This is a genomic window from Chelativorans petroleitrophicus (assembly GCF_025398195.1).
Taxonomy (GTDB): Bacteria; Pseudomonadota; Alphaproteobacteria; order Rhizobiales; family Rhizobiaceae; genus Chelativorans; species Chelativorans petroleitrophicus.
On the sequence record NZ_JAODNV010000005.1, the window covers coordinates 112,603 to 227,945 of the forward strand.

A 115,343-nucleotide genomic window follows, 5' to 3' on the forward strand; every position below is an offset into this window, starting at 1 on the left:
TCTACTGCGATCTGATCGCCAAGGCTGCCATCGACGGCATCGAGCGCCAGCAGGGTGCTCTGGGCATCGATATCGGTGAATCCGCGGAAGCGCCGGCCGAGCCCGCGCTTGAGGAAGTACCTGCCGCCGAAGCGGCTTCCGAGCCTGCGCTTTCGGAAGAAGTAGAAACCGATAGCAATTGAGGAACGGTCCTGCGACCGGGGCCTTTTCTCCGGGGGCGGATCCCTGGAACGAATTCGTTTAAGAGGCGACGATGAGCATTTCAGCAGCATTGGTCAAGCAACTGCGCGAGATGACAGGCGCGGGCATGATGGACTGCAAGACCGCGCTTTCCGAAACCGGAGGCGACCTGGAGGCGGCTGTCGACTGGCTGCGCAAGAAGGGTATCTCCAAGGCTGACAAGAAGTCCGGCCGCACAGCGGCCGAGGGGTTGGTCGGCGTGGCCTCGGAGCCACAGAGCGCCGTTGTGGTCGAGGTGAATTCCGAGACGGACTTCGTGGCACGCAATGAATCTTTCCAGACCCTCGTGCGCGACATTGCCAATGTGGCGCTCGGTACCGACGGCAGCGTAGAGGCCGTGGCCAATGCCACCTATCCCGATGGCGGCAAGTCGGTCGCGGACACGATCCGCGAAGCGATCGCCACGATCGGTGAGAACATGACGCTTCGCCGGGCTGCGAAACTCACCGTTGGCAAGGGTGCGGTTGCCACCTATGTCCACAATGCCCTGGCGGAGGGACTCGGCAAGATCGGCGTTCTTGTGGCCATCGAGACCGAGGGAGACGCCGAAGCGGCGCGGAACTTCGGGCGGCAGGTCGCCATGCATGTGGCTGCCACCAGCCCGCTTGCGCTGACGGAAGCGGAGATCGATCCTGCGCTCGTAGAGCGGGAGAAGGCGATCTTCTCTGAGCAGGCGCGCCAGTCCGGCAAGCCGGAGAACATCATCGAGAAGATGGTGGAAGGCCGGCTGCGCAAGTATTTCGAAGAGGTCGTCCTGCTCAAGCAGGCCTTCGTCATCAACCCGGACCTCACCGTAGAAAAGGCATTGAAGGAGGCGGAGAAGGAGATCGGCGCGCCCGCGACGATAACCGGCTTCGTGCGCTTTGCGCTCGGTGAGGGCATCGAACGGAACGAGACGGATTTCGCTGCCGAAGTGGCTGCCGCCGTCAAGTCCTGATTTCTGACGTTCCCGAGGGGCGGGAGAAAGGGCATCGCGTGACAACGCGATGCCCTTCGTGTAGGCGATAGACGACTGTAGAGGCCGCTGCGGGCGTTCGGCATTGCTGCCCGCACAGGCGGAAAGGAGATGAGCGGCTTGACCTCCCCGAAATACCGACGTGTCATCCTCAAGGCTTCAGGTGAAGCGCTGATGGGAAGCCAGGGCTTCGGCATCGACGTATCCGTTGTCGATCGCATCGCAGCAGATATTGCTGAGGCGCGTGAACTGGGCGTAGAGGTCGGCGTCGTGATCGGCGGCGGCAACATCTTCCGCGGGGTGGCGGTCGCCTCCAAGGGCGGAGACAGGGTGACCGGCGACCACATGGGCATGCTCGGCACCGTCATCAATTCGTTGGCGCTCAGGACGTCGCTCGTCAAGATCGGGGTCGATGCGGTCGTGCTGTCGGCCATCGCCATGCCGGAGCTTTGCGAAAGCTTCTCGCAGCGTCAGGCCACCGCCTACATGAACGAGGGCAAGGTGGTCATCTTTGCTGGGGGGACCGGGAACCCCTTCTTTACCACAGACTCGGCAGCCGCTCTTCGGGCGGCCGAGATCGGTGCCGATGCCCTGTTCAAGGGCACGCAGGTCGATGGCGTCTATTCGGCCGACCCGCGCAAGGTGAAGGATGCGGTACGCTATGACCGCATCACCCATGACCAGGTGATGCGCGATAACCTCGGCGTCATGGACGCCGCCGCAATTGCCCTTGCGCGGGAGAACAACATTCCGATAATCGTCTTCTCAATACACGAAAAGGGTGGGTTCGGCGCTATTCTGCGCGGCGAGGGGCTTTGCACCGTCGTCGGTGATGCGCCAGCCCCGATCGGTGAGCGCAAGGAGGCATGATATGCCCGACGGTATAGATTTCAAGGATCTCGCCCGCCGTATGGATGGAGCGGTCAACGCTTTCCGGCACGACATCGCCTCGCTCAGGACCGGCCGGGCCTCGGCCAATCTGCTCGATCCGGTTCACGTCGAGGCTTACGGGGCCTCCATGCCTATAAACCAGCTTGCGACGATCTCCGTGCCGGAGCCGCGCATGATTTCCGTGTCGGTGTGGGATCAGAGCCTCGTTCAGGCGGTGGACAAGGCCATCCGAGAGGCCAATCTCGGCTTCAACCCGATCGTCGAGGGTTCTACCCTGCGCATTCCGCTTCCCGAGCTCAATGAGGAGCGGCGCAAGGAATTGGCAAAGATCGCGCATCAATATGCCGAAAACGCCCGCGTGGCCGTGCGTCATGTTCGCCGCGACGGAATGGAGCATCTCAAAAAGGCCGAAAAGGAAGGCGAAATCAGCCAGGATGAGATGCATGCCCAGTCCGAGCGCGTGCAGAAGATGACGGATGAGAGAATCATCGCGATCGACAAGCTTCTCGCTGAGAAGGAAGCGGAGATCATGCAGGTTTGACCTCACGCCGGGCGGGCCGCCGAGACAAGGGGGAAGAACAGGTGAAGCCCGCGCATGTCGCAATCATCATGGACGGCAATGGCCGCTGGGCGCGTGCGCGCGGCCTGCCGCGAGCCGCCGGGCACCGCGCTGGGGTCGAGGCGCTGCGGGGTGTGGTGCGCGCGGCCGGCGAGATGGGCATCGAATGGCTCACCGTCTATGCCTTTTCGTCGGAAAACTGGTCACGGCCCAAGTCCGAAATCTCCGATCTCATGGGGTTGCTGCGGCTTTTCATCCGGCGTGATCTTGCCGAACTGCACCAGAACGGCGTGCGCGTTCGGATCGTAGGTAGCCGCGAGGGGTTGGAGCCCGACATTGCAGCGCTTCTGATGGAGGCGGAGGCGCTTACCGCCAACAACACCAATATGAATCTGGTGGTCGCGTTCAATTACGGCGCGCGTGACGAGATCGTGCGGGCCGCACGGGCGCTGGCCATGGATGCCAGGGCAGGGCGGATCGACCCGGAGCAGATTACCGCGGAGGATTTCGAGGCCCGTCTCGATACGGCGGGCATTCCCGATCCCGATCTCATCATCCGGACGAGCGGAGAGCTGCGTCTGTCCAACTTCCTCCTGTGGCAGGCCGCCTACGCGGAATTCGTGTTCCTGCCGTGCAACTGGCCGGATTTCGGCCCAGCCGATCTCGCCGCCGCCGTTGACGTATTCGAGCGGCGCGACCGGCGCTTTGGCAGCTTGGCGCCGCAAGAAGCCGTTTCATGAGCAAGGGGAAGCCGCAGGCCGATTCGAGCGGCAAGAACCTGCGCTTGCGGATTGCGTCCGCCCTTGTGCTGGGCACTGTCGCGCTGGCTGTCACTTTTCTTGGCGGCTTCGCGTTCCGGCTTTTCGCGGCGGGCGCGGCCGCAATCGTCTTCCACGAATGGACGGCTATGCACCGCCCGCCCGTTCGCGCCCACGCGATCTTCTCCCGGCTTGCGCTGGCCGTGGTGCTTGCGCCGATGCTGGCGGGAATCGAGCCGCCGCTGTCTCTTGCTGTTGCGGGGGCGGCCATTCTGGCAGTCCTGCTTTCCGGGCTCTTGACCGCGGGCGGCCCCTGGAATGCAGCGGGGCTTGCCTATGCCAGCTTGCCGGCTCTGGCGCTCGCGCATCTGCGCGGCAGCGACCTTCCGGGCCTCCTCGCCATACTCTTCCTTTATGCGGTCGTTTGGGTGACGGACATTTTTGCCTATTTCGTGGGCCGTGCTCTCGGCGGTCCCAAGCTTGCGCCGTCGATTTCCCCCGGCAAGACATGGAGCGGAGCGGTGGGCGGGCTTCTCGGAGGGGCGGCCGCCGGCACCGCGCTGGCGCTTGCAGCTGGCGTGCGGCTTCCGCTGACTGCTGTTCTGGTCCTCGCCCTCCTTCTTTCGGCGGTTTCGCAGGCGGGCGACCTTTTCGAATCCGCGGTGAAGCGGCGTCAGGGCGTGAAGGATTCAGGTACGCTTATTCCCGGCCACGGCGGAGTTATGGATCGTATCGATGGTCTGGTGGCAGCGGCCCTCGGCTTCTATCTTTTCGGGATGATGTATTCGGGTTTCGTCATGCCGGCCGGTTTCTTCTCCCGGTAAAGGGTGCTAGAGGCTGACGGTTCTCCGTACTAACGGCATCTTTCACGGTGCCACGGATTTGCCGCCTTTGGTTCCAGATTGGCAGGAGGCGGTATCTAGGCACGGATCCAGGCAAGGGCAGAACTTGGGCGACGTAGCATTTCCCCTTTTTGGTTTCGGGTCGTTCCTGATGGGGACGATTGTGCCGTTCCTTTTCGTCCTCACCGTCGTCGTGTTCGTGCACGAGATGGGCCATTATCTCGTCGGGCGGTGGTGCGGCATCGGGGTGAGGGCCTTTTCGATCGGTTTCGGGCCGGAGCTTCTCGGCTTTACGGACCGCAGCGGCACGCGTTGGAAACTTTCAGCGATCCCCCTCGGCGGCTACGTCAAGTTCGTGGGCGATGTGGGCGCGACCAGCAAGCCCGACGCCGATGCCCTTGACGATTTGTCGGAAACCGAGCGGCGCGAGGCCTTTCATTTGCAACCCGTATGGAAGCGGGCGGCCACCGTCTTCGCTGGCCCGTTCTTCAACTTCCTTCTCACCGTCGCTGTTTTTGCGGTGATGTTCTCCGTTTTCGGGCGCTTCGTGGCCGAGCCGATGGTGGCGGAGGTGAGGCCTGACAGCCCCGCGGCTGAAGCAGGCATCCAGCCCGGCGATCGTTTTGTTTCGGTCGATGGCGTTCCCATCGAAACTTTCGGGGATGTGCAGCGCATCGTTTCGGGCCGAGCCGGCGAGGCGCTGTCCTTCGTGCTGGAGCGTGATGGAAGACAAATCACCGTCACGGCCACGCCCGAACCGACGGAGGTCGAGGACGCGCTTGGAAACAAGATCCGCATCGGTGTCATCGGCGTTGTGAACAACGAGGCGCTCGGCCAGCCGCGGCGGATCGAATACGGTCCGATCGAAGCTTTGGCCGCAGGTGTCGAGGAAACGTGGAGCATCATTCTTCGCACCGGCTCCTTCCTCAAGCGCCTGGTGCTCGGGCGAGAGGACCGCTGCCAGCTCGGCGGGCCGGTCAAGATTGCCGATATGGCGGGCAAGGCCGCGGACCTCGGTTTCGTCTGGCTCATACAACTCGTCGCGCTTCTGTCCGCGGGCATCGGGATCCTGAACCTCTTACCCATACCTCCGCTCGACGGCGGACATCTCCTGTTCTACGCCATGGAGGCAGTGTTGCGCCGTCCCGTGCCCGAACAGGTCATGGAGGTGGTCTATCGGGCGGGGATGCTGATGGTGTTGGTATTTATGGGTTTTGTTTTCTGGAACGATCTGTTTGGATGCTAAACGGGGGCGATTCGGGCATCCGTTGATGTCGCGTTTACCACAGCGAGCGATTGGCGTGGCCGGAATGCCACGGCCGACTTTTCGGTAAATGCAAATTAACCGGAAGCCTTGCGTGTATGGAAATTCGAGGTAATAGGGGTAAGCGATTGCCCGTGTGTCCGGATTTTCTCGCATTGGGGACAACGAGAACAGAAGGTTTTTAGGCCCGATGAAGGCAATTTCCAGATTGATGAACGCCGCCTCCGCTGCGGCGCTGTCTGCAGGTCTCGTTGTGGGAGGGGTATCGGCGGTTCAGCTCGCCGCTACGGTTTCGGCCGAGGCGGCGACGGTGAGCCGGATCGAGGTGCGCGGCAATAGGCGCGTGGACGCGGACACGATCCGCGATCAGGTGGGCATTCGCCCCGGGCAGTCCTTCACCGGCGCTGACGTGAACGAGGCGGTCAAGCGCCTGTTCGCGACCGGCCTGTTTGCGGACGTTTCCATCACGCAGTCCGGCGGCACACTCGTCGTGACGGTCGAGGAATATTCGATCGTCAATCAGGTGCTCTTCCAGGGCAACCGCAAGATCAAGGACCGCAGCCTTGCCCAGGCCATCCAGCTTCAGCCCCGCAGCGCCTTCTCGGGCCCGCTGCTGGAGAGCGATGCGGAGGCGATCCGCGAGGCTTACCGCCGGATCGGCCGTGACGAGGCGACGGTGACCACCGAGGTTCAGGACCTTGGCGAAGGGCGGGTCAACGTCATCTTCAATATTGACGAGGGCGACCGGACGAAGATTGCCGCGGTCAAATTCGAGGGCAACTCTGCCTTCAGCGATCGGCGTCTGAGAGATGTGGTCTCGACCAAGCCATCCAATCCGCTTTCCTTCCTCACGCGCAACGACATCTATGACGAGAACCGTCTGCGCGCCGACGAGGAGGCGCTGCGGCGCTTCTATTACAACCGCGGCTATGCGGATTTCCGCGTCATCTCTTCCTCGGCCGAACTGGTCGACAACAAATACACCGTCACTTTCGTGGTCGACGAGGGCGAGCGCTATACGTTCGGCAACGTCGCCATCGAATCGACCATTCCCGACGTCGATGTCGAAAGCCTCAAGCGCGAGCTGAAGACGCGCAGCGGCGCCGTCTACAGCGCCGAAGATGTGGAAAAGTCCCTTATCAGCCTCACCGAGCGTCTGGCAGGCTCTGGCTATGCCTTCGCCGAGGTCACGCCGCGCGGCAATCGCAACTTCGAGGCGCACACCATCGACGTCGTCTACTCGATCGATCAGGGGCCACGCGCCTACATCGAACGCATCGAAATTCGCGGCAACAACCGCACGCGCGACTATGTCATCCGCCGCGAATTCGACATCAGCGAGGGCGACGCGTTCAACCAGGTCCTCATCCAGCGCGCTAAGCGCCGGCTTGAGGGCCTTAACTACTTCCAGACGGTGAACATCGCCACCGTGCCCGGCTCGCAGCCCGATCAGGTGGTTCTGGTCGTGGATGTGGTGGAGAAGCCGACCGGCGAATTCTCCATCGGCGCGGGCTATACCACGGGAGGCACGTCCAGCTCCAGCGGCGGCTTCACCGTTGAAGGCTCGGTAACGGAGCGGAACTTCCTGGGACGCGGCCAGTATATCCGATTTGCCGCGGCAGGCGGCGAGGACTCCCGCGACTACAGCTTCTCCTTCACCGAGCCCTATTTCCTTGGTCGGCGCATTGCGGCGGGCTTCGACATCTTCCGCAACACCCGGGAATTCTCGAATGCGGATGGCAACCGGATTTACGACCGCGAGGTCACCGGCGGGACGGTCCGCTTCGGCCTGCCGATCACCGAGGCTCTTACCACGCAGCTTGCCTATAACTTCACGCAGGAAGAGTACGAGCGTATCGGCGCCGTCGCGATTTCACCTTACATCCAGGACGCAATCAACCAGGGCGAGTGGACCAAATCCTCCGTCAGTGCCTCGCTGATCTACAACACGCTCGACAATCCGCGGCTTCCGCGTGAGGGCATCTACGCCAACCTGACCGCAGAGGTTGCAGGGCTTGGTGGCGATGCGGAGTTCGTGAAGGTGACCGGCCGCGCCGCTTACTATCAGACAATTTCCGAGCAGCTCGACCTTGTGGGCATGCTCTCGGTGGGGGGCGGCCATATCGTCAGCTTCGGCGACGAGTCCCTGCGAATCTTCGACCACTTCCAGAGCAACGATCGCATTATCCGCGGTTTCAAATACAACGGCATAGGTCCGTATGATGGGGCTACCGGTGATCATCTCGGTGGTACCACCTATTTCCACGCGACCGCGGAAGCCCAGTTCCCGATGCCTATTCTTCCGGAAAGCCTGGGCATAAGGGGCGCTGTATTTGCCGATGCCGCCACGCTCTATGACAGCGAGCTTACCGGTCTTGGAACCGTTTTGGGTACCGAGATGGAGTGGCGCGCATCGGTCGGCGCCAGCCTGATCTGGGCCTCGCCCTTCGGTCCGCTGCGCGTCGACTATGCCGAGCCGGTCGTCAAGGAGGACAGCGACCGCGTCCAGCACTGGAACTTCGGCATTTCCACCCGGTTCTAGCGGCTCAACCGTTTATCCGGGCCCGGCTGCGGCCCGGATGAGAAGGCGTTCATGAAGGAACCGGATTTCTTTATCCCGGCGCGCCGCTTCAAGGTGGGAGAGATCGCCGTCTTGACTGGCGCCCGGTTGGTGAATGCCGATCATGCGGAGGTTTCCATCCTTCGCCTCGCCCCCATTTCCGAAGGAGGTGAGGACGCGCTGGTGTTCATCGACGGCCGGCGCAACATCGGCAAGCTTACCGCCCTGCACGCGGCCGCCGTGCTGTGCCCGGAAGAGATGGTCGAAAGCGTGCCGGCGGGCCTCGCGATCTTGGCCACCGCCAAGCCTCAGCACGCCTTTGCCATGATCGCCCGGCTTCTTTATCCGGCGGCCACGCGGCCGCAGCCCATGACGGGTGAACGGGGCATTTCCGAACGCGCGGTCATCGCGGCGGATGCGAAGATTGAGAATGGCGTGATCGTGGAGGCGGGGGCCGTGATCGGCCCTGGCGCGATGATCGGGCGAGGGACGATCATTGGTCCCAATGCGGTGATCGGTGCCAACTGCACCATCGGCCGGGACGCCTATGTGGGTGCGAACGCCACTTTGCAATACGCGGTGATCGGCGACCGGGTCATCATTCATCCTGGCGCGCAGATCGGGCAGGACGGTTTCGGATTCCTTCTGGGGCCCGAAGGTCTGGAAAAGAATCCGCAGGTCGGCCGGGTGATCATCCAGGACGATGTCGAAATCGGCGCGAACACCACGATCGATCGCGGCGCGCTCACGGACACGGTCATCGGCGAGGGCACGAAGATCGACAATCTGGTTCAGATCGGCCACAATGTGCAGATCGGGCGCGGATGCATTATTGCCGGCCATTGTGGTCTTTCAGGCTCGGTCAAGATTGGCGACCATGCCGTGCTGGGCGGCCGGGTCGGGATTGCCGATCATGTGACCATCGGTGAGGGGGCTCAGCTTGCCGCCTCCAGCGGCGTTATGGACGACGTGCCGCCGGGCGAGCGCTGGGCGGGCCTACCCGCCAAGCCGATGCGCCAGGCGTTTCGCGAAATCGCCGCGCTGCGCAATCTCGTCGACGGAAAGCGGAATAGGAGCAAGAGGAATGGCTGACGGTGCGTCAACCAGTTTGGAAAGTCTGGACATTCTGAAGCTGCTCGAGCTTCTGCCGCAGCGTTACCCTTTCCTCATGGTCGACCGGATCATCGAGATCGACGGCGACAACTCCGCAATCGGAATTAAGAACGTCACGTTCAATGAACCGCATTTCATGGGGCATTTCCCAAGCCGCCCTGTGATGCCCGGCGTGCTCATCATCGAGGCCATGGCGCAGACGGCCGGCGCGATCTGCATCCACAGCACGGGTGGCGTTCAGCCGTCGGTGGTCTATTTCATGACAATCGACAGTGCGAAATTCAGGAAACCGGTCGTTCCCGGCGACCGGATGGAGATTCATGTGAAGAAGTTGAAGCAGCGCGGCAGCATCTGGAAGTTCTCCTGCGAGGCGATCGTCGAAGGAGGAAAGGTCGCCGAGGCGGTAATATCCGCGCTGATGACGGCTAACGATAAGGAGACGGGTGGGCCCAGTGTATGACGGCCGAGATTTTCATCCATCCTACGGCTGTTGTTGAAGACGGCGCGAAGCTGGGCGCGCGCGTCAGGATCGGCCCGTTCTGTTACGTCAGCTCGGACGTTACGATAGGCGACGATGTCGAGCTGATCAGCCATGTCACGGTGCTCGGGGGAACGACGCTGGGTGACGGCTGCCAGGCCTACCCCGGCGCAGTGCTCGGCGGTGCTCCGCAAAATCTGAAGCACAAGGGCGGGCGTACCACCCTGACCGTGGGACGCCGATGCGTGATCCGGGAAGGCGTCACGCTCCATCGCGGCACTGATGTCAGCCGCGGCAAGACGACGATCGGCGACAACTGCCTCTTCATGGCCTACAGCCATGTGGCACACGATTGCAGCGTCGGCAACAATGTGAGCATGGCGAATTACGCATGCCTTGGCGGGCATGTCGAGGTTGGTGACAACGTGATCATGTCAGGCTATGCGGCCGTGCATCAGTTTGTGCGTGTGGGCCATCATGCCTTCCTCGCGGCCTTCGCCGCGGTGAATGGCGATGTCATTCCCTACGGCATGGCAGTCGGCGATCGCGCCGAACTGCGCGGGCTGAACGTGGTGGGCATGAAGCGCTCAGGCATGCCGCGTTCGGAACTGATGCGCATCCGCCAGGCCTACCGGCTCATCTTCTCGCCGGAACGTCCCCTGGCAGAGAATATGGAAGAGGCACGCAGGGAATTCGGTGACTCCAAGCCGGTCATCGATATATTGGACTTCATCGGCAGCCGCGAGAGGCGGTATCTGACGCTTCCCGCGCGCGACGATGACGCCGATGCGGATGATGGCGCTGCAGCCTGAACGCACAAGCTTCGGCACACGCGATACAGGCGGACGTGTTGCCGTGATCGCGGGCAGCGGACTCCTTCCGCAAAATGTGGCGGACGGGCTTGCCGATCAGGGGCAAAGGCCGTTGGTGGTAGCCATCGAAGGCGAAGCCGAAATTGGGGATGCGCCTCAGCGCTATGACCTTCTCCCGGTTGCTCCGGAAGATCTGGGAAAAATATTGCCCGTTCTGAAGCGCAAGGGCGTCACGCATCTGGTGATGGCCGGCGGCGTGACGCGTCGGCCGCCGCTGCGCAACCTGCGTCTTGGCCTGGGCCTTCTCCTGCAGCTTCCTCGCCTTGCCGCAGCCTATGCCCGCGGTGACGACGGGCTGTTGCGTGCACTCGTCCGCATTGTCGAATCGCATGGAATCAAGGTGGTGGGGGCGCATGAGGTGGTGCCTGAACTTCTTGCGCCGGAAGGCGTGCTTACGAGAGCTAGGCCCACGCGTGCGGATGAGAAGGATATCGCCGCCGGCCTTGTTGCCGCGCGCGCTCTAGGGCGGCTCGACATAGGGCAGGGGGCCGTGGCTATTGGCGCGCGTACTGTCGCCCTGGAGGATATCGACGGGACGGACGGCCTGCTTCAGCGGGCAAAGGCGTTGCGCGGCCACGGCCGGCTGGCCGGCAAGACGCGCGGGGTGCTGGTGAAATGTTCCAAGCCCGGCCAGGAACTGCGCACCGACCTGCCTGCCATCGGGCCGCGGACGGTGAGGGATGCCCATAGCGCCGGGCTTGCGGGCATTGCGGTGGAGGCGGAGCGCAGCTTCATTCTGGATTGCAGCGAGACCGTGAGGCTGGCCAACGAACTCGGCCTTTTCATCGTCGGATTTGAGCGGGGACGGGAAGGGTGAGCGACAGAGCTGCGTTTAGACTTGCCGTCGTCGCAGGCGAAGAATCCGGCGACCTGCTCGGGGCCGATCTTGTCGCTGCCTTGAAGCGCCTGAGCGGACGGCCGGTCGAGCTCGTGGGAATCGGCGGCCGCCACCTTGCCGCCCATGGCCTCAAGTCCCTGTTTTCCGCCGATGAGATTGCCATCATGGGGTTCTCGGCCGTGTTGCGGGATCTTCCGCGGCTCATACGCCGTATCGGCCAGACCGCACGGGCGATCGTCGTCTCGAAGCCCGATTGCGTGATCACCATCGACAGCCCCGATTTTTCGCTGCGGGTTGCGAGGAAAATAAGGGCGGCCGATCCATCCATTCCCATCGTGCATTATGTCTGCCCCAGCGTGTGGGCCTGGCGCCCGGGACGTGCGGCGGCCATGCGGCCCCATGTGGATCACGTGCTGTGCCTTCTGCCTTTCGAGCCGGAGGAACTGCGCCGCCTGGGTGGCCCCGAGGGCACGTTCGTCGGACACCGGCTCATGAGCGACCCCAACATCCGAGAGGCCGCACTTGCACAGCTTACCGGCCAGGAACGGGGGGAGCGGAAGAAACTTCTCCTCCTGCCTGGCTCCCGCCGAGGCGAGGTGCGGCGTCTGATCGGTCCCTTCGGGGCGACGGTCGCCGCGCTCAAGGCGGCGCAACATGACTTCGATCTACTGCTTCCCACCGTGCCTCATCTGGTGCCGTTGATCGAGGCTGCGGTCGGGGATTGGCCGGTGAAGCCGGAGATCATCCTCGATCCCGAACGCAAGTGGAGCGCCTTTGCCGAAGCGGATGCCGCGCTTGCTTGTTCGGGCACGGTCGCGCTGGAGCTCGCGCTTGCGCGCGTGCCCTTTGTTAGTTGCTACAAGACGGATGCGATCGGCGCCGTTCTCGGCCCGCTTCTGATCAAGGTTTGGTCCGGGTCACTGCCGAACCTGATCGCTGGCTGGCCGGTCGTGCCCGAATTTTTCAACGAGTTCGTCCGTCCTGCCTATTTGGCTCGGCTCTTGCCGCGGCTTTGGGACGACACGCCCACGCGGCTCGCCCAGCGGGAAGGTTTCGCAGAGGTGGCCGCGGCCCTGGCAGTGCCAAAGCCTTCGGGCGAGATGGCGGCGGAGGTGGTGCTTGGCATGTGCGAGCGACGCCGCGCGCGGTCTGCCTAACCTACGCGCTCCATCAGTGCCTGTGCAGCCTGGGGCGCACGCACCTTTCCCTCGTGGATGAAGTAGACAAAGACATCGCGCGGCTTTGCCTCAATCTTCACCGTCTCGTCCGCAAGCGGCAGATCGCCCGGCATGCCTCCGGCAGCCCAGACCTTCGCCCGTTCGGCCCAGGCATCGAGATCGGCAAGCGCGTAGGCCGTCGGAATGGAATCCTGGCCACGCTGAAGCCGCGCATATACGAAATCGGCCGTGACATCCGCGATTTCCGGATAAGTAAAATGGTGCGCGTAGCAGATGGCCACCCGATACTTTCGCGCAAGGGCCGGGAATTCCGGAGTAACGAAGGAAGGGTGGCGCACTTCCAGCACATGCCGCAGCGGCACACCATCCTGCTTTTCAGGCAATAGTTTCAGAAAGGCTTCGAAGTCCTCGGGATCGAACTTCTTTGTCGGTGCGAACTGCCAGAGAATGGGGCCAAGCCGATCACCCAGTTCGGTGATCCCCGATCCGAGAAAACGCGAAAGCGACTCGCCCGCCTCGGCAAGCACCTTGCGGTTCGTCACGAAGCGGTTTCCCTTGAGCGAGAAGGTGAATCCATCCGGCACCTCGACCGCCCATTTGGCAAAGGTGGCCGGCTTCTGCGTGCCATAATAGGTTCCGTTCACCTCGATCGTGGGAAGCTTTCGGCTCGCATATTCGAGCTGCCGCTTCTTGGGCAGATCATCAGGATAAAACGTGCCTTCCCATGGCTCGAATGTCCAGCCGCCTATACCGGCGCGAATGGTGCCCGCATTGCTCATTCCGGCACATCCTCTATTTGCGAGCCGCTACCCGCCAATTATATCGCGCGGCTAACTCTGCACTTCCAGCGGGCTTTTCCAGCCGCTCCGGGGTCAGAAACTCCGACTGGACCCATTCGGGCGAACTCGCCTTGCAGAATTCCGTTTTCTTTCGAACAGTCATCAGGTCCCGTTTCGACAAACATCGTTTCCCGTCGAAGCAGGCCGGGGATTTGTCTGTCCGCAACGGACTGCTTTTTCAATCTTTCGTCGCAACCGCGATGCTGGGCAACCGGACGCCTGCTTCCGCAAAACCGGTTCGCGGGGCGTGTTCCTGCCTCGTCCTGTTTCGAGTTTATACCGCCTGCGGCATCAAATTGCGAACTGCGCCGCCGGATACACTTCAAGCCCCTAGCGAGCCATCAGCGTGGGCACCGTCATGCTCCGTAGCATCGCCCGGGTGACGCCGCCGAAGACGAATTCGGACAGGCGCGAGCGGCCATAGGCTCCCATAACCAGAAGATCGGCACCGGAGTCCGCAAGGCGGTTGGCGATGATGTCCGCATGCGTGAGGTCGCCGGCGGAGCGCTCGGCGCGCATGGTAACCTCTATGCCGTGCCTTGCCAGCGTGGCCGCGATTGCCGCGCCTGCGAAATTGGCATCCTGCTCCGGTGTGTCGGGCGCATCCACCGTAAGCACCTCGACCTTGCCTGCCTCCTTCATCATCGGAAGGGCATCGAAGGCCGCGCGCGCCGCCTGCTGGCTGCCGTTCCAGGCAAGCAGAACCCGTTTGAATGGCTGGCTCCGGCCGGAAAACGTGTAGGGGACCAGTAGAACGGGCCGTCCGCTCTCAAACACCAGTGCCTCGACATTCGCCGTGCTGCGCGCGTCGGCATCCGGATCGTTCTGCTGAGCGATCACCAGATCCACCGTGCGGGCGCTTTCGATGCCGGAGATGGCCGAATCGCCCGAGACGCTTTCATAGCCGCGCCATTCGCCCGTGACCCCTTCCGCGCTGAGGCGCTTGTTGAAGATCTCGCGCATTCGGGAATGCCGCGCCTCGGTTTCAGCCTCCAGGCCAGCATTGAACGCGACCACCGGGCCGCCCAGCGGGGCGGAGACGATGATGGGCAGCGCCTCGGCATGAAGGCCGATGACATGGCCTCCATGGCGAGCGGCAAAGGGCACGGTGAAATCCAGCACGCGCGCCGCATCCGCCTCGCTCTGAAGAATGGCAAGGATCGTTTTGCACGTCATTTGATGCCTCCATGCTGCAAGGCAGGCGTTCTGCTCCAGCCCGCCCGCAGATCAACGCTCGAGCATCACCTCCGGTTCAGCAGATTCTCGAGCATTGCCTCGACGGCGGCCTTGGCTGCCTTCAAAGCTTCTTCCGAACGTGAGCGTATCACAATCTCGGTCCAGAACGAGCCATCCTGATACTTGGGATAGGAGCCGATGATCGTTTCCGGATGGGTTCTCTGGATTTCGGCGAGCGGGCCGCCGATCGTGCCTTCCGGGAACGGGGAGGGGACGGCGACGGACAGAAGCTTGGCCCCCTTCTTCAGAGTTGGGGCTACCTCGTCCAACATGGCCTGAAAGATCGCCGGCACGCCCGCCATGACATAGACGTTAGCGATCCGGAATCCTGGCGCCACGGAAATCGGATTGCGGATATGCTCGGCACCCTTCGGCATGCGTGCCATGCGCTTCCGCGCATCGGTGAACGGGATGCCGCGCGCCGCGTAGTGCTCGTCCAGCAGGCGATAGGCTTCCTCGTCATAGTCGCAGGGAACGCCGAAGGCGGCTGCGATTGCATCGGCGGTGATGTCGTCATGGGTCGGGCCGATGCCGCCCGTGGTAAAGACGTAGGTGTTCCGCGCCCTCAGCGCATTCACCGCCTCGACGATCGCCGCCTGATCGTCAGGTACGATGCGCACCTCCTTCAGGTCGATGCCTAGCGCAGTCATCATGTCGGCCAGGTGGCCGATATTGCGGTCCTTGGTGCGGCCGGACAGGATCTCGTCGCCGATAACCACCATGGCCGCTGTAACGATTTTGCTCATCGCGTATTTCTCCTGACGCTCCGTCAGATAGCCGCATCAGCTTCATCCGGCAACGGACGGCGAATGGTGAACACTGTGTTGGCCAGGCAGGCAGTTTCATTGTCCGTTCCGTTCACTACATCGATGACGGCGGCGCACCAGCCGCATCATCAACGGAGCAGATGAGACATGGCCAAAATCTTGGTTCTTTACTATTCGAGCTGGGGACACATGGAAGCGATGGCCAAAGCGGCCGCTGAGGGCGCGCGCGAGGCTGGGGCGGACGTGACCGTCAAGCGCGTGCCGGAACTGGTGCCCGACGACGTGGCGAAGAACGCGGGTTACAAGCTCGACCAGGAGGCGCCCATCGCTGACCCGATGGAATTGGCCGAGTATGACGGCTTCGTGTTCGGCATTTCGACGCGCTACGGCATGATGGCCGCACAGATGAAGAATTTCCTCGACCAGACCGGGCCACTTTGGGCCAAGGGAGCGCTGCTCGACAAGCCGGCCACCGTCATGTCTTCAACCGCCACGCAGCATGGCGGGGCGGAACTGGCGCTCGTCTCCGCGCAGCTTGCTCTTCAGCATCACGGCATGCTGATCGTCCCGCTCTCCTATGCCTATCAGGGCCAGTCTGGCAACGACACGGTTCGCGGCGGCTCGCCCTACGGTATGACCACGACCACCGAATCCGACGGCTCACGCTTCCCCTCCGATCAGGAACTGGAGGGCGCCCGCTTCCAGGGTAAGCGGCTGGCCGAGATCGCCATGAAGCTCAAGATCGGCGCGCGGGCGCTGCAGGAAAGCGATTCCCGCAAAACGGCTTGAGCGCCGCGCCGCTACCTCCGCTTTCCACGGGCCGGGTCTGCGAACAGAAATCTGCCTCCGGCCCGTTGACCTTTTCCCCGGGAGCTTGGAAAAGCGGATGGACGCGGACGTGGCGGAACCGGTAGACGCAAGGGACTTAAAATCCCTCGGAGAAATCCGTGCGGGTTCGACTCCCGCCGTCCGCACCACTATTTCGCGTGCCGCGGCCGGCCGCCCGACCCCTGGCACGTAAGCCGCATCGATCACATTTTCGCGAGCCACCAGACGCGCGCAGCGATTAACACTTTTGTGGATGAACTGTGCCATCCTCGATGCCGCACAATGGGCGGAGAAAGTAGCCGCCCGGGCAGGGGGGTAGTTCCATGCGTAGCCAAGAGCGCGTCCAGCAGACGGCGGGCTGGCGGTTGGGCAGCCAAGTCGAACAATTGGAATACATACGGGCCATTGTCCGCGAACTGCGTGACATGACGGCGGCGGAACGTTTCGAGATGCTGACTTTTCAGCTCGAGATGGCCTATCTGGAGGCCAGCGACCAGCTGCGGGAGCTGCATGCGCAATCCGCTTCGGGCTCCCTGGCTGAGGATCCTGATACCAAGAAAGCACCACCACGCCACGGCGGTAAATCGTAGGAGCACACCCGGCCTGCCGCGCAAGGCGCAACCTGATACAACCTCTACCTGGCAACTCCCGTTGAGCAAGTCCTAAAGCGTTTCTGTCAGAAACGTCTGCATGCTTACGGTCGCCAGAACGTCTCACGGGTTTCTGCGCAGCCGCAACGGCGCGGCTGCGGTCGAATTCGCGCTTGTCGCGCCGATCTTCATTCTCCTGTTCATGGGGATGATCGCCTACGGCATCTATTTCGGCGCGATGCACTCCCTCCAGCAGCTCGCCGCCGATGCGGCACGCATCTCCATAGCTGGGCTTGACGTAGGCGAGCGGGAGAGGCTGGTGACCCGGTTTCTGGATACCCACACCAACGGTTACGTTTTCCTCGATCGCGACAAGCTGCAGATTGAAATCGGCGACAGCGCGGACGGGACGCAGTTTACCGTCACGCTGAGCTATGACGCCGGGGACTTGCCAATCTGGGGCCTCCTCGACCGGCTCCCTCTACCCGGAGAAATCATAAGCCGGTCATCGACCATCCGGATCGGAGGGATTTGATGGCGGCACGATGCGTGATTTGCGCGCAAGCGCGGCGGTTCGCGAGTGATCGTTCCGGCGCTGTAGCCATCATGGCCGCCACGCTACTCTCCGTTGTCATGGTGGCAGCGGCATTCGCAGTTGATCAGGGTTCGCTCTATTTCGAACGCCGGGAGGCGCAGGCCCTGACCGACCTTGCCGCCATCACGGCCGCCGCCCACCTGCAGCGCGCGCCCGACGCCGCGCTCATCACCTTTACCGACAACCATAAACGCAATGTCCGGCTGATCCGCGATAAAGAACCCTCCAGGGCCCCGCTCGAAACCACCGACGCCCATTCGGAGCTTTATGTCGAAACCGGCCGGTACAAGGCCGATCCGGACGTGAGCCCGGAGATGCGTTTTACGGTTGGTGGAACGCCCCCGAACGCCGTCCGGGTGACCTACCGCAGGAAGGGCACCCTCTATTTCGGCAGTGCCATTATGGAACCGCCGACCATGACCACTGCAGCTGTGGCTGCGACGGTGGAGGAAGCGGCCATCTCGGTGGGTTCCCGGCTGGCGAGTGTGGAGGATGGCGTCCTGAATGCTCTTCTCGGCGCGCTGCTTGATGCCGATCTTTCGCTTCGCGCCGCGGATTACCGGGCATTGATCAATACCGATGTCGATGGGCTCGCCTTCCTCGATGCTCTTGCCGCTGAGCTCAATCTGACGGCGGGAACCTATGAAGAGGTGCTCGCCTCTAAGGCATCGATCGGCCAGATACTGCGTGCGCTCACCGCAAGCGTCGGACAGTCGGGAGGCGCCCGCGTCGCCCTTCAGGGGCTATTGGGCTCGAAGGGTGGCGGAACGTTGCGCGTCCCGCTCTCCGCGCTTTTAGATCTGGGCCGGCTCGGGCGGCTTTCAGTCGGGCAGGGACAGGCTGCCGGCCTCAAGACGGCCGTAAGCGTGATGGAGCTGATCGGCGCGAGCGTGACGGTTGCAAACCGGTCGCGGCAGGTGGAGGTGGGGACCGATCTGGGCATTGACGGCTTGCTGGGCGTTGACGTGCACCTAGCCGTCGGAGAGCCGCCGCTAAACCTGCCGTGGTTGGCTGCAGGCGAAGCGGGAACAATCGTTCGCACCTCGCAAATCCGGCTGCGCCTCACCGTCAAGGTGGAAGGGCCAGGTGGTGTGCTTGGCAACATCATCCAGCTGCCGATCTATGTGGAAGTGGGGCATGCGGAGGCAAAGCTTCGGCAGCTCGCATGCGTATCCGGACAGGTCTCGCGCGTTTTTGTTGAGGCGCTACCCGGTGTCTTCGACATATGGATCACGGAAGTCGATCCGGCTGAGTTCCGGCGCTTCGGGAGCAAGCCGACGCTTCACCCGGGAAAATTGGTGGATTTGCCGCTGCGCTTCCCGTTGCCGGGTCTCTCCATTACCGGGTTTGCTCATGTCGGATCTGGCAATCTCTGGCCGTCCAGCCTGACCTTTACACCGAAGGATATCGCAGATGGCGTCGTGAAATCCGTTTCCACGCAGCAGTTGGTGCAGCCGCTGGTGCATTCGCTGCTCTCCGATCTCGAATTGAACATTGCATTGAAGCTGGGAGGGCTCGGCCTTGGCCTCGACCTTCCATCGCTCCCTCTGCTGAAAGATCAGGTGCAGAAAATCCTCAATGGTGTGGCCGAGCCGCTCGACACCCTGATCTACGGGCTGCTGTCGGCGCTTGGCGTTCGGGTGGGCGAGGCCGATATCCGTGTCAACGCCGCCCATTGCGGGCGAGCGGTCCTCGTTTATTGAGTTCGTGAAGCCTCGTTTGCGAGCTCAATCACTCCAAGACTGAGCCTGCTCAGATATCCAGCTCTTCCACGAACTCGGCATTTTCCTGGATGAAGCGGAAGCGAGCCTCGGGCTTCGTGCCCATCAGCGCCTCGACCGTATCGCGCGTGGTCTCAGGATCGTCGAGCACCTCCACGCGCAGCAGCGTGCGGCGCTTCGGGTCCATCGTCGTTTCCTTAAGCTGGGCCGGCATCATTTCGCCAAGACCCTTGAAACGCCCAATCTCGACCTTGCCGCGCCCGTTGAACTCGGTCGCCAGCAGCTCGTCCTTGTGAGCGTCATCGCGTGCATACATGGTCTTGCCGCCCTGGCTGATCCGGTAGAGCGGCGGTACGGCCAGGAAAAGGTGGCCGTTTTTGATGAGCTGCGGCATCTCCTGATAGAAGAAGGTGATGAGCAGCGAGGCGATGTGCGCGCCGTCCACATCGGCGTCCGTCATGATGATGACGCGCTCGTAGCGCAGGTCGTCTTCGCGGTATTTGGAGCGCGTGCCGCAGCCCAGCGCCTGGATGAGATCGGCGATCTGCTGGTTGGAGGCCAGCTTGCCGGAACCGGCGCTCGCCACGTTGAGGATCTTGCCTCGCAATGGCAGGACAGCCTGGGTGGCACGATCGCGCGCCTGCTTGGCTGAGCCTCCGGCCGAGTCGCCTTCCACGATGAAGATTTCAGCACCCGCCGCGGCCGTCGCCGTGCAATCGGCAAGCTTGCCGGGCAGGCGCAACTTGCGGACCGCAGTCTTGCGACTCACCTCCCGTTCCTGCCGGCGCTTCAGGCGCTCGTCGGCACGGGCAATCACCCAGTCGAGCAGCTTGGACGCTTCTGCGGGATTGTCCGCCAGCCAGTGGTCGAACGGATCACGCACGGCGTTTTCCACGATCCGCATGGCGGCCGCGGTTGCAAGCTTGTCCTTCGTTTGGCCAACGAATTCCGGCTCGCGCACGAAGACAGACAGCATGCCGGCGGCCGAGATCATCACATCTTCGCTGGTGATGATCGACGCGCGCTTGTTGCCCGTCAGTTCCGCATAGCCGCGCAGGCCTTTCAGGAGTGCCGCGCGGAAACCGAGTTCGTGGGTGCCGCCTTCAGGCGTGGGAATGGTGTTGCAGTAGGAATTGAGGAAGGGGTCGCCGCCATACCAGGTGATCGCCCATTCCACGGCGCCGTGGCCACTGGCTTTCTCCGTACGGCCTGAAAAAATCTCCCGGGTGACCTGGAATTCATCTTTGATCGTGGCGGCAAGAAAATCCTTGAGCCCGCCCGGGAAGTGAAAGGTGGCCTTTTCCGGCGTCTCGTCCTTTTCTTTCAGCAGCGACGGCGCACAGCTCCAACGGATTTCCACGCCGCCGAAGAGATAGGCCTTCGACCGGGCCATGCGGTAGATGCGGGCGGGATCGAACCTCGCATTCGCGCCGAAGATTTCCGGATCGGGCTTGAAGCGCGTGCGTGTGCCACGCCGGTTGTGCACCTCGCCGAGATTTTCGAGTGGCCCGAGCGGCTTTCCGCGCGAGTAACGCTGGCGATAGAGCTTGCGGCCGCGCGCCACCTCGACTTCAAGCATCTCCGACAGGGCGTTGACGACTGACACGCCGACGCCATGCAGACCGCCGCTGGTCTCATAGACCTTCGAGTCGAACTTTCCGCCCGCATGCAGCGTCGTCATGATGACTTCGAGCGCGGACTTGTTCTTGAATTTCGGGTGCGGATCGACGGGAATGCCGCGGCCATTGTCCGTGACGGTCAGGAAACCATCGACGTCAAGCTCGACCTCGATGAAGGTGGCATGCCCCGCCACCGCTTCATCCATCGAGTTGTCGATGACCTCGGCGAAGAGGTGGTGGAGTGCCTTGTCGTCCGTGCCGCCGATATACATGCCGGGGCGCCGGCGCACCGGTTCGAGCCCTTCCAGCACCTCGATGTCGGCCGCGCTGTAACTTTCGCCCGTATCCCGCGATAGGGATGCGCGCTGCGCCTTGCGCGTGGTGACAATCGGGTCAGCCTGGCCGACGCGCTCAACGCCCGAGCCGAGCCCTGCAAAAAGGTCGTTGGTGTCTTCCATCAAATTCCGTTCTTCCCCGCACCCCGCGAATCACTCGCGAGTTTGCCACGGTTTCCATGGCAAAGCTAAGGCCGTTCCGGTTCCGTTCATGAGTGGGCAGCCCTCGGCGGAGGCGCTCACCCGTTGCTGCCCGGCATCCTGCTACACGTTCCTTCGCAGGAGGCAACCCCGTAAGGGGGTGGAACGGCGCTCATCCACCGAACGCTTCCGGGCTTTATCGATATGCACCCAATGCCACGAAGCCAGGAAAAACCGGAGACGCACGCTTCGTGCGCCTCCGGTCGCGGGAGGGTTCGATCGGGAATGGCCGCTACTGCGCCCATTCCTCCACGGGCGGGCAGGAGCAGACGAGATTGCGGTCACCCGCGACGTTGTCGACGCGGGAAACGGGCGGCCAGTACTTCTCCGCCCAGTTCATGCCGCCCGCGGGGAAGGCGGCCTCGGCGCGGGAGTAGGGATGCTCCCAGCCTTCGGCCAGCAGCTCCGCGGCCGTGTGCGGCGCGTTGACGAGCGGGTTGTCGTCCCGCGGCCACTCCCCCTTCTCGACGCGCTCCGCCTCGCGGGCGATGGAGATCATCGCGTCGCAGAACCGGTCGAGCTCGCTCTTCGGTTCAGACTCGGTGGGCTCCACCATGAGCGTGCCCGCGACCGGCCATGACATGGTGGGCGCATGGAAGCCGTAGTCGACAAGCCGCTTGGCGATGTCCTCGACCGTGATGCCCGCGCGCTCCTTGAGCACCCGCGTGTCAAGAATGCATTCGTGCGCCACGCGGTCGTTGCGTCCCTTAAAAAGCACCGGATAGTGCTCCCTGAGCCGCGCCGCGACATAGTTGGCCGCGAGGATGGCCATCTCCGTCGCCCGCTTCAGCCCATCCGGCCCCATCATGCGGATATACATCCACGTGATCGGCAGGATTGCCGCGCTGCCATAGGGCGCAGCCGACACGGCATGGGCCGAACCGAAGGCCACATGCCCGGGCACGAAGGGTTTCAGATGTTCCTTGACTCCGATGGGGCCGACACCGGGACCGCCGCCTCCATGCGGGATGCAGAAGGTCTTGTGCAGGTTCATGTGGCACACGTCGGCGCCGATATCGCCCGGCCGGGCGAGCCCCACGAGCGCGTTGAGGTTGGCGCCGTCCAGATAGACCTGGCCGCCATGCTCATGAATGACCGCGCACATGTCGCGAAGCCCTTCCTCAAACACGCCATGTGTCGAGGGATAGGTGACCATGAGCGCCGCAAGCCGGTCGGAATACTCGGCTGCCTTTGCCCTAAGGTCGTCCTGGTCAATGTCACCGCTTTCTGTGCAGCGCACCACCACCACCTGCATGCCCGCCATCGCCGCGGAGGCTGGATTGGTGCCGTGGGCGGAGGAGGGGATTAGGCATACGTTCCGGTTAGGCTGCCCGCGGGAAAGGTGATAGCGCCGGATCGCGAGAAGCCCTGCATATTCGCCTTGGCTGCCCGCGTTCGGCTGCACCGAAACGGCGTCGAAGCCGGTGATCTCGGCCAGCCACTGCTCCAGTTCCGAGATCATCCGCCGGATGCCCTTTGTATGGGATTCCGGCGCGAAGGGGTGCAGGCCGCCAATCTCGTTCCAGCTCACCGGCATCATCTCTGCCGCGGCGTTGAGCTTCATGGTGCAGGAGCCGAGCGGGATCATCGCCCTGTCAAGAGCTAGATCCTTGTCCGCCAGTCGCCGCAGGAAACGCATCATCTGGGTTTCCGAGCGGTTCTCGTGGAACACGGGCTGGGTCAGGAACCGCCTGCCGCGCGGCTCAGCCGGCGCGAGCGGACCGGCCTCCGCCGGCACGGAGACGCCGAACAGCGCTGCGATGGCCTTGAGGTCCTCCTCGGTGGAGGTCTCGTCGAAGGTGATGCCCAGCCGGTCCGCATCCAACACGCGCAGCAGCCGCCCCGTCTTCTCGGCTTCCGCCGCCAGGGCCTCGGCCTTGCCGGGAATGATCACCGTGACGGTGTCGAAGATCCGCTCGCCCGCGACGGCAAGTCCCCCAGCCCTGAACGCGGCGTGGAGCCGCGCGGCGAGCCCGTGGACACGAGTTGCGATGGCCTTCAGCCCCTCCGGTCCGTGCCAGATGGCATAGGCCGCCGCCATGTTGGCGAGCAGGGCCTGTGCGGTGCAGATGTTCGAGGTGGCCTTGTCGCGGCGGATGTGCTGCTCGCGGGTCTGCAGCGCGAGGCGGTAGCCCGGCCGGCCGTGTGCATCGACCGACTGGCCGACGAGCCGCCCGGGCATGAGCCGCGTCAGGCGGTCCGAGACTGCACAGTACGCCGCATGCGGACCGCCGAAGCCCATCGGCACGCCGTAGCGCTGCATCGAGCCGACGGCGATCTCCGCCCCCATCGCGGCGGGGGTTTCGCTGAGAATGAGCCCCAGCGGGTCGGCCACGAAGATGACGATGGCGTCTTTCGCCTTCGCCTCGGCGATGAGAGCCGAATGATCCCTGTAGACGCCGAACGTGTCCGGCCACGGGATGATGACCGCGCACGTGTTGTCGTCTGCTCCGTCGCCGGCGATCTCGATGCCGAGCGGCTCGGCGCGCGTACGAACGACGTCGAGCGTCTGCGGATGAAGTGCCCCGGCGATCACCAGCCTGTTGCGCTTCGACTTGTGATGCCGCCAGGCAATGCCCACCGCCTCCGCCACCGCCGTCGCCTCGTCCAGCAGCGAGGCCGAAGCGACCGGAAGGCCGGTCAGCTCCGTCACCAGCGTCTGGAAATGGAAGAGCATCTCCAGGCGCCCCTGGCTGATTTCCGACTGATAGGGCGTGTAGGCCGTGTACCAGGCCGGATTCTCGAACATGTTGCGTTGGATCACCGGCGGCACGTGGCAGCCGTGATATCCGGCCCCGATAAAGCTTTTCGCCACCCGGTTCTCGCGCAGCCGAAGCCCGAGTTCTTCTATGGCCTCAGCCTCGCTCGCAGCTTCAGGCAGCGTGAGCGGACCTGCGAAACGGATCGATTTCGGCACGGCCTCATCGATCAGCGCGTCCAGAGAAGACGCGCCGACGGCGGCCAGCATGGCCTGAGTCTCTTCCTCCCGCGGACCTATGTGGCGGGCAGCAAAGGGAGCAATCATACAGAATCTCCTAGGCGATGGACGCTTTGTAGGCGTCCTCGTCCATGAGGTTCCCGAGCTGGCTTTCATCGGAAAGCTTCATTTTCCAGAGCCAGCCGTCGCCCATGGGCGCGCTGTTGACGAGAGAGGGGTCGCTCACCAGCGCCTCGTTGACCTCCGTCACCTCGCCATCCACAGGCGCATAGACGTCGGATGCCGCCTTGACGGATTCGACCACCACGGCCGTATCGCCCTTCGACAGAGACTTGCCCACCTCCGGCAGTTCGACGAAGACGAGATCGCCAAGCTGATCCTGCGCGTAATCGGTGATGCCGACCGTGGCCGTTTCGCCCTCGACGCGAATCCACTCATGGTCTTCGGTGAAATAAGTTTTGCTCATGCCCGTTCTTATCCTTTGCGGTAGCGATGTGGCGTAAAGGGTAGGGGATGTACGCTAATGGGCACGTGGCTGCCGCGCACTTCCGCGACAAGCCGTGTGCCCGTTTCGGAGGCGTTCGTGGCGACATAGCCCATGGCCACGGGATAGCCGACGGATGGCCCGAAGCCGCCGGATGTGACGCGGCCAACGGCCTCTCCGGCATCATTCATAAGCAGCGCGCCGGCGCGCACGGGCTGGCGGCCATCGGGCTTAAGCCCGACCCGAACCTCCTTGATGCCGTCCTGCATGATGCGCTTCAGCGCCTCGGCCCCGACAAACCCGCCATCTTCCCGCCGCTTCTTGGGGATGGCCCAGAGGAGGCCCGCGCCTGCCGGATTCGTCGCCTCGTCAATATCCTGTCCGTGGAGGCACAGCCCGGCTTCGAGACGAAGGCTGTCGCGTGCGGCTAGGCCAATCCACATGGCGCGCTCATCGGTAAGGATCGCCCGCACAAGGCCTTCCGCCTCGGTGAGCGGAAGGGCGATCTCAAAACCGTCTTCGCCCGTATAGCCGGAGCGAGTGGTGAACCATTTCTCGCGCGGCTCGGCAGCCGTCATGAAAGTGAGGCCGGAAAGATCCAGCCCGGCGCCCAGTAGCACGCTTTCGGCCTCCGGCCCCTGAAGGGCAAGAAGGACGCGGTCGAGTACCTCCAGATCCACATTGAAATCGCGCGCTAGTTCATTGAGATGATTGCGGTCTTTCTCGGCATTTCCGGCGTTCGCCACGACAATGAAGCGCTCCGCGCCCGCGCGCGTGACAATGAGGTCGTCGATAATGCCCGCCTCATCGTTGAGGAGCATGGTGTATTTCGACCGGCCCTCTCCGAGAGCAGCGGCATCGAGCGGGCAGGCGCACGACAGGAAGGCGGCGGCATCCGGGCCGCGAACCTCGAAAAGCCGCATATGGGAGATATCGAACAGCCCCGCTTTTTCTCGTGTATGAAGGTGCTCCTTCATCACGCCGGCTCGGTAGCTGAGCGGCATACGCCAGCCGGCGAAAGCGCCAAAGCGCGCGCCGGCCTCCTCGTGCATCGCCGCAAGGGGAAGGTTTCTGAGGTCGCTCATCGGTCCTCCAAAGCTGCACGCACGCCGCTTATGCGGCATGTTCGTGCCCCTCTGTCGGAAGCCTGAGAGACTCGGCATCCCGGAACCCTGTCAGGATGCCTTACACCTTCGGCGCGGGGTAACCCCGACTTTCCAGAGTGTCTAACGCATCCGCGGTTCTTTTGCCTGAGAGATTTCGGGCGATTTCCCCTTCGGCGGCAGCTCCTGCTGCTCTCTCCCACGGACGCGCAGGGCTTTCGCCCTCGACGTGGCCAAGGTAGCGCAGGAAGGAGCCGTTGTCACGCGCCTGCTGTGTCATCGACAGGTTTTTGGCAGGCGCAGCACTCTTATTCGCGGGTAGCGCGCGCCAGTTCCCGCTCCAACTGTGCAATAAGCCGCCCGGACTCCTCATGCGCGCGGCGCAGACGCAGCAGATTGGTAGTCAGGGCGTCGATAAGCGCCGCGCCGCTCTCATCAGATGGCGATTGACCCACCCCGTAAAGGAGCCACGACGGGCTGACATTCAATATTCCAGCTAGCATCGCCAGCCGGTTGGCGCGCGGTTGGGAACGATCGCTTTCCCAAGCCTGCAAGGTCGAGTTCTTCACGCCCAGACGCCGGGCGAGTTCAGTGATGCTCAGTCCGGCCGCGTCGCGCGCTCGCGACAGGCGGCCTCCCATGGTGTCAAAATCGGGTTTCTGCGAATAGATGTTCACGGTGTCGTGCACCGGTCCTTGCCTCCTGTTTGGCGTTTCCCTTTGTGAAGCGAAGTCTCAAGAATGCAGGAGATGGCCCGATAGAACAACCGCCAGGGGCATATTCTTCCCCCGCAAGGCAGAATGAATAGGAAAAACGAGCCGGTTCACTGTGGCTGCAGCGCCCGTCTTACCGCTATTTCCAGCGCCTGGAGAAAGGCTGAGCGGTCCCTTGCCGTAAAGCCTGCATTGTAGCCCTTGATCTGCCCGCTTTCGCGCAAATCCTGTTTGAGGTTTCGCATGGCCACATCCATGCCGATCGTCTCCGGTGTGAAGGTGCGGCCGGTCGGTCCGAGCACGTGAAGGCCCTTGGTCACCAGACGTGCGACAAGGAGCACATCCGCTGTCACGGCTATGTCTCCGGCTTCGCCGTTCTCGACGATCCAGTCGTCCGCGGCATCCGCCTTGCCCGGCACGACGACGTGGCGGATCAAAGGATCGCGCGCGGGGCGCAGGCCTCCGTTGGAGACGAAGACGACGGGAAGCCCATGACGTTCGGCGACGCGCACCACCTCGCCCTTCACCGGGCAGGCGTCTGCATCGACATAGATGGTCGGCCTGCCTGCTGGCACCGGATCAGGCAAATTTCTGCCGCGCAAGCTCCGCGCCTGCGCCGAGAGCCCGCAGCTTGCCGGAGGCAACCACCCGGGGCAGGGGAGCCATGCCGCAATTGGTGCAGGGCTGGATGCGTTCCGCATCGGCGTGTTTGAGCGCCGCCTCCATGGTAGCAAGGACCTTCTCCGGCGTCTCGACTTCCCTGGTGGCAACGTCGATCACGCCGACCAGCAGTACCTTGTCGGGCAGGAGCTCGATCAGCGAGACGGGCACGCGCGAATTGGCGCATTCGAGCGAGACCTGCTGGATCGAGGAGGCGTTGATGGCGGGGAAGATCTCCTCATACTGCCGCCATTCCGAGCCCAGCGTCTTCTTCCATTCGATATTGGCCTCGATCCCGTAGCCGTAGCAGATATGCACGCCGGTGGTGCATTTCAGCCCGCGGGCGGCGCGTTCCAGCGCGGCGATCCCCCATTCCTTCACGTCGTCCATGAAGACGTTGAATGCTGGTTCGTCGAACTGAATAACGTCCACGCCGGCGGCCTCCAGTTCCAGCGCCTCTTCGTTCAGCACCTCCGCAAACGCCATCGCCATGTCGGCGCGGCGGCCGAAATGGCCGTCGGCCAGCGTGTCGCAGATCGTCATCGGGCCGGGCAGCGTCCATTTGAGCTTGCGGCTGGTATGCGCGCGGCAGAAGGCGGCTTCGTCGCGGTGGACGGGGCGGCTGCGCTTCGGCTTTCCCGTCACGGTGGGCACGTCCACGACGTAGCGGTTGTTTCGGATGCCCATCTTCGTCTTGAGGTTCCAGTCGATGCCCTCTACGACTCCAGGAAGCCGTGCACGAAATGGGTGCGGAACTGCTCTCCGTCGCTGACGGTTGCGATGCCGGCGTCCTCCTGCTCCTTGATCCAGATGAGGGCGGCGTCGCGCTTCGCCTGCTCGAGTTCCTCGCCCTCCAGCTTCCATTTCGGCCAGAGCTTTTCGGTCTCGGCCAGCCAGCCAGGTTTCGGCAGGCTGCCGGCTATCGTCGGTTGAAAGAGCATCAATCCTCCCGCGTCGCTTCTTATTGCCACGATGCCACTCTACGGAAGGTTGCGCAGAAAGGCCAGAAGTGCGGCTTCGTAGCGTGCCGGGTCCTCCTTCCAAGACTGGATGTGGTCGGTGCCCGTTCGCAAGTAGTCGGTCGGCCCCCAGCGCTCGTTTCGACCGGAACGATGCTGTGGGCGCGTCCGTGCGAGAGGAAGAGCGGGCCGGCAAAGGCGGCGAAGTCTTCGGTAACATCGGCGTTCGCGAAATCGAGACCGTCCGCCATGCCGTGACCAACAGGCCGCTGCGCGCCAGCGGCGCCGCCAGAGGAATGCCCATGCGCCGCATGTCGGCACCATGATGGCGGAAAAGCCCACCGCCGGAGCCACCCAAGCTTGGTAGGGACCTGAATCTCCTCGAAATCAGAGCCATAGGCGGTGTGCGGGTCGCCCGTAAAGCCCATGTCTTCCGGCTACTGCTGCGCCGGCCAGCCGCTGCCCTGCGCCGTCGGCGCGCCGACCGCGAGCGTGGCCATGAGCTTGTCCGCCGTCAGCCAGCTTCCGGCGGCAAGGACAACGATCGCGGTGCCGGGGACGGCGACAATTATGCCGTGAATCCGTATGCCGCGAACCCGGCGGCATGTGTTCGCCCCGCTCACCGCTGCGATCAGTAGACGACGACGCTGCGGATCGATTCGCCCGCATGCATCAGCTCGAAGCCCTTGTTGATCTCCTCGAGCTTCAGCGTGTGCGTGATCATCGGGTCGATCTCGATCTTGCCTTCCATGTACCAGTCCACGATTTTCGGCACGTCGGTGCGCCCCCGCGCCCCGCCGAAGGCCGTGCCCTTCCAGACGCGGCCGGTGACAAGCTGGAAGGGGCGGGTGGAGATTTCCTGGCCCGCGCCGGCCACGCCGATGATGATCGACTGGCCCCAGCCGCGATGGGCCGATTCCAGCGCCTGGCGCATCACCGTCACATTGCCCGTGCAGTCAAAGGTGTAATCGGCCCCGCCGATCGTGTCGGCGCCGCGCTTGGTCATGTCGATGAGATAGGGCACGAGGTCGCCTTCCACCTCCTTCGGATTGACGAAATGCGTCATGCCGAAGCGCTCGCCCCATTCCTTCTTGGCCGGGTTGATATCGACGCCGATGATCATATCGGCGCCGGCGAGCCTCAGACCCTGAATGACGTTGAGGCCGATGCCGCCAAGTCCAAAGACGATGGCCGTGGAGCCCACCTCCACCTTGGCCGTGTTGATGACGGCGCCGATTCCGGTCGTCACGCCGCAGCCGATGTAGCAGATCTTGTCGAAAGGCGCGTCCGGGTTGACCTTAGCCACCGCGATCTCGGGCAGCACGGTGAAGTTGGAGAAGGTCGAGCAGCCCATGTAGTGGTAGAGCGTCTCCCCGCCGACGGAGAAGCGGGACGTGCCGTCGGGCATGAGGCCTTGGCCCTGCGTCGCGCGGATGGCGGTGCACAGATTCGTCTTGCGCGACAGGCAGGAGGGGCACTGCCGGCATTCGGGCGTGTAAAGTGGGATGACGTGGTCGCCCTTCTTCACGCTGGTGACGCCGGGGCCGACATCGACCACCACGCCCGCGCCCTCATGGCCGAGGATCGACGGGAAAATGCCTTCCGGATCGGCGCCGGAAAGGGTGAAGTCGTCCGTATGGCAGATACCGGTAGCCTTTACCTCTACAAGCACTTCGCCCTCGCGCGGCCCCTCCAGATCGACCTCCATGATTTCAAGCGGCTTTCCAGCGGCGGTTGCGACGGCGGCACGGGTCTTCATCGGTTTTCCTCCTGATCCGTTTTATGGGAAAGTTTCAGGAAACGGGGCGCGCTGCAAGCCTGTCCGGGCGTCTGTGGCTATGTCCATCTCGTCGATTGTGCAAAATCACTTCTGTGGCCAACAGGACTGCCCACTCGACCTCAGGCGCGCGATCCGAGACAATCGCATGAGCTATATGAGTCCACGGTATGGAGCCGGCATGGCGGGCGAACGGCAAGCGCATGATCCTCTGGTAACGGAAGTGGAGCGCATGAAGGGGCGGCCAAAGCGCAATTTCATCCATCTCAGGGTTCATTCGGCCTATTCCTTGCTGGAAGGCGCGCTGCCCCTCGGCAAGATTATCAACCATGCGCTGAACGATGAGGCGCCGGCCATCGCCATCGCCGACACGAACAATCTCTTCGGCGCGCTGGAGTTTGCGCAAAAGGCGTCCAAGGAGGGCGTACAGCCCATCATCGGCTGCCAGCTCGCTGTCGCGTTCAACGATGTTTTTTCGGAGGCGCGACGCTCGGGCGGGCGCAAGCATACCGAAGAGTACGACCCTCTGGTACTGATCGCCGCAACGGAAACCGGATATAGGAACCTCGTGCGGCTCGTAAGCCGCGCCTATCTCGACAATGAGGCGGGTGCCGCCCCTCATGCGGCCACGGCCTGGCTTGCCGAGCATGCCGACGGAATCATCTGCCTCACCGGCGGTCCGCGCGGGCCGGTTGGAACCGCGCTCAAGGCCGACCGGGCGGAGATCGCCGAGGCTAGATTGCTTTTCCTCAAGGAGACGTTCGGCGACAGGCTTTATGTCGAGCTAGAACGGCTGGCGGATTACGACCGCGCCTTGGAGGCGGTCACCGTGGAGCTTGCCTATCAGCACGACCTGCCGCTGGTGGCCACCAATGAGGCCTTCTTCCCCGCGCGCGAGGATTTCGACGCGCATGACGCGCTGATCGCTATCGCCGAGGGCACGGTGATCGCCGCCGATGACCGGCGGCGCCTGACACCGGACAACTATCTCAAGACGCAGGCCGAGATGGCGGCGCTCTTTGCCGATCTGCCCGAGGCGCTCGACAATACGGTCGAGATCGCGCTGCGCTGCTCCTATTATCCCAAGACCCGCGCGCCGATCCTGCCGCGGTTCACTGGGGGCGGCGTGGCCGACGCGGATGCCGTTGTCAAGGCGGAGGCCGAGGAACTGCGCCGCCAGGCACGCGAAGGCCTGGAAAAGCGCCTTCAAGCGAAGGGCGTGGCGGAAGGCCACTCTCGCGAGGAATATGTCGAACGTCTGGAATACGAGCTCGGTATCATCGAGCGGATGAAGTTTCCGGGCTACTTCCTCATCGTTTCGGACTTCATCAAATGGGCGAAGGCGCACGACATTCCCGTTGGACCCGGCCGCGGGTCGGGCGCTGGATCGCTGGTGGCCTATGCGCTTACCATCACCGACATTGACCCGTTACGCTTCTCGCTACTGTTCGAGCGCTTCCTCAACCCCGACCGCGTGTCGATGCCCGACTTCGACATCGACTTCTGCCAGGACCGGCGCGACGAGGTGATCCGCTACGTCCAGGAGAAATACGGCCACGAGCAGGTGGCCCAGATCATCACCTTCGGTACGCTCCAGGCACGCGCCGTGCTGCGCGATGTGGGCCGCGTCCTGCAGATGCCTTACGGGCAGGTGGATCGGCTGTGCAAAATGGTGCCGTCCAACCCGGCCAACCCGACGCCTCTCAAGAAGGCCATCGAAGACGAACCGCGCTTCGCCGAGGAGGTAGAGAAGGAGCCGATCGTCGGCACGCTGCTGGAGATCGCGCAGAAGCTCGAAGGGCTCTATCGCCACGCCTCGACCCACGCGGCGGGCATAGTGATCGGCGACCGGCCGCTTTACGAACTCGTGCCGATGTACCGTGACCCGCGCTCCGACATGCCGGTGACGCAGTTCAACATGAAGTGGGTGGAGCCGGCCGGGCTCGTCAAGTTCGACTTCCTGGGCCTCAAGACGTTGACGGTGCTAGACAAGGCGGTGAAGCTCATCCGCCGGCGCGGCATCGAAATCGACCTCTCCAACATCCCTTACGACGACCCGGAAACCTACGCGATGCTTTCGCGTGGCGAGACGGTCGGCGTCTTCCAGGTTGAAAGTGCCGGCATGCGCAAGGCGCTGATCGGCATGAAGCCGGACCGCATAGAGGACATCATCGCGCTGGTCGCGCTTTACCGTCCCGGCCCGATGGAGAACATCCCGACCTACAACGCTCGTAAGCACGGTGAGGAGGAGATCGCCTCCATCCATCCCAAGATCGATCACCTGGTGAAGGAGACGCAAGGCGTCATCGTCTACCAGGAACAGGTGATGCAGATCGCGCAGGAGCTTTCCGGCTACACGCTCGGCGAAGCCGATCTCCTGCGCCGCGCCATGGGCAAGAAAATCCGCGCGGAGATGGACAAGCAGCGCGTCCGCTTCGTGGAAGGGGCGGTCGAGCGCGGGATCGACAGGGGGCAGGCCGATTTCATCTTCGACCTGCTCGCGAAGTTCGCCGACTACGGCTTCAACAAGTCGCACGCGGCGGCCTATGCCGTCGTCTCCTATCAGACGGCGTATCTAAAGGCGCATTATCCGGTGGAGTTCCTGGCCGCGTCCATGACCTACGACATGGCCAACACCGAAAAGCTCAACGATTTCCGCCGCGAGGCCCTCAGGCTCGGCATCGAGGTAGTCTCGCCATCGGTCGCAACGAGCCATCGCGACTTCGAAGTGGGTGAGAACCGCATCTATTATTCGCTCGCGGCCATCAAGGGCGTGGGCGAGGCGGCGGTGGAGCACATCGTCCAGAAGCGCAACGAGAAGCCCTTCGAAAGCCTGGAGGATTTCTGCGCGCGCATCGATCCCCGGATCGTCGGCAAGCGCGTGCTGGAAAGCCTGATCCAGGCTGGCGCACTCGATTGCTTCGGCCACGATCGGGCCGCGCTCTTTGCCGGTGTGGACCGGCTGCTCGGCATGGCCGCGCGCGCGGCAGAGGACGCGGCGATGGGGCAGGGCGACATCTTCGGCGCGGCGGCGCTCGAGCCGCAGAAGATTCATCTGCCTGCGACCAAACCATGGCTGGCCGCAGAGAAATTGCACCGCGAGTTCCAGGCGGTCGGATGCTATCTCTCCGCCCACCCGCTCGACGATTATCGGGCTACACTCGAAAAACTCAGGGTGCAAAGCTGGGTCGAGTTCCAGGCCGCGGTGAAGCGCGGAAGCACGGCCGGCCGCCTGGCGGGAACGGTAACGGGCAAGCAGGAGCGGCGCACGCGCACGGGCAACAAGATGGGCATCGTGCAGCTTTCCGATGCCTCCGGCCAATACGAGGCCGTGCTTTTTTCGGAAACGCTGCAGCAGTACCGCGATCTTCTGGAGCCGGGCAACTCAGTGGTCATCGTCGTTTCGGCGGAGGACAGGCCCGAGGGCATCAATTTGCGCATACAGTCGGTCCAGTCGCTCGAAGAGGAGGCCGGGCGCGTGCAGAAGGCGCTGCGCGTCTATCTGCGCGACGCCGCTCCTCTGCCGGCGATCTCATCCCAGCTTGTCAAACAGGGCGACGGAGAGGTGAGCCTGATCGTCATCAAGGAAGACGGGCAGGGCGAAATCGAGATCGGGCTGCCCGACCGCTACCGTATCTCCCCGCAGATCGCCGCGGCCATGCGCTCGGTGCCTGGCGTCGTCGAGGTGGAACTGGTCTGATCGCCGTCTCCGGAACGGGACAGGCGGAACATAGCGGAAAAGCGAAGTAAAGCCGGTGCGGCGACGTGGCCGGCCTGCGGCATTGCAGCGCCACACTTATGGGCGTATAAGAGAACAAAATAAGAACAAAGGTGCCGCCATGCCACTCAACCTGCTCCAGAAGCTGGAGATTTTGGCTGACGCCGCCAAGTACGACGCTTCCTGTGCGTCTTCCGGTGGCGAAAAGCGCAACGCCGGAAAGGGTATCGGCTCCGTGACGGGGCAGGGCATATGCCATGCCTTCACGCCCGACGGGCGCTGCGTCTCCCTCCTGAAGATCCTGCTTACCAATTTCTGCATTTACGATTGTACCTATTGTCCCAGCCGCCGTTCGAGCAATGTGGCGCGTGCGCGCTTCCAGGTGGAGGAGGTGGTGCGGCTTACGCTAGATCTCTACCGGCGCAACTGCATCGAGGGTCTGTTCCTCTCCTCCGGCATCGCGCGATCGGCGGACGACACGATGAGCGATATCGTGCGCGTTGCAAAGGCGCTGCGCCTGGAGCACGGATTCAGGGGCTATATCCACCTGAAGACCATCCCCGGCGCGAGCGCGGAGCTTCTGGACGAGGCGGGGCTTTATGCCGACCGCCTGTCGATGAATGTCGAGATGCCCACCGAGGCCGCACTGCAAAGGCTGGCTCCGGAAAAGTCAGCTCTCGATATCAAGCGCGGCTTGGCACGCACGCGCGCCAGTATTGAGGCTGCCGCTGAGCCATCGCGGATGGGAACATCACGGCCCGCGCGTTTCGCACCCGCCGGGCAGAGCACACAGATGGTGGTTGGCGCCGATTCCTCCACCGACCGCGATATCCTTGCCGCAACCACCCGGCTTTACGCCTCTTACAGGCTTGAGCGCGTGTATTTTTCCGCCTTCACCCCGACCGGCCATCCGGCGTCTGGGCTTCCCGACAGGCCAGCGCCACTCCTGCGCGAGCACCGACTTTACCAGGCCGATTGGCTGCTGCGCTTCTATGGCTTCTCGCTGGTGGAACTGGACGATGCGCTTCCCGACGGAATGCTGGACCTTTCGATCGATCCGAAGCTCGCTTGGGCGCTCGTTCACCGTGATGCCTTTCCGGTCGACATCAATCACGCCAGCCGTGAAATGCTTCTGCGCGTCCCGGGGATTGGAACGCGCGCCGCCGACCGCATCATTGCCGCGCGCCGGCACGGCACACTGCGCCTTGCGGAACTCAAGCGGCTAACTGGCTCTCTCAAGCGGGTACAGCCCTTCATTCTGACGCCCGATTGGAAGCCGGGCGCCCTCATCGAAGATGCCCGGCTCAAGGAGCGTCTTGTGCCTGCGCCGCGGCAGCTTTCTTTAGCGTTTTCCTGACATGCGGACCGTCAGGCTCCCGCAGGATTGCAGCGAGGACGACTTTCGCAAGGCGGCGCGGCGCTGCCTCGCGCGCGGCCTTCCGCCGGAGGAAGTCATCTTCGCATGCGGAGAATCCGAAGAGCTCTTCGATGAAATGGCCGCAGATGATGGGGAGCCAGCCGGTACCGCGCCTTTGCCGCGCTTGTCCCGAAGGTGGTTTGCCATCGCGCGTCTGATCGTTTCGCTCTGCTTTACCGCCTGCTGTGGCGTATCAGCCGCGGCGAGCGGCATCTGCTCGAAAATCCCGCCGATTCCGATGCCATGCGCGCGGTGCGGTATGCCAAGGCCGTCGATAGAGATGTCTATCGCATGCACGCCTATGTGCGTTTCGCCCGGTGCGAAATGGAGGGAGCCGAGCTCTTCGCCACCTGGCATGAACCGCAGCATCGAATACTCCGGCTGGCGACGCCGTTCTTCGTGAACAGGTTCAACAATATGGACTGGCTGATCGCCACGCCTGACGGTACCGCCGCATGGCGAGAGAAAAGGTTGACCTTTGGTCCGCCGGCGGCGCGTCCGCCGAAGGTGGATGACAATGTGCTCGATGGGCTGTGGACGGCCTATTACCGCACCACCTTCAACCCGGCGCGCCTGCGTGTCAGCGCGATGATGGCGCAGATGCCCAAGCGCCACTGGGCGACAATGCCCGAGACGGCCTCGATCCGCGGTCTCGTCAGGAATGCGGGCAAGCGCGTGACCGACATGAACGCCTGCTCGCCCGAGCCGCCGCCTGCTTATGCCGAAAGGCTGGCGAAGCGCATGGCGGCGGTTGAAGAGCCGGCAGGAAAGGTGGAACCGCTCGACGCTTTGCGCAGGGAAGTGGAGGCATGCCGTCTGTGTCCCTTACACGCGCCTGCAACCCAGGCGGTTTTTGGCGAGGGACCGCGCGAATCCGACCTCATGTTTGTAGGCGAGCAACCTGGTGACCATGAGGACCTGGAGGGGAGGCCATTTGTCGGGCCGGCCGGACAGGTCTTTGATCGCGCGCTAGCCGACGCAGGAATCGATCGGAGTAAAGTCTATGTCACCAACGCCGTGAAGCACTTCAAGTTTGAGATGCGCGGTAAGCGGCGCGTGCACAGCAAGCCGAGCGAAGGTGAGGTCGCCAAATGCCGCTTCTGGCTTCAGCGCGAAATTGCCCTGGTGAAACCGAAGCTAATCGTCGCCCTCGGCGCTACGGCCGCGCTCGGGCTTACGGGCCGCCGCCTCGCGGTGACGCGCGACCGTGGACTCGTTGTGCCTTTCAACAGCATATCGCTTCTCGTTACGGTGCACCCCTCCTATCTGCTGCGATTACCTGACCAGAACGCGGCGGAGGCAGAATACGGCCGGTTTGTCGAGGATCTTAAGGCGGCACAATCATGGTGCGGAGCTTGAATTTACGAGGGCAACATATTGATATCATAATGATAGGCCGTGTGTTTGTTTTTCGTAGTGCGGCATCAGGCGGTTCGCAAAATTGACTTTTACGTAGTTCAGACGAGAGTTGCGCTTGGAGACAGATGGGGCGGTATCAGAATGCGGGATTACTACACGATCTCGGAATTGACGCGCGAATTCGGGGTATCGACGCGAACCTTGCGCTTCTATGAGGATGAGGGCCTGATTCAGCCGGTGCGCCGCGGCCGCACGCGCCTTTACCGGCCGTCCGACCGGCATCTTGTGCGCCAGATCTTGCGCGGCAGGCGCCTCGGCTTCTCCATCAGCGAAATCCGGGAGATCATCCAGATCTACCACACGCCGCCCGGCGAGGTCGCACAGCTCAACCTGCTGATCGAAAAGATCGAGGAGAAGCGGCAGCACCTGCGCCAGAAGCGCCGCGATCTGGAGGACGCGCTGGCCGAACTCGACCGTGCCGAGGAATCCTGCGTCGAACGGCTTGCGGAACTCGGCGTGAAGACCTGAGGTATCGGTTCAGACCCAGCGGCGCACCTTCTTCTGGTAGTCGCGGTACTTCTTGCCGAAACGCAGCGCCAGATGCTGTTCCTCGGCTTCGATGGCAAGCTTCTGCGTCGCGAAGGCGGCGAGAAACGCAAGGATCAGGAACCAGATGATTCCCGTGATGAAGCCGACGCCGATCATGATGGCGGTGTTTCCGAGATAGATCGGATTGCGGCTGAAGGCGTAGGGCCCGCTGGTGACGAGATGCTCGGCGCGTCTGTCCAGGCGTATGGTCGTGCCGCTGCGGTGTAGAGTGCGGATCGCAGCGACCTCCAGAAATACAGCGGCAAGTACCAGGAGCCAGCCCGCGGCAAACAGCAGATCGGCAAGCGGCGAGCCGAACCAGGGCAGTGGAACCAAGAGGTGAAGCACGATGCTGGCGGCGATGGCCGCCAGATAGAGAATCGGTGGCCAGGCGATGCGGCTCGGCGCCTGTTCAGACGATCCGCTCATGTGACTCCTCCGAAATGACAGCCGGGCAGCCGCTCCGACAGCCCTATTCATAGTTCTCCATGCTGCAGCGAAAGACAACATCCTCCAGCCAGGCCTGCGTCTCGTCATCAGCCTGTCTGGAATAAAGCGCGCCAAGCCGCCCGGCCGCAGACGCTTCCTCGAGCACGCACGCGCAGTAGGCGCGGCAGAATGGTTCTTCGTTGCGCGTCGCACACTCGCCGGTGCATGCCTGCAGGAACTGTGCGGGATCGGGCGTTGGCGGCATCATCAGCGCAAACAGCCAGACGAGAGAGAAAAGCACCGGCTGGTGAAGCAGGTAAAAGACGAGGCTATGCCGTCCGGCCGCGGCCAGAAGCGGGACCTTGCGGGTGGGCCTCAAGTTTCCGAGCCGCTCGATCAGCCCGGCTCTTGCCGAGGCCTTGGCTGCCGCAAGTCCCAGCAGAACGGCGCCAAACCATGGAAACAGCGGTATGTAGTCGTTGCTCGGCCGCACATTCGACGACAGGCCCATCCACCAGAAAACAGGCTGATCAAGAAACGGCGCCTGGACGATGTGCGGGGCGGCGATCGCGAAAACCGCCAGCGCCAGAATGATGGGGATCGGCAGACGCAAGGCGAGCGCGCCCAGTACGCTTGCGAGCGTAATATGGTGCAAAATGCCGAAGAAGATGAAGCCTTCGGGCGTGACGAAATAAGTCACGACCGTAATGGTGGCCGCCGCCGCCGCGATCACCGCCAGCCGCTTCAGAAAGGGCCGGAGGCGGAACCGCTCCCTATGGGCCAGAAACAGGCTGACGCCAACCAGAAACAGGAATGAACTGGCGATCAGCCGGGCGAAAATTTTCCAGCCGCCGGTGACGGATGTGTTCGGCGCGATATAGCCGAAGAAGTCCAGGTCCCATGTAAAATGATAGATGGCCATGGCGACGAGCGCCACCCCGCGTGCCACGTCCACGAGTTCGATGCGGGTTCGTTTCGGTTGCACTCTGTGCCATCTCCCATTGTCAGCCGATATGCGCGTGTGCCCGACCGCGATTTGATAACGGGACGAAAACGCCTATTGTTCGCCGCCGTCAATTGGCGACCGGCAGAAGAACGGGGAAAGCTTGCCGCTGAAGATGAGGATGAGGCTATGAAGATACTGCATGCAAACGGCGCCGCAATGCCCGCAATCGGACTTGGAACATGGACCCTCCGTGGGGACGCCTGCACGGAACTGGTCAGCCATGCCCTCGAAATCGGCTATCGTCATGTCGACACGGCGGCCTCTTACGAGAACGAGGCCGACGTGGGAAAGGCGATCCGCGATGCGGCCATCCCGCGCGACCAGCTCTTTCTCACCACCAAGATATGGTGGACGGAACTGGCGCCTGCCGACCTGGAACGCTCCACTGAAAGAAGCCTCAAGCTGCTCGGCCTCGACTATGTGGACCTCCTGCTCATCCACTGGCCGAATCCCGACATTCCGCTGGCCCAGACCATTCCGGCCCTCAACCGTATGCGCGAGCGTGGGCTGACACGCCACATCGGCGTTTCCAATTTCCCGACGCGGCTGATCGAGGAGGCCGTTCGCCTGTCGGAGGCTCCGCTCGTTGCCAATCAGGTCGAATATCATCCATATCTGGATCAGGACAAGGTGCTCGCGGCCTGCCGCGCCAACGGCATGGCGATGGTCTCCTACTGTCCGCTCCATCGCGGCGGCGGGCTGCTTGAGGAGCCTGCCGTCACCGCGGCCGCCGCCCGCCACGGGAAGACTCCTGCCCAGATCGTATTGCGCTGGCATGTCCAGCAGGAAGGCGTAGCCGTCATCCCGCGCACCAGCCGTAAGGAACGGCTGGCGGAGAACGCTGCGATCTTCGACTTCTCGCTCGATGCGGCGGAGATGGAAGCGATCGGCGCGCTGCGCAAAGCCGGCAAACGTATCTGCGACTACGCGTTTTCACCGGTTTGGGACACCCCGTAGGCCCGTCAGGCCTTCGGATACCGGTTTTCACCTCATTTGTGCTAGAAGGAGACCGCGAGGGACAGCCTGATTCCAGCGGCGCGCCCGCGGAGGGGGCAACGACAGGAGAGGATGATTTGATGCTGAAGAAGACGATTGCAGCCGGTCTTATTGCGGCTATGACGGCCGGTTGCACCACCGATCCATATACGGGGCAGCAGAAGATTTCGAACACGGCGGCGGGAGCCGGCCTGGGCGCGCTGGCAGGCGCTGGCCTCGGGCTTCTGGCAGGCGGCGACGACCGTCGCAACGCGCTTCTCGGCGCGGGTATCGGCGCGCTCGCCGGCGGCGCGATCGGCGGCTATATGGATCAGCAGGAGGCGCAGCTTCGCGCGCAGCTTCAGGGCACAGGCGTCAGCGTGACCCGGGTGGGTGACCAGATCATCCTGAACATGCCCTCCAACATCACCTTCGCCTTCGATTCGGACTCGATCCAGCCGTCCTTCTACGAGACGCTGAACTCCGTGGCGCTGGTGCTCAGACGCTACAACCAGACCCTCGTGGACGTCATCGGCCACACGGATTCCACCGGCAGCACGGACTACAACATGCGGCTTTCGCAGCGCCGGGCCGCGGCCGTGGCCGATTACCTGATCGCGCAGGGCAACAACAGCCAGCGCTTCGCCGTCATCGGCATGGGGCCGACGCAGCCAATCGCCTCGAACGCGACGGAGGAGGGCAGGGCGCAGAACCGCCGCGTGGAAATCAAGTTAGTGCCGCTGACCGCCGGCTGAACCGCCGCAGCGGCAACAGGTTCAGGAAGCAAGAGCAACCGCAATGCGCGCCGCAAGGCGCGCATTGTTTTTGACCAGTTCGATATTGGTCTTGAGGCTGCGGCCGCCGGTGAGCTCGAGGATGCGCCCCAGCAAGAAGGGGGTCACGGCCTTGCCACCAATGCCGGCTGCCGCAGCATCCGCCTCGGCCCTGGCGATATAAGCCTCCATTTCGGCGCTCGGGATTTCCATCTGGCGCGGCACAGGATTGGCGATCAGCATGCCGCCCGGAATGCCGAGAGCTGCACGCGTCTTCTGGAATTCGGCGATCGCTTCGGGGCTGTCGAGGCGCAGCGGTGCCGGGCAGGGCGATTCGCGTGACCAGAAGGCCGGCATGGTGGCGGTTCCGTAGGCCACAACCGGCACGCCGCGCGTCTCCAGCACCTCCAGCGTTTTGGGAATATCCAGAATGGCCTTGGGCCCCGCCGAGACGACGATGACGGGCGTGCGGGCGAGCTCTTCAAGGTCGGAGGAGATGTCAAAACTCTTTTCGGCGCCGCGATGCACGCCGCCAATGCCGCCAGTCGCGAAGACGGGGATGCCGGCGAGATGGGCGCCTATCATGGTAGCGGCGACTGTGGTGCCGCCGGTGCGACCCTGGCTGATGGCGAAGGCGAGATCGGCGCGCGAGAGCTTCATCGCATCCTTCCGCTGCGCGAGCTCTTCGCGCTCCGATGCCGAAAGGCCTATCTTCAGCCGGCCGTCGATAACGGCGATGGTGGCGGGAACCGCGCCTTCCTGGGTGATGAGTGACTCCACCTCCATCGCCATTTCGTTATTCTGCGGCCAGGGCATGCCATGGGTGATGATGGTGCTTTCAAGCGCCACCACCGCGCGCCCGGCTGCGAGAGCCTCGGCCACGCGGGGATGAATGTCGATATGCTGCAGGGCGGCGGCCATGGAATCTCCTGTTCCTGATCAGGTCAGCATGCGGGGTTGGGGTACTTGCGCAAGGGCTGCCCGGAAAGCGGCCTCATCGGTCTCGGGAGATGCCTCTTCGCTTTCCACGGTCAGCATGGCGGCCGCCAAGCCTTCACGCACGGCCTCGGCGAGCGAAAGCCCGCGCATGAGGGCCGCCACGGTCGCGCCGGCGAGCGCGTCGCCCGCGCCCGTCACGTCTGCGATACGGCTCACGGGCGGTGGCGCGATCTCGAACAGCATGCCTTGATCAAAGCATACGGTCGGCTTGCCACCCCGGGTGATGATCCCCGCGCTAAGACCCAGAGAGGCAAGCGCCTCCGCTGCCGCACGCGGTTCGGCATCCGGAGAAAGGCCGGCAAGACGGCAGGCCTCCCGGCGGTTCATGTAGAGACACGAGATGCGGCCGAAGGAAGGCAGTAGGCGAGGAGCCTTCGCCGGGGAAACCGCAATGGCAAAGAGCGGCTTTTCGGGCGCGAGTCCCGCAAAAAGCGCGAGTGCTTCCTCCGGCATGTTGGTATCGGCAAGAAGCGCGTCCGCCTCCCGCGCCGCCTCACGGACCTTGCGGCGCCTCAACTGTTTCGGAAATCCGATCTCGTAAAGCTCCATGTCGGCAAGGCCCGTGACGAGCTCTCCCTCCCGCGTGAGGATGGCCGTGTAGCTTGGCGTTGCCCGGTCGAGATAGGTTGCCGAAAGATCCTCAATGCCAGCCTCTTCGATCGCAAGAGCGACCCGTTCGCCCGACGCATCGCCGCCCCGCAGCGAAACCAACGAGACCGCAATGTCGCGGCGAACCGCCCAGCGGGCGGCATTGAAGGCGCCGCCGCCCACATCCTCGCGCATCTGGCCTGGATTGGAGGCCTCCGCTACATATTCAACGGTAAGTCGGCCCCTGCGGTCGATATGCGCACCCCCGGCGGCAAGAAGGCGCGGCCTGCTCACGGCACCCTCCGGCGAATCTTCCCGCCTCCGAACAGGCGAAAGCCGGTCGGCACCGCGCCGAACCGCCCCGCGCATGCGGGTAGCCTCATATTTGAACAAATTCGGAACAAAATTGGGTTTCCCTTGGTTTTCAATGGCTTGTGGCTATTGCCAAATCGGAACAAAAGAGGTACAAAAAACATTGGGAGATTGGCAGCGCTGGCCTCCATTGACGAGCAAAGGGTGTTGTATCATGGCTCAGAATACGTTGCGGCTGGTAGAGGACAACTCGGTGGATAAAACCAAGGCATTGGACGCGGCGCTTTCGCAGATCGAACGCGCTTTTGGCAAGGGCTCGATCATGCGGCTCGGCGCCAACGACCAGGTCGTCGAGATCGAAACTGTTTCGACGGGCTCGCTCGGCCTCGACATCGCGCTGGGGGTCGGCGGCCTGCCGCGCGGCCGCATCATCGAGATTTACGGGCCGGAAAGCTCGGGTAAGACCACCCTTGCGCTCCACACCATTGCCGAGGCGCAGAAGAAGGGCGGCATCTGCGGCTTCATTGACGCCGAGCATGCGCTCGATCCGGTCTATGCACGAAAGCTCGGGGTTGACCTTGAGAATCTTCTGATTTCGCAGCCCGACACGGGCGAGCAGGCGCTTGAGATTTGCGACACGCTCGTGCGGTCGGGCGCCATCGATGTGATCGTCGTGGATTCGGTCGCGGCCCTCACGCCACGAGCCGAAATCGAGGGCGAGATGGGCGAATCCCTTCCCGGCATGCAGGCGCGGCTGATGAGCCAGGCCCTGCGCAAGCTCACCGCCTCCATCTCCCGCTCCAACACCATGGTGATCTTCATCAACCAGATCCGCATGAAGATCGGTGTCATGTTCGGCTCTCCGGAGACGACGACGGGCGGCAACGCGCTCAAGTTCTATGCCTCCGTGCGCCTCGACATCCGCCGCATCGGTTCGGTGAAGGATCGCGAGGAGACCGTCGGCAACCAGACGCGGGTTAAGGTGGTCAAGAACAAGCTGGCGCCGCCTTTCAAGCAGGTCGAGTTCGACATCATGTATGGCGAAGGCGTGTCGAAGACGGGCGAGCTCATCGACCTGGGTGTGAAGGCCGGTGTGGTGGAGAAGTCCGGCGCCTGGTTCTCCTATAACTCCCAGCGCCTCGGGCAGGGCCGAGAGAACGCCAAGCAGTTTCTGCGCGACAATCCGGAAATCGCGCGCGAGATCGAACTAGCGCTGAGGCAGAATGCGGGTCTCATCGCCGAGCGGTTCCTCGATGATACGCGCGGCGAGGAGATGGACGACGCGGCCGAAGGGTAAGAGGCGGCAGATCCCGCCTCTTGCCATTGCCCCAGACCGGGTAGCCTGCCTGATTTCTTCGAGAGAGAGCCTTTGCAGCGGGGGTAGGTCTTGACGGACCTCCCCCGCCGCCGTGGCCAGTATTTCTCGGGCAGCCATTCGCTCGAATTCCCGGCAGCGGATTTCTGGACAGCCGAGGGCACCGGCGCTAAAAGGCTGCGATCTCTTGTCCCCGTTGCAGGCGGGTTTCTCGCAAAAGGCAAAACATGAGCGGCGTCAACGACATCCGGTCGACATTTCTCGACTACTTCAGAAAGAACGGGCACGAGGTGGTGCCCTCAAGCCCGCTGGTGCCGCGCAACGACCCGACGCTCATGTTCACCAATGCGGGTATGGTGCAGTTCAAGAACGTCTTCACGGGATTGGAGACTCGGCCCTACAGCCGCGCGGTCACGGCCCAGAAATGCGTGCGCGCCGGCGGCAAGCACAACGACCTCGACAATGTGGGCTACACGGCCCGGCATCACACCTTCTTTGAGATGTTGGGCAACTTCTCCTTCGGCGACTATTTCAAGGACGTTGCCATCGAGTTGGCCTGGAACCTCGTCACGAAGGAGTTCGGTCTCGACCCCAAGCGGCTTCTCGTCACCGTCTACCACACGGATGACGAGGCGGCGGGATACTGGGCAAAGATCGCGGGCCTTCCCGAGAACCGTATCATCCGCATTCCCACCAGCGACAATTTCTGGGCCATGGGGGATACGGGTCCGTGCGGCCCCTGCTCGGAAATCTTCTACGATCATGGCGAGCATATCCCCGGCGGCCCTCCGGGCAGCCCGGACGAGGATGGAGACCGTTTCATCGAGATCTGGAACCTCGTGTTCATGCAGTACGAGCAGGTGAACGCGCAGGAGAGGATCGACCTTCCTCGGCCCTCCATCGATACCGGCATGGGGCTGGAACGGATTGCCGCCGTGCTGCAGGGCGTCCACGACAATTACGACATCGATCTCTTCCGGGCCCTGATCCATGCTTCGGAGGAGGCGCTCGGCGTGCGTGCCGAAGGTGAGCAGCGCGCCAGCCACAAGGTCATTGCCGACCATCTGCGCGCGGCGAGCTTCCTTATCGCCGACGGTGTTCTGCCTTCCAACGAGGGACGCGGCTATGTGCTGCGCCGCATCATGCGGCGCGCCATGCGGCATGCCCAGCTTCTCGGCGCCGAAGAGCCGCTCATGTGGCGCCTCGTGCCGGCGCTGGTTCGCGAGATGGGGCAAGCCTATCCGGAGCTTCAGCGCGGTGAGGCGCTGATCACCGAAACCCTCAGGCTCGAGGAGACGCGCTTCCGCAAGACTCTGGTCCGCGGCCTCGGCCTGCTTTCCGATGTCACGCGCGACATGGGCGAGGGCGACCGGCTCGACGGCGAAACCGCCTTCAAGCTCTACGATACCTATGGATTCCCGCTCGACCTGACCCAGGATGCCCTGCGCCAGCGCGGGATCGGCGTCGATATCGAAGGCTTCCAGGCCGCCATGGAACGTCAGAAGGCCGAGGCGCGCGCGAGCTGGGCAGGCTCCGGCGAGGCTGCCACCGAGGCGGTCTGGTTCACGGTCAAGGACAAGGTGGGCGCGACCGAGTTCCTCGGTTACGAGACGGAGCAGGCCGAAGGCGTGGTCGCGGCGATCGTTAAGGACGGCGCCATCGTCGAAAGCGCCGCTTCGGGCGAGGAGGTGGCGCTCGTCACCAACCAGACGCCTTTTTACGGCGAGTCCGGCGGACAGGTGGGCGATACGGGCGTCATCGAAGGCCAGGATTTCGCTTTTGCCGTTTCCGATACCCAAAAGAAGGGCGAAGGCCTGCTTGTGCATTTCGGCAGGGTGACAAAGGGCGAGGTGAGGACCGGCGAGCCGGTCTCGCTGCGGGTCGACCATGACCGTCGCTTCCGCATCCGCGCCAATCATTCGGCGACCCATCTCATCCATGAGGCGCTGCGTCAGGTTCTGGGCACCCATGTTGCGCAGAAGGGCTCGCTCGTGGCGCCGGACCGGCTGCGCTTCGACTTCTCGCATCCTAAGCCCATGACCGACGAAGAGCTTGCCCGCGTCGAAGACATGGCCAATGCCATCGTGCTGCAGAATGCACCGGTCACGACACGCCTGATGGCCGTGGACGATGCCATTGCCGCGGGTGCGATGGCGCTTTTTGGCGAGAAGTATGGTGACGAGGTGCGCGTCGTCTCCATGGGCACGGCCATTGAGGGCGAAAAGGTGGGCAAGCCTTATTCGCTCGAGCTCTGCGGCGGCACCCATGTATCGGCCACGGGCGACATCGGCTTGGTGCACATCGTGTCGGAAGGCGCGGTGGCCGCAGGTGTGCGCAGGCTCGAGGCGCTGACGGGTGCGGCTGCGCGGCGCTATTTGGACGAACAGGAGCGCCAGTTGAAGCGGGTGGCGGCGGTGCTGAAGGTGGCGCCCGGGGAGGTCGTTCCCCGTCTCGAAACGCTGCTCGAGGAGCGCCGCAAGCTGGAGCGCGAGCTGAGCGAGGCCCGCAAGAAGCTCGCGCTTGGCGGCGGCGCGCAGGATGCGAGCGCCGGCCGGCAGGAGGTCGGCGGTGTCGGCTTCATGGGCCGGATCGTGACAGGCATTTCGCCCAAGGACCTGAAGCCGCTTGCGGATGAGGGCAAGAGGGCACTCGGCTCCGGCGTCGTTGTCTTCGTCGGCACGTCCGAGGAGGGCAAGGCGAGCGTGGTGGTCGGTGTCACCGACGATCTGACGGATCGCTTCAACGCCGTGGATCTTGTCCGCAGGGCCTCTGCCGCGATCGGCGGGCAGGGCGGGGGAGGTCGCCCCGACATGGCCCAGGCCGGCGGACCGGATGCGAGCAAGGCTTCTGCCGCGATCGACGCGGTGAAGGAGGCGCTGGCGGGATAGAGCGTCCCGCCGCGGCCGGTTGCTGCTTCGGACTATCCAAGCTGCTTCGCGCAACCCCGGGAGAAGTGGATGCCGGTTTTCGCGGGGAACTGCGGCCGACAAACTTGGATCATTCCAGCGTCCCGTTAACGTTGGAATGGTCCGATCAACTTAACAGTTCGGTGTCCTTGAAGCTCTGTCGGCCGGAGACCCTTCTCCACCAGTCCATCAGTTGGGGATTCTGCTCAAGAAGCGCCAGCCCCTGAGGAGCCTTTACGAAATAGGCCAAAATCGGGGCTGCATGCAGGTCGGCAAGCGTGAGCTGTTCGCCGCACAGCCATGGGCCCTCCGTCTTGAGGCGTGTCAATGCGGCAAGGCAGGTGGCGGCCCGGGGAAGCGCGGCGGCGACCTTCGCTTCGTCTACAGCCGCGCCCCGTTTCGGCTTCGAGACCGTCTCGACATAGATGTCCCAGACCAGCGTGCGGTAGGCATAGGCGTCGAGAACAGCAACGATCTGGTTCATCCGCGCCCTGAGCTTCACCTCCTTCGGCTGCAGCGTCGGGCCGGCAAAGGCCTCGTCCACATAGCGCGTGATCGCGGTCGTCTCGAACAGGCGGAAATCGCCGTGCGCGAAGGCCGGTATGCGGCCGAAGGGCTGGAGATCGAGATACCAGCCGGGCAGCCCCTCCGGCGCAAAGACATCAACCGGAACGAGCTCGTGGTCGACGCCCTTCTCGATGAGGGCAAGCCGCACGATGCGCACATAGACGCTGTAGTCTGCCCCGAAGAGGCGCGGCTTGCCCGTCATGCCTCAGGCCATCGCCTTCTGCAGGTTCTCGTCCACCTTGTCGAGGAAGCCGGTGGTGGAAAGCCAGGGCTGGTCGGGGCCGATGAGCAGCGCCAGGTCCTTCGTCATGTGGCCCGCCTCCACCGTCTCCACGCACACGCGCTCCAGTGTGGCGGCGAATTTCGCCAGCGCATCGTTGCCATCGAGCTTGGCGCGATGGGCAAGGCCCCGCGTCCAGGCGAAGATGGAGGCAATCGAGTTGGTGGAAGTCTCCTCGCCGCGCTGGTGCTGGCGGTAGTGGCGGGTCACCGTGCCGTGCGCGGCCTCGGCCTCCACTGTCCTGCCGTCAGGCGTCATCAGCACCGACGTCATGAGGCCGAGCGAGCCGAAGCCTTGCGCCACCGTATCGGACTGCACGTCGCCATCATAGTTCTTGCAGGCCCAGACATAGCCGCCCGACCATTTCAGACTTGCGGCCACCATGTCGTCGATCAGCCGGTGTTCGTAGGTGAGCTTCTTTTCCTTGAACTGGTCGGCAAATTCGGCATCGAACACCTCCTGAAAGATGTCCTTGAAGCGGCCGTCATAGGCCTTGAGGATGGTGTTCTTCGTCGAAAGGTAGACCGGATAGCCACGCTGCAGGCCGTAGTTGAAGGAAGCGCGGGCGAAATCGCGGATGGACTCGTCGAGATTGTACATGGCCATGGCCACGCCGGAGCCGGGTGCATCGAAAACCTCGTGCTCTATGACCTCGCCATCCTCGCCGACGAACTTGATGGTGAGCTTGCCTTTCCCGGGAAACTTGAAGTCGGTCGCGCGGTACTGATCGCCATAGGCGTGGCGGCCGACGATGATCGGCTTGGTCCAGCCGGGCACGAGCCGCGGCACGTTCTTGCAGATGATCGGCTCGCGGAAGATCACCCCGCCCAGGATGTTGCGGATCGTGCCGTTAGGCGACTTCCACATCTTCTTGAGGCCGAACTCCTTCACGCGCGCCTCATCGGGCGTGATCGTGGCGCATTTCACGCCCACACCGTATTGCTTGATGGCGTTTGCCGCGTCGATGGTGATTTGGTCGTCCGTCTCGTCGCGCTTCTGAATGCTGAGGTCGAAATATTTGAGCTCGATATCGAGATAGGGGTGGATCAGCTTTTCCTTGATGAGCTGCCAGATGATGCGCGTCATCTCGTCGCCGTCGAGTTCAACGACGGGATTGTCCACCTTGATTTTCGCCATGCTTACGCCTTTCTCCGGAGGGGCGGTCCAGCCGCCGACAGACCTTCGTCTTCAGGAAACCGCGCCCCTATAGCATTGCGCGGCCGCTTGGCAAAGGCGCTGAACGGCCCGCTTTACCTGCTTTCAGGAAGAGGCTAACAGCACGCCCATGGCAGGTACGGACAGTCAGCGCGAACTCATCGCCAATGGCCCGGCGATCGTCCTTGTCGAGCCGCAGCTCGGCGAGAATATAGGCATGGTCGCGCGCGCCATGGCCAATTTCGGTCTGGCGGAACTCAGGCTCGTCAATCCGCGCGATGGCTGGCCCAATGAAAAGGCGCGGGCGGCAGCGAGCCGCGCCGACCACGTCATCGACGGCGCGCGTGTCTTCAGCGATGTGGCCTCGGCCATTGCCGATCTGCATTTCCTTTTCGCCACCACGGCCCGTCCCCGCGACAATTTCAAGCCGGTGCGCGGGCCCGTGGAAGCGGCCAGAGAACTGCGCGCGCGCCATGGCGGTGGGCAGAAGACGGGCATTCTCTTTGGCCGCGAGCGCTGGGGCCTCACCAATGAGGAGGTGGCGGCCGCCGACGGAATCGTCACATTCCCCGTCAATCCGGCCTTTGCCTCCCTCAATGTCGCGCAGGCCGTGCTTCTGATGTCCTATGAATGGATGAAAGCAGGCGGGGAGGGCGTAAAGCCCGTCTCGCCCGAGCAGACCCCCGCGACGCGGGCGCATCTCGACAGCCTCTTCGCCTATCTGGACCGGGTCCTCTCCGAGCGCGGCTATTTCCGCACAGAGGACAAGAAGCCGAAGATGATGGACAATCTGAAGGCGCTCTTCACGCGACCGGGCTTCACCGTTGAGGAGCTTGCGGTTCTGCGCGGCGTGCTGACGTCACTCGAGAAGTTTTCGCCGAAACAGCCGAAGGGCAAGGCCGGCGAGGGGGAAGGATAGGCTTTGCCATGTCTGCGCCTGCCGCGAGTTCCGGCCCCATCCTGTTCTTCGACTCGGGCATCGGCGGCCTTTCCGTCGTCAAGGAGGCGCGCATCCTTCTGCCCGAGCATGCCTATGTCTATGTGGCCGACGATGCCGCGTTCCCATACGGGGCCTGGGAAGAGGAGGCGCTTAGGGCGCGGTTGATCGAACTGTTCGGCCGTCTGATATCCCGCTTTTCGCCCGCGCTCATTGTCATTGCCTGCAACACCGCCTCCACTCTCGCAATTTCCGATCTGCGCGCGGCCTATCCCGGCCAGCATTTCGTAGGCACGGTGCCGGCCATCAAGCCGGCGGCCGAGCGCACCCGCTCCGGCCTCGTCTCGGTGCTTGCGACACCCGGTACGGTGAGACGGCAATACACGCGCGATCTGATCGCCCAATACGCCGCAAAGTGCCACGTAAGGCTTGTGGGCAGTGAGAATCTTGCCCGGCTTGCCGAGCAATATATGCGTGAGGGCTTCGTGGACGAGGAAGCCGTGCGCGCGGAAATCGCTCCCTGCTTCCTGGAACATGGCGAGCGACGCACGGATATCGTGGTGCTCGCCTGCACCCACTATCCGTTCCTGGTCAACCGGATGCGCAAGACAGCGCCCTGGCCGGTCGACTGGATCGATACCTCCGAAGCGATAGCAAGACGCGCATTGACGCTCGCGCAGGAACTGTCCAGGCCCCGCCCAGCGGAGGGCCCGGATATTGCCCTTTTCACCTCCCGCCGCCCGGCCGCAAATCTCCTGAGGCTGTTTGCGGGCTTCGGTTTCCGCGTCGCGGAGGAGAATATAGGCCAATCGTACACGTAGGCAGGTGATGGGCGCCTTATGTTACGGCGCGATCTCGTAGTCGATGACCGTTTCGGGATTGATCTCGCCGTCACGGCTGGCATCCACGTCATATCGCACCAGCGTGAAGTCGTGTTCCCTGTAAAGCCATTTGCCGGTCGAAGAGATGTCTCCGACGCCCCGCCATTTGGCGTGGGATGTGATGCTCAGCTCCTGCGGATCGAAGAATGAATCGGCCAGCATGAAGGACGCCCTGTAGCCGATCACCCGAATCTCCTCGACGGCGGCCTCCGGGTCGTCGTTCTCGTAGCGGATTTCGAGCTCGGGTAGGGCAAAGTGCAAGGGCGTAAGCGTGCCGCTCCCATCATAGAGCAGATAGACGTGACCTTCCGTATAGGCGCCCTGAACGCAACGGAAGCGGATGAGAGTCGCCTCGTTCCCGTCGTCAGCGCTACCGCGTATCGCATGTTTTTCCGGCTGTCTTTCGAGGCCCTCGTCGCAAATATCTCCATAGGCGGCTTCGAAGATCCGTTCGGCCTTCTGAAGCAGGGGATCGACGGAGACAGGCTCGCCGTCTCCGCAGCTTGGAGGCAGAAGGTCTTCCAGGTTGCCTTCCGCCGGCTCTCCCTCCTGCATCTCCCCGCGGACGATGGAAAGCGGCCTGTAGGGTGTCGTCTGTGCTGCGGGCTGGATGAAGCGGAATGTATAGCAGCCGGAATACATCCGGTGTTCGCCATCGGTGCCGCGCGCCTCGAGAGCGACGGGCAGCGAATAGAAGATGCTGCCGGCGGCTCCTTCGGAGGTCGCCGTGCCGGTCACCACCTCGACATGCTCTGTATCGGCATAGCCCGCAGCGTATTCCGTCAGCGTTGGGGCAGGCGGTTCCTCGAAATAGGCGTAGGCGCGGGCATATTCCTTCCGGTTGATCGCGTTGTAGAGCGAACGGATCAGCATCACCGGGTTGGACCGGTCATCGAGATAGGCCGGCTGCGCACCGGCCGAGGAAAGAGCGAGCGCGACAATGGCGCCTGTAAGGAAAAGGCGTGACAGCATGAGCGGCTCCGTTCCGCCGTGCGGCGGGTTGCGGTCTTCGTATTCTCCATAACATGCTTCGCGCCGGTACAGGAGACGCAGAGGCTGGCGTTTACGCCGCGAAAGGCAGCAGCCGCTCACGCCCGAGCCAGCGCGAGACCAGGAGCACGGCGACGATGGAGAGCCCCGCGCAAAGGCCGATCCAGATGCCGATCCCTTTAAAACCCAGCGGAAAGGCCAGGACGACGCCCAAGGGCAGGCCAACGCCCCAATAGCCGATGGCACCATAGATCATGGGCACCGTGGTGTCATGCAGGCCGCGCAGCATGCCGCTTCCCACGGCCTGTGCCCCGTCGAAGATCTGGAACAAGGCGGCAAAGGCCAGGAACGTCGCCGCCATGGCGATAACGGGCTGATTCTCCGGTGCCGAAAGGTCGAGAAAGCCCGCGATCAGCAGCCGTGGCGCGAAAAGCATCAGGAGCGCCATGCAGCCCATGAAGCTGACGCCCATTGCGAAGGCGGTCCAGCCCGCGCGCGTGATGGCGAGTGCATCCTGCGCACCATAGGCGCGGCCCACCCGGACGGTGACCGCCTGGCCAAGGCCCATTGGCACCATGAAGCTCACCGACGCGATCTGGATGGCTATGGCGTGTGCGGCCAGCGAGACTGTGTCGATCAGTCCCATCAACAGGGCGGCCGCGTTGAAGATCGACACCTCGAAGGTGAGGATGGCCGCGATCGGCAAGCCGAGACGCAACATCGACCGGAAGCGCGGCCAATCTGGCCGCCACAGCCGGCCGAATATGCTGAAGCGCCGGAATTGCCGGTCGAGTGAGACCACTGCGGTCAAACCGAGAAACAGGAAGACGCTGGAAAGCGTGGTGGCCATTCCGGCCCCAACCACGCCGTAGGCGGGGAAGCCGAGATTCCCGAAGATGAGCACCCAGTTGGCCAGCACATTGAAGCCGACGCACAGGAAGGCGACGACCAGCGCCCAGCGGGGCCGCTCCAGCGCTGAAATGAAGGAGCGAAGCACGACATAGCTGAAGAAGGGCAGGGCGGCCCATTGCAGCGCACGCATATAGCCGGCTGCTTCGGCGCTCAGCTCCTGGTCCTGCCCCATCGCAAGGAGAATGTCCTCGGTGTGCCAGAGGACCGCCCAAATGGGCAGGGAAACGATCACCGCGAGCCACAGGCCCTGACGCACCGTGCGCCGCACCTCGCGCACCGAATGCAGCTTACGGCCGAGCGCGCTCGCCATCATGGGAGAGGCGGCTGTCAGGAGGCCGAGGCCAAAGATGATTGGCATGAAGTAGAGATTGTGACCCAGCGTTCCGGCGGCGAGCGCTTCCGGTGAAAGCCGCCCCAGCATCATCACGTCCGTCACGGTCATGGCGGTCTGTGCCAGATTGGTCAGAATCATCGGCCAGGCGAGCGCCAGCGTGGCGCGCGCTTCGGAAAGCCAGAGATTGACCGGGGGCGCGCCCGCGCCCATAGCCAGGGCCGACATAACCAGCATTTCCCGTGGATCGTAGCGGCTCACAGGCCGCAGCCAGTATTCGGCGATGCGTGGATGCAATTCGCCTGCCGGTTGCTTAATCGTCCACCGCGCGCCAGACAAGTCAATTTGTCTTTTCGGTCAGTTTAGCGGCGTTGATGGATCGGCAGCTCCCAAAGCGGTTCCCGCTGGCAAGAACTCCCGCTCGCAAAGTGCGGGCGGGGCTCGCTCTTCAATCTTTCAATTGTCGGCCTAGGCGTCCGGCCAGATCCTGGATGAACTGCCATGCCACGCGGCCGGAACGGCTGCCGCGGGTGGTCGCCCACTCCAGGGCCTCGGCGCGCAGCACCTGCGGGTCCACGGGCAGGTCGTGATAGGTGACATAGCCCTCGACCATGGCCAGATACTCGTCCTGCGAGCACTTGTGGAAGCCGAGCCAGAGGCCGAAGCGGTCCGACAGCGACACCTTCTCCTCCACCGCTTCCGACGGATTAATGGCCGTCGAGCGCTCGTTCTCGATCATGTCGCGCGGCAGGAGATGGCGGCGATTCGACGTGGCGTAGAAGATCACGTTTTCCGGCCGGCCCTCTACGCCGCCTTCCAGCGCCGCCTTCAGAGACTTGTAGGAGGTGTCCTCCTGGTCGAAGGAAAGATCGTCGCAGAATAGGATGAAGCGGTGCACTGACTGCTTGAGAAGCGTCATCAGCCGGGGCAGGCTCTCGATGTCCTCGCGGTGGATTTCGACAAGCTTCAGCGGGCCCGAGGCTTCCTTGTTGCGGTTGATATGCGCATGCACAGCCTTCACCAGTGAGGACTTGCCCATGCCGCGCGCGCCCCACAGAAGCGCATTGTTTGCCGGCAGCCCCAGAGCGAAGCGGCGGGTGTTGTCGAGAAGTATGTCGCGCACCCGGTCGACGCCCTTGATGAGCTCAAGCTCAACGCGGTTGACGCGGGGAACGGGCACAAGCACGCCGTCTTCAGCCTGCCAGACAAAGCAGTCGGCACTCTCGAAATCGGGCGGCAGCACGGGCGCAGGAGCCATGCGGGAGACCACTTCGATCAAACGATCGAGCTTTTCGGTCAGCGCCTGGAGGGCTTTTTCCGCCATTGCGTCGTTCCATTTCCGCAAAAAACAGTACCGTACGGTACGGTTCTGTCACACCGACAGGTGATTTTCAAGCGGTTCAATTTTCGTTGCGCAGATGGCTCTCACAACACGCCAAACTGTTGCAAAGAGGGGCTGAACCTCTATATTCCGCCCGACTTTGGCGGGCTGGCGGCGCTCCAGTCCTTTCCGCATTTGGGGAGTTCTTCATGTTTGTGACACCGGCATATGCCCAGGCGGGTGCGGGAGCACCGGATGTTTTCGTCAGCATCCTGCCTTTCGTGCTTATTTTCGTCATTATGTATTTCCTTATCATCAGGCCGCAGCGCCAACAGATGAAGAAGCGGCAAGAGATGCTCGCGGCCGTCCGCCGGGGCGATACGGTCGTGACGGGCGGCGGGCTGGTCGGCAAGGTGACCAAGGTTATCAACGATGCTGAGTTGGAGGTGGATCTCGGCGGCGGCATGAAGGTCACGGCCCTGCGCGCGATGCTCGCCGAAGTCCGGACCAAGGGGGAGCCGGTCTCGGACAAGAACGGCAAGTAGGCGGCACCGGGACATAGCGCCGGAAACGGCCGAAAAACACGAGGCAACATGCTCTATTTCTCGCGCTGGCAGACGTTCTCCATCTGGCTCGTTGTCATATTGGGCATCCTGTACGCCGCGCCCAATGTTATCCCGCAATCCTATCTGGCCTCGCTGCCGAGCTGGGCGCCGTCGCGGCCGATGACGCTGGGCCTCGATCTGCAGGGCGGTTCGCATATCCTGCTGCAGGTCGAGCGCAATTCGCTGGTTTCGGAACGTCTGGCAAGCGTGAGAGACGATGTGCGCAGTGTGCTGCGCGAGAAGCGCATCGGCTACACCGGGCTTTCCACCGCCGGCCAATCGGTTCAGGTGCGCATCCGGGGTACCGGAGAGGTGGAGGCTGCCCGCAAGGCGCTCGAGGAGCTGACGCAACCCATCACCTCCAGCCTTTTCGGCGGCGGCGTGATAAGGGAGCTTGAGCTCAGCGAGCCCGAGCCAGGCCTCTTCCGTCTCACTCTCACGGATGAGGGGATGAATTACCGCATCTCCTCGGCCGTGGAGCAATCCATCGAGGTTGTAAGCCGCCGCGTTAACGAGCTCGGCACGACTGAGCCGGTCATTCAGCGGCAGGGCAACGATCGCATTCTCGTCCAGGTGCCAGGCCTTCAGGACCCCGACCGCCTGAAGGACATCCTCGGCCAGACCGCGCGGCTTACCTTCCAGATGGTGGACCAGTCCATGCCGGTGGAGGAGGCGATCCAGGGCCGGCCGCCTGTTGGCACCTCGGTCATGTATTCGACCGACAATCCGCCCATACCCTATATTATCGAGGATCGGGTGATCGTCTCCGGCGAGAACCTCGTCGATGCTCAGGCCGGCTTCGATCAGCTGACCAATCAGCCGATCGTCACCTTCCGGTTCGACACAAGGGGAGCCACTCGTTTCGGACAGGCGACCCAGCAGAATGTCGGCCGACTTTTCGCCATCGTACTTGACGGCAAGGTTATCTCCGCTCCGCAGATCCGCGAGCCAATCCTAGGCGGCACGGGACAGATCTCCGGCAATTTCACCGTTCAGAGCGCCAATGATCTGGCGGTGCTGCTACGGGCGGGCGCTCTGCCGGCCACACTGACGGTGGTGGAAGAGCGCACCGTGGGCCCCGGCCTCGGCCAGGACTCGATCGACGCGGGTATTGCAGCCTCCATTATCGGTTCGGTGCTCGTGATCATCTTCATGATCATGGCCTACGGCTTCCTGGGCATCATCGCCGACCTGGCGCTGGTTCTGAACGTGGTGATGATCATCGCCATCCTGTCGGTGCTAGGGGCTACGCTGACACTGCCCGGCATCGCGGGCATCGTGCTTACCATTGGCATGGCCGTGGACTCGAACGTGCTGATCTACGAACGCATCCGCGAGGAGCGGCGGCTCGGACGGTCGGTGCTCAAGTCGTTCGACGCTGGCTTTGAGCGCGCGCTGGCGACGATCGTCGACTCCAACCTGACGACCCTCATCGCGGCGCTCGTGCTGTTCGTGGTCGGCACCGGCCCGGTGAAGGGCTTCGCCGTAACGCTCGCCATCGGTATCTGCACGACGCTGTTCACCGCCTTCACCTTCACACGCTGGGTGGTGGCATTCTGGCTGCGCCGCAGCAGGCCGACCGAGGTTCCGAAGGGCTACATCCACCTCGTGCCTGAGGTGACGCGCATTCCGTTCATGAAGATGCGCCTGCAGGTCTTTGCCCTGTCGATCCTGCTCAGCATCGCCTCCATTGTGCTGGTGTTCACGGTCAAGCCGAACTTCGGCATTGACTTCACCGGCGGCACGCTGATCGAGGTGCGGGCGAAGAACGGCCAGACCGACATCGGCGAGATCCGCCAGAAGCTCTCCGAGGCTGGCATCCACGAGGTGCAGGTTCAGGGCTTCGGCGAAGCGTCTGACGCCCTGATCCGCCTCGGCGCCGCCGAGGATGAGGCCACTGGCAATGCAACCGTGCAGAAGGCGCAGCAGATCCTGTCGGCTGACTACGACATCCGCCGCACGGAGGTCGTGGGGCCGACGGTGTCCAATGAACTCATGTGGTCGGCCATTGTCGGCATCCTCGTCGCCATGGCGGGCATCATGATCTACGTGTGGGTGCGGTTTGAATGGCAGTTCGCCATCGGCGCGATCATGTCCACCATCAACGATATCTGCCTTACTCTCGGCTTCCTCGTGGTGACGCAGATCCAGGTGGACCTCACGACCGTGGCTGCGATGCTGACGATCGTGGGCTACTCGCTCAACGACACAGTGGTGATCTACGACCGCATCCGCGAGAACCTGCGCCGCTTCAAGAAGATGCCTCTCGGCCAGCTGCTCGACCTCTCGGACAACGAGATGCTCGCCCGTACGGTGATGACGTCGGTCACGACGTTGCTGGCCCTCGTTGCGCTGTACTTCTTCGGCGGCGAGGTGATCCGCTCGTTCGTGGCGTCGATGATCTTCGGCGTGGTAATCGGCACCCTGTCGTCGATCTTCATCTCTGCCCCGGCGCTCATCTTCTTCAACCTGCGGCCGGCCAAAGGGCCGCTCATTTCCGAAGAGGAGATTCGGGCTGGCGAAGCTAGAGATCTAAAGGCTGAGGGCAAGCAGGTTTCGGCAACCTGATGGCAGAAGGCATGCAGATACGCAGGGCGCATTTTCCCAGCCGCGCGCCGATCGACGCCTATGGCAATGGCGGTTTCCGCTTCGCCGACATGTCGCATCGCGGCTCGCTTCTCTTCCTGCCATCCGGAATCCATGGATGGCAGCCGCAGAGTCCTCCAACGCTGACCGAGGCCGATTTCGCCCCCGTAGTTGCGGAGTCCGAAAAGATAGAGATCCTGCTTGTAGGGACAGGCGAACGGCTCGAGCCGCTTGCACCGGACCTGCGCCAGGTCCTAAAGGCTGCCGGAATGGCGGTGGAGATCATGTCTACGGGCGCGGCGGTGCGCACATTCAACGTGCTTCTGGCGGAAGAGCGGGCGGTCGCTGCGGCGCTAATCGCGGTCGACTGAGGCGCCGGCGTGACCCCCGCCGAAAGCGAAGCTCTGGCGGTGGTTCGGCGGGCGGATCCCGACCGCTTCATCTCGGCCCTCTATGCGCCTGCCGAAAAGCGCGGCGCGCTCTTCGCGCTCTATGCCTTCAATGCCGAGCTTGCGGCTGTGCGCGACCGTATCCGGGAGCCGATGTCGGGCGAGATTCGCCTGCAGTGGTGGCGCGACGTGCTTGCCGATCCCGACGATCCGGCGCCCGCGGGCGGCTATCCCGTAGCCGTCGCGCTTCTTGAGGCGGTCCGGCAGCACCGCCTGCCCATCGAGACGTTTCGCAACATGATCGAGGCGCGCCTCTTCGATCTCTACGACGATCCGATGCCGACGCGCACCGATCTCGAAGGCTATTGCGGCGAGACGGCCTCAGCCCTCATCCAGCTTTCGGCCCTGGTGCTCGACGCCGACGCGGCTGGGCGCACCGCAGGCCTTGCCGGCCACGCCGGCTGCGCGCAGGCCATGACGGGGCTTCTGCTCCTGCTGTCTATCCACCGCCGGCGCGGGCAATGCTACATCCCGCGCGACGTTCTTGCAGCCGCAGGCACCACACGCGACGATCTTGTTTCGGGGAACGACCGCCAGGGCGCGGAGCGGGCCATTGCGGCCATGGCCGCGCTTGCGCGCGAGCATCTGGCCGCCTTCCGGCAGGGAGCAGGGGCGCTTCCTGCCAGCCTGCGCCCGGCCTATCTGCCCGTTGCATTGTCGGAAGCCTATCTTAGGCGGATCGAGTCCGGTGCCTTCGACCCGATGGAGGAAAGCGCTGCCATTTCCCCGCTGCGCCGCCACTGGGCGGTGCTGCGCCGCGCGCTTTCGGGCTGGTGAGCCAGTAGCAGTTGGGCCGATCTGTTCCCGTCGTTACGGAAGCCCAAATTCGGCCCTGCTTTTTTGCTCAACAGCCCCCATTTTATTAGAGCATTGTAGGAGGGAGTTTCAAATGACGGCTTCGGCCGAGGGCAGGCGGCCCGATACGGGTTGGCGGACCGTGTTCATGGAAATGCTGACAGGTGCGCGCGAAGCTGCCCAGCGCCTTCCGGTGACGACGCTCTTCCTGCTTGCCGCCGCTCTGCAGGCGAACCTCGTCGCCGCGGACATCCACCTTTTCGGCGAGGATTCGCAAGGCCTGCCCTCCGACACGAATTTCGACGTGGGGCTTGGTCTCGTCGCGGGAGCCACGGCAAGTCTGGCCGTGACGCTGAGGGGAGAAGCGCGCAAGGTGTCGTCTGCGAAAACACTGCCGCTAGCGCTTCTGGCCGGTATCGTGGCCTGCCTCGTTCTGGCGCTGCCTGACCATTTTCTCACGCTTGAATGGGCCGTGATGCTTGGCCTCGTTGCGCTGGTGCCCATTGCCCCGTTCATCGGGCGCGGCGACAGCTCCGCCTTCTGGATATTCGCGGCGCGCTCGGCCTTTGCGGTGCTGCTCGGCGTCCTTGCGCTGCTTCTGTTTGCCGGAGGCATCTCGGCGATCCTAGCGAGTCTGACCTATCTGTTCGGCATTCCCGTGCCCGACGATCTCTACGGCCATGTCTGGCTTTCCACCGGTCTCTTCGCCGCGCCGCTGTTCGGGCTGGGACAGTTGCCGGACCGCTTCGACGAGACGCCGGGCGAGGCGCTGCAGGGCTTCATGGATCGCGGCATGCGCGCGCTCGGAGACTTCGTGGCGGCGCCGCTCCTGATCCTCTATGCGATCATCCTGCATCTTTATGCCATGAAGATCGCGGTGACCGGCGAGGTGCCGCAAGGCCAGATCGGCTGGCTGGTGCTCACTTACGGCTTCTGCATCTTCGCGGCGCTCATCATCATCAATCCGTTCTTCGACCGGGCGCGGGCGCCCACGCGCGCCTTCCTCCGGCTCTGGCCTTTCTTTCTGCCGATTCCCTTGGTTCTCCTGGCCTACGCGCTCATGCTGCGCGTGGGCGAATTCGGTATCACGCCCGAGCGCTACCTGCTCGGCCTCTTCGGCCTGGTGACGGCGCTTTTGCTGGCACTGCAACTCCTCGCGCGTGTGCGCGGCGATATTCGGGCGATAGCCGCGCTTCCGGCCGCAGCACTCATTTTGGGCGGCTTCGGTCCGCAGGGTGCGCTCGGCGTCTCGATCGCGAGTCAGGCTTCCCGGTTCCTGGAGATCGTGAACAATTCGCCGGTGGAAGGGGAGCGCCATAAGGAGGCGCTCGGCGCACTGAGCTTTCTTGCCGCACGGGATGCGCTTGCTCGCGTTCTGCCCGAAGGACTTCCGGCATCGGCGTTGGAGAGCGACAGCCATCCGTATCGCACCGTTGCCAAAGCATGGGGGCTCGACCCCGATCGGCTGGGGCCGAACCGACGCGCCTTGCCGCTCAACGATCGCAGCCGGCCAACGGCCTTTACCGCGGCAGGCTTCGATACCGTCATTCAGCCTGTCCGTCTTGCGGTCGACATGAAGGAGCCTGTCACTGTCCGTTTGCCGGAAGGAAAGGAGATCGTCTTCGCGCTCGAAGCGGATGCGCTGGTCGTAATCGCGGATGGGCAGAGCACTCTTTTTCCGGTCGCTGCCAGCCGGATCGAGGCACTTGCGCAACTCGACGTCGATGCGCCGGCACAGTTGCGCCTGGAGGCAGACGGGCGTGCGCTGCAACTGATCCCGACCTACCTCTACATCGATCCCGGCCCGCCCTTGCGGCTCGAAAATCTTGAGGCCACCGTTCTGCTCAGGACTGAGGATTGGCGATAGCCGCTGTGCCTACTCGGCGGCGGCCCGCGTCTCCAGTCCCAGCCAGCGCCGGCAATCGGCCAGCGCGCGAGCCGTGATCGCGCGCTTCTTGGCAAGCGATTTCTCCTTGCCGCGCAGGCGCTTGCCCTCCGCCTTCGGCGTCTCGACAGGCGGGAAGAGGCCGAAATTGATGTTCATCGGCTGGAAGGAGCGCTTGCCGGGCTCGTCGTCGGCAAGGATGTGCCCGCCGGTGATGTGATTGAGCAGGGCGCCGAAGGCGGTGGTCGGCGGCGGCGGCGAAACGGGGCGGCCCAGGCGCTCGGCAGCGGCGAACCGCCCGGCGATCAGCCCCATGGCCGCACTCTCCACATAGCCCTCGCAGCCGGTGATCTGGCCTGCAAAGCGCAGGCCCGGGCGGGATTTCAGCTGCAGCGTTCCGTCAAGCAGCGCCGGCGAGTTGATGTAGGTGTTGCGGTGCAGGCCGCCGAGACGGGCAAATTCCGCATTTTCAAGCCCGGGGATCATCCGGAAGATGCGCACCTGCTCGCCATATTTCAGCTTCGTCTGGAAGCCCACCATGTTGTAGAGCGTGCCCAGTGCATTATCCTGGCGCAACTGCACGACGGCGTAGGGCTTCTCATCGGGCTTGTGGGCGTTGGTGAGCCCCATCGGCTTCATCGGCCCGTGCCGCAGCGTCTCCGGTCCGCGTTCGGCCATCACCTCGATCGGCAGGCAGCCATCGAAATAGGGTGTGCCCTCCCATTCCTTGAAGGCAGTCTTTTCGCCCTCAAGCAGCGCCTGCACAAAGCTCTCGTACTGCTCCTTGTTCATGGGGCAGTTGATGTAGTCCTTGCCCGTCCCGCCCGGACCCGTCTTGTCGTAGCGGGACTGGAACCAGGCCACATCCATATTGATCGTATCGAAATGCACGATCGGCGCTATCGCATCGAAGAAGGCAAGCGCTTCAGACCCGGTCTCCGCGCGGATGGCCTCCGCAAGAGCAGGCGAGGTGAGCGGTCCCGTGGCGATGATCACCTGATCCCACTCCGCCGGCGGCAGCCCGGTGATTTCTTCGCGAACGACCGTAATCAGCGGGTGCGATTCGATGGCTTGCGTCACGGCGCGGGAAAAGCCCTCACGATCCACAGCCAGCGCGCCGCCCGCAGGTACCTGATGGGCATCGCCGGCACGCATGACAAGCGAGCCTGCCAGTCGCATCTCGGCGTGAAGCAGGCCCACCGCATTGGTCTCCGCATCGTCGGAGCGGAAGGAGTTCGAGCAGACAAGCTCGGCAAGGCTGTCGGTTTTGTGCGCGTCAGTGCCGCGCAAGGGGCGCATCTCATGCAGGATTACGGGCACACCGGCCTCGGCTGCCGCCCAGGCCGCCTCCGAGCCCGCCAATCCTCCGCCTATCACGTGGATGGGTGTCTTCGTCATGTGCCGGACATAGGGTGAACGGGGCAAGGATGCAAAGCAAAAAAAAAACAACACCCGCCGGGGGAGGAGGACCGGCGGGTGTCGTTTTGGTCGACCGGCGATCGGGAGGAGGAGGAGAAAGCCGGTCGCATTCACCAAGGTGGGAGGAGGAGACCTTGGCGAAATCCTGTCGTTTTGTTAGATCGCCTTACGGGCGACGTACGGAATGTCGCTGCGGGAAATCCCGAGGTCGTTGAGCTCGCGGTTGGTGAGGCGGCTCAGCTCGTTAACCGTCTGCCGGTAGCGGCGCCAGTTGCGGTAATTGCGGATCAGGTTCATCGTCGTACTCACTGTCGGCTGGTTCGTTTGATCTTGTGCCCGTTAGATAATCCCGGGCCGGTGCGAGCGGAAGTGCCAATGTTGCATGGCAGCATTGCATATTGTGCAATGCACCATGATCTTGCCGCAAGAGTGAACGAGTGGCTTCATCGGATGGCCAAATTTGCGTGTAGGAACCTGCCGAATCGGGTTCCTTCGCAAGTGCAGCACGGCAAAGAACCAGTATGCGGGCCGAAAACGGCTCCTCGTGCCAATTTTCCTTTGATAGACAAGGGGCAGGTGATATAGAACCCGCGCTTTCGGAGGCGGCGTCCTTCGAGCGGGTGTGGTGGAACTGGTAGACACGCAGGATTTAGGTTCCTGTGGCGCAAGCCGTGGGGGTTCAAGTCCCTCCACCCGCACCACCCGCTTCACGGGAAGGGTGGCAGGTCGTGCGGTCGAGGTATTGACCTGTAACCCGGGCCGCACACCGGCAGGAACCTCCGCAGGGCCGAATGATGGCTGCGATGCGCGGCGCGAGTGAACACAAAGGTTTGATGAATGCAGGTTAGCGAGACTCTCAATTCCGGTCTGAAGCGCGAGATCAAGGTCATTGTTCCGGCCAAGGACATGGAAGCCCGCCTGATGGAGCGGCTTCAGGATGCCAGCAAGAAGGTGCGGCTGAAAGGCTTCCGGCCGGGCAAGGTACCCGTGCAGCACCTGCGGCGTATTTACGGCAAGTCCTTCATGGCCGAGGTGGTGAACGAAATCCTCACCGATTCCTCGAGGACCATCCTCGAAGAGCGCGGCGAAAAGCCCGCCATGCAGCCCGAGATCACGATGACTGAGGACGAGCAGGAGGCCGAGAAGGTCCTTCAGGGCGGGGCCGATTTCGAGTTCTCGCTGTCCTACGAAGTCATCCCGACGATCGAGATCAAGGATTTCTCCGGCATCAAGATCACTCGGCCCGTCTATGACGTGCCGGAGGAGGAGGTGGAGGAGCAGGTCAAGCGTGTGGCCGACTCCGCCCGCACCTATGAGCCGAAGGACGGCAAGGCCGAAGAGGGCGACAAGGTCACCATCGACTATGTCGGCAAGATCGATGGTGAACCGTTTGATGGCGGCTCCGCCCAGGATTCGGAAGTGGTGATCGGCCACGGTCAGTTCATCCCCGGGTTCGAGGAACAGCTGAGGGGCCTCAAGGCTGGGGACACTAAGACCTTCAAGATCACATTCCCTGAGGAGTACCCGGCGCAGCATCTGGCCGGCAAGGAAGCCGAATTCGACGTCACCGTGAAGCAGGTGGCCGCGGCCGAGGAACTGACGATCGACGACGAGCTGGCGCAGAAGCTGGGGCTCGAATCGGCGGAAAAGCTGCGCGAGATCGTGCGCAGCCAGATCGAGAGCCAGTTCGGCCAGATGACGCGTCAGAAGGCTAAGCGCCAGCTTCTCGACGCGCTGGACGAAGACTACAAGTTTGAGGCTCCGTCCAAGCTCGTCGAAGCCGAATTTAACAACATCTGGTCGCAGGTCGTGCGGGATCTGCAGAGTGCGGGCCGCACCTTCGAGGATGAGGACACGACCGAGGAGGAGGCGCGCGAGGAATACAAGCGGCTGGCCGAGCGCCGGGTGCGCCTTGGCCTCGTCCTGGCCCAGATTGGCGAGCAGGCCGGCATCCAGGTTTCCGACGATGAAATGCAGCGCGCCCTGATCGACACGGTGCGCCGCTATCCGCCGCACCAGCAGCGGGAAATCTACGAGTTCTACCGCCAGAACCCGCAGGCGCTGGCCACCATCCGCGCGCCGCTGTTCGAGGAGAAGGTGGTGGACCATCTGCTCGCCCAGGTCGATGTGACGGACAAGAAGGTCAGCCGCGAAGAGCTCCTGGCTGACGACGAAGACGAGGCGGAGAAGTCCAAGCCGGCCGAGAAAAAGAAGGCCGCGCCCAGGAAGAGGGCCGCCAAGAAGGTCGAAGCCGAGTAGGCTGATCCATAGATCGAATAAGAAACCCTCGGTCAAATGAACTGATCCCGGACGCAGCCTTCGGGAGTCAGATCACAAATTGGCCGAGGTTTTTGTTGATTGGGGAGCCGCGTTTTAAGCGAGTCGGTTTTCACGCGGGATCAGTAACCGCCGCGGGTATTGCTTGCAGAGGCGCCGCATGTGTCCATCGCCTAAAAAACGAAGCCGCCGCGGTGATTTACCTGCGGCGGCTCAGCTATCGCTTATAGGGTTGGCCCTCAGAAAAAGCTCCGGCGCTGCCACCAGCCGGTCTTTCGCGGGGGCGCCTCCTCGCCTTCGGGCGAGGTGACTACAGGCTCCGGAGAAAGGGGCGCCTGCTCCTCTGAAGGTTTGCGCCGGCTGCGCGGCTTCTTTTTCGCTTGCTCGGCTTCCTCTGCTACTGCCGTCTCGGCAACGTCCGGAGAAGGCTCAGGTGCCGCTGTCGCCGTATCGGCTTCGGCCGCTTCCTGCGCTTGGGCGCTCTTGGTGCGCCGGCGTGGCTTCCTCGCCGGCTTCTCCTGGATTGCCGGCTCAGGCTCCGGCTCGGGGGAGGCCACCTCGACCTCAACTTCAACCACCGCCGCAGATTCGGCCTCTTCAGGTGAGGGCTCCGCTGTTTCCTCCTCAGCAGGTGCGCCAACCGGAACTTCTCCGCCTGAAGCGGTTTCCTGTTCGTCCCGCTTTAAGCGGTTGCGGCGGCCACCGCGCTTGCCCCGGTGCCGCTTCTTCTTCTCGCCTTCGCCAGCCTCGGCCGCCTCCACGCTTTCTTCGTCCGCATCGCTTGCGGCGACAGCGCTCTCTTCCTCGCTGGGTTCAGCGGGGCTGGCGACTGTATCTTCGCTCACCTGCTCCTGTACGGCAGCTCCGGCGGCCTGCTCGCCGCCCCGGTCACGGCCGCCCCGCCGGCGGCGCTTGCGGCGGCGCTTGCGGCCATGGCTGCCATCCTCCTCTTCGGCGGAGGGTGCGGCCTGGTGTGTTTCCTCTTCGGAAGCGGCGGTCTCGCCCTCATCCGCCTCCGCGGAGATCACCGGCGCCGCCTGAGGCGCGGCGGGCAGTTTCGTGGAAGGCTGGCCCTTCACGATCGCGTAATGCTGGCCGCCCAGCTCGTCGTCGACTTCGATCGTGATCGAGACGCCAAAGCGCGACTCGAGCTCCATCAGGTTCGAGCGCTTTTGGTTGAGCAGATAGAGCGCGGTAGAGGAGGGCGTGCGCACGACGATGTCGTTGCGCGGGTCCTTGAGAAGATACTCCTCGATCGCGCGGACCACGAGCAGCGCCAGCGAGGAGTCGGAGCGCACATATCCCGTGCCGCCGCAATGGGGGCAGGGCTTCATGGTGCTTTCCAGCACGCTCGTGCGGATGCGCTGACGCGACATTTCCAGCAGGCCGAAATGGGAGATCCGGCCAACCTGGATGCGCGCGCGGTCGTTCTTCAGGCATTCCTTGAGGCGCTTTTCCACCGCACGGTTGTTGCGGCTCTCCTCCATGTCGATGAAGTCGATGACGATCAGGCCCGCAAGGTCGCGCAGGCGCAGCTGGCGGGCGATCTCCTCCGCCGCTTCCAGATTGGTCTGGAGCGCCGTATCCTCGATGGAGTGCTCCTTTGTGGAGCGGCCCGAGTTGACGTCGATGGCAACCAGCGCCTCGGTCTGGTTGATGATGATGTATCCGCCCGATTTCAGCGTCACCTGCGGCTGCAGCATCTTGTCGAGCTGCGCCTCGATGCCATTGCGGGCGAAGATGGGGACGGAGTCCCGATAGGGTTGCACCACCTTCGCATGGCTCGGCATCAGCATGCGCATGAAATCCTTGGCCTCGCGATACCCTTCCTCGCCGGCCACTAGGATCTGGTCGATGTCCTTATTGTAGAGGTCGCGCACGGCCCGTTTGATCAGGCTGCCTTCCTCGTAGACGAGGGCGGGAGCGATGGATTGAAGCGTGAGGTTGCGCACGCGCTCCCAAAGCCGAAGCAGGTACTCGTAGTCGCGCTTGATCTCCGCTTTTGTCCGGTTGGCGCCGGCGGTGCGCAGAATGACGCCCATTCCCTCCGGCACGTCCAGGCTCTTGACGATCTCCTTGAGCCGCTTGCGGTCCTGCGGGTTGGTGATTTTGCGCGAGATGCCGCCGCCGCGCGCCGTGTTCGGCATCAGCACGGAATAGCGGCCGGCGAGCGACAGATAGGTGGTCAACGCCGCGCCCTTGTTGCCACGTTCCTCTTTCACCACCTGTACGAGCAGGATCTGCCGCCGCTTGATCACCTCCTGGATTTTGTAGTTGCGGCGTATCGGCCGGCGGCGGTTCTGCGCCTCATCGAGCGCATCTTCAGCGCCGACAGTGTCAACCTCGCCTTCTTCCTCGGCTCCGTTGCCGTTCTCGGCTTCGGTGTCCGAAACGCCCTCCGCGATCACGTCCCCGTGGGCCTGTTCGGCCTGGGCGGGCGTGTTTTCCTCCGCCCCCGAGCCTCGGCGGGAACGGGAACGCCGCCGCTTCTTGCCGTTGCCCGCATGGGCGTCCTGCTCTTCGGCGTCCTCGTCCGCGGCTTTCGCCTCCTCGGCCTCCGCCCGAAGGAGCGCCTGCCGGTCGGCTACTGGGATTTGGTAATAGTCAGGATGGATTTCGCTGAAGGCGAGAAAACCATGACGGTTGCCGCCATATTCGACAAAAGCCGCCTGCAGTGAAGGTTCAACGCGCGTGACCCGGGCTAGGTATATGTTTCCGCGGAGTTGCTTCTTGTCCTGGGATTCAAAATCGAACTCTTCGACACGGTTACCGCGTAGAACGACTACGCGTGTCTCCTCCGGGTGGGAGGCGTCTATCAGCATCTTGTTGGGCATAAAGTCGTGTCTCCCCGGCACGCATCGCACGGGCGGTGAAGGTTGTGCGCCTTCCCGTCGCGTGACTTGTGGTGCCGGACAATCTGGGGTCTGCCGGCGACGAGGCCAAATCCGCAGAACGCACCGCCGCGAATGGATCGCGGGGGTTTCGATGTAACGTCCTGAGTGCGCTCACAGCCATCGCACCGCCCGACCGTACTGTTTCAACCAAGGTCCAATGGATCGGACCCGCTACTTCGCTCTACTAGAGCCGGCACGGAGTTCCCGGCCGCTTTCCTCAAGTTCAGGGTTTCGGCAAGGCCGCAAACACCTTGAAGAGAATCCTTTGAGCCATCGTCCTCGCCCGCGCAGCGTCGGCTCGGAAACGTCTCGCCCCCTTCGCCGCATCTCGGAAGCGGATGGCCCCAGAGAAGGGCATTACGATGGTTCACCACCGCTTTTATGATTTGACACAATCAATGGCAACCCTGATTTCACTGCCGCCGAAATGTGCCATCGCCGCCTTGAAGCAGCCAGAGACTTCCGCTAACCGCCTTGGCGAGGGGCCTTAATCGGGGACTGCTGCTGGTGTCGCAACGTTGGAATTTGCAGCCTGCCGTGCGATGGATTCACGGGGCTGCGCCCTTGCTGACCCTTACTTGGCTCATCCATGGTTTTCTTGTCTGTTTCGCGGCGGCAGCATTTGCCGCCTCCAGCGACGAAACGAGGCTGCTTGCCTACGACTACCGCATGGCGGGCGACCAAACCCATACCCGAATCATCATTCATTTCGACCGTGAGCCGGAGATCGGCTGGTTCCTCCTGCGTGCGCCACATCGCCTGGTGCTCGACCTTCCCGAAAGCGAATTCTCCTTCGAGGAGGAGGCCATTGCCCCGCGCGGGCTGGTGGCGCGGGTGCGCTACGGCCGCATGAGCCCTGGCCATTCGCGCATGATCTTCACCGTGTCAGGGCCGTTTACGGTCGATGATCTGAACGTGCTCAAGAACGAGAATGCGCCGGGCTACAGGATCATCATCGACATTGCCGCGGCCTCGCAGGAAGCTTTTGAAGCAGCCATGCGCAAACGCATTCCCGCCCTGCCGGAGGATGCGGGCATCGCTAAGGCGCCGACGCAAAGGGGCTCCAAGGATGGACGCTTCACCGTGGTCATCGACCCGGGCCATGGCGGCATCGACGGCGGGGCGCGCGGGGTCAGCGGCATCGAGGAGAAGATGATCACGCTGGCCTTCGCGCTGGAGCTGCGGAAAAAGCTGGAGGCGATGGGCAAGTACAATGTCGCCCTTACGCGTGAAACCGACGTTTTCCTGCGCCTTGACGAGCGCGTGCGCATCGCCCGGGAGAATGAGGCGGACCTGTTCATTTCCATTCATGCCGATTCGATCCGACTGCCTAATTTCCGCGGCGCGACCGTTTACACCCTGTCGGAACGCGCGTCCGATGCGGAGGCGGCCGCCACGGCGGCACGTGAAAATCTGTCTGACGAGATTGCGGGATTCGTGGCGGCGGAATCGGATGACGAAGTCACTGACATCCTGATCGATCTTATTCGCCGCGAGACCCACGCCTTCTCCATCCGCTTTGCCCGAACGCTCCTCGGTGAACTCAGCGGCAGCGTAGAACTCGTCGGCAACCCCTTGCGCTCGGCGGGTTTCATCGTTCTTCGCGCGCCGGATGTGCCGTCCGTGCTTCTGGAACTGGGCTACCTGTCCAATGCCGAAGACGAGAAGCTCATGCGTGATGCCGCCTGGCGCTCCGAGGCCGTGGATCGGATCATTGAGGCGATCAACATCTTCGCGGAGGCGGGCGCGCGCGGATGAGAACCGTTGCAGCCGCACAACACCACCGGTCTTTTCGCGTATCAATTTGCGATTCGGCCCCGGGTGCAGCCCCATTTTGTCCACATGGACAAGGCAGTAGGGCCGATCAGGGCGGTTTTCCCTCTTCGCGGTGATGATGTTATCATGGCCGGGCGGAGGCGGGATGATGGGACGCCGCCGGACCTTGGCGCTTTGGAGCACGCATGTTACGTCTGCTAGGTTATTTCTTCGGCATCGGAGTGGTCTTCGCCCTGGTCGCGGCGGCGGGGGTCGCCATCTATATCGGTGGCCTCACGAAGGACCTGCCCGACTATGAGGTGCTGGCCAGATACGAGCCGCCGGTAACCACGCGCGTTCATGCCTCCGACGGCTCGCTGATGGCGGAATTCGCGCGCGAGCGGCGGCTCTATTTGCCGATTCAGGCCATTCCCGATCGCGTCAAGGCCGCGTTCCTCTCCGCCGAGGACAAGAATTTCTACAGCCATCCCGGCATCGACGCTCTGGGGCTGGTGCGTGCGGTGGTCACCAACCTGCAGAATCTTGGTTCGGGCCGCCGCCTTGTGGGTGCGTCGACCATCACCCAGCAGGTTGCAAAGAACTTCCTGCTTACCTCGGACCAGACCATCCAGCGCAAGATCAAGGAGATGATCCTGGCCTTCCGCATTGAGCAGGCCTATTCGAAAGACCGGATCCTTGAGCTCTACCTCAACGAGATTTTCTTCGGGCTTGGCTCTTACGGCGTGGCGAGCGCCGCGCTCTCCTATTTCAACAAGCCTGTCCAGGATTTGACGATCGCGGAGGCGGCCTATCTCGCAGCACTGCCCAAGGGGCCGTCCAACTACCATCCCTTCCGCCATACCGACCGTGCGATCGAGCGGCGCAACTGGGTCATCGACCAGATGCACGCCAATGGCTACATTACCGCCGAGGAGGCGGAAAAGGCCAAGGCCACGGATCTGAACGTCAATCCGCGGCCGCGCGGCAGTTATCTCTTCGCCGCCGACTATTTCACCGAGGAGGTGCGGCGCGAGATCATCGCGCGCTATGGCGAGGATGCCCTCTATGAGGGCGGCCTCTATGTGCGCACCACGCTCGACCCGAAACTGCAGCTTTACGCGCGCAGTGCGCTCCAGGACGGGCTTATTCGCTACGACACGCTGCGCGGCTTCCGCGGCCCGGTCGACAGGATCGACGTTTCGGGCGACTGGGGCGCTCCGCTCGGCGATATCGAGGCTTTGAGCGACGTCCCCGAATGGCGTCTGGCGGTCGTGCTCGAAGCCGACAGCAAGTCCGTCCGCATCGGCCTGCAGCCTAAGCGGGAGGTGTCCGGCGCGCTCTCGGAAGAGCGTGAGACCGGCACGATCGCGCTTGAGGATATGAAATGGGCCCTGCGCCACGTGGTGGACGGCCATACGGTCAAGGCTAATTCCCCCGCCGAAGTGCTCAAACCCGGCGACGTTGTCTATGTACAGCGCAAGGAAGAGGGCGGAGGTGAGTGGATTCTGCGCCAGGTGCCTGAAATCGGAGGCGCGCTTGTGGCCATGGACCCCCATACCGGCCGCGTCCTTGCGATGGTCGGCGGCTTCTCCTATGCCGCATCGCAGTTTAACCGCGCCACCCAAGCCTATCGCCAGCCGGGCTCCTCCTTCAAGCCGATCGTCTACGCGGCGGCGCTGGACAATGGCTACACGCCCGCTTCCGTGGTGCTGGACGCTCCTATCACTATCCAGATCGGCAATCAGGTCTGGGAGCCCAAGAACTATGGTGGTGGTTTCGCCGGCCCGTCCACGCTTAGGATGGGCATCGAGCGTTCGCGCAATCTGATGACGGTACGGCTCGCCAAGGATATGGGCATGGATCTGGTGGCCGAATATGCCGAGCGATTCGGCGTCTATGACGACATGCCCGAGCATCTGGCCATGTCGCTCGGCTCCGGCGAGACTACCGTGATGCGCATGGTTACCGCCTATGCGATCATGGCCAATGGCGGCAAGGCGTTCACTCCGACGCTGATCGACCGCATACAGGACCGCTACGGCAAGACCGTCTACAAGCACGACACGCGCGAGTGCATCGGCTGCACGGCGGAGGTATGGAACGGCCAGAGCGAGCCCGAGATCGTGGATGACCGCGAGCAGGTGCTCGACCCCATGACGGCTTACCAGATCACCTCCATGATGCAGGGTGTCGTCACCCGCGGCACGGCGACGATGATTTCCGAGCTCGGCCGGCCGATCGCCGGCAAGACCGGTACCACCAATGACGAGAAGGATGCCTGGTTCATCGGCTATACGCCTGATCTCGTGGTCGGTGTCTTCATGGGTTACGATCAGCCGCGCCCGATGGGTAAGGGTTCGACGGGCGGCGGGCTCGCGGCGCCGATCTTCAAGGACTTCATGGAGGACGCGCTGAAGGACATGCGCCCGGTAGAGTTCCAGATGCCGGAAGGCATGCGTCTTGTCGCTATCGATCGGCAGACGGGCATGCACGCCGAGCCCGGCCAGCCCGGCGTCATCATGGAGGCATTCAAGCCTGGCACCGGGCCTGCGGACAGCTATTGGGTGATCGGCATGGAGGAACTGGACAGCGAGCGGGCGAACACCATCTCGCCCCAGGCCAATCGCGCGATCACCTCAGGCGCAGGCGGCCTGTTCTAGGCAAATTGCCGTTACAGAGTCCTTCGCAGCCTATTGCTTTTGCAAAGCGGTCGCCTGTCCTTTACAGGCGGCCGTTCCGTTCATAAGTTCCGCCCGACTTTGATCCCTATCCGAAAGAAGGATGCCATGCGCACTGAAACGGCAACGCTGGTCGACGAAATCAGGCAGGCCATAAGCCTGCTGAGGAGGTATCTTTGACTGGGACGAGGCAGTAAAACGGCTCGAGTACCTCAACGCGCGCGCCGAGGACGGCAAACTGTGGGACAACCCGCAGGAAGCGCAGAAGCTGATGCGGGAGCGCCAGACGCTCGAGGAAAATATCAATACGGTCAACGGGTTCTCTCAGGCTCTTGATGATAACATTGAGCTGATCGCGCTCGGCGAGGAGGAAGGGGACGAACAGATCGTAGAGGAGGCGGAGGCGGCAATCCGTTCCTTGCGCGGTGAGATCGCCTCGCGCCAAGTGGAACTGCTGCTGTCGGGAGAGGCGGACGCCAACGATACCTATCTCGAAATCCACGCCGGCGCGGGCGGCACCGAGAGCCAGGATTGGGCGCAGATGCTACTGCGCATGTACACGCGCTGGGCGGAACGGCGGAAGATGAAGGTCGAGGTGCTGGAGATACACGACGGTGATGAGGCCGGCATCAAATCGGCCACCATCCTGATCAAGGGCCACAATGCCTATGGATGGCTCAAGACCGAATCGGGCGTGCATCGCCTCGTGCGCATCTCGCCCTTCGACAGCAATGCGCGCCGCCACACCTCTTTCGCCAGCGTGTGGGTCTATCCGGTGATCGACGATTCGATCGAAATCGAGATTCCCGAATCGGACGTTCGCATCGACACCTACCGCTCTTCCGGGGCGGGCGGGCAGCACGTCAACACCACCGATTCGGCCGTGCGCATCACCCATCTGCCGACCGGGATCGCGGTTTCCTGCCAGCAGGAGCGGTCGCAGCACAAGAACCGGGCCAAGGCCTGGGAGATGCTGCGCGCGCGCCTTTACGAACTGGAGTTGAAGCGGCGCGAAGAAGAGGCGAACGCAACCGAAGCCGCCAAGAGCGACATCGGCTGGGGCCACCAGATCCGCTCCTACGTGCTACAGCCCTATCAGATGGTGAAGGATCTGCGCACGGGCGTTGAAAGCCCCAGCCCTCAGGACGTACTCGATGGCGATCTGGACGAGTTTATGAAGGCTTCGCTGTCGCAGAGGATCAGCGGCGGTGCCGCCGCGCCGGTCGAGGATATCGAATGAGCGCGGCGTCGTGACATGGCCCGAAACCATAATTGTATTTTGGCCGCTGCCGGTATGGCGCTAGGGCACTATTATAGGTTCGCTGCCCTGCGCCTCTGAAGGCGGCGGGCATCTGGTTGTGGGATCACTGCAAGACGGGAGTGGGGACGGATGTGCGGTATTGTCGGCATTGTCGGGCACTCGCCGGTGGCGCCGCTCATCGTGGATGCGCTCAAGCGGCTCGAATATCGCGGTTATGACTCGGCGGGCGTGGCCACGATCGAGCACGGCAAGCTCGCCCGCCGGCGGGCGGAAGGCAAGCTTGTCAACCTGGAACGGCGGCTTGCCGAAGAGCCGCTCGGCGGCTTCATCGGCATTGGCCACACGCGCTGGGCAACGCACGGCGTTCCCAATGAGGTGAATGCGCATCCGCATTTTTCCGAGGATGTCGCGATCGTCCACAACGGCATCATTGAGAATTTCTCCGAGCTGCGCTCGGAACTTGTGGCGGAAGGATTCGTCTTCGCATCGCAAACGGACACGGAGGTGGTCGCTCACCTCGTCTCGCGCGCCTTGCGCGGCGGAGCCTCTCCTCAGGAAGCGGCCTTTTCGGCGCTGAAGCGTCTCAAGGGTGCATTCGCGCTCGCTATCCTGTTCCGCGGCGACGAAGACCTCATCATTGGCGCACGCAGCGGCCCGCCGCTTGCCGTCGGCCATGGCGAAGGCGAAATGTTCCTCGGCTCCGATGCGATAGCGCTCGCCCCTTTTACCGATGCGATCACCTATCTGGAGGACGGCGACTGGGTGGTCGTGCGGCGCAGCGGCATGCAGATCTTCGACATGGAAGGCCGGCCAGTGGAGCGCCCCCGCCAGCAGTCCGTCGGAACGAGCTTCCTTGTCGACAAGGGCAATCATCGGCACTTCATGGAAAAGGAGATCCATGAGCAGCCGGAGGTGATTTCGCACACGCTCGCCAATTATCTCGACTTTGCTGAAGGTGGCGTGAGAGCCTTCGAAATGCCGTTCGATTTCGGAAAGATCGACCGGCTTGCTGTCTCGGCGTGTGGAACCGCCTATCTTGCGGGTCTCATCGGAAAATACTGGCTGGAGCGTTATGCGCGGCTGCCGGTGGACATAGACATCGCTTCGGAGTTCCGCTACCGCGAGATGCCGCTTTCGAAATCGAGCGCGGCACTCTTTGTCTCTCAGTCCGGCGAGACGGCGGACACGCTCGCTTCGCTACGTTATTGCCGAGCCCAGGGAGTGCCGATCGCTTCCATCGTGAATGTGCGGGATTCGACCATCGCGCGCGAGAGCGACGGCATCTTCCCCACGCTTGCGGGACCGGAGATCGGTGTGGCCTCCACCAAGGCCTTCACCTGCCAGCTTGCGATCTTCGCCGCCCTTGCGGCGCGCGCCGGCCTCCAGCGCGGCACGCTTTCCGACGAGGAGGCGCGCAGGATGGTCCGTGCGCTTTCGGAAGCGCCGCGCTATGCCGCCCAGGCCTTGCGGCTGGAAGGGCACATCGAGAAGATCGCGCGCGAGCTGTCCCAGGTCCGCCACGTGCTCTATCTCGGGCGCGACACTAGCTATCCGCTCGCCATGGAAGGGGCGCTGAAGCTCAAGGAGATCTCCTACATCCACGCCGAAGGCTATGCGGCCGGCGAACTCAAGCACGGGCCGATCGCGCTGATCGATGAGAGCATGCCGGTCATCGTGATCGCACCGACCGACCGCATTTTTGAAAAGACCGTCTCCAACATGCAGGAAGTGGCGGCGAGGGGAGGGCGCATCATCCTGATTACAGACGAAGCGGGTGCCGCGCGTGCGTCGCTCGACAAGTTTGAGACGATCGTCATGCCCACCATGCCGGAATTCATCGCCCCGATCGTCTATGCGCTTCCGGTACAGATGCTGGCCTATCACACGGCCGTCGCGATGGGCACGGATGTCGACCAGCCGCGCAATCTCGCGAAGTCCGTGACCGTCGAATAGACCCACTGGAGCATGGTGGCCTCGGCGGGCTTGCACCTGCCGCGGGCATCAACGCATGGCTGGACGGCCGGAACTGTCTTGGCTAAAGTCCCGGGCGTGCCGCAGCCGTGTTTTCCCGCATTGTCCGAGGTGCCTTCCGTTGATGACCCGTCTGCGCAATTATTTTTTGACGGGCTTCATCGTGACCGCGCCGCTGGCGATCACGATCTACATCGTCTGGTCCTTCATCGGCTGGGTCGATTCTTGGGTGAAGCCCTACATTCCGGCCCGCTACAACCCGGACAATTATCTGCCTTTCGCGGTGCCGGGATTCGGCCTCATCGTCGCCTGCGTTCTCATCACGCTGGTAGGGTTCCTGACAGCAAGCTTCGTCGGCCGGACGATCATCCACTACGGCGAGTATCTGCTCGACCGCATGCCGCTCATCAGAACCGTCTACAAGACGCTGAAACAGATCCTGGAGATGATCTTTTCGGAGCGGTCGGAGACCTTCAAGAAGGTGGGTCTGGTCGAGTTTCCGCACCGGGGTGTGTGGGCCATCGTCTTCATCGCGGCTGAGGCGCGCGGCGAAATTCAGCAGTCGATTGGCAGCGAGGAAGACCCGATGATCGCGGTCTTCATGCCGACTACGCCCAATCCGACCACCGGCTTTCTCATGTATGTGCGCAAGAGCGAGGTGATCGAGCTTTCGATGTCGATTGAGGACGGGGCCAAACTCCTCATCTCCGCCGGCCTCATATCGCCTGAATACCAGCAGACCACCCAGGCGCTTGCCGAGGAATTTCTTGGAAAGAGGCACAAGCCGAACGGGCCGCACGAGGCGGGCGATAAGCCGCAAGCTTAGTCGCGTCTCAGTGACAGCTATGGGTTGCGGTCGTCAGCCCGCGCGCAGGAGGCGAACCGCCTCGTCCTTGCCGAAGAGATAAAGCAGTATCCTGAGCGCCTGTCCGCGCTCCGAGGTAAGCTCGGGATCGCGCGCGAGTACCAGGCGCGCATCGTCGCGCGCGGCGGCCAGCAGATCGCCGTGGAACTCCAGCCGCGCCACCTGGAAGCCCGGCGTGCCGGACTGTCGTGTACCAAGCAGATCGCCCTCTCCGCGCAGCTTCAGATCCTCCTCGGCAATCAGGAAGCCATCCTCCGTCTCGCGCAGGATGGAGAGCCGTCGCTTGGCCGTTTCTCCGAGCGGCGCTTTGTAGAGCAGGACACAGGATGACGGCTTCTCGCCGCGCCCCACGCGGCCGCGAAGCTGGTGAAGCTGGGCAAGTCCGAACCGTTCCGCGTGCTCGATGACGATGATCGTCGCGTCCGGCACGTCCACGCCCACCTCCACCACGGTCGTGCCGACCAGGATGCGCGTTTTCCCCTCCTTGAAAGCGCTCATGGCCGCGTCCTTCTCGCGCGCGTTCATCCGCCCATGCACGAGCCCGACCGCCTCGCCGAAGATTTTCTCCAGGGCAGCGAAGCGGTCTTCCGCGGAGGTAAGTTCGAGCTCTTCCGACTCCTCCACGAGCGGGCAAATCCAGTAGACCTTCTGCCCGCCGGCGATCGCCTGTTGCAGCCGTTCGATCAGTTCGCCTAGCCTGTCCGCCGGCATGGTTACGGTGCGGATGGGCTTGCGCCCGGCCGGCTTCTCCGTCAGTCGCGAGACGTCCATGTCTCCGAAGGCCGAAAGCACCAGCGTGCGCGGAATGGGCGTCGCTGTCATCACCAGCATATCCGGCGCTTCGCCCTTGGCGCTGATCGCAAGCCGCTGATGGACGCCGAAACGGTGCTGTTCGTCGATGACGGTAAGCACGAGGTCGCGGAAGCGCACCTGTGCCTGGAAGAGCGCGTGCGTGCCGATGACGAGGGAGATTTCGCCGGAGGCCAGCCCCTTGAGTACGGCGTCGCGCTCGCGGCCCTTTTCTCGACCCGTCAGCAACGCCGCCTTGAGACCCGCCGCCTGCGCCAGAGGGGCTATGGTTGCGAGGTGTTGGCGGGCGAGCAGTTCCGTGGGGGCCATCAGCGCAGCCTGGCCGCCTGCCTCGGCGGCACGCGCCATCGCCATGAGCGCCACCACCGTCTTGCCCGCGCCCACGTCGCCCTGAAGCAGGCGCAGCATACGGGTTTCCTTGGCAAGGTCGGAAAGGATGTCGGCCACCGCCTGCTCTTGCGAGTGTGTAAGCGAATAGGGCAGGGCCTTCCTGATGTGGGCAATGAGCCTGCCGTCCCCCGTCAGCGGCCGCCCCGAAAGCTTTCGCGCGCGGGCTCTCACGAGCGCGAGCGAAAGCTGGCTTGCCAGGAATTCGTCATACGCCAGACGGCGCCAGGCTGGTCCCTCGGGCGAAATATCCTCCGCACCCTTCGGATCGTGCAGCTGCGCAAGGGCCGCCTTGAAGCCCGGCAGGCCGAGGCGGCCCCTGAAATTCCTATTTTGCCATTCCGGCAGGTCCGGGAGACGGGTGAGCGCCTGCTGAATGGCCCGTCGCAGAACCTTGGGTGAAAGGCCGGCCGTCAGCGGGTAGACTGGTTCCAGTGCGGGAAGCTCCTGGGCCTCCGCGACGGGCACTACATAGTCCGGATGGACCATGGAGGGCCTGCCGTTGAACCAGTCCATGCGACCGGAGACCAGCACTTCCGCGCCAACCGGCAGCAGCCGCTCCAGATAGGCTTGGTGCGCGTGAAAGAAGGTCAGCGCGATCTCGCCCGTCTCGTCGAAGGCGAAGACGCGGTAGGGCACGTTCTTCTTGCCGCGTGGGGGCGGCTGGTGGCGCGCAACCGTCACCTGAAGCGTCACCGTCGCGCCGTGGGGCGCATGCACCACCTCGGGCCGCCGAGTACGGTCGATGAGCGAATGCGGCAGGATGAAGAGAAGATCGCCCACTCGAAGCGATCTGTTCGTCAGGTCTGCGGGCACCACATTGGCGATAAGCCCTGCGATGCGATTGCCGATGCCGTCCAATGACGTGGCGGGAGCGAAGAGCGGATCGAGAAGAGGCGGGCGCATGGATTGAAATTATGCGACCCTGAAGCGGATGAAAACCGCAACGGAGGCTGACATCGGCCGGCCGAAACGCTATATGCCCCTTCTCACCGCGAAAGACAGGCAATGACCGGAAGCACTCGCTCAAGCGCCGATCTCGACCCGCGCCGACGCCGCGCGCTTGTTCGCGCCTGGCGGCGGGGCATGCGCGAGATGGATCTCGTATTGGGTGCGTTCGCCGATGCGCATATAGGCTCGCTCTCCGACGAGGAGCTTTCGCAGTTCGAGGCTCTGCTGGAAGTGCCCGATACGGACCTTCTGTCGTGGGTGACCGGTCAGGCAAAGGTGCCTGAATCCTTCGACACGCAACTTTTCCGGCGCATCCGAGCTGCGTGCGGAACACCGACGGCCTGATACGATCCAAGATGACCGACCTTGTCACACCTATCGGCCTTGCGCCCGGCCGGAACGGTTCCGTGATCATCGACGGCGTGGCGGACGGCTACGAAGCCTTTGCCCTGGCGCAGCTTGCAAGCGAGATCGCGCCCGACCGGCCGCTGATCTTCGTCCTTCGGGACGGACAGCGGCTGCCTGCCATTGCCGAGGTTTTGCGTTTCGCCGCTCCTGGCCTGCCGGTCCTCCAGCTTCCGGCCTGGGACTGCCTGCCTTACGACCGTGTTTCGCCGGGCAGCGACGCGGCCGCCCGTAGGCTCGACGCGCTCTCGGCCTTGGCCGCGCTGAAGCGCCAGCCTCACCGGGCGGTGATCCTCGTCAGCGCCAACGCGCTGCTGCAGCGGATGCCGCCTGCCGCGCATGTGGAGGGGCAGACATTCCGGGCCAGACCCGGCAATCAGGTCGACATGGAAGCGCTGATCAGCCGGCTTGAACTCGGCGGCTTTGAGCGCGTGCCGACCGTGCGGGATGTCGGCCAGTATGCGGTGCGCGGCGGCATACTCGACCTGTTCGCGCCCGGCTGGGACGAGGCCCTGCGTCTCGACTTCTTCGGTGACACGCTCGAATCGATCCGCGCTTTCGACGTGGCGACGCAGCGGACGACCGGCCAGCAGAAGGAGGTTTCGCTCCAGGCCGTAAGCGAGGTGACGCTGACGCCCGAGACGATCAGCCGCTTCCGGCGCAACTATATCGAGGCCTTCGGCGCGCCCTCGCGCGACGACGCGCTTTATGCCGCGGTTTCGGAAGGGCGCCGTTTCGCCGGCATGGAGCACTGGCTGCCGCTTTTCTACGAGCGGCTGGAGACACTGTTCGACTATCTGCCCGACGCGCCGCTCGTCTTCGATCACCTGGCGCAGGAAGCGATCGGCGAGCGTCACGCGCTGGTGACGGACCACTACGAGGCTCGTATGCGCCAGCTCAGCGAGGGTGCGAATCTCGGCGAGGCCGTGCCCTACAAGCCTCTGGAGCCGGGACGCCTCTATCTGAGCCCCGACGAGATCGCGGCCGCGGCCGAGACCCGCACGTTCGTCCGCTTCACGCCCTTCGCGGCGCCGGAGGGAGCCGGAAAGGTGCTGCACGCCGGTTCACACCCCGGGCGCAGCTTCGCGGAGGAGCGTGCCGATCCCAATGCCAATGTCTTCGACCACGTGGTGAAGCACATCGGCGCGCTGCGGGCCGGGGGCAAGCGCGTGCTGATTGCCGGCTGGAGCGAAGGCTCGGCAGACCGAACCAACCAGATCCTCACCGAGCATGGTTTGGGCGGCGTGACGCGGGTGGAAAGCCTCGAAGCGCTCACCAAACTTCCAAAAGGTCAGGCCGGCCTTGCCGTCCTGCCGCTGGAAACGGGATTCGAAACCGATGCGCTGGCGGTCATAGCCGAGCAGGACATCCTGGGCGACCGCCTGATTCGCCGTGCCAAGAGAAGCCGCAAGGCCACTGATTTCATTTCTGAAGTCACGGCACTCTCCGCCGGCGACATCGTCGTGCATGCCGATCACGGCATCGGGCGTTTCGTCGGCCTCAGGACCATCGAGGCCGCGGGTGCTCCCCATGAATGCCTCGAAATCCGCTATGCGGGCGATGACCGGCTGTTCCTGCCGGTGGAAAATATCGACCTTCTGTCGCGCTACGGGTCGGATGCAGCCGAAGCCGTGCTCGACAAGCTCGGCGGGGTCGCGTGGCAATCGCGCAAGGCAAAGCTCAAGAAGCGACTGCTGGAAATGGCTGGTCAGCTTATCCGGCTTGCCGCCGAGCGGGCGATGCGCCCGGCCGCGAAACTCGTGCCGCCCGACGGGCTTTATGGCGAGTTTGCCGCCCGCTTCCCCTATGACGAGACGGAAGACCAGCAGACGGCCATCGAGGCCGTGCTGGAGGATCTGAGTTCAGGCCGCCCCATGGACCGGCTCGTCTGCGGCGACGTGGGTTTCGGAAAGACTGAAGTTGCACTGCGCGCGGCCTTCGTCGCGGCCATGGAAGGGTTCCAGGTGGCTGTCGTCGTGCCAACGACTCTGCTTGCCCGCCAGCATTACAAGACTTTCCGTGAGCGTTTCGCCGGCCTGCCGGTGAAGGTGCGGCAGGCGTCGCGCCTCGTCAGCAGCAAGGAGCTTGCGGAGACCAAGAAGGCGATCGCGGATGGAACGGCGGACATCGTCGTCGGCACCCATGCGCTGCTTGGCAAGTCGGTGCAGTTCAAGAACCTCGGATTGCTGATCATCGACGAGGAGCAGCATTTCGGCGTCAAGCACAAAGAGCGGCTCAAGGAGCTGAAGTCGGACGTGCATGTGCTCACGCTGTCAGCGACGCCTATTCCGCGCACCCTGCAGCTTGCGCTGACAGGTGTGCGGGAACTGTCGCTGATCGCCACGCCGCCGGTGGACAGGCTCGCCGTGCGCACATTCATCTCGCCTTTCGATCCGCTCGTCATCCGCGAGACGCTCCTGCGCGAGCGCTATCGGGGCGGCCAGAGCTTCTATGTCGTCCCGCGCATCTCGGACCTCGCGGAGGTGCGCGAGTTCCTGGCCGAGCAGGTGCCGGAACTGAAGGTGGCGACAGCGCACGGCCAGCTTCCGCCGGGCGAACTGGACGACATCATGAATGCCTTCTACGAGGGCAAATACGATGTCCTCCTGTCCACCACCATTGTCGAATCGGGGCTCGACATCCCGACGGCCAACACGCTGATCGTACACCGCTCCGATATGTTCGGCCTGGCGCAGCTCTATCAGCTTCGCGGCCGCGTCGGCCGTTCGAAGGTGCGGGCCTATGCGCTTTTCACCCTGCCGGCCAACAAGAAGCTAACACCCACGGCCGAGCGGCGCCTGAAGGTCCTGCAATCGCTCGACACTCTGGGCGCGGGTTTCCAGCTTGCTAGTCACGATCTCGACATTCGCGGCGCGGGCAACCTGCTTGGCGAGGAACAGTCCGGCCACATCAAGGAGGTAGGCTACGAACTCTACCAGCAGATGCTGGAGGAGGCGGTGGCAGAATTGCGTGGCGAGGGAGAGGCGGCCGATACGGGCTGGTCGCCGCAGATCACCGTCGGCACGGCCGTGATGATCCCGGAAAGCTATGTGCCCGACCTTCAGCTTCGGCTTGGGCTTTACAGGCGGCTGGGCGAACTGACCACGACGGAGGAGATCGACGCCTTCGGCGCGGAACTCATCGACCGGTTCGGTCCAATGCCGGAAGAAGTGCAGCATCTCCTCAAGATCGTCTTTATCAAGGCGCTCTGCCGCCGCGCGAATGTGGAGAAGCTCGATGCCGGGCCGAAAGGTGCGGTGCTGCACTTCCGCAACCGGGAATTCGCAGAGCCTGCGGCACTGGTTCGCTTCATTGGAGAGCAGGGGCCGCTTGCAAAAATCCGGCCCGATCAGAGCGTAGTCTTCATCCGCGACTGGCCGACGGCGGAAAAGCGCCTTGCAGGCGCGGCCGTCATTATGACCCAGCTTGTCCGGCTCGTCGAAAAGAAAGCCGCCTGAGGGTTGCCATCAGGCCTAACTGAAAATGGCCAGCGGCAATCCGAGGAGGCCAAGCATGGCTCCGGCGCTTCCCATCAGGAGTGACCAGAACGCCAGCCACGCGGGAATCCGGATGGCGGGGCTTTTGGCGTCAAGATACCATCGCAACTGGCCTACCACTCCGGCACGCGTCAGCGAGAACTCGTATGTCTGGTCGTGCATCACGCCTAGATCGAGACGAGTGTCGAGATCCATCTCGATGACGTCTTCCTCTTCCGTGCCGAGAACGGACACGTGGCAGGAATTCCCGTTGGCGGACAGCTTGACCACATCGTGGCGCCCGATCGTGCCGCGATGCTTCTTGTGAAGCCGGATGACATCGCGCGCCGTGTCGGGCACGCGCGCCTTAACCACTCGCCAGGTAAGGGTTTTTGCCTCCTTAGCCGTCATGCGGGTCCGGAGCGTCCGCGGCGAGTTCCCCGCTCGCCTTGGCCTGTGCCACCTTCCTGATGGCATCGGCCAAGGATTCGGGAGGCTGAGCGCCCATCAATGCGTAGCGTCCCTCCAGTAGAAAGCATGGCACGCCGGTGACCCCCATTCTCTGCGCGGTCGCAATCTCGGCCTGAACCTCCTGCCGGTCGGCTGGCGAGGGAAGCAGCGACTCCACCACCGCGCGATCCATGCCTGCCTCTTCTGCGGCGGAGACGAGAACGGCTGGGTCGCCGATATTCTGCCCCTCCTCGAAATAGAGGCTGAAAAGATTGCCGATCAGGCGGCTCTGTATGTCTTCGCTCGCGCCACCAGCCCAACGGATCACCCGATGCGCATCGAGCGTGTTCGGCGCGACCTTTATGGCTTCGAAGTCGAATTTGATGCCCGCGGCGGCACCGAGCTCACGAAGCCGGTCGTGAGCGGCGTCGATGCGCTCGCGGCTGCCGAATTTCGACAGCATGTAGCTTTGTCGCTCCAGCCCCTCAGGCGGGATTGTCGGGTCGAGTTGGAAGGGGCGCCAGCGCACCGGCACGTCGATATCTGAAAGCAGAGCCTTCGCGCGCTCCAGATTGCGCTGGCCGAGGAAACACCAAGGACAGACCACGTCGGAGATGACATCGACGCTGATGGTGATCTTCGGTTCCATCAGTCGCCAGCCCCCTGCGGTTTGCGCCACCAGGCGGAAAGGTCAAAGCCATCCAACGGCGCTGTTTCCGGGTGCTCCAGATAGTTCCAGTAAGCGACCCATTTCTGCGTGTTGTGCTGCGTGGGCACCATATAGGCGCCGGAGATCAGGAGCCGATCGAGAGCCCGCACGGCGGCAACGTAGGATTTCTTGTCGCGCGCGCTCAGCATCGCCTCGATCATGGCGTCGACGGCCGGATCGGCAACCCCGGAGAGGTTGAAGGAGCCTTCGGCATTGGCCGATTCGGAGCCCCAGCGGCCGATCTGCTCGATGCCGGGCGAGAGCGAGCCCGAGAAGCCGACCGACGAAATCAGCATGTCGAACTCGAAGGTCTGCTTGCGCTGCTGGATCTGCGAATCGTCGAGCATGCGCAGCGTGACTTCTATTCCAAGACGCGAGAGGGCGCGCTGGAAAACGCTGGCAAGCCGCTCCTGCTCCGCGGAAACGATGAGAATCTCGAAGGAGAGGGGATTTCCCTCTCGATCCCTGAGCTTGCCGCCGTCGAGCGTGTAGCCCGCATCCTGAAGCAGACCGAGGGCTTCGCGCATCGTCTCGCGGCTCAGCCCCTCCCCCTTGTCGGCATCCTTGCCATAGGTGCCGTCGGCCACCGTGGGGAGGATTTTGTCCATATAGGGAGCAAGCAGCTCCTTCTCCCTTTCGTCCATGGGCCGCCCGAGCGCGGAAAGCTCCGAATTCTGCCAGTAGCTCAGCGTCCGGTGGTACTGGCCGTCATAGACGTTCTTGTTCACCCAGCCGAAGTCGTAGAGCATCGACAGGGCGCGCCGCACCCTCGGATCGGCGAATATCTCGCGCCTGGTGTTGAAGACGAACCCGGTGACCACCGGAGGTATCTTCGATTCGAACGCCTTCACCACCACGTCGCCATTGCGGGCGGCCGGAAAGTCGAAGTCTCGTGCGACCTGGGTGGCATCCATTCCGGTGTAGATCGCGCCCGCATAGACGGAGCACAGGCCCTTTTTGAAAGCCTCGAACTGGGCGTTCCCGTTCAGGAAGTAGTCAATGGTGATGCGGTCGTAGTTATGAAAGCCTCGCATGGAGGGCTTGTCGGCCCCCCAATAGTCGGGGTTGCGCTTGAAGACGATGCGCTGGCCCGGGATAACTTCATCGATCACATAGGGTCCGCTGCCAGTCACCGGCTTGAGCGTCGACTGGTCGAACGTATCGCGGTCGAACGCATGCGCCGGGATCACCGGTGTCATGGCCACGATCAGCGGAAATTCACGGTCGGAGTTCTCGTTGAAGGCGAAGCGGACGCTATGCTCCCCTGTTTTTTCAATCTTTTTGATCCGCTCCATGCGCGTGCTGTAGGGCGGACGGCCTTTCTCGGCGAAGGTTTCGTAGGTAAAGATGACGTCCTTAGGCGTGACGGGCTTGCCGTCCGACCATCTGGCGTCGGGGTCGAGATGAAATTCGGCGTAGGTGCGCTCTGCGTTCATCTCCACCGATTCGGCGAGAAGCCCGTAGAGGGAGAACGGTTCCGCGCCGTTGCGCCGCATCAGCGGCTCGAAGACCAGATTGCCGAAGATCGTATCGATGACGCCGCGTGCCGTGGTGCGCATGCTCTTCAGGATGAACGGGTTCAGGTTGTCGAACGAACCGGTCACGCAGTAGGTGATCTCGCCGCCTTTGGGAGCATCCGGATTGGCGTAGGGAAAATGAGTGAACCCTGCGGGCAGCTCCGGCTCGCTGTTCATGGCGACGCCATGCATCGGCGTCTCCTGGGCGGAAGCAGCGGCGGCCCAGAGGATCAGGGCGGAAAGCGCCGGAGCGAGATGAAGGCGCGACATGGCAAGGCCTCGTGTTGAATGGACTCGGGGGTGCCGCTGCCATCCTTGCGCGCCTTGCCCGCCTTGTCCACCGGTGCACCGGGAAGATTCCGGTGGCAAACACGCGGTAATGCCGATGGGCTCTGGATTCGGGAAAGCAGGCGTTGTAACACGCGCCCAAAGCCTTGCTGTCGCCGCATTCGGCCAACAGGAAACGAGAAACGCTATGTTCGCTGGGGATTCCAAAGGAACGGGAAGTATGAAGAGCCAGAATGCGAAAGCACACCGTTTGATCGCGGCATTGGCCGGAGGGGTGTGCATGGCCGTCATCGGCGCCTCGAATGCGGCGCACGCGCAGCAGGAGCCGCCGCAGGGCTGGTTCAAGGCCTGCACCAAGCAAGAGGATGTGGACGTCTGCAACGTGCAGTTCCTGCGTCGCGCCGAGACGGGCCAGCTTCTGACCGCGGTCAACCTGATCGAGGTAAAGGGGAAGATCAATCGACGTGTGCTGCAGATCGCCGTTCCCACCGGCCGGCTCATCCCGCCCGGAATCGGAATGCAGATCGACGGCGGCGCGACCCGCAAGATCGAATATGCAATCTGCGTTCCCGACCGTTGTGTGGCCGAAGCTCCGCTTACGGATGAGCTCGTGAATTCGTTCAAGCGCGGGTCAGAACTGACCCTCACCTCCGTCAATTTCCAGAACCAGCCCAATCCGATCAAGGTTACGCTTCAGGGCTTCACCAGCGCGTTCGACGGCGAGCCGCTGCAGCAGAGCGAGCTGGACGAGCGTCAGAAGAAGCTCGAAGAGTTCGTCAGCAAGAACAACGAGGAATTCGCCGAAAGACTGAAGCGGGCCCAGGAAGAGGCTAAGCAGTCCCGATAAGCGGGCCAGCTTGCTCGCGCGCCGGCCGGACTAGCGGCCGGTCAGCGTTCAATCGCATTTTTAAATGATGTGGTTCAAAGACCGATGTTCTGCGCTTAACCAAAAAGGGCGTCACACGGCCTTTTTTGCGTTTCAGTGACGAAAACGCTGGCGCGGAGCGTATTTGCCGTCCGCGGTCTGAACGAACAGCTCGAAGAGCTGCGGGTGGCGCACGGGCTCACCGGATTCGTCCTCGAGGAGATTCTGCTCCGAAACATAGGCCACGTATTCCGTCTCGTCGTTCTCCGCGAGGAGGTGGTAGAAAGGCTGATCCTTCGACGGACGCACCTCGGGCGGAATGGCTTCATACCATTCCTCGGTGTTGCTGAATTCGGGATCGACGTCGAAGATGACGCCCCGGAAGGGAAACAGCCTGTGGCGGACAACCTGGCCGATCGAGAATTTTGCCGTTTTGACTTTCTGCATTGCCCCGCAACCTTTGGCCTGAATTTGGATCAGCCTGCTCGGCAATTCAATGCTAAACGACACCGGTACAATTAAGGCAACGGTGCAAATTAGCCACGACGCGCGACGGTAGGCAATAGGGCCGCAAAGCCGCTGCCCGGCTGCATCCCTTCCCGCATGAAAAATCCGCGCAGAAAAGGCAGGCTGCTCAGGAGGGCAAGGCCAGTGCTTCTGGCAAGTTGGGCCGGCAGCAGGCCGGAAAGCAGCGAGGCGTTGACGAGGTTCACCGCGCTGGAACGCGCCAGAATGTCGGGCCTGCGACGCATGTCATAACGAAGCAGCGCCGCCGGCGAGCCCGGGTCCTGCACATGGGCGCGGATGACCTTCGCCAAGTCCATCACGTCGCGCAGGCCGAGATTGAGCCCTTGCGCCGTAATCGGCGGGAAGACATGCGCCGCCTCGCCCACGAGCGCGATGCGCCGGGCGGCGAAGCGCGCCGGTAGGGCGGAGGAAAGCGGGTAGACTTGCCGCCCCGGCTCGACCGTTACCTTGCCAAGGAAGGACTGTATGCGCGCTTCGAGGCGCTTGGACAGGACATCATCGTCAAGTACGGACAATTCCTCCGCCTGCCGGGGGCGCAGGACCCAGACGAGGCTGGAGCGGAAACCGCCCGGCAACGGAACCTGCGTGCAGGGGCCGCTTTCGGTGTGAAATTCGGTCGAGGTAAAGTCGTGATGGCGCTGATGGGCGAAGTTAAGCACCAGTGCGCGTTGCGGCAGGCGGTGTGTGGTCACGGAAATACCGGCCGCTTTTCGCGCGGGCGAGTTGCGCCCATCGGCGGCAACCGCCAGAGCAGCACGCACCACCGTTCCGTCGGCCAGCCTGGCCTCGACGCCGTTGGCTTCGGGACGCCACTCCTCGACCATGGTCTCATGCCAGACAATATCGCCCCGGGCGCGAACGGCGTCAGCCAGTGCTGCGTTCAGCACCGCGTTGGGAATATTGACGCCGAAATAGTCTTCGCCGATTTCGGCTGCCCTGAAGGTGACCGCCGGGCTGCGGATAAGCCGCGCTGTTGCATCGACGATGCGCATGGTGGCAAGCGGCGCGGCCGCGTCCGGGCCCAGCGCCCGCCCGAGGCCGAGCCGTTCCAGAAACGCGACCGCGGGCCGCATCAATGCGGTGGTGCGCTTGTCGCTGGTGGAAGGCGGGGGACCGGCAAGGACGGTGCGGACACCAGCCCCGGCAAGCGCTAGCGCTGCGGAGAGGCCGGCTGGGCCGGTTCCGGCAACAAGGATCGTCGCCCTGCCGTTTTCTTCGCTCGCCATCGTCTCAACCTGTTCGCAATCCGGCACATATCGCAGTCGGTCCCATGGTTCAATGTCGGCGGGCGCGGCAAAGGGTTGCGGAGCACCGCACTCGGGGGATCTTGTTTTCCACACCCTTCGCCTGTTTATGCTGTCTGAGCCGCGCGGTCGTGATAATGACGCGCGAAAAGAACCAGAAGAGGAAGGTAATGAGGGGGAAGGTGGAGTTTGGCGAGGCGATGGAAGGGCGCTCCGGTTCGGGCCGCCACAGGGTGCTCCTTTCGTGAACCCGCCCAGCGGAAGCGCTTTTATGAAAAGAAAAAAGGTTACGGCCCCTCAGGCAAAGGCCTTCTCGGTCCATCTGCTGACCGCATCCGGCTCTTTCCTGGCTTTCCTTTCGCTGGTCGCCGCAAGCGAGGAACGCTGGACGGCCATGTTCTGGTGGCTGGGGCTTGCCCTGCTGGTGGACGGCATTGACGGGCCCATCGCCAGGAAGCTCGAGGTGAAGCATGTGCTGCCGACCTGGTCGGGCGACACGCTGGACAACATCATCGACTATGTGACCTACGTGCTGATCCCCGCTTTCGCCCTCTATCAGAGCGGCTTCATGGGCGAGGGGCTGTCGTTCCTGTCGGCGGCCATCATCGTGGTGTCGAGCGCCATCTATTACGCCGACACGGGTATGAAGACGGCGGAGAACTTCTTCAAAGGCTTCCCGGTCGTCTGGAACATGATCGTCTTCACCCTGTTTGTCATCAGTCCCGGCGAATATGTCTCCTTTGCAGTGGTCGTGATCTCGGCCGTGCTGACATTCACACCGCTCCACTTTCTGCATCCCGTGCGCGTGAAACGGCTGCGGCCGCTTAATCTCGGTATTTTCCTGGCCTGGTGCGCCTTCGGGCTCGTGGCCCTTCTGCAGGGCCTTGAAGCGCATGCCGCCGTAAAGGCGGGCGTTGGCGTGACGGGACTCTATCTCTACTGCATCGGCGCAATCATGCAGGCGATGCCGCAACTGGGGAGAAGGGCTGGATGACGAAGGCAATTCGCGTACACGAAGCTGGCGGTCCCGAGGCTTTGCGTCTGGAGGACGCCGATCCGGGCAGACCGGGCAGGGGCGAGGCACTGATCGAGCACAAGGCGATCGGCCTCAACTTCATCGATGTCTACCAGCGCAAAGGTCTCTACTCGCTGCAGACGCCTTTCATCCCGGGCGCGGAAGCGGCAGGCGTCGTGCTCGACGTGGGGGAGGGCGTCGAGGGGCTGAAGCCGGGCGACCGCGTTGCCTATTGTGTGGCTGGCGGCGGCGCTTATGCGGAGCGTCGGGTGATCGCGGCCGACCGTCTGGTGCGCGTGCCGGACGCCATTTCGGACGAACAGGCCGCCGGCATGATGCTGAAGGGCATGACGGTGTGGTATCTCCTGCGCCGGACCTACCCCGTCAAGCCGGGCGATACGATTCTTTGCCACGCGGCCGCGGGTGGCGTCGGGCTCATCCTCGGCCAGTGGGCCAAACATCTGGGCGCGACGGTGATCGGCACGGCAAGCTCTCAGGAAAAGATCGAGCTTGCTCGTGCTCACGGCTTCGATCACGTGATCGACTACACGAAGCAGGATTTCGTCGCGGCCGTACGCGAGCTGACGGAAGGCCGACTATGCAACGTCGTCTATGACTCCGTCGGCAAGGACACGTTCCCGGGCTCTCTCGATTGTCTGAGGCCGCTCGGCATGTTCGTGAGCTTCGGCCAGTCTTCCGGCCTGGTGCCGCCTTTCAACATCAGTCTACTGTCCCAGAAAGGGTCGCTTTTCGCAACGCGGCCCATTCTTTTCACCTACATCGCGGCACGCAGCGACCTTGAAGAAGCAGCACGCGAACTTTTCGCCATGGTCCAATCGGGAGTGGTGAAGATCGTGATCAACCAGCGCTATCCACTGTCGGAAGCGGCACGAGCGCACCAGGATCTGGAAGGGCGGAAGACCACCGGCACGACGGTGCTTATCCCGTAGGGTATTCCACACAAAATCTGTTGCATCGCAAAACCGCGCGCCTACGATGGCGAGGAAGAACACAGAAGAACGGCGCTGAAATGGGAGGTGTCGTGGACTCAACGGGCGACGCGGCGGCCGAGCCGCTGCTGGAGGTACGGGGGCTGTCGAAGATTTTCGGTACCCTCAAAGCCTGCGATTCCATCGATCTTGAAATCCGGCGCGGTGAAATCCACGCCCTCTTGGGCGAGAACGGCGCGGGCAAGTCCACACTGGTCAAGATGCTGTTCGGCGCGCTGGAGCCGACCGCCGGAACGATCCGCTGGAAAGGTCAGGAGGTGGCCATCCGCAGCCCCGGGGAAGCTCGCCGCCTCGGCATCGGCATGGTGTTCCAGCACTTCTCCCTCTTCGATGCGCTGACGGCGGCGGAAAATATCATCCTCTCGCTGGACGATCCTGCTCCCGTCAGCGCCGTGGCTGCCCGCGCGCGGGAGCTCTCGCGCGCCTACGGGCTGCCGCTTGATCCGCAGGCCCATGTGGGCGATCTTTCGGTGGGCGAGCGCCAGCGCATCGAGATCATCCGCTGCCTTCTGCAGGACCCCGAGCTCATCATTCTGGACGAGCCGACCTCGGTGCTGACACCGCAGGAAGCCGACAAGCTCTTCGATACCCTGGAGACGCTGCGGTCCGAGGGCCGCTCCATCCTCTACATCTCCCACCGGCTGGAGGAGGTGAAGCGCCTTTGCGACCGCGCCACCGTGCTTCGCGGGGGCCGTGTGGTTGGGCATTCCGATCCGCGCCGCGAAACGGCCGCTTCGCTCGCACGCATGATGGTGGGCGGTGATGTGCCGGTCGTGGTGCGCGACAAGCCCGCAGCCACGCGGGAGGCGCTGCTGGAAGTACGCGGCCTCAATCGCAAGGCCGGGCATCCCTTCGCCGTGTCCCTGTCGGAAATCGAGCTGACGGTGCACGCGGGCGAGATCCTCGGCGTTGCGGGTGTTGCCGGCAACGGACAGGGCGAGCTTTTCGAGGCGATTTCCGGAGAGGCGCTGCAGGAAAGTGCTGATACCGTGCGGATCTGCGGTCACGCTGCCGGGCGGCATGACATCACCGGCCGACGGCTTATGGGCGCGGCCTTCGTGCCTGAGGAACGGCTCGGCCATGCGGCGGCCCCGTTCATGACCTTGACGCAGAACCTGCTTCTTTCGCGCTACCGGACCGATGCGCGCGCCTTCCTTGGCCGCCTCGGCATCATCCGCAACGCGGTGGTGGCCAGCGCCGCCAAGCGGGTCTCCACCGCGATGGACGTGCGCAAGGGCAGCGAGGACCCGGAGGCGACAGCGCTTTCGGGCGGAAATCTGCAGAAATTCGTCATTGGTCGCGAGCTCGACCGTCAGCCGCGCGTTCTGGTGGTCAATCAGCCCACCTGGGGCGTCGATGCGGGGGCGGCGGCGCGGATTCGCCAGGCGCTTGTCGATCTCGCCAAGGGCGGCTCGGCCGTGCTCGTCATCAGTCAGGATCTCGATGAATTGTTTGAAATCTGCGATGCCATAGCCGTCATGCACGGCGGAAGACTTTCTACGCCCGTCCCCATTGCCGAGGCGACATATGAGAAGATAGGCCTGCTCATGGGTGGCGCGCGCCCTGAGGCCACCTCCGGGCTTCCGCTGGAGGAGACGGTGTGATGCGCATCGAGCTCGTCAAACGGCCGCAACGCTCGGCGCTTTTCAGTATGCTTTCGCCCTTCATTGCGCTGGGGCTTACCCTCGTCGCGGGTGCCGCCCTGTTTCTCGCGCTAGGCAAGAACCCGGGCGAGGCGCTCTACTACTATTTCGTCGATCCCCTGCACGAGACCTGGTCGCTGCATGAGCTGGCGGTAAAGGCGGCACCCCTCATACTGATCGCCGTCGGGCTTTCGGTCTGCTTCCGCTCCAACAACTGGAACATCGGCGCGGAAGGGCAGTTCATCATCGGCGCCATGGCGGGTTCCATTCTGCCTGTGATGTTCCCGGATTTCCAATCCTGGGTGGTCCTCCCCCTGATGCTGCTGTTGGGTGTCGCCGGCGGAGCGGCCTATGCGTCAATCCCCGCGGTGCTTAAGGCGCGCTTCAACACCAGCGAAATTCTCACCAGCCTGATGCTCGTCTATGTGGCGCAGCTCTTCCTCGACTGGATGGTTCGCGGCCCGTGGCGCAACCCGGCCGGCTTCAACTTTCCCGAGACGCGCACCTTCCACGCCTTCGCCACCCTGCCTGAGATCTGGCCGGCGTCGGGCAGGGCGCATTGGGGCTTCATCTTCGCGCTTCTCGCGGCCCTCGTCCTGTGGTTCGTGATGACGCGCACGCTGAAGGGCTTTGAAATCCGCCTTCTGGGACAAAGCCCGCGGGCAGGGCGTTTCGCGGGCTTCTCCCGGGAGAAGATGGTTCTGTTCAGTTTCCTGGTTTCAGGCGGGCTCGCCGGGCTTGCTGGCATATGCGAGGTTTCCGGCGCCATCGGTCAGTTGCGGCCGATCATCTCGCCCGGCTACGGCTTCACCGCCATCATCATCGCCTTTCTCGGCCGGCTCAACCCGCTCGGCATTGTGGCGGCGGGCCTCGTGCTGGCGCTCACCTATCTGGGCGGCGAGGCGGCACAGATATCCGTCGGCCTGTCCGACAAAGTGGCACGGGTCTTCCAGGGAATGATCCTGTTTTTCGTGCTCGCCTGCGACACGCTCATACATTACCGCATCCGGCTGGTGGCCGAGCCGGCCGTGCGCGGGGAGGGGGCGCGGGCCGATGTTTGAGGACATTCTCATCACCATCGCCACGGCGGCCACGCCGCTTCTGCTCGCCGCCATTGGCGAACTCGTGACCGAGCGCTCGGGCGTGCTGAATCTCGGTGTCGAGGGCATGATGATCATGGGCGCGGTGACGGGCTTTGCCGTTGCGGTCACCACCGGCTCTCCCTGGCTTGGCGTCTTGGCGGCCATTCTGGTCGGCGCGGCATTCTCCCTGCTTTTCGGCTTCCTGACGCTCACCTTGGTCACCAATCAGGTGGCGACGGGCCTTTCCCTGACGCTGCTCGGCCTCGGCCTCTCGGGCATGATCGGCGAGAGCTTCGTCGGGCGCGCGGGCGTGAAGCTTGCCGCTATCCGCATTCCCTATCTCAGCGACATTCCCTATATCGGACGTCTCATTTTCGGGCAGGATCCGCTGTTCTATGTATCCATCCTGCTTACCGCGGGGGTGGTATGGTTCCTGTTCCGTACGCGCGCGGGCCTCACACTGCGCTCGGTGGGCGACAATCACGCATCCGCCCACGCGCTTGGCATCAGGGTCATCACGATACGCTATTTGGCCGTCATGTTCGGCGGTGCGTGCGCGGGGCTTGCCGGGGCGTATCTGTCACTCGTCTATGTGCCGCAATGGGTGGAGAACATGACTGCGGGCCGCGGCTGGATCGCGCTGGCTCTCGTGGTCTTCGCGTCCTGGCGCCCGTGGCGGCTTCTGGTGGGCGCTTATCTGTTCGGCGCGGTGTCGATCGGCCAGCTTCATACCCAGGCGCTTGGCGTCGGCATCCCTTCTCAGTTCCTCTCCTCGCTTCCCTATCTGGCGACCATCGTCGTCCTCGTCCTGATCTCGCGTAACAGGCGGCTGACGATGATGAACACACCGGCTTCCTTGGGACAGCCATTCGTTCCGGACCGCTGAGTGCAGCAGGGGATGTGGGGAGGAAGCTTGATGCAAAAGAAGCAAACCGAAAGAGGATGATGACATGAAACGACAAATGCTGGCCTTAGCGGCATCCGCATTCCTGGCGCTACCGGGTGCTGCGCTTGCGCAGGACAAGACCAAGGCCTGCTTCATCTATGTGGGGCCCATTGGTGACTTCGGCTGGAGCTATCAGCATCATCAGGGTGTTCTGCAGCTTGAGGAAGAGCTCGGCGACACGGTCGAGACGGCATATCTGGAAAGCGTGCCGGAGGGCGCGGACGCCGAACGCGCCATCGAGCGTTTTGCCCGTTCCGGCTGCGACATCATCTTCACTACCTCCTTCGGTTACATGGACCCCACTAACAAGGTGGCTGGGAGGTTCCCGGACGTGAAGTTCGAGCACGCCACGGGATACAAGCGCGAGCATCCGAACGTTTCAACCTACAATTCGCGCTTCTATGAAGGTCGCTACGTTCAGGGCGTGATCGCGGCGAGCCTTTCCAAGGCCGGCGTTGCAGGCTACATCGCCTCCTTCCCCATTCCCGAGGTGGTGATGGGCATCAACGCCTTCATGCTGGGCGCACAGTCCGTCAACCCGGACTTCAAGGTGAAGATCGTCTGGGCCAACACCTGGTTCGATCCGGGCAAGGAGGCCGACGCGGCCAAGGCGCTGATCGACCAGGGGGTGGACATCATCACCCAGCACACCGACTCGACGGCGCCCATGCAGGTGGCGGCCGAGCGCGGCATCAAGGCGTTCGGACAGGCCTCCGACATGATCGAGTTTGGGCCGGAAACCCAGCTCACCTCGATCGTGGACGACTGGGGCCCGTACTACATCAGGCGTGTGAAAGCCGTGCAGGACGGCACTTGGGAGCAGTCTGACGTTTGGGGCGGCTTTGCCGAGGGCCATGTGGTGATGGCGCCCTACGCGAACATGCCGGACGAGGTGAAGGCGCTGGCAGAGGAGACCGAGGAAAAGATCCGTTCGGGCGAATTCCATCCCTTCACCGGCCCCATCAACAGGCAGGACGGCACGCCCTGGCTTGCCGCCGGCGAGGTGGCCGACGATGCCACCCTTCTCGGCATGAACTTCTATGTCGAGGGCATCGACGACCAGTTGCCGAATTGACGCCTTTCAGGCGGCGGGGAGGGCGGTCCAAAACCGCCCTCCTGTCATCGCTACTGACAGGCTGTTGTCAGTAGGCCCCTGCTAGCATGTCCATATCCGAAAAGAGGAGAGGACGATGCTTAAATTCTATCACGCGCCTTGGTCCCGTTCGTCCACGATCTTCTGGCTTCTGGAGGAGCTGGGCCTGGAATACGAAATGGAACTCGTCGACATACGCGGCGAGGGCGGCGCTCCCGAGGAATACCGGAAGATCCAGCCCAACAAGAAGGTACCGGCCATCGTGCATGACGGGAAGGTTGTCACCGAAAGGGCGGCAATCACCATCTATCTGGGCGACGTATTCCCCGAGAAGGGTTTAGCGCCCGCCATCGGAGACCCGGATCGGGCGGCCTACATCAGCACGCTCGTCTATCACGACGCGGTGTTCGATCCCGTCGTCTGCGCGAAGGTGAAGGGCCTCAGCTACGTCAGCAACGATTATCCCTTCGGCCTTTACGAGGATATGGTCGCCTATCTGGAGCGCAAGCTTTCGGAGAATCCCTGGGCAGCGGGCGAGCGCTTCACGCTTGCCGACGTGATCCTGGGGGGCGGCATCAACTACGTGATGAATGTGCTGAAAGCCCTGCCCGAACGGCCCGTTTTCCGCGACTATGTCGCACGGACGACCGACCGCCCGGCGTTCAGACTGACCGCCGAGCGGGACGCGGCAATGGCTGCGGAGATTCCGACCCTCCAGAAGATCATGGCGGGACGGGCGTAGAGGTAGCTAGACGCCTTTACGAGCCTTTTCCGCCAGATCCGCGATGTAGCGCGGCAGCACGAAAGCCGCCTGATGGAGAGCGGGCGTGTAGTAGCGGGTTTCCATCCCCGCCGCCCGCTCCTCGAGCGTTTTCTGGTCCACCTGAAGCGCCTGCTCGCTGTCGCTTGCCCAGCCGAGCGTCATGAACCCGCCGAAATAGGTCGGCACGGCCACCACATAGGGCCGGGCGACCGGAAACACGGAGGCCAGTGCGCCGAAACCTGCCACGAATTCGTTCTTTTGCAGGAACGGAACGCTGTTCTGGGTGACGGCAATGCCGCCCGGCTTCAGGATGCGCTTCAGATTGCCATAGAATTCGCGCGTGAAAAGCACCGCACCCGGCCCTGCCGGGTCCGTGGAATCCACAAGCACCACGTCGAAGCGACGGTCCGTCTCCCTGGCAAAGGCGGAGCCGTCGCCGATCTCCACAGAAAAGCGCGGATCGTCAAAGACGGGTGCGTTGAATTCACCGAAGTGTTGGCGCGCGAAATCTACGACCGAGGCGTCGATTTCCACCTGCGTCAGCGATTTCACCCGGCGATGCTTCAGCACCTCCTCGGCAAGCCCGCAATCCCCGCCGCCGATGATGAGAACATCGGCGGGATCGCCATGAGCCATCAGGGGCACATGCGCCATCATCTCGTGATACATGAACTCGTCGGCGCTGGTGACCTGCACCGCGCCGTCGAGCAGCAGCACCTTGCCGAAACGGCGATTGCGGATGAGCTGCAGGCGCTGATGACCGGTTGCCTCCTCGTGGAGTACCTCTTCCACCGCGAACGAAAGCTGTACGCCGTCGTGCAGTGTCTCCGTAACGGTCTTCTTCACGCCCCTTGCCCTCGCAGAAGCTCCTTCACCTCTATGCGCCCCGGCCGGAAGGCCGCTTTCAGCACGTCCACGCAGCGCCTGGGCTGCGCCTTGCCGCACATGAAGACGTCGAGCGCCGCATAGGCGCGCTCGGGCCAGGAGTGAATGGAAATGTGGCTTTCGGCCAGCACCGCGACCCCGCTCACCCCCCCATTGGGCTCAAAGGGATGAAGGTGGATGTGCAGAAGCGTGGCACCCGCCGCCCGAACGCATTCGATCAGCGTTCGCTCGATAAAGGGCAGATCGTCGAGCCGCTCCGCATCGAACAGATCGATGATCAGATGCTCGCCGGCGCACACGACGCCGTCCCTTTCTATAAAGTGATCGTTGCACTCCGGCACATAAGGCCGCGTTGTAACCTCTTCTTCCGTTTGGGCGGTGTTCAGACGCGCTGAATCCATCCCCAATTGGAAAAGGGCGTCGTCAACCATGGCGTCCTCTCCAACCAGCAGATGTGGCGTTTCTTTTCAGAAGAGCGACCTATATAGTTATGTTTGCCGCGTTGACAACAGGCTGAAGGCCGCCAGGCCGAGATTCTTTTGGCCGCTCTCCGCCTAATCGTCCTCCGCCCTCACGATAATGGGGCGATAGACAACTCTGGGCTCCAGCCAATGGTCCATGGCGATCATTCTGGCCCGGCGTTCCGCTCTCCGATCAAGCTCGATTCGCTGCAGGCATTCGGCAAAGCCGGTGGTTCCCGGACGGAAGCCATAGGAGCGGCATTCCTCCTCGTCCATGGCGCGCTGCTGCTCGGGCGTGATCGTCGCACATCCGGCGACCAACGTCAGAAGGCCAATGGCAGCGGCAAGACGAAGCGGCGACATGCGAGCTACTCCAGGCTTTGTCCTGCCCATTAGAGTCTGAGCGCTCCATTGCGTCAATGTGGCAGGGAAGCTAAGCGGCGGCAAGCCGGCTTCTTATAGGCAAGCTATTTTATCATTTTAAATCAAGCACTTATGGTGAGCGCGCTGGGATTCGAACCCAGGACCTACTGATTAAAAGTCAGTTGCTCTACCGGCTGAGCTACGCGCTCGCCTGCGCAAAATGGGCCGGCGAAATTGCGGCGGAACATAGTCAGCCGCCTCCCGGCGGTCAACCGCAAAAGCCGTCGCGATGTGCCCAGAAATACCGGAAGACCATCACGGTGAAGCAATATGCGGTAGAGCGGTTGTGCGGCAGCGGTGGTGCTGTGCATGTTCGCAGCTCGTAAAAAATCTGTGATGTGCATCTGACCGCAATGTTTGTGATGTGCACGGGAGCGCAGTGCACGCTGCGGCGGTATGCCACGAGATGGTGATTGGAGAGGGCAGGGGCATACGGCTATATGCCGCCTGAAAGTCGTCAATCAGGAGCCTGAAGCAAAGCATGGCGATCGATATCGGCTACACCAGCGCGCTTTTCGCGGGGGCGCTCTCCTTCCTTTCGCCCTGCGTGCTGCCCTTGGTGCCGCCCTATCTGTGCTACATGGCGGGCGTCTCGGTGGAGGATTTCCGCAAGCCCGATGGAGCACGGAGCACGCGGCTGCCGCTGCTTGCCGCCTCGCTCGCCTTCGTGCTTGGCTTTGCCACCGTCTTCACCGCGCTCGGTGCGGGCGCCTCCACCATTGGCGCGCTGCTGCGTGCATGGCAGCAGGAACTGGCGATCGCGGCAGGGGTGGTCATCATCCTGATGGGCCTCAATTTCCTGGGCGTGATGCGCATACCTCTCCTGTCGCGGGAGGTGCGGTTCCAGGCGGGCGGCCAGCCCGCCAGCCTGACGGCCGCTTACATCATGGGACTCGCTTTCGCCTTCGGCTGGACTCCGTGCATCGGCCCCGTCCTGGGCCCGATTCTCACGCTGGCGGGCGGGCGCGAGACGGTAGGCGAGGGCGCGCTGATGCTCGCCGTCTATTCCGCCGGTCTGGGCATTCCCTTTCTGGTGGCGGCGCTCTTTTCCGGCGCGTTCATGCGTTTCCTGCAGCGTTTCCGCGTGCATCTCGGCCGCGTGGAGAAGGCGATCGGCGGCATGCTGGTTCTGGCCGGCGTGCTTTTCCTGACGGGCGGCATGCAGTCCATGGCCTACTGGCTTCTGGAAACCTTCCCGGCGCTGGGAATGCTGGGCTGAGTAGTCGGGACGGAAGGCCTGACGCATTGACGGCGGCCGCCCCGCTGCCCTACTGCCTTGTTGCCGAACCATCCTGTTGAAGCGGAAGGCGCCCATGAACAAGAAACGCAGCTGTCTCGCCATCATCCTTGCCGCGGGTGAGGGCACCCGGATGAAGAGTTCGCTGCCGAAGGTGCTGCACCCGGTCGGCGGGCTTCCCATGGCTGCCCATGTGATGGCGGCAGCAGATGCTTCCGGTGCCGACGCGCTGGCCCTCGTGGTAGGCAACGGGGCGGAGCAGGTGAGGGCGGCGCTCTCGGAGGTTCCGTTGCGCGGCGCGCCGGCGCCGGAGTTCTTCGTCCAAACGGAGCGGCTTGGCACGGCGCATGCGGTGCTCGCGGCACGCGCGGCCATCGCGCGCGGCTATGACGACGTGCTTGTGGCCTTTGGCGATCATCCGCTGCTCGAGTCGGCGGCCCTCATTGAGGCGCGCGCCAGGCTTGCAGAGGGAGCCGCTGTGGCCGTGCTCGGCTTCCGCCCGTCCGACCCTTCCGGCTATGGCCGGCTGATCGAGAAGGAGGGGCGCCTCGCGGCGATCCGGGAGGAGAAGGACTGCTCGGACGAGGAACGGAAGATCGCCTTCTGCAACAGCGGCATCATGGCCGTCGCCGGCGGCAGCGCCCTGGCGCTGCTCGAGGCCGTCGGCAACGGCAATGCCAAGGGCGAGTACTATCTCACGGACATTGTCGAGATCGCCAACAGCCGGGGCCTGCCTGTGGTCGCCACCGAGATCAGCCCCGAGAGCGCGTTCGGCATCAACAACCGCGCGCAGCTTGCGGAGGCGGAGGCCGTCTGGCAGGCGCGGCGCAGGCGGGAACTGATGCTGGCCGGCGTAACGCTGGTGGACCCGGCGACCGTCTATCTCTCCCACGACACGGAAATCGGACCTGATACGGTGGTGGAGCCTAATGTCTGGTTCGGGCCGGGCGTCCGGGTGGGCAGCGGCGCCCGCATCCATGCTTTTTCGTATCTGGAAGGGGCCACCGTAGAAAGCGGCGCCCTGATCGGCCCCTTCGCGCGACTGCGGCCCGGGGCGGCAATCAAGGAGAAGGCGAAGGTCGGCAATTTCTGCGAGATCAAGAATGCCGAGGTCGGGCCCGGCGCCAAGGTGCCGCATCTGTCCTATATCGGAGATGCCGCGATCGGTGCCGCCGCCAATATCGGGGCGGGAACGGTTACCTGCAATTATGACGGCTACGCCAAGCACCGCACGGAAATCGGCGCAGGCGCCTTCATCGGCACGCATACCTCGCTCGTGGCGCCGATCACGGTCGGCACCGGGGCCTATGTGGCCTCGGGCAGCGTGCTGACGCAGAACGTGCCCGACGATGCGCTGGCCTTCGGCCGCGCGCGGCAGACGACCTATGAGGGCCGAGGAAAAGCTCTGCGCGAAAAGCTTTCGGCGCGCAAGCGGTAAGCAGCCGCTCTGCCGCTTAGCCTTCCCGCTTACGCTCCTCGCTCAGATCGTCGAGCAGGCGGCTCATCTCGTCTTCGATAGAAAACTCTTCCTGGCGGTTCTGCCGTGCGGGTGCTGCCGCGGGAGCGGACGCCTCAGCCGCGGGTCTGACGGTATGCAGCGAGACGTCCTCATTGCGAAGGCGTACGGTCTCCTCCTCTCCCCGGTTGTTCCACGCCGCGACGGATGGAGCGGCCGGCGCGGCCGGCGTCGGCTGCCGCCTCTGAGCCGCGGGCTTTTCAACGGGTAGGCCGGCTTCTGAGCCTGTGCGCACCTGGCTTTCCGCGCGTGGTGCGGGCGCAATCCGGTCGTTCCGCAGGGGCTGCGCCGGGGAAGCGGCTGGCCATGGTTCAGAGCGGGTAAGGGAGGGTTCAGGCCGCGGTGCTGAGGCCGTTTGCGTTCCCGTAATATCGGATGGCTGGGAGCGGCGGACCGGTGCTGCCGGCTGCGGCGCGCGCGCCCGCTCCGCGGCGGGTTGTGCTTCGGAGGCCGCGCGGGCAGGGGCGGCGCCTATGTGCTGTTCCACCACGATATCCGTCGGCCCGCCGATCAGGATGAGGTGCTCCACATCGTCCCGCCGCACAAGCACCAGCCGCCGCTGATTATCGACCGCGGCCGCATCCACCACGGCGAGCCGCGGCGGCCGGTTGCGGCCACCTGCTATGAAGGTGCCCGAGGACAGATTCCGCATCATGCGTACGATGATGAGCACGCCGAGGAGAAGGACGAGCGCGGCGGCGACCCAGAACGCCGCCGAGGCCGAGCTGCCTCCACCAAAATCTCCCAGCCATTCGCCCATTTGCCACTCTCCGATACATCTGTCTGGCTCAAGAGGTTAGACTAGGCATGAGAGGCCGAGGCGGCAAGCCGGAATGAGCCAAACGGGACACAGCGGGGGACGGGACTGTCGGCGATCTTGCGCCGTGACGCGGCCCTGATGTATGCCGAGGAACCTCGGCGCGACAGGCAGGGAACGCATGGCCAGATCTATTGGCGACGGCGAAGTGGAAATGGCGCCCATCGTCAATCAGGGCGCGCGACCCGGCGTCATTACCCGGCTAATCATATTTATACTCGTGCTGACCGGCTCTGCGCTGGTCTTTGTTCTGTTCCAGGACAGGCTCGGCGAGGAATTTCTGCTCGGCATACTGGGCGTGCTGGCGATGATTGGCGTAGGCTATCTGTTCGCCAGCGCCATCGGCTTCATTCAGATCGCGCCGCGCTCCACCGGGGACGAGCTGTCGCGCGCCTTCATCGATTCCATGGGTGAGGGGCTGGTCGTCACCGACGCCAAGGGCCGAATCCTCTATGCCAACCGCGCCTATGCGGAACTGACAGGTGCCGCTTCGGCCACCGACGTCAAGACGGTGGAGGCGCTGCTTTCCGACAATCCCGAAGCGGCTCCCGTCATTGAGCGCGTGGCAGCGGGCTTGCGCGACGGAAAGCCTGGAGACGGCGAGTTCCGCCTGTCGCGGCCGATTCGCCCCGGCGCCGGAACGGGCGCGCGGTGGTATCGCGCCTTGGCGCGCGTCTTCAAGGTTCCGGGCTATCGCCGGCCGCTTTCGGCATGGCTGCTGACCGACATTTCTGACGAACGGGCCGAGCAGGAGCGCTTCTTCCTCGATCTTCAGAAGGCGATCGACCACCTCGATCACGCTCCGGCCGGTTTCTTCGCGGCCGATGCCGACGGGCGCATCACCTATCTCAACGCCACGCTGGCTGAATGGCTGGGCGTGGATCTGGCAAATTTCGTGCCCGGCGCGCTGTCGCTCTCCGATATCGTGGCGGGCGACGGTATGGCGCTGATCCAGGCCGTGAAGGCGGAGCCCGGCACTGTGCGCAACTCCGTTATCGATCTCGATCTTTCCACCGTGCGCGGCGAGGTGCTGCCGGTGCGCTTCATGCACCGGGTGACGGCCACGCGCGAGGGGCAGCGGGGACCGACTCGAACCATCGTCCTGAACCGCACGCTCGGCGAAGATGCATCCGCGGACCTGCGGGCCTCCGAGGTCCGCTTCACCCGGTTCTTCAATTCCACGCCGATGGCCATCGCCAGCGTGGACCATGACGGGCGCATCCTGCGCACGAATGCACCGTTCCTATCGCTGTTTGCCTGCGTGGTCGATCGTGATGCGGTGGACCGGCGCGTGCGCCTCGATACGGTGATGCACGAGCGCGACCGGGAGGCTTTCGCGCTGGCGCTGGAGAAAGCCAAGCAGCATCAGGCCGACATTCCTCCGATCGATACCGTGCTGCCGGGTAACGAGGAACGCCATGTGCGTTTCTACGTCAATGCCGTGGCCGATGCCGGAAGCGGCAGCGATGTGGAAGAGGCGGCGATCGTCTACGCGGTCGATACGACGGAGCAGAAGGCGCTCGAAGCGCAGATGGCGCAGAGCCAGAAAATGCAGGCGGTCGGGCAGCTTGCCGGCGGCATCGCGCACGACTTCAACAATGTGCTGACGGCGATCATCATGGCCTCGGACTTGCTGCTTGCCAACCACCGGCCATCGGACCCGTCCTTCCCGGACATCATGAACATCAAGCAGAACGCCAATCGTGCCGCCTCGCTGGTCCGGCAGCTTCTGGCGTTCTCGCGCAGGCAAACGTTGCGGCCCGAAGTGCTGAACCTGACGGATGTTCTGGCGGACATTCGCATGTTGCTCTCCCGTCTCATGGGCAACGACATCACGCTCGCCATCGAGCACGGCAGGGATCTGTGGCCGGTGAAGGCCGACATCGGCCAGTTCGAGCAGGTGATCGTCAATCTCGCGGTCAATGCGCGCGACGCCATGCCCGACGGCGGCCAGCTCACTGTACGCACCAGGAACGTGCCGACCAGTGAATGTGCGCAATATCCCTATCGCGAGCTGCAGCCGGCCGATTACGTCATGGTCGAGGTTGCCGATACCGGCACCGGTATTCCGCCCGAAACGCTGAAGAAGATCTTCGAGCCGTTCTTCACCACGAAGGAAGTGGGCAAGGGCACGGGCCTTGGCCTTTCCATGGTCTACGGCATCGTCAAGCAGACGGGCGGGTTCATCTTCTGCGATTCCGAGGTCGGCAAGGGAACGACCTTCCGGATATTCCTGCCGCGTCACCTGCCGTCCGCTCAGACGGAAGAGGGGAAGAGCGCCGGGGCGGAGCAGGCGAAGGAGCCCCGCCAGACCACGCGTGACCTTTCAGGCTCCGCACGGGTCTTGCTGGTGGAGGACGAGGATGCCGTGCGCATGGGCAATGTGCGCGCGCTCACCTCGCGCGGCTACGAGGTGCATGAGGCAAGCTCAGGCACCGAAGCACTGGAAATCTTCAAGGCGCTTGATGGCAAGGTCGATATCGTCGTCTCGGATGTTGTGATGCCCGAGATGGATGGGCCGACCCTGCTTGCCGAGCTGCGCAAGATACGGCCTGACGTTAAATTCATCTTCGTTTCCGGCTATGCCGAGGACGCCTTCGCCAAGAACCTGCCTTCTGACGCCAAGTTCGGTTTCCTGCCAAAGCCATTTTCGCTGAAGCAGTTGGCGACAACCGTGAAGGAAATGCTCGAAGAAGACAGCTAAGGCGCCGCGGCGACCTTTGCGGTCTTCCCACAGCAGCGCAGTTCCGGCGGAACTGCGCGGGCGTTGCTGAGAAGTTGACTGGAGAAGAACGCCGCTCCGGTACGCGAGACCTGATCCGGAGCCTGGAGGCGTGTCGCATCCGCCTCGTCCCCTCTTTTAAGCGGATATCCTTACCGCGGAGTTAGCAAGTCATTGAGCAAACCTTAATTCGGAATTTTTTTGAACGCCTTCAAAATATCGAGCTGTCAGGTAGGCGACACGCTTATGGCGGAACAGGCGGCGAGTTATTGGCCGAAATGCAGACGCTTTGCCGCCGGCCAGTCTGCAGCACATGGAATGGATCGCTGTCGCGGTCATAGGGAAGAGAAGATGACGCGCGCCATCATGCTTCAGGGCACGGGTTCCGATGTCGGCAAGACCCTGCTGGTCGCGGGCCTGTGCCGCCTCGCGCGTCGGCGCGGGCTGCAGGTCCGGCCGTTCAAGCCGCAGAACATGTCGAACAACGCCGCTGTTGCCAAAATCCCCGAAACCGGAGGTGACGGCGAGATAGGCCGCGCCCAATGGCTGCAGGCGCTTGCCTGCGGGACGGAGCCCACAGTGCACATGAATCCGGTACTCCTGAAACCTCAGAGCGATACGGCGGCCCAGGTCATCGTTCAGGGAAAGGTGCTTGCGGAGGCGCAGGCGGCCGATTACGGCAGCCTCAGACAGCGCCTCATGGAGGCTGTTATGGATTCCTGGGCGCGGGTAGGCGAGGGGGCCGATCTCGTCGTGGTCGAGGGAGCCGGCTCGCCGGCTGAAATCAATCTGCGCGACCGCGACATCGCGAATATGGGCTTTGCCGTAGCGGCAGGCGTTCCTGTGGTGATGGTCGGCGACATCGACCGGGGCGGCGTGATCGCCGCGCTGGCGGGAACGCACCTCGTCCTGCCAGCGGAGGACCGCGCGATGATAAGGGGCTTCATCATCAACAAATTCCGCGGCGATCTTTCCCTGTTTTCGGGTGGAATCTCCGCGATCCAACGCTTTACAGGCTGGCGCTCCTTCGGCGTTGTGCCTTGGCTTCGCGAAGCCGCGCTTCTGCCCTCGGAGGATTCGGTGATTCTGGAACGCTTGCCCCGTGGCGCGGCGGCGACCCTCAAGATTGCCGTGCCCATGCTGTCGCGGATCGCCAATTTCGACGATCTCGACCCGCTGCGCGCCGAGCCAGGGGTGGATGTCGTCTTCGTGCCGCCCGACCAAAGGCTGCCCGAGGATGCGTCGCTGGTCATTCTGCCCGGCAGTAAATCGACAATCGCGGACCTTGCATTCCTGCGCGCCAATGGCTGGGAGCTGGACCTCATCGAACACCGACGAAGAGGCGGCGCGATCGTGGGCCTGTGCGGGGGATACCAGATGCTCGGCCGCTCGGTCGCTGACCCGCACGGCATTGAAGGCGAGCAGCGCCAAGCGGAGGGATTGGGTTTTCTGGATGTGGAAACCGTCATAACGCCTGAGAAGACCGTGCGGAACGTGAGCGCCATATCCGCCGTGCATCAGGAAGTTCTCACCGGCTACGAGATCCATGCCGGCGAAACATGGGGCCCGGATTGCGCGCGCCCCGTTGCCATTGTGGATGGCCGGACGGAAGGCGCGATGTCAGCCGATGGAAAAGTGTTCGGGACCTATTTGCACGGCCTTTTCAGCGCCGACGGCTTCCGGCGGCGGTTTCTGGCGCAGTTCGGTGTTGTCGCGGGCGAGGCCAGTCATCTGAACCGGATCGAAAGCACGCTCGATGCCCTCGCATGTCACCTTGAACGGCACCTTGATTGCGACGCTCTTCTCGCTGCCGCGCGATAGGGCCCCTAATCCTGCTGCACCTCGTGCGCCTTCGGCCAATAGGTGCCGATGCACCAGATATTTCCCTCCGGATCGCGGCAGATGAACTCGCGTCCGCCATAGTCGCGGTCGATGGGGCCCTCGAGTATCTCCGCGCCGGCTTTTACGGCCTGCTCATGCACGACATCGGCGTCCTCTACGGCGATATAGACCGCCTTGCCGCCGTTTTCGCCTGGCGGACCCACCATGGCGCCGAACGCGTCATCCGATGCCTGGCCGAGCATGATTATGGAAGAGCCGAGGGCCAGTTCGGCATGGGCGATGCGGTCTCCATCCTCGTAGCGGGCATGAATCGAGAAGCCCAGCGCCCGGACGAGCCAGTCGATCATGGCAGCCGGGTCGCGGTAGCGGAATGTGGGAAAGATCCTGGGCGGCTGGATGGCAACGGACTTGTTCATGAACATCCTCCTTGGCGGCACGGGTGAGGGCGCGCCTCTTAAGGAATGTCATCGGGCCGAGTTTGTTGCAGGCGTTAGGTTTGGCCGCGGCTATGAAGCCACGATCCGCTTTTCAAGGATTCGCTCAAGATCAGGCGCGGTCTCGACGAGCGCCCTGGCGGGTTCGGAGCGGGGTGTCTGCAGCACCATCTCCGTCGGCCCGGCCTCGACGATCCGTCCCTCGTGCATGACCAGCGCCCGGTCGCAGATGGCACGGGCGACGGTCAGGTCGTGCGTGATGAAGAGGTAGGCAATGCCGAGACGGGCGTTAAGATCGGCAAAAAGATCGAGGATCTGCGCCCGGATGGAGACATCGAGGGCCGAGACCGGCTCGTCGGCGATGATGAGCCGCGGCCGCGTGATGATCGCCCGGGCGATGGAGAGACGCTGGCGCTGCCCGCCGGAGAATTCGTGCGGATACTTGTCCATGTCCGCAGGCGAAAGGCCGACCTGGGTGAGCGCCTCGGCCACCATCTCACGGCGCCTGCGCCGGTCAAGCTTCTCGTCCAGCAGATAGAGCGGTTCGGCCACCAGCCTTTCCGCCTTGTGGCGCGGGTCGAAGGAGCCGTAGGGGTCCTGGAACACCACCTGCATGTTGCGACGGACGGGCCGGAGGGCGTCCTTTGCCCGCGCGCCGATGTCCTCGCCCATGAAGCGGATCGCGCCGGAAGTGGGACTGTCCAGCGCGAGAATCACGCGCGCGAGGGTGGATTTCCCGCATCCCGAGCGCCCGACCAGGGCCACCGACTCGCCCGTAGCAAGCGAGAAGGAGACGCCGTCCACGGCGCGGAAGGTCCTGCGGCGGGAAAAGATCGACTGCCGGCGAAGCGCATAGTCTCGGCTGACGTTCTCGACCTCGAGCAGCGGCTTCTCCGCAGTCCGGACGGCCTGTTTCGGCCGTGCCGGGACGTGGGTGGAAGCCCTTGCGAGCTGCCGCGTGTAGGGGTGCGCCTGTTCGGCGAGAACGCGGACGGCCCCTCCCGTCTCCATCACCTCGCCATGGCGCATGACGGTAATGCGGTCCGCCATCTCCGCGACGACAGCAAGGTCGTGCGAGATGAGGAGCAGGCTCATCCGGTTCTCATCCACGAGATCGCGGAGAAGCTGCAGGATCTGCGCCTGCAGCACCACGTCGAGGGCCGTCGTGGGCTCGTCTGCGATCAGCAGCTTGGGCTTCAGAGCGCAGGCGATGGCGATGACCACGCGCTGGCGCTGCCCGCCGGAGAGCTCATGCGGATAGCGGGTAAGGGGAAAGCGGTTTTCCGGAAGGCCGACGCGCTCTAGCATGGCGCGGGCGCGCGCCTCGGCGTCGGCGCGGTTTGCCCCTGTGTGCCAGCGGATGCCCTCCGCCACCTGCTCGCCGATGGTCTTCAGGGGATTGAGCGCGGTCATGGGCTCCTGGAAGACCATGCCGATGTGCCTCCCGCGCAGGCGGCACATGGCGGCCTCTGGCGCGGTGAGGATGTCCATGCCATCGAAGGTGATGCGCCCCGACACCCGCGCGCCGCGTGGCAGGAGACGCATGAGCGCCAGGGCCGTCATCGACTTGCCGGAACCGGATTCGCCGACGAGACCCATCACCTTGCCCGGCGCGATGTCGAGGTCGACGCCCCTCAGGATCGGCACGTCGCCGATGGACAGCCTCAGGTCGCGGATCTCGATCAGGCTCATCGTTCGTGCCTCAGTCTGGGGTCCAGCACGTCGCGCAACCCGTCGCCCAGGAGATTGAGGCCGAGCACGGTTATAACGATGGCAAGGCCGGGGAAGAGGGCAAGATGTGGCGCGACCGCGATGCGCGTCTGCGCGTCGAACAGCATGCGCCCCCACGAAGGCATGGGCGGCTGCGCCCCGAGCCCCAGATAGGACAACCCCGCCTCCGCGAGCACGCCGAGGGCGAACTGGATCGTTGCCTGAACGAGAAGCAGGCTCATGATGTTGGGCAGGATGTGCTCCAGCGTGATGAGTACGCGCCCCTTGCCGGCTGCGCGCGCGGCGAGCACGAACTCCCGCGGCCACAGCGAAAGTGCCCCGGCGCGCGCCACGCGCGCGAAGACCGGGATGTTGAAGATGCCGATGGCGATGATGGCATTGACCGCGCCAGGCCCGAAGACCGCCGTGATCATCACCGCCGAGATGAGGGCAGGGAAGGCAAAGACGACATCGTTGAGGCGCATCAGGGCGTCGTCGATCCAGCCCCCCCGCGCCGCGGCCAGCGCCCCGAGCGGCACGCCGATGCCGAATCCGATGCCGACCGCCACGAGGGCAACGGCGATGGAGTTGCGCGCGCCGATCATGATCATGGAGAGGATGTCGCGCCCAAGATGGTCCGTGCCGAAAGGATGGCTCAGCGAAAGCCCCTGCATGCGGGCTGCAACCTGAAGCCGTGTGATGTCGTAAGGCGTCCAGAAGAGGGAAATGAGGGCCATCAGCGCGATGGCCGCGGTGATGACGAGGCCGATCAGAAAAGAGCGGTTCTGGAGCGCCTTAAGGATGAAGTGGCGCTCCGGCGCGGGCATGAAGAACATGTCCGCGCTCATCGGCCCGCCCTCAGTCTCGGGTCGACTATCGCGTAGCAGATGTCGACAGCGAAATTAATGAGAATGACGCTAGCGACGAGCAGCATCACCACCCCTTCCACGACAATGAGGTCGCGCTGGCTGATTGCCTGGAAGATCAGGCGCCCGAGGCCTGGCAGGTAGAAGACGTTTTCGATGATGATGGTGCCCGCCAGCAGGAACGCTAATTGTAGCCCCATGATGGTAAGCACGGGTATCATGGCGTTCCGCAGGGCATGCCGCCACAGAACCTGGGTCCGCGGCAGGCCTTTCGCTCGGGCGGTGCGGATATAGTCCTCGCCCAGCACCTCCACCATGGCCGAGCGCGTCACGCGGGCGAGGATGGCCGCCTGCGGCAGGGCGAGGGCGACAGCCGGCAGGATCAGCGCCTTGAATGCCTGCCAGTGCTGCGCCCAGCTCTCGCCCCATCCGGGAAAGCCGCCCGCAGGCAAAAGCCTGAGGCCGACGGAGAAGACATAGACGAGCAGGAGCGCGAACCAGAAATTGGGGATGGCGACGCCCACTTGCGCCGCGCCCATCGTGATGGTGTCAGCGGCGCTTCCGCGCCGAGACGCGGAAAAGACGCCGACCGGTATGGCAATCAGGGTGGAAAGGCTGAGCGCAAAGACGGCAAGCGGCAGGGATACCGCCAGTCGTTCCCATACGAGATCGAGCACCGGAGACGAATAGGTGTAGGAACGGCCGAAATCGCCCGTCGCCATGCCGGCCAGCCAGTCCAGGTAGCGGGCGAGGATCGGGCGGTCGAGCCCCATCTCGATGCGCAGCGCCTCCAGCGCGTCAGGACTCGCGTTCATGCCCAGCATGATGCGCGCGGGATCACCGGGGAGAATCTCGAGAACGGAAAAGACGATCACTGAAGCTGCAAGCAGCGTGATCAGACCCACAGCCAGTCGCTTGGCGAGAAAGGCTGTCATGGGGCGCACCTTGCGAGACCGCTTCTGCTCTCTGTCACGGCGTCGATCCGGAGCGGACGGAAAGGCCGACTTCGGCCGGCAAGGTTCATGCCAGACAGCACTGGTCGCCCGTCCTAAGCCGACGTTTCACGGGACATCGCAGGGGCAGGGAAACAGCCGCATGTGATCGATGCGCTCCCGCCCCGGCGTCGCTCATTCCGTCCAGCGCACCTTGGTCAGGTCATTGGCCTGGATGGGCGAGTTTTCCCACAGGCCCTCGAGCTTCGCATCCCAGACGCCGATCTTGGGAAGCTGGAACAGGAAACCGTTCACCGCGTCCTCGGCGATGATCCGCTGCGCCTGGCCGTAGAGCTCGTTGCGCTTGGCGGGATCGGCGGTGAGCTCCAGCTCCTCAATCACCGCATTGAACTCCGGGTTCTGATAATTGAAGTAGTAGTCCTCGCGCGCGTAGATGTTGATGTCATTGGGTTCGGTATGGGAGATGATTGTCAGGTCATAGTCCTTGTTGGTGAAGACCTGCTCCAGCCACTGCGCCCATTCCATGGGAATGATCTCAAGCTCGATGCCGATCTCGCGCAGCTGCGAGGCGATGATCTCCCCACCTTGGCGTGCATAGTTGGGCGGCGGCAGCTTGAGCGTAGCCGAAAAGCCGTCAGGATATCCCGCCTCCGCCAGAAGCTGCTTGGCCTTCTCCACGTCGTGCGGATAGAGGCCGGTGAGGTCCACATAGGCCTCGTTAGCAGGGGAAAAGTGGGAGCCGATCGGCACTCCGTGGCCAGAGGACGCGCCGAGAATGATCTCGTCTCGGTTCAGCGCGTGGGAGATCGCCTGCCGGACCTTGAGATCGTTCAGCGGTTCCTTGCCGTTGTTCATGGCGAGGATCGTCTCGCCCTCGGTCGCCCCAATGACGACTTTGAAGCGCGAATCGGCTTCGATCTGGGGCAGGGCGTCGCCCGCCTGCATGTTCGGTAAAGCCTGAACGTCTCCCGATAGAAGCGCCGTCACCGATGCTGCCGCATCCGGGATGAAGCGGAATTCGGCGCGCTCCAGCGCCACCGGCTCACCCCAATAGTCCGGATTCTTCACGATGGTGACGGAAGAGCCCCGTGCCCAGTTCTGGAACTTGAAGGGGCCGGTGCCGATGGGTTTTTCCTTGTTTCCCTCGGCCGATTCCGGGGCGACGATCACCGCATCGCCCCAGCCGAGATTGTAGAGGAATGAGCCCTGCGGGTGCTTGAGACTCACGCGCACGGTGGCCGCATCCACGACTTCGACGCTCTCGATCGCCGAAAACAGCACCTTCTGCGCGTTGGTCGAATCCTCGGCCATCGCTCGCTCCAGGCTGAACTTGACATCCTCGGCGTCGAAGCTCGTGCCGTCATGGAAGGTCGCATTCTGGCGCAGATGGAACGTATAGGTCTTCCCGTCGTCAGAGACCTCCCAGCTTTCCGCCAGCGCGGGCAGCACCTCGCCCTTAGGGCCGATCCGGGTAAGGCCCTCGAAGATGTTGGCATAGACGATTTCGTCAATGGCAGCGGCGGCTCCCGCCGTCGGGTCGAGATGCGGCGGCTCCAGCACGACGCCCAGGACAAGGTCGGTGCGCGCGCTCAGTGCGCCGGATGCGCTCGCAAGGACGATTGCGGCAGCGCCGAGCGCGGATGCAAAAACGTTCATGTGCTTCTCCCCAGTGATCGCCCGCACATAACCGGCGGAGACAGAGACGCACCGATTGAAGCGTGAAATCGCCGGCGAGTAAATCGCCTTTCGCACTTGCGAAAAGAATTACGCCTTCCTGAGCAGCGTATCGAGCGCCATGGCCATGACCGTGGCCGACTGCACCATGTCCTCGATCCCCACCCACTCATCCGGTCTGTGGGCGAGGTCCAGAATGCCGGGTCCATAGGCCACACAATCATGGAGATGACCCAACCGGGCGATGTGCTTCTGGTCATAGGTGCCTGGCGAGATCACGTAATCCGGTTCGCGCCCGAATACGGCGCGCACCGCCTTCGCTAGCGCGCGCGGAACCGCCGCATCGCGCGCCGTCATGGTGGGCAGAACTTCCATCAGATCGCGGATTGAGTAATCGAAGCGCGGTCTCTCCCGCTTCAGCCGCTCCAGAATGGCGATCACCTCATCCTTCACCTCTTCGAGGCTTTCCTCGATGAGGAAACGGCGGTCGATCACGATGCGGCAGGAATCCGCCACGTTGGGGGAGGGCAGGCCGGGGAAGAAGTCCTCCGTCTGCCCGCCATGGATCGAATTGATGTTCAGCGTGGAGCGGCGGGCGCCTTCCGGCACCACAGGCATGTCCGTTCGCTTGGCGTCAAGCGCGGGGTACAATTCAGCCTCGAAGGCGGAGAGTACGGCCGCCATATGGCGGATGGCCGAATCGCCTAGGAATGGCATGGAGCCATGGGCGATCGCACCGTGCGTTTCGATCTCCGCCCACCACACGCCGCGATGGCCAAGACAGATGCGGTCCTTGTTGAGCGGTTCTGGGATGATGACGTGATCCACGCGGGGCTTGGAGAAGAAGCCGCTCCTCGCAAGATATGCTACGCCTCCGAAGCCTCCCGATTCTTCATCCACCGTGCCGGAAATCTCGATCGCGCCGTGAAAATCCGGATAGACGGCCATGAAGGCATCGGCCGCTATGATGGAGGCGGCGAGCCCGCCCTTCATGTCGCAGGCGCCGCGGCCGAACACCTTTCCATTCCGCACCACGCCCGTGAAGGGATCAACGGACCAGCCTTCGCCCGCCTCCACCACGTCGATATGGGAATTGAAATGGACAGTGGGACCCGGCGCACGCCCCTCGCGCCGCGCAACCACATTGGTGCGCGGATAGCGGTCGCTGTCGCCTGGCGCTCCCTCGCCGCGAATCAGACGCGTTTCGAAACCGCGCGCGGCAAGAATGCATGCGAGATGTTCGGCGCAGGGTGTGTAGGCCTCGCCCGGCGGGTTCACCGTGGGAAAGCGGATGAGGTCAACAGTCAGCGCGACGAGTTCGTCCACGCGTTCGGAAACCGCTCGGGCCAGGGATTCATTCATGGCTCCATCCAAGCCCCGATCATCCCGCTTGGCAAGGTGGTTGCCCATCAGAGCAACAGGGATTCAGGCGCTCAGCGAAGCAGCGGCCCTAAGGCAGTGCGAAGGCGTTTCAGCCCATCTCCCAGCGCCGGTGGAACCACATCCACTGGCCCGGATGCTCGCGGACCCACTCTTCCACCACATCATTGAGCAGCTGGGACATGCGCGTCACATCGACCGCGCCATCTTTATCGCGCGGCAGCTCCAGCTTTTCCATGATCTCGAGCCGGTAGCGCCCGCCAGGCAAGCGGATGCACCGTGCAGGATAGACGTCGCAGTCATACTGCCTGGCGAGTTTGGGCACGAGCGGGTTGGTGAGGCACGGCCGGTTGAAGAAGGTCGTCCTTACGCCCCGCCGGAACTTCTGGTCCACCAGCGCGCCGACATTGCCGCCGCTTTCCAGGATCCGGGCTAGCTGAAGCGCCGCGCCCGCGCGGGAGGGAACAAGGCCACCCATCGCCGACTGCCGCGTGCGGTGAATATAGTCCGCAATGAAGGGATTGTTCGGCGGGCGGAAGAGGGAGGTGACGTCAAGCCCGTAGGTGGCTGCCGCGATCGGCAGAAACTCGAAATTGCCGATATGGGCGGTGAACATGATGTGGGGCTTCTTCTCGTCGCGGATGCGCAGGAAGAGATCGATGCCCGAGACTTCCACTCGACCAGGCTGAGAAGCCTCGGGATCGAAGTCGAATAGCTTGTCGATGAAGACATATTCGACCGCAAGCCGCGCCATATTGGCCCACATGTCGCGCGCGATCGCCTCGATCTCGTCTTCCGTCTTTTCCGGATAGGCCTTGCGCAGGTTTTCCGTCGCCACGCGATGGCGGCCGGTCCATGGGCCGATGTGTCGCGCGATGCGCTCGGCGAAATTCAGCGCTTTATCGGGTGGCAGGCCGCGCAAAATGGCAAGAAGGGCCATTGCCACCTGCGCCGTCAGCCAGTGCTCGAGGGTCTTGAGCCTGCGGCCGAATGTCCGGAGCATGGATCTCAGGCGTTCTGTTGAACGCGCAGGATGATCTTGCCAAAAACATCCCGGCTTTCCATGCGCGCCAGGGCCTTCTCGATCTCTTCAAACCCGACAGTCGTGTCAATCACAGGCGAGACGAGCCCGGCCGCCATCTTCTGCATGGCGTCGGCCATGTTTTCCATGCGGCAGCCGAAGGAGCCGATGATCCTGATCTGCTGCTGGAAGAGCTGCATCAGGTTTATGCTGGTGGACACACCAGAGGTCGAGCCGCAGGTGACGAGCCTGCCGCCGCGCTTGAGCGACAGCATCGAGCCCGCCCAGGTATCGGCGCCCACATGCTCGAACACCACGTCCACACCGCGCTTCCTGGTGATCTTACGGACCACCCCCTCGAACCGTTCCTCGCGGTAGTTGATGATGTGGTCTGCGCCGAGCGCCCTTGCCTTTTCCGCCTTGCGTTCAGAGCCCACGGTGGTGATCACCGTGCAGCCCATCCGCTTTGCAAGCTGAATGGCCGCCGAACCGATGCCGGAGCCGCCCGCATGCACGAGGATCGTCTCGCCCGGCTGCAGCCTGGCATTGTCGAACAGCATGTGCTCGACCGTGCCGAAGGTGATGGGCGCAACCGCCGCCCCGATCTCGTCCACGCCGGGAGGGGCGGGAACCAGCAGCCGCGCGGGGAGGTTGATCTTCTCCTGCGCGAAGCCGTCGATATGGAAACCGTGAACACCGCCCACATGCTCGCAGAGATTGTCTCGCTTCTCGCGGCAGGCGCGGCAAAGGCCGCATGTGCGCGCCCCGTAGATGGAGACGATCTGGCCCGGAACGAGGCCGCTGACGCCTGGCCCGATCGCATCGACCCATCCGGAGGCCTCCGCCCCGATAACCAGCGGAAGCGAGCGCTTCGCAAAGGCCATCCCGCGCCAGCCCCACACATCGATGTGATTGAGCGCCACGGCCGCGATCCTGACCGTCACCTCGCCGTGGGTCGGCGGTGGAGGGGGCGCAATATCGGAAATCTCGAGCTTGCGATCGGAAATGAGCTGCAATGCGCGCATGGATGACGTTTCCGATGAAAGTGAATAGCGAATGAGCGAATTCCGCAGCGGAACCGGTTCTTCCCTATTCGCTATTCACGCTCCTGTCACCCCGGCTCACGCGCCATCACCAGGCAGGTGTTCTGCCCGCCGAAGCCGAAGGAGTTGGAAAGCACTGTGGGGACGTCCGCCTCGCGCTTCACATTCGGCACGACATCGAGATCGATGGCCGGATCGGGATTGTCATAGTTGATGGTGGGCGGAATCACGCCTTCGCGCATGGTCATGATCGAGAAAACTGCTTCCACCGCCCCGGCGGCGGACAGGGTGTGGCCGATCATCGATTTGTTGGAGGAAATCGGGATCGTCCGCATCCGCTCGCCGAACACGGTCGAAAGCGACAGATGTTCCATCTTGTCGTTCTCGGGCGTGGACGTGCCGTGCGCGTTTATATAGGCGACCTCTTCTTCCGCCATGCCTGCATCGGCAAGCGCCGCGCGCACCGCGCCGGCCGCGGGAGAGCCGTCGGGCTTGGAGCGCGTGCGGTGGAAGTCGTCGGCCTTTTCGCCGCAGCCGCGCATGATCGCGAGGACCTTCGCCCCGCGGGAGCGTGCGCTTTCCAGCGGTTCGAGCACGAGAGCAGCGGAGCCCTCCGCCAGCACGAATCCGTCGCGATCCTTCGAGAAAGGCTTGGAGGCCTTTTCCGGCCGCTCGTTCTGGGTGGAGAGAGCCGAAAGCAGCGAGAACCGGATGAGCGCCTCCGCCGTCGCCGAACCGTCGGCGCCAATCGCCAGCGCCCGGTCGCATTCGCCCCGGCGAATCGCCTCTATGCCGAGCTGAATTGCCGTGGCGCCCGAGGCGCAGGCCGTGGACAGCGTCACCGGCAGTCCGCGCGTGCCGTATTTGTCCGCCAGCCGGTTGGCGATGTTCGCAAACTGCCCCTCATCGAAATAGGCCCTGTTTGCCGTCTTGCGCGCCGTCTCGATCAGGCTGCGCCAGTCGCCCGAGCGCTCCGAGCGGGCATAAAGCGCCAACCGGTTCCTCCAATCCAGCTCCACCGGCGGGGCGGCGAGGAAGAGCGGCCCGCCGAAATTCGACAGGGAAAGGCCGGATTCGTCAATCGCTTCCTCTGCAGCGAGTTCGGCAAGCGCGAGGGTAAGGGCAGTCGCGCCCTGCTCGCTCTCGGGCAGGAAGTCGACCAGGCCCGCGATGGTCGTGGCCAGATGGTCCACGGGAAAGCGTTTGATCGAGCGGATTCCGGAGCGGCCGCCGGTCAGCGCAGCCCAGTTGTCGCGCTTGCCCTGCCCGAGCGAGGTCACTACGCCCATTCCGGTCACGGCGACGAGCGGGCGTCCGAATTTGTCGGTATAGCTCATGCGCTCCTCCGCTCCTCAGGCCTCGACAATCAGCCCCATGCCTTCGTAGCAATGATAGCCTACCGAGGTTGCGAGTACGGCTTTCGGCGCGTCTTCGAGGGGGCGCTCGTTTTCGGCATCGAAGGGCGGGTAGGCCTTTGCGTTATGGATGGCGAGCGCGGCAAGCGCCACAGCGAAGGGGAACTGCGCCTCCTTGAGGTGGCCGGTCACGGTGTTGAAGCCGCGCACGGCCATATTGCCGTAGGCATCCAGCGCCGCCTTTTCGGCCCTGGTGGCCGCGTGCGCACCGGATGCGCCGGATATGGCAAGCGCCGGTGCCGCCCGTCCGGCAAGCACGTCCAGCATCTCGCCCAAGGCGTCCTTTAGGCCGCTGCCTTCCCGCCGCGCGCGGCCGGAAAGGATTGGCCCGATGGCGGCATAGGCCTTGCGGCCACGCTTTTCGGCATGTTCGCGCGATTCGAGCACCAGAAAGGCTGCACCGGAGCCCGTGATGATGCCGCCGCCCAGCTCCTCGCGCCGCTGCCAGACGGGTGACCACTCACCGCGCTGCAGATAGGCCGCAAGCTCATAGGCAAGAAGCATGTCCGGGTGCTCGGTCTGGAAAGCCGCGCCCACGAGACAGTGCGTCGACTGCCCGGCGCGGATGCGCGCTGCCGCCGTCTCGATCGCGGCAACGCCCGCGCCATCCTCACCCATGAAAGTGCGCGAGGAGCCGGTGACCTTATGGA

Annotated in this window: 96 protein-coding genes, 3 tRNA genes, 1 pseudogene and 1 riboswitch (2 of these 101 only partly in view); of the genes and pseudogenes, 55 read left to right on the forward strand and 45 right to left on the reverse strand. The window is 63.4% G+C overall.

All coding sequences use genetic code 11. From position 1 onward, the window contains the following. The 13 genes from rpsB to lpxB form a co-directional block, all read left to right on the forward strand. On the forward strand, positions 1-182 hold the final stretch of the coding sequence (rpsB, locus tag NYR54_RS04005) for a 30S ribosomal protein S2 (RefSeq protein WP_261514226.1). Its footprint begins 637 nt before the window's first position; only the last 182 of its 819 coding nucleotides appear in the window; its start codon lies off the left edge, out of view; the stop codon is at positions 180-182. A gap of 71 nt (positions 183-253) precedes the next feature. Next, a complete protein-coding gene (gene tsf, locus NYR54_RS04010; RefSeq protein WP_261514227.1) occupies positions 254-1,177 on the forward strand; it encodes a translation elongation factor Ts in 924 nt (307 codons plus the stop codon). A gap of 129 nt (positions 1,178-1,306) precedes the next feature. After that, positions 1,307-2,065 carry a UMP kinase gene (pyrH, locus tag NYR54_RS04015; RefSeq protein ID WP_261514228.1) on the forward strand — a complete coding sequence of 253 codons (759 nt, stop codon included), beginning with the start codon at positions 1,307-1,309 and terminating at the stop codon, positions 2,063-2,065. Position 2,066: 1 nt separating this feature from the next. Continuing rightward, positions 2,067-2,627: a ribosome recycling factor gene (gene frr, locus NYR54_RS04020; RefSeq protein ID WP_261514229.1), complete on the forward strand. Its 561-nt coding sequence runs from the start codon at positions 2,067-2,069 to the stop codon at positions 2,625-2,627. Continuing rightward, entirely contained in the window at positions 2,624-3,385 is a 762-nt protein-coding gene (locus NYR54_RS04025) for an isoprenyl transferase (protein ID WP_261514231.1), read from the forward strand. Before frr ends, NYR54_RS04025 begins: the two co-directional genes overlap by 4 nt. After that, entirely contained in the window at positions 3,382-4,227 is an 846-nt protein-coding gene (locus tag NYR54_RS04030; protein ID WP_261514232.1) for a phosphatidate cytidylyltransferase, read from the forward strand. The genes NYR54_RS04025 and NYR54_RS04030 overlap by 4 nt, the downstream gene beginning before the upstream one ends. Positions 4,228-4,351: 124 nt before the next feature. Then, a complete protein-coding gene (gene rseP / locus NYR54_RS04035) occupies positions 4,352-5,491 on the forward strand; it encodes an RIP metalloprotease RseP (RefSeq protein WP_423738562.1) in 1,140 nt (379 codons plus the stop codon). A gap of 208 nt (positions 5,492-5,699) precedes the next feature. Beyond that, entirely contained in the window at positions 5,700-8,051 is a 2,352-nt protein-coding gene (gene bamA, locus NYR54_RS04040; RefSeq protein ID WP_261514234.1) for an outer membrane protein assembly factor BamA, read from the forward strand. A gap of 51 nt (positions 8,052-8,102) precedes the next feature. Then, positions 8,103-9,161, forward strand: a complete 1,059-nt coding sequence (lpxD, locus tag NYR54_RS04045; RefSeq protein WP_261514235.1) for a UDP-3-O-(3-hydroxymyristoyl)glucosamine N-acyltransferase — start codon at positions 8,103-8,105, stop codon at positions 9,159-9,161. Next, complete coding sequence (fabZ, locus tag NYR54_RS04050) at positions 9,154-9,642, forward strand: 3-hydroxyacyl-ACP dehydratase FabZ (protein WP_261514236.1); 489 nt, start codon at positions 9,154-9,156, stop codon at positions 9,640-9,642. The genes lpxD and fabZ overlap by 8 nt, the downstream gene beginning before the upstream one ends. Beyond that, a complete protein-coding gene (gene lpxA / locus NYR54_RS04055) occupies positions 9,639-10,472 on the forward strand; it encodes an acyl-ACP--UDP-N-acetylglucosamine O-acyltransferase (protein WP_261514237.1) in 834 nt (277 codons plus the stop codon). Before fabZ ends, lpxA begins: the two co-directional genes overlap by 4 nt. Further along, positions 10,447-11,349: an LpxI family protein gene (locus tag NYR54_RS04060; RefSeq protein ID WP_261514240.1), complete on the forward strand. Its 903-nt coding sequence runs from the start codon at positions 10,447-10,449 to the stop codon at positions 11,347-11,349. The genes lpxA and NYR54_RS04060 overlap by 26 nt, the downstream gene beginning before the upstream one ends. Continuing rightward, positions 11,346-12,527, forward strand: coding sequence for a lipid-A-disaccharide synthase (lpxB, locus tag NYR54_RS04065; RefSeq protein ID WP_261514248.1), 1,182 nt, complete (start codon positions 11,346-11,348; stop codon positions 12,525-12,527). Before NYR54_RS04060 ends, lpxB begins: the two co-directional genes overlap by 4 nt. On the opposite strand, the gene NYR54_RS04070 is transcribed toward lpxB, so the two are convergent. The 3 genes from NYR54_RS04070 to NYR54_RS04080 all read right to left on the reverse strand — a co-directional run bounded on the left by NYR54_RS04070 (position 12,524) and on the right by NYR54_RS04080 (position 15,369). Continuing rightward, on the reverse strand, positions 12,524-13,327 hold the full coding sequence (locus NYR54_RS04070; RefSeq protein WP_261514249.1) for a DUF72 domain-containing protein: 804 nt from the start codon (positions 13,325-13,327) through the stop codon (positions 12,524-12,526). The two genes, lpxB and NYR54_RS04070, sit on opposite strands and share 4 nt — an antisense overlap. Positions 13,328-13,717: 390 nt before the next feature. After that, on the reverse strand, positions 13,718-14,563 hold the full coding sequence (locus NYR54_RS04075) for a universal stress protein (protein ID WP_261514250.1): 846 nt from the start codon (positions 14,561-14,563) through the stop codon (positions 13,718-13,720). A gap of 65 nt (positions 14,564-14,628) precedes the next feature. Then, positions 14,629-15,369, reverse strand: coding sequence for a competence/damage-inducible protein A (locus NYR54_RS04080; protein WP_261514251.1), 741 nt, complete (start codon positions 15,367-15,369; stop codon positions 14,629-14,631). A gap of 168 nt (positions 15,370-15,537) precedes the next feature. Between NYR54_RS04080 and wrbA the strand changes: the two genes are divergently transcribed. The 5 genes from wrbA to NYR54_RS04105 all read left to right on the forward strand — a co-directional run bounded on the left by wrbA (position 15,538) and on the right by NYR54_RS04105 (position 19,106). Next, positions 15,538-16,179, forward strand: coding sequence for an NAD(P)H:quinone oxidoreductase (gene wrbA, locus NYR54_RS04085; RefSeq protein WP_261514253.1), 642 nt, complete (start codon positions 15,538-15,540; stop codon positions 16,177-16,179). 103 nt (positions 16,180-16,282) lie between these two features. Then, positions 16,283-16,367: transfer RNA gene (locus NYR54_RS04090), tRNA-Leu, on the forward strand. A 174-nt stretch (positions 16,368-16,541) separates the two neighbouring features. After that, on the forward strand, positions 16,542-16,808 hold the full coding sequence (locus NYR54_RS04095; RefSeq protein WP_261514255.1) for a hypothetical protein: 267 nt from the start codon (positions 16,542-16,544) through the stop codon (positions 16,806-16,808). Positions 16,809-16,908: 100 nt separating this feature from the next. Further along, on the forward strand, positions 16,909-17,343 hold the full coding sequence (locus NYR54_RS04100; protein WP_261514257.1) for a TadE/TadG family type IV pilus assembly protein: 435 nt from the start codon (positions 16,909-16,911) through the stop codon (positions 17,341-17,343). Continuing rightward, complete coding sequence (locus NYR54_RS04105; RefSeq protein WP_261514259.1) at positions 17,343-19,106, forward strand: TadG family pilus assembly protein; 1,764 nt, start codon at positions 17,343-17,345, stop codon at positions 19,104-19,106. Before NYR54_RS04100 ends, NYR54_RS04105 begins: the two co-directional genes overlap by 1 nt. Positions 19,107-19,155: 49 nt before the next feature. Here NYR54_RS04105 and parE read toward each other — a convergent pair whose 3' ends face one another. The 7 genes and pseudogenes from parE to NYR54_RS04140 all read right to left on the reverse strand — a co-directional run bounded on the left by parE (position 19,156) and on the right by NYR54_RS04140 (position 28,118). Continuing rightward, positions 19,156-21,201 (reverse strand): DNA topoisomerase IV subunit B, encoded by a 2,046-nt coding sequence (parE, locus tag NYR54_RS04110; protein ID WP_261514261.1) that lies wholly within the window; start codon positions 21,199-21,201, stop codon positions 19,156-19,158. 310 nt (positions 21,202-21,511) lie between these two features. After that, complete coding sequence (gene gcvP, locus NYR54_RS04115) at positions 21,512-24,304, reverse strand: aminomethyl-transferring glycine dehydrogenase (RefSeq protein WP_261514269.1); 2,793 nt, start codon at positions 24,302-24,304, stop codon at positions 21,512-21,514. A gap of 10 nt (positions 24,305-24,314) precedes the next feature. Beyond that, the gene (gene gcvH / locus NYR54_RS04120) at positions 24,315-24,683 is read right to left on the reverse strand and encodes a glycine cleavage system protein GcvH (RefSeq protein ID WP_261514271.1); all 369 of its coding nucleotides are present in this window, start codon (positions 24,681-24,683) and stop codon (positions 24,315-24,317) included. 8 nt (positions 24,684-24,691) lie between these two features. Next, positions 24,692-25,825: a glycine cleavage system aminomethyltransferase GcvT gene (gcvT, locus tag NYR54_RS04125; RefSeq protein ID WP_423738563.1), complete on the reverse strand. Its 1,134-nt coding sequence runs from the start codon at positions 25,823-25,825 to the stop codon at positions 24,692-24,694. Between the two features lie 104 nt (positions 25,826-25,929). Next, a riboswitch (glycine riboswitch) is annotated at positions 25,930-26,016 on the reverse strand. 96 nt (positions 26,017-26,112) lie between these two features. Continuing rightward, the gene (locus NYR54_RS04130; protein ID WP_261514274.1) at positions 26,113-26,493 is read right to left on the reverse strand and encodes a helix-turn-helix domain-containing protein; all 381 of its coding nucleotides are present in this window, start codon (positions 26,491-26,493) and stop codon (positions 26,113-26,115) included. Positions 26,494-26,627: 134 nt separating this feature from the next. Further along, on the reverse strand, positions 26,628-27,092 hold the full coding sequence (locus NYR54_RS04135) for a YaiI/YqxD family protein (protein ID WP_261514461.1): 465 nt from the start codon (positions 27,090-27,092) through the stop codon (positions 26,628-26,630). A 4-nt stretch (positions 27,093-27,096) separates the two neighbouring features. Further along, positions 27,097-28,118: pseudogene (locus NYR54_RS04140) on the reverse strand (methionine synthase). Between the two features lie 176 nt (positions 28,119-28,294). On the opposite strand from NYR54_RS04140, the gene NYR54_RS04145 reads away from it, so the two are divergent. Continuing rightward, the gene (locus NYR54_RS04145; RefSeq protein ID WP_261514275.1) at positions 28,295-28,462 is read left to right on the forward strand and encodes a hypothetical protein; all 168 of its coding nucleotides are present in this window, start codon (positions 28,295-28,297) and stop codon (positions 28,460-28,462) included. Positions 28,463-28,573: 111 nt separating this feature from the next. On the opposite strand, the gene NYR54_RS04150 is transcribed toward NYR54_RS04145, so the two are convergent. Further along, entirely contained in the window at positions 28,574-28,759 is a 186-nt protein-coding gene (locus tag NYR54_RS04150; protein WP_261514276.1) for a hypothetical protein, read from the reverse strand. Between the two features lie 8 nt (positions 28,760-28,767). Next, positions 28,768-29,895 carry an S-(hydroxymethyl)glutathione dehydrogenase/class III alcohol dehydrogenase gene (locus tag NYR54_RS04155; protein WP_261514278.1) on the reverse strand — a complete coding sequence of 376 codons (1,128 nt, stop codon included), beginning with the start codon at positions 29,893-29,895 and terminating at the stop codon, positions 28,768-28,770. A 250-nt stretch (positions 29,896-30,145) separates the two neighbouring features. Here NYR54_RS04155 and dnaE point away from each other — a divergent pair, with 250 nt between their 5' ends. The 4 genes from dnaE to NYR54_RS04180 all read left to right on the forward strand — a co-directional run bounded on the left by dnaE (position 30,146) and on the right by NYR54_RS04180 (position 36,935). Beyond that, positions 30,146-33,613, forward strand: coding sequence for a DNA polymerase III subunit alpha (gene dnaE / locus NYR54_RS04160; RefSeq protein ID WP_261514462.1), 3,468 nt, complete (start codon positions 30,146-30,148; stop codon positions 33,611-33,613). Between the two features lie 139 nt (positions 33,614-33,752). After that, positions 33,753-34,988: a putative DNA modification/repair radical SAM protein gene (locus tag NYR54_RS04165; RefSeq protein WP_261514279.1), complete on the forward strand. Its 1,236-nt coding sequence runs from the start codon at positions 33,753-33,755 to the stop codon at positions 34,986-34,988. 195 nt (positions 34,989-35,183) lie between these two features. After that, positions 35,184-36,407, forward strand: a complete 1,224-nt coding sequence (locus NYR54_RS19265; RefSeq protein WP_423738564.1) for a UdgX family uracil-DNA binding protein — start codon at positions 35,184-35,186, stop codon at positions 36,405-36,407. Positions 36,408-36,548: 141 nt separating this feature from the next. After that, positions 36,549-36,935 (forward strand): MerR family transcriptional regulator, encoded by a 387-nt coding sequence (locus NYR54_RS04180; protein ID WP_261514281.1) that lies wholly within the window; start codon positions 36,549-36,551, stop codon positions 36,933-36,935. 9 nt (positions 36,936-36,944) lie between these two features. Here the strand turns inward: NYR54_RS04180 and NYR54_RS04185 are convergent, their stop codons facing one another. Further along, positions 36,945-37,424 (reverse strand): methyltransferase family protein, encoded by a 480-nt coding sequence (locus NYR54_RS04185; RefSeq protein ID WP_261514283.1) that lies wholly within the window; start codon positions 37,422-37,424, stop codon positions 36,945-36,947. 43 nt (positions 37,425-37,467) lie between these two features. Further along, a complete protein-coding gene (locus tag NYR54_RS04190; protein ID WP_261514284.1) occupies positions 37,468-38,409 on the reverse strand; it encodes an acetyltransferase domain-containing protein in 942 nt (313 codons plus the stop codon). Between the two features lie 147 nt (positions 38,410-38,556). Here NYR54_RS04190 and NYR54_RS04195 point away from each other — a divergent pair, with 147 nt between their 5' ends. Both NYR54_RS04195 and NYR54_RS04200 read left to right on the forward strand, forming a co-directional pair. After that, entirely contained in the window at positions 38,557-39,387 is an 831-nt protein-coding gene (locus NYR54_RS04195) for an aldo/keto reductase (protein ID WP_261514286.1), read from the forward strand. A gap of 119 nt (positions 39,388-39,506) precedes the next feature. Then, positions 39,507-40,160: a YiaD family glycine zipper/OmpA-like lipoprotein gene (locus NYR54_RS04200; protein ID WP_261514287.1), complete on the forward strand. Its 654-nt coding sequence runs from the start codon at positions 39,507-39,509 to the stop codon at positions 40,158-40,160. Positions 40,161-40,181: 21 nt separating this feature from the next. Here NYR54_RS04200 and NYR54_RS04205 read toward each other — a convergent pair whose 3' ends face one another. After that, entirely contained in the window at positions 40,182-41,099 is a 918-nt protein-coding gene (locus NYR54_RS04205) for a pseudouridine-5'-phosphate glycosidase (protein ID WP_261514288.1), read from the reverse strand. An 18-nt stretch (positions 41,100-41,117) separates the two neighbouring features. Then, the gene (locus tag NYR54_RS04210) at positions 41,118-42,059 is read right to left on the reverse strand and encodes a carbohydrate kinase family protein (protein WP_261514289.1); all 942 of its coding nucleotides are present in this window, start codon (positions 42,057-42,059) and stop codon (positions 41,118-41,120) included. Between the two features lie 232 nt (positions 42,060-42,291). On the opposite strand from NYR54_RS04210, the gene recA reads away from it, so the two are divergent. Together recA and alaS are read left to right on the forward strand one after the other, a co-directional pair. Beyond that, the gene (recA, locus tag NYR54_RS04215) at positions 42,292-43,374 is read left to right on the forward strand and encodes a recombinase RecA (protein ID WP_261514290.1); all 1,083 of its coding nucleotides are present in this window, start codon (positions 42,292-42,294) and stop codon (positions 43,372-43,374) included. A gap of 245 nt (positions 43,375-43,619) precedes the next feature. Then, positions 43,620-46,280: an alanine--tRNA ligase gene (gene alaS, locus NYR54_RS04220; RefSeq protein WP_261514291.1), complete on the forward strand. Its 2,661-nt coding sequence runs from the start codon at positions 43,620-43,622 to the stop codon at positions 46,278-46,280. A 145-nt stretch (positions 46,281-46,425) separates the two neighbouring features. On the opposite strand, the gene NYR54_RS04225 is transcribed toward alaS, so the two are convergent. Both NYR54_RS04225 and NYR54_RS04230 read right to left on the reverse strand, forming a co-directional pair. Then, positions 46,426-47,067 carry a glutathione S-transferase family protein gene (locus NYR54_RS04225; RefSeq protein WP_261514292.1) on the reverse strand — a complete coding sequence of 214 codons (642 nt, stop codon included), beginning with the start codon at positions 47,065-47,067 and terminating at the stop codon, positions 46,426-46,428. Between the two features lie 3 nt (positions 47,068-47,070). Beyond that, positions 47,071-48,282: an NADP-dependent isocitrate dehydrogenase gene (locus tag NYR54_RS04230; protein WP_261514293.1), complete on the reverse strand. Its 1,212-nt coding sequence runs from the start codon at positions 48,280-48,282 to the stop codon at positions 47,071-47,073. Between the two features lie 148 nt (positions 48,283-48,430). Between NYR54_RS04230 and NYR54_RS04235 the strand changes: the two genes are divergently transcribed. Together NYR54_RS04235 and murI are read left to right on the forward strand one after the other, a co-directional pair. Then, positions 48,431-49,219, forward strand: a complete 789-nt coding sequence (locus NYR54_RS04235; protein WP_261514294.1) for an RNA methyltransferase — start codon at positions 48,431-48,433, stop codon at positions 49,217-49,219. 8 nt (positions 49,220-49,227) lie between these two features. After that, positions 49,228-50,058 carry a glutamate racemase gene (gene murI / locus NYR54_RS04240; protein WP_261514296.1) on the forward strand — a complete coding sequence of 277 codons (831 nt, stop codon included), beginning with the start codon at positions 49,228-49,230 and terminating at the stop codon, positions 50,056-50,058. A gap of 21 nt (positions 50,059-50,079) precedes the next feature. On the opposite strand, the gene NYR54_RS04245 is transcribed toward murI, so the two are convergent. The 3 genes from NYR54_RS04245 to NYR54_RS04255 all read right to left on the reverse strand — a co-directional run bounded on the left by NYR54_RS04245 (position 50,080) and on the right by NYR54_RS04255 (position 53,675). Then, a complete protein-coding gene (locus tag NYR54_RS04245; protein ID WP_261514297.1) occupies positions 50,080-51,090 on the reverse strand; it encodes a DUF1176 domain-containing protein in 1,011 nt (336 codons plus the stop codon). Between the two features lie 91 nt (positions 51,091-51,181). Next, the gene (locus NYR54_RS04250) at positions 51,182-52,579 is read right to left on the reverse strand and encodes an MATE family efflux transporter (protein ID WP_261514464.1); all 1,398 of its coding nucleotides are present in this window, start codon (positions 52,577-52,579) and stop codon (positions 51,182-51,184) included. A gap of 220 nt (positions 52,580-52,799) precedes the next feature. After that, on the reverse strand, positions 52,800-53,675 hold the full coding sequence (locus NYR54_RS04255; RefSeq protein ID WP_261514299.1) for an ATP-binding protein: 876 nt from the start codon (positions 53,673-53,675) through the stop codon (positions 52,800-52,802). A gap of 206 nt (positions 53,676-53,881) precedes the next feature. On the opposite strand from NYR54_RS04255, the gene yajC reads away from it, so the two are divergent. The 5 genes from yajC to NYR54_RS04280 all read left to right on the forward strand — a co-directional run bounded on the left by yajC (position 53,882) and on the right by NYR54_RS04280 (position 59,974). Further along, the gene (gene yajC / locus NYR54_RS04260; RefSeq protein WP_261514302.1) at positions 53,882-54,217 is read left to right on the forward strand and encodes a preprotein translocase subunit YajC; all 336 of its coding nucleotides are present in this window, start codon (positions 53,882-53,884) and stop codon (positions 54,215-54,217) included. 48 nt (positions 54,218-54,265) lie between these two features. Continuing rightward, the gene (gene secDF / locus NYR54_RS04265; protein ID WP_261514303.1) at positions 54,266-56,845 is read left to right on the forward strand and encodes a protein translocase subunit SecDF; all 2,580 of its coding nucleotides are present in this window, start codon (positions 54,266-54,268) and stop codon (positions 56,843-56,845) included. After that, positions 56,845-57,234, forward strand: coding sequence for an Mth938-like domain-containing protein (locus NYR54_RS04270; protein ID WP_261514304.1), 390 nt, complete (start codon positions 56,845-56,847; stop codon positions 57,232-57,234). Before secDF ends, NYR54_RS04270 begins: the two co-directional genes overlap by 1 nt. Before the next feature lie 9 nt (positions 57,235-57,243). Continuing rightward, positions 57,244-58,089, forward strand: a complete 846-nt coding sequence (locus NYR54_RS04275; protein ID WP_261514305.1) for a phytoene/squalene synthase family protein — start codon at positions 57,244-57,246, stop codon at positions 58,087-58,089. Between the two features lie 112 nt (positions 58,090-58,201). After that, positions 58,202-59,974 (forward strand): DUF4153 domain-containing protein, encoded by a 1,773-nt coding sequence (locus NYR54_RS04280; protein WP_261514307.1) that lies wholly within the window; start codon positions 58,202-58,204, stop codon positions 59,972-59,974. 9 nt (positions 59,975-59,983) lie between these two features. On the opposite strand, the gene trmFO is transcribed toward NYR54_RS04280, so the two are convergent. Both trmFO and NYR54_RS04290 read right to left on the reverse strand, forming a co-directional pair. After that, positions 59,984-61,390, reverse strand: a complete 1,407-nt coding sequence (gene trmFO, locus NYR54_RS04285; RefSeq protein WP_261514309.1) for a methylenetetrahydrofolate--tRNA-(uracil(54)-C(5))-methyltransferase (FADH(2)-oxidizing) TrmFO — start codon at positions 61,388-61,390, stop codon at positions 59,984-59,986. Positions 61,391-61,567: 177 nt separating this feature from the next. Next, on the reverse strand, positions 61,568-61,708 hold the full coding sequence (locus NYR54_RS04290) for a DUF1127 domain-containing protein (RefSeq protein WP_261514465.1): 141 nt from the start codon (positions 61,706-61,708) through the stop codon (positions 61,568-61,570). Positions 61,709-62,027: 319 nt separating this feature from the next. On the opposite strand from NYR54_RS04290, the gene NYR54_RS04295 reads away from it, so the two are divergent. After that, positions 62,028-62,112 (forward strand) — tRNA-Leu (locus tag NYR54_RS04295). A 136-nt stretch (positions 62,113-62,248) separates the two neighbouring features. Then, on the forward strand, positions 62,249-63,670 hold the full coding sequence (gene tig / locus NYR54_RS04300) for a trigger factor (RefSeq protein ID WP_261514310.1): 1,422 nt from the start codon (positions 62,249-62,251) through the stop codon (positions 63,668-63,670). A 257-nt stretch (positions 63,671-63,927) separates the two neighbouring features. On the opposite strand, the gene NYR54_RS04305 is transcribed toward tig, so the two are convergent. Continuing rightward, positions 63,928-66,522, reverse strand: coding sequence for an Rne/Rng family ribonuclease (locus tag NYR54_RS04305; RefSeq protein ID WP_261514312.1), 2,595 nt, complete (start codon positions 66,520-66,522; stop codon positions 63,928-63,930). 624 nt (positions 66,523-67,146) lie between these two features. On the opposite strand from NYR54_RS04305, the gene NYR54_RS04310 reads away from it, so the two are divergent. The 5 genes from NYR54_RS04310 (at position 67,147) to NYR54_RS04330 (ending at position 75,073) form a co-directional block, all read left to right on the forward strand. Continuing rightward, positions 67,147-68,340 carry an N-acetylmuramoyl-L-alanine amidase gene (locus tag NYR54_RS04310; protein WP_261514313.1) on the forward strand — a complete coding sequence of 398 codons (1,194 nt, stop codon included), beginning with the start codon at positions 67,147-67,149 and terminating at the stop codon, positions 68,338-68,340. Between the two features lie 203 nt (positions 68,341-68,543). Further along, positions 68,544-70,997: a penicillin-binding protein 1A gene (locus tag NYR54_RS04315; protein WP_261514314.1), complete on the forward strand. Its 2,454-nt coding sequence runs from the start codon at positions 68,544-68,546 to the stop codon at positions 70,995-70,997. A 126-nt stretch (positions 70,998-71,123) separates the two neighbouring features. Then, a protein-coding gene (gene prfB, locus NYR54_RS04320) for a peptide chain release factor 2 (RefSeq protein ID WP_261514315.1) occupies positions 71,124-72,255 on the forward strand; the annotation gives its coding sequence in 2 pieces (ribosomal slippage) (positions 71,124-71,189 and positions 71,191-72,255; 1,131 coding nt in all). A 150-nt stretch (positions 72,256-72,405) separates the two neighbouring features. Further along, positions 72,406-74,229: a glutamine--fructose-6-phosphate transaminase (isomerizing) gene (gene glmS / locus NYR54_RS04325; protein ID WP_261514316.1), complete on the forward strand. Its 1,824-nt coding sequence runs from the start codon at positions 72,406-72,408 to the stop codon at positions 74,227-74,229. A 142-nt stretch (positions 74,230-74,371) separates the two neighbouring features. Continuing rightward, positions 74,372-75,073 (forward strand): DUF502 domain-containing protein, encoded by a 702-nt coding sequence (locus NYR54_RS04330; protein WP_261514319.1) that lies wholly within the window; start codon positions 74,372-74,374, stop codon positions 75,071-75,073. A gap of 33 nt (positions 75,074-75,106) precedes the next feature. On the opposite strand, the gene recG is transcribed toward NYR54_RS04330, so the two are convergent. Next, complete coding sequence (gene recG, locus NYR54_RS04335; protein WP_261514320.1) at positions 75,107-77,215, reverse strand: ATP-dependent DNA helicase RecG; 2,109 nt, start codon at positions 77,213-77,215, stop codon at positions 75,107-75,109. Between the two features lie 102 nt (positions 77,216-77,317). On the opposite strand from recG, the gene NYR54_RS04340 reads away from it, so the two are divergent. Together NYR54_RS04340 and mfd are read left to right on the forward strand one after the other, a co-directional pair. Further along, entirely contained in the window at positions 77,318-77,605 is a 288-nt protein-coding gene (locus NYR54_RS04340; protein ID WP_261514322.1) for an FAD assembly factor SdhE, read from the forward strand. 11 nt (positions 77,606-77,616) lie between these two features. Continuing rightward, a complete protein-coding gene (gene mfd / locus NYR54_RS04345; RefSeq protein ID WP_261514323.1) occupies positions 77,617-81,123 on the forward strand; it encodes a transcription-repair coupling factor in 3,507 nt (1,168 codons plus the stop codon). A 15-nt stretch (positions 81,124-81,138) separates the two neighbouring features. Here mfd and NYR54_RS04350 read toward each other — a convergent pair whose 3' ends face one another. The 3 genes from NYR54_RS04350 to NYR54_RS04360 are packed head-to-tail and all read right to left on the reverse strand — an operon-like array spanning position 81,139 to position 84,087. After that, positions 81,139-81,552 (reverse strand): hypothetical protein, encoded by a 414-nt coding sequence (locus NYR54_RS04350; protein WP_261514324.1) that lies wholly within the window; start codon positions 81,550-81,552, stop codon positions 81,139-81,141. Beyond that, positions 81,542-82,240, reverse strand: a complete 699-nt coding sequence (locus NYR54_RS04355) for a DsbA family oxidoreductase (protein ID WP_261514326.1) — start codon at positions 82,238-82,240, stop codon at positions 81,542-81,544. Before NYR54_RS04355 ends, NYR54_RS04350 begins: the two co-directional genes overlap by 11 nt. Then, the gene (locus NYR54_RS04360; RefSeq protein WP_423738565.1) at positions 82,240-84,087 is read right to left on the reverse strand and encodes an extracellular solute-binding protein; all 1,848 of its coding nucleotides are present in this window, start codon (positions 84,085-84,087) and stop codon (positions 82,240-82,242) included. The genes NYR54_RS04355 and NYR54_RS04360 overlap by 1 nt, the downstream gene beginning before the upstream one ends. Before the next feature lie 238 nt (positions 84,088-84,325). Between NYR54_RS04360 and NYR54_RS04365 the strand changes: the two genes are divergently transcribed. Next, entirely contained in the window at positions 84,326-84,952 is a 627-nt protein-coding gene (locus NYR54_RS04365; RefSeq protein ID WP_261514328.1) for an invasion associated locus B family protein, read from the forward strand. 132 nt (positions 84,953-85,084) lie between these two features. Here the strand turns inward: NYR54_RS04365 and hspQ are convergent, their stop codons facing one another. Beyond that, on the reverse strand, positions 85,085-85,417 hold the full coding sequence (gene hspQ / locus NYR54_RS04370; protein ID WP_261514330.1) for a heat shock protein HspQ: 333 nt from the start codon (positions 85,415-85,417) through the stop codon (positions 85,085-85,087). An 89-nt stretch (positions 85,418-85,506) separates the two neighbouring features. After that, on the reverse strand, positions 85,507-86,724 hold the full coding sequence (locus NYR54_RS04375) for a UbiH/UbiF family hydroxylase (RefSeq protein ID WP_261514331.1): 1,218 nt from the start codon (positions 86,722-86,724) through the stop codon (positions 85,507-85,509). Between the two features lie 289 nt (positions 86,725-87,013). On the opposite strand from NYR54_RS04375, the gene pcsA reads away from it, so the two are divergent. From pcsA to NYR54_RS04410, 7 genes are all read left to right on the forward strand, one after another. Beyond that, entirely contained in the window at positions 87,014-87,736 is a 723-nt protein-coding gene (gene pcsA / locus NYR54_RS04380; RefSeq protein ID WP_261514332.1) for a phosphatidylcholine synthase, read from the forward strand. Further along, positions 87,733-88,707, forward strand: coding sequence for a quinone oxidoreductase family protein (locus NYR54_RS04385; RefSeq protein WP_261514333.1), 975 nt, complete (start codon positions 87,733-87,735; stop codon positions 88,705-88,707). Before pcsA ends, NYR54_RS04385 begins: the two co-directional genes overlap by 4 nt. Positions 88,708-88,787: 80 nt before the next feature. Then, the gene (locus tag NYR54_RS04390) at positions 88,788-90,371 is read left to right on the forward strand and encodes an ABC transporter ATP-binding protein (RefSeq protein WP_261514335.1); all 1,584 of its coding nucleotides are present in this window, start codon (positions 88,788-88,790) and stop codon (positions 90,369-90,371) included. Continuing rightward, positions 90,368-91,471 (forward strand): ABC transporter permease, encoded by a 1,104-nt coding sequence (locus tag NYR54_RS04395; protein ID WP_261514336.1) that lies wholly within the window; start codon positions 90,368-90,370, stop codon positions 91,469-91,471. Before NYR54_RS04390 ends, NYR54_RS04395 begins: the two co-directional genes overlap by 4 nt. Beyond that, the gene (locus NYR54_RS04400; RefSeq protein ID WP_261514338.1) at positions 91,464-92,378 is read left to right on the forward strand and encodes an ABC transporter permease; all 915 of its coding nucleotides are present in this window, start codon (positions 91,464-91,466) and stop codon (positions 92,376-92,378) included. The genes NYR54_RS04395 and NYR54_RS04400 overlap by 8 nt, the downstream gene beginning before the upstream one ends. Positions 92,379-92,442: 64 nt before the next feature. Next, positions 92,443-93,513, forward strand: coding sequence for a BMP family ABC transporter substrate-binding protein (locus tag NYR54_RS04405; RefSeq protein ID WP_261514339.1), 1,071 nt, complete (start codon positions 92,443-92,445; stop codon positions 93,511-93,513). A 115-nt stretch (positions 93,514-93,628) separates the two neighbouring features. Beyond that, a complete protein-coding gene (locus NYR54_RS04410; protein ID WP_261514341.1) occupies positions 93,629-94,273 on the forward strand; it encodes a glutathione S-transferase family protein in 645 nt (214 codons plus the stop codon). A 6-nt stretch (positions 94,274-94,279) separates the two neighbouring features. Here the strand turns inward: NYR54_RS04410 and speE are convergent, their stop codons facing one another. The 4 genes from speE to NYR54_RS04430 all read right to left on the reverse strand — a co-directional run bounded on the left by speE (position 94,280) and on the right by NYR54_RS04430 (position 96,212). Then, positions 94,280-95,140: a polyamine aminopropyltransferase gene (gene speE, locus NYR54_RS04415; RefSeq protein ID WP_261514343.1), complete on the reverse strand. Its 861-nt coding sequence runs from the start codon at positions 95,138-95,140 to the stop codon at positions 94,280-94,282. Next, a complete protein-coding gene (gene speD / locus NYR54_RS04420) occupies positions 95,137-95,610 on the reverse strand; it encodes an adenosylmethionine decarboxylase (RefSeq protein ID WP_261514345.1) in 474 nt (157 codons plus the stop codon). Before speD ends, speE begins: the two co-directional genes overlap by 4 nt. Positions 95,611-95,733: 123 nt before the next feature. Next, positions 95,734-96,003 carry a hypothetical protein gene (locus tag NYR54_RS04425; RefSeq protein ID WP_261514347.1) on the reverse strand — a complete coding sequence of 90 codons (270 nt, stop codon included), beginning with the start codon at positions 96,001-96,003 and terminating at the stop codon, positions 95,734-95,736. Positions 96,004-96,136: 133 nt separating this feature from the next. Continuing rightward, positions 96,137-96,212: transfer RNA gene (locus NYR54_RS04430), tRNA-Lys, on the reverse strand. A 332-nt stretch (positions 96,213-96,544) separates the two neighbouring features. On the opposite strand from NYR54_RS04430, the gene NYR54_RS04435 reads away from it, so the two are divergent. After that, positions 96,545-97,282, forward strand: a complete 738-nt coding sequence (locus NYR54_RS04435) for a cytochrome c biogenesis CcdA family protein (RefSeq protein ID WP_261514348.1) — start codon at positions 96,545-96,547, stop codon at positions 97,280-97,282. Positions 97,283-97,376: 94 nt separating this feature from the next. Continuing rightward, the gene (glmU, locus tag NYR54_RS04440; protein WP_261514349.1) at positions 97,377-98,738 is read left to right on the forward strand and encodes a bifunctional UDP-N-acetylglucosamine diphosphorylase/glucosamine-1-phosphate N-acetyltransferase GlmU; all 1,362 of its coding nucleotides are present in this window, start codon (positions 97,377-97,379) and stop codon (positions 98,736-98,738) included. A gap of 16 nt (positions 98,739-98,754) precedes the next feature. Here glmU and NYR54_RS04445 read toward each other — a convergent pair whose 3' ends face one another. Then, positions 98,755-99,576 (reverse strand): flagellar biosynthetic protein FliO, encoded by an 822-nt coding sequence (locus NYR54_RS04445; protein ID WP_261514351.1) that lies wholly within the window; start codon positions 99,574-99,576, stop codon positions 98,755-98,757. Between the two features lie 178 nt (positions 99,577-99,754). Between NYR54_RS04445 and cckA the strand changes: the two genes are divergently transcribed. After that, positions 99,755-102,337: a cell cycle histidine kinase CckA gene (gene cckA / locus NYR54_RS04450; RefSeq protein ID WP_261514353.1), complete on the forward strand. Its 2,583-nt coding sequence runs from the start codon at positions 99,755-99,757 to the stop codon at positions 102,335-102,337. A 369-nt stretch (positions 102,338-102,706) separates the two neighbouring features. Then, a complete protein-coding gene (locus tag NYR54_RS04455; RefSeq protein WP_261514354.1) occupies positions 102,707-104,176 on the forward strand; it encodes a cobyric acid synthase in 1,470 nt (489 codons plus the stop codon). Positions 104,177-104,181: 5 nt separating this feature from the next. On the opposite strand, the gene NYR54_RS04460 is transcribed toward NYR54_RS04455, so the two are convergent. The 10 genes from NYR54_RS04460 to NYR54_RS04505 all read right to left on the reverse strand — a co-directional run. Continuing rightward, positions 104,182-104,613 carry a VOC family protein gene (locus NYR54_RS04460; RefSeq protein WP_261514355.1) on the reverse strand — a complete coding sequence of 144 codons (432 nt, stop codon included), beginning with the start codon at positions 104,611-104,613 and terminating at the stop codon, positions 104,182-104,184. A 90-nt stretch (positions 104,614-104,703) separates the two neighbouring features. Next, entirely contained in the window at positions 104,704-106,323 is a 1,620-nt protein-coding gene (locus NYR54_RS04465) for an ABC transporter ATP-binding protein (protein WP_261514356.1), read from the reverse strand. After that, the gene (locus NYR54_RS04470; protein WP_261514357.1) at positions 106,320-107,189 is read right to left on the reverse strand and encodes an ABC transporter permease; all 870 of its coding nucleotides are present in this window, start codon (positions 107,187-107,189) and stop codon (positions 106,320-106,322) included. Before NYR54_RS04470 ends, NYR54_RS04465 begins: the two co-directional genes overlap by 4 nt. Further along, positions 107,186-108,142: an ABC transporter permease gene (locus tag NYR54_RS04475; RefSeq protein WP_261514359.1), complete on the reverse strand. Its 957-nt coding sequence runs from the start codon at positions 108,140-108,142 to the stop codon at positions 107,186-107,188. The genes NYR54_RS04470 and NYR54_RS04475 overlap by 4 nt, the downstream gene beginning before the upstream one ends. Positions 108,143-108,334: 192 nt before the next feature. Beyond that, positions 108,335-109,816 (reverse strand): ABC transporter substrate-binding protein, encoded by a 1,482-nt coding sequence (locus NYR54_RS04480; RefSeq protein ID WP_261514361.1) that lies wholly within the window; start codon positions 109,814-109,816, stop codon positions 108,335-108,337. A 108-nt stretch (positions 109,817-109,924) separates the two neighbouring features. Beyond that, entirely contained in the window at positions 109,925-111,196 is a 1,272-nt protein-coding gene (locus NYR54_RS04485; protein ID WP_261514363.1) for an acetylornithine deacetylase/succinyl-diaminopimelate desuccinylase family protein, read from the reverse strand. A 109-nt stretch (positions 111,197-111,305) separates the two neighbouring features. Then, positions 111,306-112,217 (reverse strand): lipid A biosynthesis lauroyl acyltransferase, encoded by a 912-nt coding sequence (locus tag NYR54_RS04490; protein ID WP_261514364.1) that lies wholly within the window; start codon positions 112,215-112,217, stop codon positions 111,306-111,308. Between the two features lie 5 nt (positions 112,218-112,222). After that, on the reverse strand, positions 112,223-113,260 hold the full coding sequence (locus tag NYR54_RS04495) for a zinc-binding dehydrogenase (protein ID WP_261514365.1): 1,038 nt from the start codon (positions 113,258-113,260) through the stop codon (positions 112,223-112,225). 86 nt (positions 113,261-113,346) lie between these two features. Next, on the reverse strand, positions 113,347-114,615 hold the full coding sequence (locus tag NYR54_RS04500) for a beta-ketoacyl-ACP synthase (RefSeq protein ID WP_261514366.1): 1,269 nt from the start codon (positions 114,613-114,615) through the stop codon (positions 113,347-113,349). 15 nt (positions 114,616-114,630) lie between these two features. Further along, a protein-coding gene (locus tag NYR54_RS04505; protein ID WP_261514367.1) for a beta-ketoacyl-ACP synthase crosses the window boundary here: on the reverse strand, positions 114,631-115,343 show its 3' portion. Its footprint extends 472 nt past the window's final position; 713 of the gene's 1,185 nt are visible here — the last part of the coding sequence; its start codon lies off the right edge, out of view — the gene reads right to left on this strand; its stop codon occupies positions 114,631-114,633.

Bases quoted from the DNA above. Each gene is read 5' to 3' on its own strand.
- NYR54_RS04180 (WP_261514281.1), top strand. From the start codon at position 36,549: ATGCGGGATTACTACACGATCTCGGAATTGACGCGCGAATTCGGGGTA.
- alaS (WP_261514291.1), top strand. From the start codon at position 43,620: ATGAGCGGCGTCAACGACATCCGGTCGACATTTCTCGACTACTTCAGA.
- NYR54_RS04465 (WP_261514356.1), bottom strand. From the start codon at position 106,323: ATGAGCCTGATCGAGATCCGCGACCTGAGGCTGTCCATCGGCGACGTG.
- NYR54_RS04475 (WP_261514359.1), bottom strand. From the start codon at position 108,142: ATGACAGCCTTTCTCGCCAAGCGACTGGCTGTGGGTCTGATCACGCTG.
- glmU (WP_261514349.1), top strand. From the start codon at position 97,377: ATGAACAAGAAACGCAGCTGTCTCGCCATCATCCTTGCCGCGGGTGAG.
- lpxA (WP_261514237.1), top strand. From the start codon at position 9,639: ATGACGGCCGAGATTTTCATCCATCCTACGGCTGTTGTTGAAGACGGC.
- dnaE (WP_261514462.1), top strand. From the start codon at position 30,146: ATGAAGGGGCGGCCAAAGCGCAATTTCATCCATCTCAGGGTTCATTCG.
- NYR54_RS04490 (WP_261514364.1), bottom strand. From the start codon at position 112,217: ATGCTCCGGACATTCGGCCGCAGGCTCAAGACCCTCGAGCACTGGCTG.
- NYR54_RS04070 (WP_261514249.1), bottom strand. From the start codon at position 13,327: ATGAGCAATGCGGGCACCATTCGCGCCGGTATAGGCGGCTGGACATTC.
- NYR54_RS04250 (WP_261514464.1), bottom strand. From the start codon at position 52,579: ATGTCGGCCCTGGCTATGGGCGCGGGCGCGCCCCCGGTCAATCTCTGG.
- gcvP (WP_261514269.1), bottom strand. From the start codon at position 24,304: ATGATTGCTCCCTTTGCTGCCCGCCACATAGGTCCGCGGGAGGAAGAG.
- NYR54_RS04315 (WP_261514314.1), top strand. From the start codon at position 68,544: ATGTTACGTCTGCTAGGTTATTTCTTCGGCATCGGAGTGGTCTTCGCC.
- wrbA (WP_261514253.1), top strand. From the start codon at position 15,538: ATGGCCAAAATCTTGGTTCTTTACTATTCGAGCTGGGGACACATGGAA.
- NYR54_RS04480 (WP_261514361.1), bottom strand. From the start codon at position 109,816: ATGAACGTTTTTGCATCCGCGCTCGGCGCTGCCGCAATCGTCCTTGCG.
- NYR54_RS04095 (WP_261514255.1), top strand. From the start codon at position 16,542: ATGCGTAGCCAAGAGCGCGTCCAGCAGACGGCGGGCTGGCGGTTGGGC.
- murI (WP_261514296.1), top strand. From the start codon at position 49,228: ATGTCTGCGCCTGCCGCGAGTTCCGGCCCCATCCTGTTCTTCGACTCG.
- NYR54_RS04255 (WP_261514299.1), bottom strand. From the start codon at position 53,675: ATGGCGGAAAAAGCCCTCCAGGCGCTGACCGAAAAGCTCGATCGTTTG.
- NYR54_RS04400 (WP_261514338.1), top strand. From the start codon at position 91,464: ATGTTTGAGGACATTCTCATCACCATCGCCACGGCGGCCACGCCGCTT.
- cckA (WP_261514353.1), top strand. From the start codon at position 99,755: ATGGCCAGATCTATTGGCGACGGCGAAGTGGAAATGGCGCCCATCGTC.
- hspQ (WP_261514330.1), bottom strand. From the start codon at position 85,417: ATGCAGAAAGTCAAAACGGCAAAATTCTCGATCGGCCAGGTTGTCCGC.
- frr (WP_261514229.1), top strand. From the start codon at position 2,067: ATGCCCGACGGTATAGATTTCAAGGATCTCGCCCGCCGTATGGATGGA.
- NYR54_RS04460 (WP_261514355.1), bottom strand. From the start codon at position 104,613: ATGAACAAGTCCGTTGCCATCCAGCCGCCCAGGATCTTTCCCACATTC.
- speD (WP_261514345.1), bottom strand. From the start codon at position 95,610: ATGGTTGACGACGCCCTTTTCCAATTGGGGATGGATTCAGCGCGTCTG.
- NYR54_RS04435 (WP_261514348.1), top strand. From the start codon at position 96,545: ATGGCGATCGATATCGGCTACACCAGCGCGCTTTTCGCGGGGGCGCTC.
- pcsA (WP_261514332.1), top strand. From the start codon at position 87,014: ATGAAAAGAAAAAAGGTTACGGCCCCTCAGGCAAAGGCCTTCTCGGTC.
- NYR54_RS04385 (WP_261514333.1), top strand. From the start codon at position 87,733: ATGACGAAGGCAATTCGCGTACACGAAGCTGGCGGTCCCGAGGCTTTG.
- NYR54_RS04230 (WP_261514293.1), bottom strand. From the start codon at position 48,282: ATGGCGAAAATCAAGGTGGACAATCCCGTCGTTGAACTCGACGGCGAC.
- NYR54_RS04495 (WP_261514365.1), bottom strand. From the start codon at position 113,260: ATGCGCGCATTGCAGCTCATTTCCGATCGCAAGCTCGAGATTTCCGAT.
- NYR54_RS04455 (WP_261514354.1), top strand. From the start codon at position 102,707: ATGACGCGCGCCATCATGCTTCAGGGCACGGGTTCCGATGTCGGCAAG.
- NYR54_RS04075 (WP_261514250.1), bottom strand. From the start codon at position 14,563: ATGACGTGCAAAACGATCCTTGCCATTCTTCAGAGCGAGGCGGATGCG.
- NYR54_RS04185 (WP_261514283.1), bottom strand. From the start codon at position 37,424: ATGAGCGGATCGTCTGAACAGGCGCCGAGCCGCATCGCCTGGCCACCG.
- pyrH (WP_261514228.1), top strand. From the start codon at position 1,307: ATGAGCGGCTTGACCTCCCCGAAATACCGACGTGTCATCCTCAAGGCT.
- NYR54_RS04360 (WP_423738565.1), bottom strand. From the start codon at position 84,087: ATGTCGCGCCTTCATCTCGCTCCGGCGCTTTCCGCCCTGATCCTCTGG.
- gcvH (WP_261514271.1), bottom strand. From the start codon at position 24,683: ATGAGCAAAACTTATTTCACCGAAGACCATGAGTGGATTCGCGTCGAG.
- NYR54_RS04500 (WP_261514366.1), bottom strand. From the start codon at position 114,615: ATGAGCTATACCGACAAATTCGGACGCCCGCTCGTCGCCGTGACCGGA.
- NYR54_RS04080 (WP_261514251.1), bottom strand. From the start codon at position 15,369: ATGAGCAAAATCGTTACAGCGGCCATGGTGGTTATCGGCGACGAGATC.
- NYR54_RS04365 (WP_261514328.1), top strand. From the start codon at position 84,326: ATGAAGAGCCAGAATGCGAAAGCACACCGTTTGATCGCGGCATTGGCC.
- secDF (WP_261514303.1), top strand. From the start codon at position 54,266: ATGCTCTATTTCTCGCGCTGGCAGACGTTCTCCATCTGGCTCGTTGTC.
- tig (WP_261514310.1), top strand. From the start codon at position 62,249: ATGCAGGTTAGCGAGACTCTCAATTCCGGTCTGAAGCGCGAGATCAAG.
- NYR54_RS04205 (WP_261514288.1), bottom strand. From the start codon at position 41,099: ATGGCCGCCGCCCTGCAGCATATCGACATTCATCCCCGCGTGGCCGAG.
- mfd (WP_261514323.1), top strand. From the start codon at position 77,617: ATGACCGACCTTGTCACACCTATCGGCCTTGCGCCCGGCCGGAACGGT.
- NYR54_RS04155 (WP_261514278.1), bottom strand. From the start codon at position 29,895: ATGAAGACCCGTGCCGCCGTCGCAACCGCCGCTGGAAAGCCGCTTGAA.
- NYR54_RS04100 (WP_261514257.1), top strand. From the start codon at position 16,909: ATGCTTACGGTCGCCAGAACGTCTCACGGGTTTCTGCGCAGCCGCAAC.
- NYR54_RS04270 (WP_261514304.1), top strand. From the start codon at position 56,845: ATGGCAGAAGGCATGCAGATACGCAGGGCGCATTTTCCCAGCCGCGCG.
- NYR54_RS04445 (WP_261514351.1), bottom strand. From the start codon at position 99,576: ATGGGCGAATGGCTGGGAGATTTTGGTGGAGGCAGCTCGGCCTCGGCG.
- fabZ (WP_261514236.1), top strand. From the start codon at position 9,154: ATGGCTGACGGTGCGTCAACCAGTTTGGAAAGTCTGGACATTCTGAAG.
- trmFO (WP_261514309.1), bottom strand. From the start codon at position 61,390: ATGACGAAGACACCCATCCACGTGATAGGCGGAGGATTGGCGGGCTCG.
- NYR54_RS04350 (WP_261514324.1), bottom strand. From the start codon at position 81,552: ATGACGGCTAAGGAGGCAAAAACCCTTACCTGGCGAGTGGTTAAGGCG.
- NYR54_RS04060 (WP_261514240.1), top strand. From the start codon at position 10,447: ATGCGGATGATGGCGCTGCAGCCTGAACGCACAAGCTTCGGCACACGC.
- glmS (WP_261514316.1), top strand. From the start codon at position 72,406: ATGTGCGGTATTGTCGGCATTGTCGGGCACTCGCCGGTGGCGCCGCTC.
- lpxD (WP_261514235.1), top strand. From the start codon at position 8,103: ATGAAGGAACCGGATTTCTTTATCCCGGCGCGCCGCTTCAAGGTGGGA.
- gcvT (WP_423738563.1), bottom strand. From the start codon at position 25,825: ATGCCGCATAAGCGGCGTGCGTGCAGCTTTGGAGGACCGATGAGCGAC.
- NYR54_RS04470 (WP_261514357.1), bottom strand. From the start codon at position 107,189: ATGAGCGCGGACATGTTCTTCATGCCCGCGCCGGAGCGCCACTTCATC.
- NYR54_RS04405 (WP_261514339.1), top strand. From the start codon at position 92,443: ATGAAACGACAAATGCTGGCCTTAGCGGCATCCGCATTCCTGGCGCTA.
- NYR54_RS04390 (WP_261514335.1), top strand. From the start codon at position 88,788: ATGGGAGGTGTCGTGGACTCAACGGGCGACGCGGCGGCCGAGCCGCTG.
- NYR54_RS04485 (WP_261514363.1), bottom strand. From the start codon at position 111,196: ATGAATGAATCCCTGGCCCGAGCGGTTTCCGAACGCGTGGACGAACTC.
- tsf (WP_261514227.1), top strand. From the start codon at position 254: ATGAGCATTTCAGCAGCATTGGTCAAGCAACTGCGCGAGATGACAGGC.
- NYR54_RS04195 (WP_261514286.1), top strand. From the start codon at position 38,557: ATGAAGATACTGCATGCAAACGGCGCCGCAATGCCCGCAATCGGACTT.
- NYR54_RS04245 (WP_261514297.1), bottom strand. From the start codon at position 51,090: ATGCTGTCACGCCTTTTCCTTACAGGCGCCATTGTCGCGCTCGCTCTT.
- recA (WP_261514290.1), top strand. From the start codon at position 42,292: ATGGCTCAGAATACGTTGCGGCTGGTAGAGGACAACTCGGTGGATAAA.
- NYR54_RS04280 (WP_261514307.1), top strand. From the start codon at position 58,202: ATGACGGCTTCGGCCGAGGGCAGGCGGCCCGATACGGGTTGGCGGACC.
- NYR54_RS04340 (WP_261514322.1), top strand. From the start codon at position 77,318: ATGACCGGAAGCACTCGCTCAAGCGCCGATCTCGACCCGCGCCGACGC.
- NYR54_RS04225 (WP_261514292.1), bottom strand. From the start codon at position 47,067: ATGACGGGCAAGCCGCGCCTCTTCGGGGCAGACTACAGCGTCTATGTG.
- yajC (WP_261514302.1), top strand. From the start codon at position 53,882: ATGTTTGTGACACCGGCATATGCCCAGGCGGGTGCGGGAGCACCGGAT.
- NYR54_RS04200 (WP_261514287.1), top strand. From the start codon at position 39,507: ATGCTGAAGAAGACGATTGCAGCCGGTCTTATTGCGGCTATGACGGCC.
- NYR54_RS04165 (WP_261514279.1), top strand. From the start codon at position 33,753: ATGCCACTCAACCTGCTCCAGAAGCTGGAGATTTTGGCTGACGCCGCC.
- NYR54_RS04290 (WP_261514465.1), bottom strand. From the start codon at position 61,708: ATGAACCTGATCCGCAATTACCGCAACTGGCGCCGCTACCGGCAGACG.
- NYR54_RS04355 (WP_261514326.1), bottom strand. From the start codon at position 82,240: ATGGAACCGAAGATCACCATCAGCGTCGATGTCATCTCCGACGTGGTC.
- NYR54_RS04235 (WP_261514294.1), top strand. From the start codon at position 48,431: ATGGCAGGTACGGACAGTCAGCGCGAACTCATCGCCAATGGCCCGGCG.
- NYR54_RS04330 (WP_261514319.1), top strand. From the start codon at position 74,372: ATGACCCGTCTGCGCAATTATTTTTTGACGGGCTTCATCGTGACCGCG.
- NYR54_RS04410 (WP_261514341.1), top strand. From the start codon at position 93,629: ATGCTTAAATTCTATCACGCGCCTTGGTCCCGTTCGTCCACGATCTTC.
- NYR54_RS04375 (WP_261514331.1), bottom strand. From the start codon at position 86,724: ATGGCGAGCGAAGAAAACGGCAGGGCGACGATCCTTGTTGCCGGAACC.
- NYR54_RS04105 (WP_261514259.1), top strand. From the start codon at position 17,343: ATGGCGGCACGATGCGTGATTTGCGCGCAAGCGCGGCGGTTCGCGAGT.
- recG (WP_261514320.1), bottom strand. From the start codon at position 77,215: ATGCGCCCGCCTCTTCTCGATCCGCTCTTCGCTCCCGCCACGTCATTG.
- parE (WP_261514261.1), bottom strand. From the start codon at position 21,201: ATGGAAGACACCAACGACCTTTTTGCAGGGCTCGGCTCGGGCGTTGAG.
- NYR54_RS04425 (WP_261514347.1), bottom strand. From the start codon at position 96,003: ATGTCGCCGCTTCGTCTTGCCGCTGCCATTGGCCTTCTGACGTTGGTC.
- NYR54_RS04030 (WP_261514232.1), top strand. From the start codon at position 3,382: ATGAGCAAGGGGAAGCCGCAGGCCGATTCGAGCGGCAAGAACCTGCGC.
- NYR54_RS04305 (WP_261514312.1), bottom strand. From the start codon at position 66,522: ATGCCCAACAAGATGCTGATAGACGCCTCCCACCCGGAGGAGACACGC.
- bamA (WP_261514234.1), top strand. From the start codon at position 5,700: ATGAAGGCAATTTCCAGATTGATGAACGCCGCCTCCGCTGCGGCGCTG.